Source organism: Pseudomonas sp. GL93 (assembly GCF_003408955.1).
In the GTDB taxonomy this organism is placed as follows: Bacteria; Pseudomonadota; Gammaproteobacteria; order Pseudomonadales; family Pseudomonadaceae; genus Aquipseudomonas; species Aquipseudomonas paracarnis.
On sequence record NZ_NKRF01000067.1, the window covers coordinates 1 to 112,746 of the forward strand.

A 112,746-nucleotide genomic window follows, 5' to 3' on the forward strand; every position below is an offset into this window, starting at 1 on the left:
GGAACGGCCACACCTGTCCCTGAAATACAAAACGCCCGATGCGGTGCATCGGGCGTTTTGAGACTGAAACAGGGTGTAAACCTATTTCAGGACTGGACATGGAGTTAAATCTCTCAGGTCAACATACATCAAATGTGGGAGCTGGCTTGCCTGCGATAGCGGTGTATCTGCGAGCCCTGTGTTGATTGGCCCACCGCTATCGCAGGCAAGCCAGCTCCCACATTTTGAGTCAGTATTAACTCCAGCGACTCAGCAAGCTCGGCAACTCCGTCAGGCTGCGAATCTGCGCATCCGGGCGCTTGTCACCCTCCCAGGCCTTGCCCGTGGGGTTGAACCACACCGCCCGCAGTCCCGCCTGTTGCGCGCCGGCGATGTCATCCCCAGGATGATCGCCCACATGCACCGCCGCGCTGGCGTCCACACCGCCACGTTGCAGTGCTTCATGAAACAGCCGTGCATCCGGCTTGGCGATGCCGATATCTTCAGCGCGCAGGGCAAAGTGAAAGTAGTCCGCCAGGCCCACACGCTGCACATCGGCATTGCCATTAGTGATCACGCCGAGCAGGAAGTGCTGGCGCAGCGCCTTGAGCATCGGCTCGGCTTCCGGGAACACCGTGAGTTGGTGGCGTGCCTGGATGAACGCTTCGAAGCAGACATCCGCCATCTCTGTGGCCTCAGGCTGGGGATAACCGGCCTCCTCGAATGCATGCATCAACACGCGATGACGCAGCAGGCTGATACGGTGTTTGAGTTCTGGATGACGCTGCAGCACCTGCTGGCGCAGGCTGGCGAAATGATCCAGGGGCAGATCGCCCACCTTGGCGGCGTTGGCTGCCAGCCATTCGCGCATTGAGGCTTCGGCGCTGATGATGACGGGTACGTTGTCCCAGAGGGTGTCGTCCAGGTCGAAGGTGATCAGCTTGATACTCATGAGTCGCCGCCCTTGATGCGTTTGGCCCGTGGATGGGCGCTGTCGTACACCGTTGCCAGGTGCTGGAAGTCGAGGTGGGTGTAGATTTGCGTGGTCTTGATATCCGAGTGCCCGAGCAGCTCCTGCACGGCGCGCAGGTCCTGGGAGGATTCGAGCAGGTGGCTGGCAAAGGAATGACGCAACATGTGCGGGTGCAGATTCTGCCCCAGCTCGCGCTCGCCGGCAGCCTTGACCCGCAGCTGAATCGCCCGTGGCCCCAGGCGCCGGCCTTGCTGGCTGACAAACACGGCGTCGTCTGCCGGGTTGGTCAAGAGGCGTAGCGGCAGCCATAGCTGCAAGGCTTCGCGGGCTTTCCTGCCCACGGGCAGTACGCGCGTCTTGCTGCCTTTGCCGAGCACTTGCACCAGGCCATCGGCGAGGTCCAACTGATCGAGGTTCAGGCCCGTCAGCTCCGACAGGCGCAGGCCCGAGGAATAGAACAGCTCGAGGATGGCCTGGTCGCGATGGGCCAGGAAGTCATCCTCGACGGCACCGTCGAGCAATTGCAGAGCGCGGTCGGTGTCCAGGGTCTTGGGCAGGCGCCGTTCGCCTTTGGGCGGTGACAGGCCATTGGCCGGGTCGTGGTCGCACAGGCCCTCGCGATTGAGGTAGTGATAGAGGCCGCGCACCGCCGACAGCAGGCGAGACAGGCTGCGGGAAGATTGGCCCTGCTGGTGCAATCGGGCGATCAGGCTGCGCAGGGCCTGGATATCCAGGGCTGTCCAACTGCTGACGTGCTGTTTTTCACAATAGGCCAGGACCTTGTTCAAGTCCCGCCGATAAGCTTCCAGCGTGTGAGACGACACCTGGCGCTCATTGCGCAGGTGAGCGCAGTAAGCGTCCAGTTGCCGCTCCATGATCAGCGCACCGCGCGCAAGGTGGTGGTGTGGCGTGGCAGCACGCGACCCAGCACTTCGGCGATATAGGTCAGGAACAGCGTGCCCACCGAGCTTTTGTAGTGCGCCGGGTCGCGGCTGGCGATGGCCAGTACCCCGTGCAAGCCTTGATGGCTGAGGGCGATAACGGCCGTAGAGCCGATCTGCTTGCGCTGTTCGGCGCCAAACAGGAAGTCCAGCTCATGCTCGCGCAAGGTGCCGCTGACAGTTTTGCCTTCGGACAGCAGGCCGCCGATGGCCGTCTGCGCTTCGCCACCTGTGACCCAGCGGCCCACCGGCATCGGGTTGTCGCTGAACAGGATCAGACTGACGAAGGGCACCTGGAAATCCTCACGCAGGCTGTCTTCCACGGCGATCACCGTTTCTTCCAGGCTGGTGGCATCCATCAGGGTCAGAATCAGGCGGCGGGTCTTGTCGAACAAGCGGTCGTTGTCGCGGGCCACGTCCATCAGATGAGAGAGCCGGTGGCGCATTTCAATATTGCGCTCGCGCAGGATCTTCATCTGCCGCTCCACCAGCGACACGGTATCGCCGCGCTGGTGGGGGATGCGCAGGGCTGGCAGCAGTTCTTCGTGCTCGACGAAGAAGTCCGGATTAGCCTCAAGGTACGCCGCGACGGCAGCGGCCTCCAGGCTTTCACTCGGGGTAGCGTGTGCGGGTACTTGAGGCTTATCGGTCATTAGCTTGGCTCACTCATAGACGGACCTGTCCTTCGTATACACGCGTGGCCGGCCCGGTCATCATCACCGGGTGGCCAGGGCCTGCCCATTCGATGGACAAACGTCCGCCGGGCAGGTCGATCAACAGTGGCGAATCCATCCACCCCTGGCTGATCGCGGCCACGGCAGCGGCGCAAGCACCGGTGCCGCAAGCCTGGGTTTCGCCGACGCCGCGTTCCCATACGCGCAATTGCGCACGGTTACGGTCGATCACCTGCAAAAAGCCCACATTGGCCCTTGCCGGAAAGCGCGGGTGATGTTCGATCTTCGGCCCCAGTTCGTGCACGGGGGCGTTATTGATATCGGTGACCCGCAGCACTGCATGGGGGTTGCCCATGGACACGGCGGCGATCTCCACGGATTTGCCATCCACGTCCAACGGGTAACTGAGGGCCTGCTCGGTAGCCTGGAACGGAATATCCGCCGGCACCAGGCGCGGCGCGCCCATGTTGACGCTGATCTGGCCATCGTTGCGGATGTCCAGTTCGATCACGCCGCCTTTGGTTTCGACGCGAATCTGGCGTTTGGCAGTCAGGCGTTTGTCGAGCACAAAGCGCGCAAAGCAGCGCGCGCCGTTGCCGCACTGTTCCACTTCGGAACCGTCGGAGTTGAAGATCCGGTAGCGGAAATCCACCTCCGGGTTGCTCGGCGCCTCGACCAGCAGCAACTGGTCGAAACCGATTCCGGTGTGGCGATCGCCCCACTGTTTGGCGTGCTTGGGCAGGATGTGCGCGTGCTGGCTGACCAGGTCGAGGACCATGAAATCATTACCCAGCCCGTGCATCTTGGTAAAACGCAGCAGCATGGCTTACTCCGGCAGCAGGCTTTCGCCAGCATACAACTCGGCTACCGTCTCGCGGCGACGCACTTCAAATGCTTGATCACCGTCCACCAGCACCTCGGCGGTACGCCCGCGGGTGTTGTAGTTGGAACTCATGACAAACCCGTAAGCACCGGCCGAATGCACGGCCAGCAGATCACCTTCCTCAAGCGCCAGCTCACGATCCTTGGCCAGGAAGTCGCCGGTCTCGCAGATGGGCCCGACGATGTCATAGGAGCGGGCTTCGCTTGTGCGCGGCGTCACGGCGGTGACATCCATCCAGGCCTGGTACAGCGCCGGGCGGATCAGGTCGTTCATCGCCGCATCGACGATGGCGAAATCCTTGTGCTCGGTATGCTTGAGGTACTCGACCTGGGTCAGCAGCACGCCAGCGTTGGCGACGATATAGCGGCCCGGCTCGAACATCAGCGTCAGGTCGCGGCCTTCGATGCGTTCGCGCACGGCCTGGATATAGTCGGCAATCAGCGGCGGCTCTTCATCGCGATAACGCACGCCCACGCCACCACCGAGGTCGATGTGGTGCAGGTAGATGCCGCACTCGCCCAGGCGCTCGATCAAGGCCAGCAGGCGGTCGAGGGCATCCAGGAACGGTGGCAGGGTGGTCAGTTGCGAGCCGATATGGCAGTCGACACCCAGCACTTCCAGGTTCGGCAGTTGGGCGGCGCGGATGTACACGTCCTCGGCGTCGGCGATGGCAATGCCGAACTTGTTCTCTTTGAGACCGGTGGAGATGTACGGGTGGGTGCCGGCGTCGACGTCCGGGTTGACTCGCAGGGAGATCGGCGCACGCACGCCCATTTCGGCCGCGACCACTTGCAGGCGCTCCAGCTCGTCGGTGGATTCGACGTTGAAGCAATGCACGCCGACTTCCAGGGCGCGGCGCATGTCTTCGCGGCTCTTGCCGACGCCGGAGAAGACGATTTTGTCCGCCTGGCCACCGGCGGCCAGTACGCGTTCCAGCTCGCCACGGGACACGATGTCAAAACCAGCGCCAAGACGCGCCAGGACGTTGAGTACACCCAGGTTGGAGTTGGCCTTGACTGCGTAGCACACCAAGTGCGGCACGCCGTCGAGCGCGTCGGTGAACGAGCGGTATTGGGCTTCGATATGCGCACGCGAATACACATAGGTTGGGGTGCCGAAGCGCTGGGCAATCGCGGACAAGGCCACGCCTTCCGCGAACAGCTCGCCGTCCCGGTAGTTAAAAGCGTCCATAAGTTTCCCTTAACTTAGTAGGTGTCGTGCTTATGGGCTTTTGACGGCTTTTGCGACGATTGCGCCTGTTCGTTTGGATCTTTGCTGTCATCCGGCAGGTACAACGGGCCTTTCTGGCCACAGGCACTAACGAGGCAAGCGACCGCGACGAGCGCAGCAAGGGAAGAGATCAGGCGCTTCATGGCGAAATCCTTGAATATGCATTAATTGCGCCCGAGTATACCGACCACCCGCCAGCTTGCCTATGCGCCGCAACACCCGTCCGGCGGGGGTTTGCCGAGACAGTAGGGAAGCAGGCTACGATGCCAGGGGATATTTCGTACCGTCATCCGTGATCAAATCAGTATCCTTTGCAATCGGCGAAGCTCGCCCGTATCGTGCGGCGCTTGAGCAAAACCAGACACTTTTGAGGTTGCCACAATGAGTTTGACCGAAGCCCGTTTTCACGACCTGGTGGATGCCACCCAGGAGAAGCTGGAAGATATTTTCGACGACAGCGACCTGGACGTGGACCTGGAAAACTCGGCCGGTGTGCTGACCGTCAAGTTCGAGAGCGGCCAGCAATTGATCTTCAGTCGCCAGGAGCCACTGCGTCAGCTGTGGCTGGCGGCGCGTTCCGGTGGCGTTCACTTCGACTACGACGAAGAAAGCGGCAAATGGCAGTGCGACAAGAGTGAAGAGTTGCTGGGTGAGATGCTCACGCGCCTGGTCCAGGAATATACCGGCGTCGAGCTGGATTTCGACGAGATCTGATGGTGAGTGAGCCTGCAACCGTACGCCCGCCCAAGCCGCTGTTCAGCAACGTCAGCCCGGCAGTGCCGTCACCTTGTATCAGTTTGTGTCGCCTGGACGAGCAGAAAGTCTGCCTGGGCTGCTTCCGCCACGTGGAAGACATCCGGGAATGGCGCTCTGCCGACGATGCGCGGCGCCGGGTGATCTGCGCCGAGGCCGAGCAGCGCAAGGCGAGCACCTGACGGCGTCTTGTTTATTTGTGTCGCTGTGGTAGTGTCCGGATACACCTCCATTCATCGAGGTCCGTGAGAACCCCGCCTTTTTCTGGCGGGGTTTTGCTTTTTTGTGCAGAAAAAAGGAGTCTGCCTGAATCATGACCACCGCACCGTCCATCATTCTTACCCGTCTTGACGTGCAGCGTCTGGAGCAACTGATCGACCGCTTGGGCGACGAGTTTCCCGGCGTCGAAGCGTTGCAAGCCGAACTCGACCGCGCCGAAGACGTGGTTGGTCACGATGAAGTGCCTGCGGGTGTCGTGACCATGAACTCCAGCGTGCATTGCCGTGAGCAAAGCAGCGGCAAGGACTATCACCTGACGCTGGTCTACCCCAAGGACGCGAACGCCGACGAAGGCAAGATCTCGATCATGGCACCCGTGGGCAGCGCATTGCTCGGCCTGCAAGTGGGCCAGCACATCGACTGGCCGGCGCCAGGCGGCAAGACCCTGAAGCTGGAATTGCTCAGCGTCGAAGGCCAGCCCAAAGATGGTGGCGCCTTCCCGCTCTAAACCTGATTCAAGGCCGCATTGAGTGACTGTTCCAGTTCGGCTTTATAGCGCAGGTACAGATTGCTTGGGCTTTGCACATCACCGAGCAGTCCCGACAGATCCAGATCAGTGATATAGCAGCGGTAACGCTCGGTTTCCCGACGTTGCCCGACGATCTCCCGGGCGACCACCGCAAACAGCTGGTCGCCAAATTCCAGTTCGGAAAACTCCCGCTGATTGCAATACAGGGTGATCCCTACGTGGCCTGGCGCGCCTTTGCCGATAATCGCCTGCACGTCATAAAACGCCTTGTTGGCAGGGTCTTGCGGGGCCGGCCTTGGCTCAACGCCCCGCGCACGGCCGCTGCCCGATGGCAACAGTTGGTAGTACAGGATCTGTACCTCGCCCGCGGGTTGCTGGGCGTCCAGGGACGATAGCGCTTCGCGGCGGTACAGGATCGATTGCAAAAAGCGCTGCAGCGGTGCCAACAGGCTTTGCTCATCATGAAACGGCAAGTGCTGCTGCCAAAGCGCGTTGAATTCGTCGAGCACGTAGACGTCGGCGAAGCCTTCATTGACGCGGTAGAACACCTGCACACACTCCGCTTGGCCCATGGGCAGCAGCAGCGCCAGGTCGTGGTCTTCCAGGGCCATGGCGTCCAGGTGCCACGGGCTGTAGCTGGCCAGCTCCTCGCTGAGGTAGGCGATCAGCGTGTCCTGGGTCGGCAGTGACACATGGGTGGCCTGGCCCGGTACCAGTTCCATAACGTGATAATGCTGCTGCACCTGGAGCAGGTAGCGATGATTGCCCTGGCCGAGCAGCAGATGCTGCGCGGTGTCGAATACCTCTTCTACACGTTGGGCAATGAACTGTGCCCGGTTGTGGCAAAAACAACGCACTCGAAGGCGTGGCAGATGGTTCGATGGCAGTTGATTGAGGTAGTCGCGCAGGCAGTCGAGCAGGGCGTGGGGGCCGTCATAGCGGCTGACCATCACTTCGTTCCAGCTGTTGAGCGTGACCTGGTCCAGGGTCAGCACCAGGTTGTCGCGCACGCCGGCATAGCTCAGGGAGTCGGTGCGCTCTGTGGTCATCAGGATATTCAGGTCGCGATGATGCTTGAGTGGGTCAACCCCAACGTTGATCAGCAGCAGCACCTCTTCCGGCACTGCCGGGCGCAGCAAGCGGCTCTCATCGACACTGGCCAGGGGCAGGGCGATGGTCTGTTGCAGGCTGCCCAACAGGTTGAACAGCTCGAACTCGGTCATGTCGCTGGTGCCGGGGTGCAGCGCCAGACGGGTGCTGCTGTCGATCACGCCGTTGCGATGGCACCAGGTGAGCATTTCCAGCAGGTCGCGGCTGCGTTTGATCGGCGCGAAGTGTTCCCACTCCAGAGCAGTAAGGTTGCCGTTATACAGGCCCCAATGGTGCTGGCCCGGCTCCTTGCGGTTGGGCGACTGCACCAGGGTCAAGGTGTCTTCGGCCAAGTCCGGGGCGATGCCGGGGTTGATGAACTCGACCTTGCCGGCCTTGCGCTCGAACGCCGCGTACAAGCGGCGGCCCAGTACATTGAGTTCGCGCTTATTGACCGCGCTGGCGGTGTGTTCGCTGCGAGTGAACTGGGTGAGGAAGCGGTAGCTGTAGTTCAACTCATTGACTAAAGCGCGGCGCTCGGAGGCGACCTGGCGCACTTTCCATTGGCTGCGGCTGTCCAGCAGGGCCAGTTGGCGCGTGTCCCAACCCCACTCATGCGCCAGGCGTTCCAGCAGCTGCCGTTGCCAACCGGCGGTGCGCTGGCCGGCGCTGAGCTTGCGGTTGACCTTCAGGTACAGGCTGCGCCGCACCAATTCCAGGCGCTCCAGCTCGTTGCGGGCCTTGAGGTATTCCTCGATACGGCGGTAGACCATGATGTACGGGTCCAGCTCATCCAGGTCTACCTGATGGCTGAACACCGCCTGTTTGAAGCGCAGGCTCAGGCAGTGCACGTTCGGGTGTTCGCTGGCGTAGACCTCGGTCAGCAGCAGCTTGAGCACCGACTTGTAGGGCGACTCGATGCCCTTGAACAGTTGCCACAGCCCGGCACCAATAAACTCCCCCGGAGGTATATGAGCCAGATGGCCGAGGTCGAGGGTTTCATCGGCGCGGATAAAGCGCTTGGAAACCAGGGCGTGAGTAAACTCGGCGTAGCGGTTTTCTTCGTAGACCGGCACCAGCCACCAAATGGGCGTGCGCCCGGCCAGCCAGATTGCGGTGCGATAGAACTCATCCAACAGCAGGTAGTGCTGGGTGGTGCCGCAGTCGTCGGAACTCAGTGGCGTATCGCGATCACCCAACACAAAGCGCGTCGGGTCGATCAGGAAGAAATGCGCCTCGGCGCCCATGCCCAAGGCCCAGGTTTCCAGCAGTTGGCACTTTTTGCGTAGCTCGGCCAGCTCGGTCTCGCTCAGGTCGGGAGCGTGGCACACCCACACGTCCATATCGCTTTGATCGGCCTGCGCCAGCGTGCCAAGGCTGCCCATCAGGAACAAGCCGTGGATCGGCGTAGGCGGGTTGCCGTGGCGCGGTTTATAGGAGAACGAACGGGTCAGGCGCTGGGCATCGGCCAGGGCCTGGGTGTCCGGTTCGAAATTCGACAGGCCGGCTGGTGTGTTACTGGAGACATAGCCCGGCAACAGCGGATGATTGACGTGGAAAAACAGCGGCAACAAAGCCAGCACGCTTTGCTGGCGTGGCGTCAGCCCCTCGACGGCCCGGGCCATGCGGCCTTGATTGAGGGTCATGAAACGCGCGCGCAGTTGGGTCAGCACCTTACGGTCGATGCCTTCGTCCAGATCGGGGCGGATTTCATGGGTGCGGGTCATGTCGAACTCGGTGGCTCGCAGCCCGACGCGGGCGGCCATGCAGGAGTTTACAGACAGTAGCGTAGGAGTTTTAGAGGGAAGTGGCTTTTTGGCGTCAGAATTTCGTATGCCGCGCAGCAACACCCGCGGAATCCGCAGGCGGCGGACTCCATGGGCGGTATCAAGTATCAGGCGGCTTCTTTGGTGTTGGCAGTAGTCAGGATGGTCAGCAGGGTTTGGGCTTGCTCGGCAGCGTCCCGGCCAAGGCTCGTCAGGTAGCCCCCGTCCGGTTGGTCGATCAGCCCTTTGGCATGGAGGCGCTTGGCAGCGGCGATGGCAGTAGGGGCGGCAGTCTGATGGACTTTCAAGCCTTCCTTGGTGCTGTCCAAGGGGAATAGTACAAGGATTTCCAGTTCGGCAACCAACTCAGGGGTATACGACATAAGGACTCCAGACTTTCTAAAATTTATTAGAGGCTAGCAGGCCATAAGGTGAACGCACTTTGCCGAACTGTCCAGCGTGTTGCTGTGTGCCGGGGTTATTCCTTTTCCGGTGGCAGCTCGGGCAGTGCCCGCAGTGCCGTTTCATACCACTCGGTATTGAAGGCGCGGTCATCTTCGAGCATGGCGTCGATCTCGAACGCCAGCACGTGAGCCATCAGATTCAGGATATCTTCGCGCTCGTAACCCACCAGGGTCAGTTTGTTGAACGTAGCCTTGGCCGCTGGCGGGTTATCGCTCTCGATCTGGTTCTCGATGGCTTCGATCAGCGTGGTCTCGGTGAATTCTTCTTCGTCGTTGTCGATATCGGTCGGCTCGCTCATGGCAGGCTCCTCAAGGAAAGGGCGTCAGTCTACCCCCATTCAGGTGGGTGATGCTGCTGGTCAGGGTGGCCTCGAGGATCTATAACTCTTGCAGCCAACCCCACACCCGGCCTGGAGGCTTTGCAATGCTCAAGCTTTACGGATTTTCGGTCAGCAACTACTACAACATGGTCAAGCTGGCGCTATTGGAGAAAGGACTGCCCTTCGAAGAGGTGCCTTTTTATGCTGGGCAAACTCCCGAAGCCTTGGCGGTAAGCCCCCGCGGCAAAGTGCCGGTGCTGGGTGTGAAGCAGGGGTTCATCAACGAAACCAGCGTCATCCTCGAATACCTGGAGCAGAGCCAGGAAGGCCCTGCGCTGCTGCCCGCCGACCCGTTTGCGCGGGCACAGGTGCTGGCGCTGTGCCGTGAGATCGAGCTGTACATCGAGCTGCCTGCGCGGGCGTGTTACGGCGAGGCTTTTTTCGGCATGACGGTGCCGGAGGCGATCAAGGAAAAGTCCAGGGCCGAGCTGTTGCTTGGGATCGGTACGTTAGGCCGGCACGCTAAGTTCGCGCCTTATGTGGCAGGGGAGAGCTTCACCCTCGCGGACCTGTATTTCATGTACAGCTTGAACCTGGCCTGCGGTGTGGGCGAGAAGCTGTTTGGGTTGGACCTGCTGGCGCAGTTGCCGAAGGCGAAGACCTTGTTAGCGCGCCTGAATGAGATGCCCAACGCGCAGAAGGTAGAGGCGGACAGGCAGGCGGCGATGCCAGCGTTCATGGCGATGATTGCGGCCAAGAAATAAATCTTTGGCATCTGATAAGAGCGCCATCGCGGGCAAGCCAGCTCCCACATTTTGATGTGTGAACCCAATCAAATGTGGGAGCTGGCTTGCCTGCGATGCTTTTAGCGGCTGGCGAGCAATTCTTTGCCGCGCACGACCGCTGCCTTGACCTGTGCCGGCGCAGTGCCGCCCACATGATTACGGGCATTCACCGAGCCTTCCAGGGTCAGCACGGCAAACACATCCTGCTCGATCTGGTCGCTGAACTGGCGCAGTTCTTCCAGGCTCATTTCCGCCAAGTCCTTGCCGGTGTCCACACCGTACTTCACGGCGTGGCCGACAATTTCGTGGCAGTCACGGAACGGCAGGCCACGGCGCACCAGGTAGTCCGCCAGGTCGGTCGCGGTGGAGAAACCACGCAGGGCCGCCTCACGCATGATCGCGTGCTTGGGCTTGATCGCCGGGATCATGTCGGCAAAGGCGCGCAGCGAGTCGCGCAGGGTGTCGGCGGCGTCGAACAGCGGCTCTTTGTCTTCCTGGTTGTCCTTGTTGTAGGCCAGTGGTTGGCCTTTCATCAGGGTCAGCAGGCCCATCAGTGCGCCGAATACACGGCCACTCTTGCCACGCACCAGCTCTGGCACGTCGGGGTTTTTCTTTTGCGGCATGATCGAGCTGCCGGTGCAGAAGCGGTCCGGCAGGTCGATGAACTGAAATTGCGCGCTGGTCCACAGCACCAGTTCTTCGGAGAAGCGCGACAGGTGCATCATCGCGATGCTGGCCGCGGCGCAGAATTCGATGGCGAAGTCCCGGTCCGACACGCCGTCAAGTGAGTTGCCGCCCACGGCGTCAAAGCCCAGCAGTTGTGCGGTGTACTCACGGTCGATCGGGTAGGTGGTGCCGGCCAGTGCAGCGCTGCCCAACGGCATACGGTTGGCGCGCTTGCGGCAATCGACCAGGCGCTCGTAGTCGCGGCTGAGCATTTCGAACCAGGCCAGCAGGTGGTGGCCGAAGGTCACAGGCTGTGCGGTCTGCAGGTGAGTGAAGCCCGGCATGATGGTGTCCGATTCGCGCTCGGCCTGCTCCAGCAAACCTTTTTGCAGGCGGGTGATTTCGCCCAGGATCAGGTCAATCTCATCGCGCAGCCACAGGCGGATATCGGTGGCGACCTGATCGTTACGGCTACGGCCAGTGTGCAATTTTTTGCCGGTCACGCCGATGCGATCGGTCAGGCGTGCCTCGATGTTCATGTGCACGTCTTCGAGGTCGACGCGCCAGTCGAACGTCCCTGCCTCGATCTCACCGCGGATGGTGGTCAGGCCGTCGATGATGCTGTCACGCTCGGCGTCGGTCAGCACGCCGACCTTGGCCAGCATCGTGGCGTGGGCGATGGAGCCCATGATGTCGTGGCGGTACAGGCGTTGATCGAAGGTGACGGAGGCGGTGAAGCGCGCGACGAAGGCGTCGACGGGTTCACTGAAGCGGCCGCCCCAGGACTGGTTGGTCTTGTCGGTGCTCATGGATTCGCTCGTGATCTGCTTAAAAGAGGCATGAAGGTGTGCCGGCGATCATAACAGGGTTGCCCGTGGAGGCGGTGCTGCGGGTGGCCGGCAATTTTATTTGTGTAAGAGATGGCTAAGTGCCTTGCCGCCGACCGCATCCGGGACGAGACTGGGGGCAGGTACTTATTGAAACGATATTTGACGATTGAGCAATGTCGCCTCAGTGAGCGTCTACAGTTGGACTGATAGTGTGTGAATGCACCAAAGTCGGGTGATGCGGTCATAACCAGACTATCCATTAAACAGGGGGGTATTCGGATTGTTTATCAGTGAACCCTACGACGATGCCCGAAGGCAGCGGGTCTTGGGCGCTATTGAACAGGTCCGGGTAAATTTGGGTGCCATTCTCAGGGCACTTTTTGCCGCTCGCGCTAGTCTTAGCGTGGATCGCTGTGACGTCAGTCACCGCACCTGTCTACGCTATCCTTGTGCGAGACTCACGCAGGAATCCAGCGCAATATGAATGTCCTGATCGTTGATGACGAACCCCAAGCCCGCGAGCGACTGAGCCGTTTGGTCAGTGAACTCGAGGGTTATACAGTCCTTGAACCGAGTGCCACCAGCGGCGAGGAGGCGTTGACGCTGATCGACAGCCACAAGCCGGACGTCGTGCTGCTCGATATCCGCATGCCGGGCTTTGATGGCCTGCAGGTCGCCGCCCGCTTGAGCGAACGCGAATCGCCGCCCGCCGTGGTGTTGTGTGCGGCGCAGGATGAGTTTTCTGCACAGGCGCTGGAAGACAGCGGTGTCAGTTTTCTCGTCAAGCCGGCCACTGCCGAAGCCTTGCTCAAAGCCTTGAAAAAAGCCGAGCGTCCCAGCCGCGCCCAACTGGCTGCCTTGACGCAACCGGCTGCGCAAAGTGGTAACGGGCCACGCAGCCATATCAGCGCGCGTACCCGCAAGGGCATCGAACTGATCCCACTCGGCCAGGTGGTCTACTTTATTGCCGATCACAAGTACGTGACCTTGCGCCACGAGACCGGTGAAGTGTTGCTCGATGAGCCGCTCAAGGCCCTTGAAGATGAGTTTGGCGATCGTTTCGTGCGCATTCATCGCAACGCGCTGGTCGCCCGTGAACGCATCGAGCGCTTGCAGCGCACGCCCCTGGGGCATTTTCAGCTATTCCTGAAGGGGCTTAATGGCGATGCGTTGATCGTCAGCCGACGCCATGTCGCTGGCGTGCGCAAGATGATGCAGCAGCTTTAGCCCAAGGGCTGCGGCGTGGTCTGCATTCCTTATCCCGGTGCGACGTGGCCAGGGAGGCCCCGCACTTGCTGATTCAAATCAAAGCGTATTTGCCTGAGCTGTTATTATCCGCCGTATCTATTCAGTACGGATTGATCCATGTCCTCTCGCGAAATCCGCATCGCCACCCGTAAAAGCGCCCTGGCCTTGTGGCAGGCCGAATACGTCAAAGCACGCCTTGAGCAGGCCCATCCCGGCCTCAAGGTATCCCTGGTGCCCATGGTCAGTCGCGGCGACAAGCTGCTGGACTCGCCACTGTCGAAAATCGGCGGCAAGGGCCTGTTCGTCAAGGAACTGGAAACCGCGCTGCTGGACAACGAAGCCGACATCGCCGTGCATTCGATGAAAGACGTGCCCATGGACTTCCCTGAAGGCCTGGGCCTTTTTTGTATCTGCGAGCGCGAAGACCCGCGCGACGCCTTTGTTTCCAACACCTTCGCGTCCCTGGACGAATTGCCGCTGGGCAGTATCGTCGGCACCTCCAGCCTGCGCCGCCAGGCCCAGTTGCTGACGCGACGTCCCGACCTGCAGATCCGCTTTTTGCGTGGCAACGTCAACACGCGCCTGGCCAAGCTCGACGCCGGCGAATACGACGCGATCATCCTCGCTGCTGCCGGCCTGATCCGCCTGGGCTTTGAAGACCGTATCACCTCGGCCATCAGCGTCGAAGACAGTCTGCCGGCTGGCGGGCAGGGCGCAGTCGGCATTGAATGCCGCACCGCCGACAGCGAAATTCACGCGCTGCTAAAACCTCTCGATCACGCAGACACCGAAGTGCGCGTCACCGCCGAGCGTGCCTTGAACAAACACCTTAACGGTGGCTGCCAAGTGCCCATCGCCTGCTATGCCGTACTCGAGGGTGAGAACCTGTGGCTGCGTGGCTTGGTCGGTGATCCGGACGGCGGTAACCTGCTGACCGCCGAGGTGCGTGGGCCGCAACGTGATGCCACGGCCCTGGGGATTCAGGTCGCCGAAGCGTTGCTGGAAAAAGGCGCGGGTGCCATTTTGCAAAAAGTCTATGGCGAGGCCGGCCCGCAGTGACCGAATGGCGAGTGCTGCTGACACGGCCTGCCGAGGAGTCGACGGCCCTGGCGGCGTTATTAGCCCAGAGCGGTGTTCACAGCAGCTGCCTGCCTTTGCTGGAGACTGAAGCGTTGCCGGTGACCGCTGAACAACACGCGGTGTTCGGCGCGCTGCCGCGCTATTGCGCTGTCATCGTGGTGAGCAAACCGGCTGCGCGCCTGGCGTTGCAGCGGTTGGGGGACAGTGTGCCGCCAATGCCCTGGTTCAGTGTCGGCGCGGCCACGGCCCAGATACTGGCCGATCATGGCCTCAACGTTCACTATCCCGCCACGGGCGATGACAGCGAGGCCTTGCTTGAACTGCCCGCCTTGCGCGAGGCTATTGCACTGCCGGGCGCACGGGTGTTGATCCTGCGCGGCGAGGGCGGGCGCGAGTTGCTGGCAGAGCGTTTACACGAGCAAGGTGCTAGTGTCGATTACCTGGAATTGTATCGGCGTTTTCTTCCGGTGTATGAGAAGGGCGCGTTGATGCAACGCATCCAGTTGGAACGCTTGAACGGCCTGGTGGTCAGCAGTGGGCAGGGTTTTTTACACCTGCACGCGTTAGCCGGCCCCGATTGGCCAGAGGTGGCACAGCTGCCGTTGTTCGTGCCCAGCCCGCGTGTATATGAAATGGCGCGGGCCGCGGGTGCAGAAAAAGTTGTGGATTGTCGCGGCGCGAGTGCCGCGGCTTTGTTAGTGGCGTTAGGGAGCTATCCCGTTCCCACTCTCTGATACGCAAAGGACGGATACGTGAGCGAAACAGCCTTGCCTAAAGATGAAGCTCAGCCCGCGCTTGATGCGCCGGTCGAGACACCGGTCAGCGCGCCACGCCGTGGCAATGGCCTGGCCATTGTCGCCTTGCTGCTGGGCGCTGCGGGCGTAGCCGCCGGCGGCTGGGGGATCTGGCAGGTCCGTGCCCTGCAAGCCAGCAGCCAGCACCAACTGGGCCAGGTGCAGACCCTGGATGACCAGTCCCAGAGCCTCAAGCAAGGCCAGCAACAGCTGGCCGCCCGCCTGGCGCAGTTGCCGGGTGCGGATGAGCTGGAAGAGCGTCGCCGTCTGGTCACTCAGTTGCAGGGTGATCAGCAGCGCCTCAACCAGCGTCTGGAAACCGTGTTGGGTGCCAGCCGCAAGGACTGGCGCCTGGCCGAGGCCGAGCATCTGATCCGTCTGGCCAGCTTGCGTTTGTCCGCCTTGCAAGACATCAACAGCGCCCAGTCGCTGGTCCAGGGTGCCGACGAGATTCTTCGCGAACAGAGCGACCCAGGGTCTTTCGCCGCACGCGAGCAACTGGCCAAGAGCCTGGCCGCGCTACGCAGCACCGAACAACCGGACCGTACCGGCCTGTACCTGCAATTGGCTGCCTTGCGTGACCAGGTGGTGCAACTGGCGGCGATTGCCCCGGAGTATCAGCTCACGGAGCCTGCTTCCCAGGGGCGTCCCACCAGCGATACGCAGAACCAGTTGAGCCAGTGGTGGGAGCAGATTTCCCGTTACTTCCGCATCGACTTCAACCCAGACGACAACATCCGCCCATTGTTGGCAGGCCAAGGCCTGAACCAAGTGCGGCTGGCCTTGAGCCTGGCGCTGGAGCAAGCCCAATGGGCTGCGCTTAACGGCGAGGCGGCGGTGTACAGCCGCTCGTTGGGAGAAGCGCGCAGCGTATTGCAGGACAACTTCAACCAGGACAACCCGCAGAGCAAGGCGATGCTGGCGCGTATTGCCGAGCTTGAGCCCAAGGCGGTGTCGGTGGTCACGCCTGACCTGGCTGCGAGCCTGGCCGCTGTGCAGGCGTACCTTGAACGTCGTCATCAGTCTGCCGACGAAGCCAAGGCCTCGGCTGGCAAGCCGGCGACCCAGGAGTAGAGCTGATGAAGCGTTTCTATGTGATCCTGGTGCTCGCAATTGCGGTCGCCCTGGCGCTGGGTGTGGGCATTTCGAAGCACACCGGCTACGTGTTGATTACCTATCCTCACCTGCTGCATTACGAATCAAGCCTGTGGGCGACATTAGTGGCGGTGGTCGCCATTGGCTTGGCGATTTACCTGATCCGCGTGTTGTGGAGCCTGGTCACCACATCCGGTGGCGTGGTCAACCCTTGGTCACGACGCAACCGCAGCCGTCGTGTGCAGATCGCTATCGAGCAAGGCCAGATGGACCTCGCCGAGGGCCGCTGGGCCAGCGCCGAGCGCCACCTGCACCGCGCCGCCGAAGCAGAGCGCCAACCCCTGCTGTATTACATCGGTGCCGCCCGTGCGGCCAATGAACAGGGCCGTTATGAGGAATCCGACGGTTTGCTGGAGCGCGCCCTGGAGCGCCAGCCCCAGGCAGAACTGGCCATTGCACTGAGCCATGCGCAGTTGCAGATGGACCGTGGCGATACGGAAGGTGCACTGGTCACTCTTCAGGCGATGCATGAGCGTCACCCGCATAACGCGCAAGTGCTGCGACAGTTACAACGTCTGCATCAGCAGCGTGGCGATTGGTCGTCAGTGATTCGCCTGCTGCCCGAGTTGCGCAAGGACAAAGTCTTGCCCGCCAGCGAGCTGGCCGAGCTGGAACGTCGCGCCTGGGGCGAGAACCTGAGCCTGGCGGCCCAGCGTGAAGAGCAAGGCGAAGCAGGGTTGCAGTCTCTGGAGCGCGCGTGGGAGCAACTGACCGCAGCCCAGCGCCAACAGCCACAACTGGTATTGGCGTATGCCGACCAACTGCGTCGATTGGGCGCGGATGCCAAGGCCGAAGAAGTGCTGCGTGGTGCCCTTAAACGCGGTTATGACAGTCACCTGATCCGGTTGTATGGCCTGCTGCGCGGCAGTGATCCTGCGCGGCAACTGAAGTTTGCCGAAGGCTGGCTCAAGGACCATCCAGGCGATGCCAGCCTGCTGCTGACGCTGGGTCGTCTGTGCCTGCAAAACAGTCTGTGGGGCAAGGCGCGGGATTATCTGGAAAGCAGCCTGCAAGTACAGCGCAATCCCGAAGCCTGCGCCGAATTGGCTCGCCTGCTGGCCCAATTGGGCGATACCGAGCGCAGCAACCAGCTGTTTCAGGAAGGCTTGGGGTTGCTCGACAATCGTCTGCTGTCCTCGCCGCTGCCAGTGCCTGCGCGAGTTTGAAGTAGGAAAGGGTGGATGGGTTGGCTAGGACCGATCTGACACCCAATCCTTCAAACCCTGCAACCCCTCGGCTTAACTGGCTTTGTTACTAATTCCTACTTGTTGTGGCTGATTTTCCTCGGGCCCGTGGCGGGATGTCCTTATGTTTTCGAGGAAATGTCCTCTCTAGGGCGTATTGAAAGGGGTCGGGCCTTTCCTCTACCGTAGCGACCTATCTCTTGCAGTGCGGATAAACAATGTCTCTGGCCCCTTTACGCTCTTTGTTTTTCCTGGCGTTCATGGCGGGTGCGCTGACGTTGGGCGCGTCTTACTACCTTCAATACGGTGCGCTGCTACGACCTTGTTTTCTATGCCAGGTACAACGCCTGTTCCTCGCCTCTTTTGCATTGATCAACCTGATTGCCGCGCTTCACAAACCTGGGCGTTCCGGCCTTTGCCTTTATGGGTTGGCGAGCATGGGCTGTGCGTTGCTGGGTGCCATCACCGCAGGCCGGCAAGTCCTGTTGCAGAACAGGCCGGCAAGCCAGGTGGGGGATTGCTGGCCCAGTCTGCAGCACATGCTTGAAAACCTGTCTGTCTGGCAGGCAATGCGCTCGGTGTTCAATGGTACGGTCGATTGCGTTGAAATCAACTGGACGCTGTTTGACTTGAGCCTGCCTGAGTGGAGCCTGCTGTTTTTTGTGGCGATGCTGATCCTGGGGTTCATGCAGGTATCACGGTTGTTGTTCGGCAGGCATTTGCGCCTCGCAACGCCTTGAAAACGAGACTCAGGTTGTAGGCGCGGATTAAACACTTGTATGAACATTCTCTCCTGCGTACCTTGAAGCCATAGTCATGCGGGCATAATCTGGCCCGCACGCGTTATCCAAACCGCTTGTCAGACGCGGCCTTGTCCGTCTGCCGCTTCATCCTTGAAGTGTCGCGCAGGTACAGAGCTGCGGCGCCCCAATAGGGAAGAGAGATCATCATGTTGGAAAGTTGTCAGAATGCTCAGGAACGCTGGGGTGGTGTGCACAAGCTGATCGATAGATGGCTGCTGGAGCGCCACGAACTGATTCAGGCCTATGACACTCTTGGTGCCCATCCCGATGCATTGGCTGAGAAGCAAAAGCCTCTGCAAGAATTCTGCGGGTCTTTGGTGGATTACGTGTCTGCGGGTCATTTTGAGGTTTATGAGCAGCTGACCGGCGAAGCGAAAGCCTTCAATGACAAACGCGGATTGGAATTGGCCGAAACCCTTTACCCGCGCATTGATGTGATCACCGAGAAGCTACTGGCCTTTAATGATCTGTGTGATGAAGGCAAGTGTGTTGCTGAAAAATTCAAGGAACTCGGCGGTCTGCTCCATGAGCGTTTCGAATTGGAAGATTGCCTGATCGAAGTGTTGCACACGGCCCACAAACAAAAGGCTGCTGTCCAGGCCTGATCCTTGGCGGCGAGATAAAAAACGGTGCGCATGTCGCACCGTTTTTTATGGGTCAGTGGCGAGTGCCGAGCAGTTCAATTTCGAACACCAGCGGCGTATAGGGTGGGATCAACTCACCTGCGCCGTCTGCGCCATAGGCCTGGGCTGAAGGAATCACCAGGCGCCATTTCGCACCCACCGGCATCTGTTGCAATGCACTGCTCCAACCGCTGATCACGCTGTTCAGGCGAAACCATTGCGGTTGCGTACTTTTGTCGAAGACAGTTCCGTCAGGCAGTCGGCCTACGTATTTCACCTGCACTTCATCGCTGGCCAACGGCTTGTTGCCAGTGCCCGGTGCCAGCTCGGTGAGCAGGATCCCATCGGCCAACTGACGAACGCCAGCGGCGGCTTTTTCCCTTGAGAGAAATTGCTGCTCGGCAGCGAGTGCCTTTTCGCTTTGAGGTCGTTGGGCGTCGGCGGCGCTCTGCGCTTCGTGCTGCGCGAGGATCTGTTCGATGCGCGCGTTATCCAGCGCCAGTGGCTTGCCTTGGTAGGCTTGCTTGAGTCCGTCGAGCAGGGCCTGTATCTGCAGGTCGGGGACTTCCTGGCGCAACCGTTCGCCAAGGCTTGCGCCCAGGCTATAGGCAAGATCGTGCGGGGCTACGGCGGTGGTGTTTGACGAGGGTTGCTCGCTTGCATCGGCCACGCAAATCGCCAAGCCGAACACTAGAAAAAGGTAACGCGACATGGGCATGCTCCCGGCGAAAGTGCGACGGATTATGCCAGTGCGAGTGCGTAAAAAGTGGCGTGGTTTTCCGTTATATCGATAAGAATTTTCGCACGGTGCAACGCAAGGCAAAGGATACTGTCAACATGCCCTAGCGGCGGTAAGAGCAGAGGGCTAGTATGAGCCGCACCCACGTCAGCCAGGAGGTAAACCATGTCGGCCAAACAGAAGCCTGTAAATACCCCGTTGCACTTGCTCCAACAACTTTCGGGCAGCCTGCTCGAACATCTGGAAAGCGCGTGCTCCCAAGCCTTGGCTGATGCAGAAAAACTGCTCGCCAAACTGGAAAAGCAACGCGGTAAAGCGCAAGAAAAGCTGCACAAGTCCCGCACCAAACTGCAAGATGCCGCCACTGCCGGCAAGTCCAAGGCGCAAGCCAAAGCCAAAGGCGCGGTCAAAGAACTTGAAGAGCTGCTGGATGCTCTCAAGGATCGCCAAGCCGAAACCCGCAGCTACATTTCCCAACTCAAAAAAGACGCTCAAGAAAGCCTGAAACTGGCCCAAGGCGTTGGCCGTGTGAAGGAAGCCGTAGCTAAAGCACTGGGTGCTCGTACGCCTGCAAAAGTTGCCGCTAAGCCAGTCGCTAAAACCGCTGCTTCCAAACCAGCCGCCAAGCCAGCCGCTAAGCCAACTGCTAAAACTGCTGCTGCCAAGCCAGCTGCTAAAACCGCTGCTGCCAAACCAGTTGCTAAAACCGCTGCTGCCAAACCAGCTGCCAAGCCGGTTGCTAAAACCGCAGCTGCCAAACCAGCCGCGAAGCCAGTTGCTAAAACTGCTGCTGCCAAACCAGCCGCTAAGCCAACTGCTAAAACTGCTGCTGCCAAACCAGCCGCGAAGCCAGTTGCTAAAACTGCTGCTGCCAAACCAGCCGCGAAGCCAGTTGCTAAAACTGCTGCTGCCAAACCAGCCGCTAAGCCAACTGCTAAAACTGCTGCTGCCAAACCAGCCGCGAAGCCAACTGCTAAAACTGCTGCTGCCAAGCCGGCAGCGAAGCCAGCTGCTAAAACCGCAGCTGCCAAACCAGCCGCTAAGCCAGCTGCTAAAACTGCTGCTGCCAAACCAGCTGCCAAGCCAGTTGTTAAAACTGCTGCCGCCAAACCAGCTGCCAAGCCAGTCGCTAAAACCGCAGCTGCCAAACCGGCCGCAAAGCCAGCCGTTAAAACTGCTGCTGCCAAACCAGCCGCTAAGCCAGCCGCTAAACCTGCTGCTGCCAAACCAGCCGCAAAGCCAGCGCCCGCAAAGCCAGCTACTCCAGCAGCACCCGCTGCCACTCCGGCAGCAGCCACCGCTCCAACTGCATCGGCCAGCAGCACCCCTGCCCCGGTAGCGCCAAGCACCACCCCAACCAGCGCTTCCTAAGTGTTGGTGGCCATGACGCGCAATTGCAGCAGCGCGTCGTGGTCAAGGTTGGCGGCTTCGGTCGCCAGGCCTTCAAGCCAGTCTTGCTGACCCACCACCTCATTGATCGGCCATGCCTGCGCCAGCGCTTCCAAGCGCGCCAGCAGCGTTCTTTCGGCCTCCAGCTCCAGTGTCTTGACCTGCTCTCGTAGTGATGCCAACTGCGCATCCTGCTGGACCAAGGCGCGCCATTGCACGCGCATTTGGCGTAGCGGTTCGACAACCTGCACCTGCCACGGATGAGCGATCTGTTGCAATGCCTGAGCGCGTTCGGGCTTGTACGCCACACCTCGTTTTTCCAGCCACGCACCACACAACAACAGGCACACGTCTGCCCCTTGCTCCTGCAAGCGCAGGCAGGCGGCCTCCACGCCCGGGCGGGCATAGGTCGAAAGGGCAAAGCTCCACAGGTCAGCGCACATATTCACACCCAAGCCAGCGGCCAACGAAGCTGGTAGACTCCGCCGCCATTATGATCCGACTTCAAAGCCTAACATTACAGCGTGGCCCGCAACGTCTTCTTGAAGACGCCGAGCTGACCCTGCACGCCGGTCACAAAGCCGGCCTGATCGGTGCCAACGGCGCCGGCAAATCCACGTTGTTCGCCCTGTTGCTGGGGGAGCTGACCCCGGATTCCGGGGACTGCCTGCTGCCGGCCGACTGGCGCATTGCCCATATGCGTCAGGAGATCGACACCCTGGACCGTATCGCCATCGACTACGTGCTCGATGGCGACCTGCGCCTGCGCCAGGTGCAACACGACCTGGCTGAGGCCGAAAAAGCCCAGGACGGTGCCGCCCAGGCGCGCCTGCATTCGGAGCTGGACAGCGCCGACGGCTATACCGCCGACGCCCGTGCTCGCAAGATGCTTGCCGGCCTTGGTTTTACCAACGAACAGATGGACCGTCCGGTCGCCGATTTCTCCGGTGGCTGGCGCATGCGCCTGAACCTGGCCCAAGCGCTGATGTGCCCCTCGGACCTGCTACTGCTCGACGAGCCGACCAACCACTTGGACCTCGATGCGATCCTGTGGCTGGAAGACTTCCTCAAGAGCTACCAAGGCACTTTGCTGCTGATTTCCCACGACCGGGATTTCCTTGACGCCGTGGTCGATAACATCGCCCATGTCGAACAGAAGAAAATAACCCTTTACCGTGGCGGCTATACCGCGTTCGAACGCGCGCGCGCCGAACGCCTGGCCCAGCAGCAACAGGCCTTTGAAAAGCAACAGGCGCAACGTGCGCACATGGAAAGCTACATCGCAAGGTTCAAGGCCCAGGCCACCAAGGCCCGCCAGGCCCAGAGCCGGATCAAGGCCCTGGAACGCATGGAGGAATTGTCGGCGGCCCATGTCGATTCGCCGTTCGACTTTGTCTTCCGTGAGTCGGTGAAGATCTCCAGCCCGCTGTTGGACCTCTCGGACGCTCGCCTTGGCTATGGCGACAAAACCATCCTGGAGAAGGTCAAGCTGCAGCTCACGCCGGGCGCACGCATCGGTTTGCTCGGCCCGAACGGCGCAGGCAAGTCCACACTGATCAAGAACCTTTCGGGTGAGCTTGAGCCGCTGGCCGGCCGTCTGACCCGTGGCGAGAACACGGTGGTGGGTTACTTCGCCCAGCACCAACTGGACTCGCTGGACGCCAAGGCCAGCCCGCTGTTGCACCTGCAACGCCTGGCGCCGACCGAGCGCGAGCAGACGCTGCGCGACTTCCTTGGCGGTTTCGACTTCCGTGGTGCGCGTATCGACGAACCCGTGCTGAACTTCTCCGGTGGCGAAAAAGCCCGACTGGCTCTGGCCCTGATCGCGTGGGATCGCCCCAACCTGTTGCTGCTCGACGAACCGACCAACCACCTGGACTTGGAAATGCGCCTGGCGCTGACCATGGCCCTGCAGGAGTTCAGCGGTGCGGTATTGGTGGTGTCTCACGACCGTCACCTGCTCAAGAGCACCACCGACAACTTCCTGCTGGTGGCCGACGGCAAGGTCGAAGAGTTCGACGGCGACCTGGACGACTACGCGCGCTGGCTGACGGAATACCGCCTGCGCAACGCGCCGGCCAGCAACACGCCGGTCAACCCGGACAAGACCGACAAGAAAGCCCAGCGCCAGGCCGCCGCCGCGCTGCGCCAGCAGTTGGCGCCGCACAAGCGTGAAGCCGACAAGCTGGAAGCCGAACTGGGCAAGGTGCATGAGCGCCTGGCCAAGATCGAAGCCAGCCTGGGCGACAGCGCCGTGTACGAAGCGGCGCGCAAGGATGAGCTGCGTGACCTGCTGGCCGAACAGGCCAAGCTCAAGGTGCGCGAGGGGCAATTGGAGGAAACCTGGATGGAGGCCCTCGAATTGCTCGAAACCCTGCAAGCGGAGCTGGAGGCGCTGTCCTGATGGAAGCGTTGCAATTGCCAGTCCCGGTGCAATGGATCGAGCCCATCTGGATTGGCGTGCAAATCCTGCTGATCCTGCTGGCTGGCTATCTGGCCCAGCGCTTTGTCGCCAAAGGCCTGACACGCCTGGGTGAGCGCTACCCGTTCCCGCCGCAATTGCTGATGCCTCTGCGTGGCGGCTTGCGCTGGCTGATCATGGGCAGTGCGCTGATCTTCGTGCTGGGTCGCCTGGGTGTGTCTGCCACGGTGCTGTGGACGGCCCTGTCGGGCTTTGTCGCGGTGGCGGCTGTGGCGTTCTTTGCCATGTGGTCGGTGCTGTCCAACCTGCTGTGCGCGATCCTGATCTTTACCGTCGGGCCGTTTCGCCTTGGGGATATTGTTGAGTTGGTGGACACCGTCGATAAACCTGGCGTGAAGGGCCGGGTCGTGGCGATCAACCTGCTTTACACCACCTTGATCGAAGTGGAAGAAGCCGGCACCAGCAGTGCGATGGTGCAGGTGCCTAACAGTATGTTCTTCCAGCGCTCCGTACGCCGTTGGCCCGGGCCCGGTACCAACATCCTGTAGGAGCGAGCTTGCTCGCGAAGAACTTGAGAGCGCCGCGTTTATCCAGTTTGACCGCGTTATCGTTGACGTTTTTCGCGAGCAAGCTCGCTCCTACAGAAATCTATAGCCATGCTTTGGTCGGTAGAGTTAGCTTAAGGCACAACCGCTAACTCCCTTACGAGGTGTGCAATGGCTCTCGATACATGGCTGGCCTTTTTCCTGGCCAGTTGGATCATCTCCCTTTCCCCTGGCGCCGGGGCCATCGCCTCGATGTCCAGCGGCCTGCAATACGGTTTTGTGCGTGGCTACTGGAACGCCATCGGCCTGCAACTGGGCCTGGCGATGCAGATTGCCGTGGTCGCCGGTGGTTTGGGTGCCATTCTGGCGGCCTCGTCTACTGCGTTCTATGCGATCAAATGGTTTGGCGTGGCCTACCTCGTGTATCTGGCCATCAAACAATGGCGTGCCCTGCCCATGGACATGACCGATGACGCCGCCGTGCGCCCGATCGGCAAACCGATGGCGATGATGTTCCGCGGCTTTCTGGTCAACGCAAGCAACCCCAAGGCGCTGGTATTCATGCTGGCGGTGCTGCCGCAGTTCGTGAACCCGCAGGCGCCGTTGTTGGTCCAGTACCTGATCCTCGGTGCGACTATGATCAGTGTCGATATGATCGTGATGGCGGGCTACACAGGGTTGGCGTCGAAAGTCTTGCGCCTGTTGCGTACGCCCAAACAACAGAAACGCGTAAACCGCACCTTTGCTGGCTTGTTTGTCGGCGCTGCCGGTTTCCTCGCGAGCCTGCATCGCGCCACGGCCTGACCAAGCGACTGGCTCAAAAATGTAGGAGCGGGCTTGCTCGCGAAAGCGGTGTATCAGTCAAAGAAGATAGTGACTGAACCACCGCCTTCGCGAGCAAGCCCGCTCCCACATTGGTTTTATGGATATGAAATAACATCTTGAGTCGAATCCATTAAAGCTCAACAATAGTGTTACTTCGTATTTCCACTTGAGATTCATTCATGCCCGCCCCTTTCCGCTTTTTCGCCTGGCTGCTGTTGCCGGCGTTGCTGTCGTGCAGCTTCAATCTGTCGGCCGCGACCGCCGAGGGCGCACCACAAGCCCTGCACCTGCTCGACTACATTGGTGCCGACTACCCACCGACGGTGGAGGCGGGCAAGGGGGGGGATGACTCGGAATACCGTGAACAAGTGGAATTTCTCGGGGTGTTGCAGGGGCTGGTGGCTGATTTGCCAGTCAAGCCCGAGCGCGCCGAGCTGATAAAGGGTGTTGATGAACTGCTGGCCGCGGTCACTGCCCACCAGGACGGTGCGAGCGTTGCCCGCCAGGCCCGTCAATTGGGTGCCAAGCTGGCCGTGGCGTATGAAGTCAGCCAGGCCCCGGCCATCACGCCGGACCCGACGCGCGGCGCGCCGCTCTACGCCCAGCATTGTTCGGTGTGCCACGGTACAGCAGGTGCCGGCGATGGCCCCGCAGGCATGGGCATGACCCCGCCACCCGCTAACCTGCGTGATGCCACGCGCCTGGATCGCCTGAGCCTCTACGCGATCTATAACACCCTCGGCCTGGGCGTCGAAGGCACCGACATGCCGTCGTTCGCTGACCAACTGGACGACCGCCAGCGCTGGGACCTGGCAACCTATATCGCCGGTTTCACGGCCGACCCGGCCGCCGCCAAAGGCGAGCAGACGTTTAACCTCGCCGACCTGGCCCGCCAGACCCCCAATGAAGTGCTCGCCGCTGACGGCCCTGGCGCAGCGGCGACATTCCGCGCCCAACGTGCCCAGCCGCCGCAGGTTCAGCGTGGCCCCGCGCAGTTGCTCGACTACACCGCCGCCACCCTGGACAAGAGCCTCGCGGCCTTCCGCAACGGCGACCACGAGCAGGCTTACGATCTGTCTGTCGCTGCCTACCTGGAAGGCTTCGAGCTGGTGGAAAGCTCCCTGGATAACGTCGATGCCAATGTGCGCAAAGACACCGAGAAAGCCCTGATGGCCTATCGGCAATCGTTGCAGGACGGCTTGCCTATCGAGCAGGTGCAGCAACGTTTGGACGCGGCCAAAGGCAAACTCACTGAGTCAGCTGGCTTGCTGGGCGGCGATGGCCTGAGCTGGTCGTTGAGCTATATCTCTGGCCTGCTGATCCTGCTGCGTGAAGGCCTGGAAGCGATTCTGGTGCTGGCAGCGATCCTCGCCTTCCTGCGTAACACCGGCCAGCAATCGGCGGTGCGCAGCGTCAACGTCGGCTGGGGCCTGGCGCTGTTGGCGGGCTTGGCTACGTGGGCCCTGGCGGCCTATGTCATTGATGTCAGCGGTGCCCAGCGCGAATTGCTCGAAGGCTGCACGGCGCTGTTCGCCAGTGTGATGGTGCTGTGGCTCGGCGTGTGGATGCACGACCGGCGTCACGCGGCGGCCTGGCAGGACTACATCAAGAGCAGCCTGGTGGGCGGCGGTGGGCGTTTCGGTTTTGCCGTGCTGGCGTTCTTCTCGGTGTATCGCGAACTGTTTGAAGTGATCCTGTTCTACGAAACCCTGTGGCTGCAGGCCGGCCCTGCCGGGCACAACGCGGTGCTGGCCGGTGGTGCCACCGCGCTGGTGCTGCTGGTGGGCCTGGCCTGGGTGATCCTGCGCGGTTCGGCGAAGTTGCCCCTGGCGCTGTTCTTCGGCATCAACGCCGCGTTGCTGTGTGCGCTGTCGGTGGTGTTCGCCGGGCACGGTGTGAAAGCCTTGCAGGAAGCAGGCATCTTCGGCACGCGGCCGGTGGCGTTCTTTGACTTCGACTGGCTGGGCATCCACGCCGATGCGTACTCGTTGGGGGCACAGGCCGTGGCGATCCTGGCGATTGTGCTGTTGTATGGCCGTAGCCGCCTGACCGAAAAGCGCCGGGTGGCGGCGTAGCATGCGCGTGTGGATCGACGCCGACGCCTGCCCTCGGGCGGCCAAGGACCAAGTGGTGAAGTTCGCCCTCAAGCGCCAGTTTGAGGTGGTGCTGGTGGCAGGGCAAAGCCAGATCAAACCCAGCTTTGCCTGTGTGAAGTTGATCGTGGTGCCCAGCGGGCCGGATGCCGCTGATGATTACCTGGTGGAGCACGCCGTGCCCGGCGAACTGGTGATTTGCAGCGACGTGCCCTTGGCCGACCGACTGGTGAAGAAGGGCGTGACGGCCCTTGACCCGCGTGGCAAGGAATTCAGCCCGGCGAACATGAGCGAGCGGTTGGCGGTGCGTAACCTGTTTACCGACCTGCGCGAGCAAGGCCAGATGGGCGGCGGCCCACCGCCCCACGGCGAAAAGGACAAGCAGGCGTTTGCCAATGCGCTGGACCGAATCCTTACCCGCTTGATGAAGCCAGCCTGACCTGTGGCGAGGGAGCTTGCTCCCGCTGGGCTGCGTAGCAGCCCTAAAGCCGTCGTCAGTGTTTTATCTGAATCACCGCGTCAGCTTAGACGGGGCGGCTTCGCCACCCAGCGGGAGCAAGCTCCCTCGCCACAGGCGCATTTCCGTCAGTCGTTCTCGTGGGTCAATTCCAATACCCGATCCACCAGCTTGTTGATGCCTGACGCCACCTCGCTGATGTTCTTGCCCAGCATGTAGGCCGGCGTACTCACCAGCTTGCGCGCCTGGTCCTCGACGATGTCCTCTACCGTGCATTCGACGTGGGTAGCGCCCATCTTGTCCAGGGCTGCGGCGGTGTCGGCATCGTTGCCGATGGTGCAGGTCACGCCAGGGCCGTAGATTTTGGCGGCCAGGGCCGGCGAAATGCAGATCAACCCCACCGGCTTGCCCGCTTCGGCAAAGGCTTCAGCCAGCGCCAGCACCTGCGGGTTGATGCTGCAGCCTGCGCCTTTCACGGCAAAGTTCGACAGGTTCTTGGCTGCGCCAAAACCGCCCGGCACGATCAGCGCGTCAAAGTCTGCGACGTTGGCTTCGCCAATATCCTTCACGGCGCCGCGGGCGATGCGCGCGGATTCGACCAGCACATTGCGCGACTCGGGCATTTCTTCGCCCGTGAGGTGGTTGATCACATGCAACTGCGCAACGTCGGGTGCAAAGCATTCCACTTGAGCGCCGCGCTGGTCCAGGCGCAGCAGGGTGATTACGCTTTCATGGATCTCTGCGCCGTCGTACACGCCACAGCCGGAAAGGATCACTGCAATCTTTTTGCTCATGGGCATTTCTCCTGATTCATGGCGTTAAATGTCTACTAATTTGTAACCTGTTGCCAATGGGATCTCACGTCGCTGCACCTAATCTTGATGTAACAAAAATAGACCGGACTAGCCCATGGACTTTGTGCCTTACGCAGTACCGTTTTTTATCGCCCTGATTGTGGTGGAGTTGCTGGCCGACCGTTGGCGCGGCGCGCGCAACTACCGAGTGGCGGATGCCATCAACAGCCTCAGCACCGGTGTGCTGTCCACCACCACCGGCTTGCTCACCAAGGGCGTGGGCCTGCTGACCTACGCGTTCGCCCTCAAGCACCTGGCCCTGTTCGAGTTGCCGGCCCAGAGTGCCTGGACCTGGGTGTTTGCCTTTGTGTTCTATGACTTCTGCTATTACTGGCTGCACCGCATGGGCCATGAGCGCAACATCCTGTGGGCCGCGCATTCGGTGCATCACCAGAGCGAGGACTACAACCTCAGCACCGCCTTGCGCCAGACCAGCACTGGCTTCCTGTTGAGTTGGATTTTCTACCTGCCGCTGGCGGTGGCCGGCGTACCACTGGTGGTGTTTATCAGCGTGGCGTCGCTCAACCTGCTGTATCAATTCTGGGTTCATACACGCCACGTCCCCAAGCTCGGCTGGATCGAGTGGTTTTTCGTCACACCGTCCAATCATCGGGCCCACCATGCACAGAACGCTCTCTACATGGATCGCAACTACGGCGGGGGGTTCATTATTTGGGACCGGCTGTTCGGCACCTTCCAGGAGGAAGACGATAACGAGCCGGTGATTTTCGGCGTGACCACACCCCTGGCCAGTTGGAACCCGCTGTGGGCCAACCTGCAGTTTTATGCGCAGCTCTGGAGCGACGCCCGGCGTACTGAGCGTTGGTGGGACAAGCTGCGCATCTGGTTCATGCGCACCGGTTGGCGGCCGGCGGACGTCAAAGCCAAGTACCCGATGACCAAGCCGGACCTGAGCCAGTTCCGCAAATTCGAGGTGCCGCTGGACGTGCGCCAACAGGTCTACATCGCCTTGCAGTTTGCGGCTTATGTGGGGTTTGGCAGCTATCTGATGAATTTCGGTGAGGGGTTGCCCACGTCGACGCTGGCCCTCGGTTGGGGCGTGATGGCGCTGGGACTGTTTACCCTGGGGGTGGCGCTGGAGAATCGCCCATGGGCACTGAAGGCCGAGCTGGCACGCCTGGCGCTGAATGTTCCCTTGGTATGGCTGGCGCCGCTGGCGGGGTTGTGGCCCGCCAGCAACCTGGGCTGGCTGGCCCTGGCGAGCTACAGCCTGCTCAGCATCATCGGCCTTTACTGTTGCAGAAGCCGGCTTACTCGGTTGGCGTCTTAGGCGTTTCGACCGGGGCTGGCTCGTTAGCCAGCCGAGCCTTGGCCTCGGCACAGGCTTGGCGGGCGATGCGGGCATTCTTGAAGCGACGGCGCAGCCACAGGCCAAAGCCCAGCACCAGCAAGGCGCCCAATACCCACAACTCGTATTTCTTGACGCTGCCGAGCATCCCTTCCAGTACCGCGCCGAAGTGATAGGCCGCCGCCCCCAGTGCCGCGGCCCAGATCGCCGCGCCAATACCGTTGAGGACCAGGTAGCGCAACGGTGGGTAGCCGGACAGGCCAATCGCTACGGGCATCACCGTGCGCAAGCCGTAGACGAAGCGGAAACTCAATACCCAGATATCCGGATGCTTGCGGATATGTTCCAGCGCCTTGTCGCCCATCAATTGCCAGCGCGGCTTGCGCGCCAGCAACTTGCGGCCGTGTTTGCGCCCCATGTAGTACCAGAGCTGGTCGCCGGCGTAGCTGCCAAAAAAGGCAACGACCACCACCAGGTTGATATCCATGTAGCCACGGAACGCCAGGAAGCCTGCGAGTACAAGGATGGTCTCGCCTTCGAAGAACGTGCCGAGAAAGAGGGCAAAGTAGCCGAAGTCATGCAGAAATTGTTGAAGCATGGTCTAGGGTGCTGGCGAAATGAACGCGCAGCCTACGCCTTCACGAAGATTCATGAAAGTATCGAGATGTGTCACGAAGTGAACAATTCCTACGCAAATGACGAATGGGACTACAGGTCGCGTCGATAAGCACAACTGTCATTCATTCGTCATAATGGCCGCTTATAACTGCAACGCTCGCCCGTAAACACGGGCTCAGGAGTCTGTCGTGAGCTTTACCCCTGCCAATCGCCTGTTCCCTGCCACCCGTCTGCGTCGCAATCGTCGTGATGATTTTTCTCGTCGCCTGGTACGTGAAAATGTACTGACCACGAATGATCTGATCTTGCCGGTGTTCGTGCTCGACGGTGAAAATCGCCGGGAAGCGGTGGCGTCGATGCCGGGTGTGGAGCGTCTGACCATTGACCTGTTGCTTGAAGAGGCGGCGAAGTGGGTCGAATTGGGCATCCCCGCGCTGGCACTGTTCCCGGTGACCCCGGCCGAACTCAAGACCCTGGACGCCGCCGAAGCCTGGAACCCCCAGGGGATTGCCCAGCGTGCCACTCGTGCCCTGCGCGAGCGTTTCCCGGAGCTGGGCGTGATCACCGACGTGGCCTTGGACCCTTTTACCACCCATGGCCAGGATGGCATTCTTGACGAAGACGGTTATGTTCAGAACGACATCACCGTCGATGCACTGGTCAAGCAGGCGTTGTCCCACGCGGCTGCGGGCGCCCAGGTGGTTGCACCGTCGGACATGATGGACGGACGCATCCAGGCGATTCGCGAAGCCCTTGAGCTGGCCGGTCACGTCAATGTGCGGATCATGGCCTACTCGGCCAAATACGCCAGCGTCTACTACGGCCCATTCCGCGATGCGGTAGGCTCGGCGCTGAACCTGGGCAAGGCCAACAAGGCCTCGTATCAGATGGACCCGGCCAACAGCCAGGAAGCCCTGCACGAAGTGGCCGCCGACCTGGCCGAAGGCGCCGATATGGTGATGGTCAAGCCGGGGATGCCCTACCTGGACATTCTTTACCGGGTCAAAGAGGAATTCAAAGTGCCGACCTTTGTCTATCAGGTCAGCGGTGAATACGCCATGCACATGGCGGCAATCCAGAATGGTTGGTTGAGTGAAGGGGTGATCCTCGAATCCCTGACTGCCTTTAAACGTGCCGGCGCTGATGGCATTCTGACCTACTTCGCCGCCCGCGCCGCCCAATTGCTTAGAGAGCAACAATAGCCCTCACAGGAACACTCGATGAATACCGAAGGACTCTCAGAAGTTGCAGTAAAAGACGCTCACCCGGTGGTTGAACAAGTCGCCCAGACCCCGCCGGAGCTGGAGCCCGCATCGCCTGCGGTGGTGGCCGAAGCACCTGCGCCGGCGCCAGTGGCCGTGGTCACCAACCTGGATGACAGCAGCCTGTACATCCACCGCGAGTTGTCACAACTGCAATTCAACATCCGCGTGCTCGAGCAGGCGCTGGATGAGTCCTACCCCTTGCTGGAACGGCTGAAATTCCTGCTGATTTTCTCCAGCAACCTGGACGAGTTCTTCGAGATCCGTGTTGCCGGCCTCAAGAAGCAGATCACCTTCGCCCGTGAACAAGCCGGTGCCGACGGCTTGCAACCGCACCAGGCCCTGGCGCGCATCAGTGAGCTGGTGCACGGCCATGTGGACCGCCAGTACGCGATCCTCAACGACATCCTGCTGCCGGAGCTGGAAAAGCACCAGGTGCGCTTCATTCGTCGCCGTCACTGGACCGCCAAGATCAAGACCTGGGTGCGCCGTTACTTCCGGGACGAAATTTCGCCGATCATCACGCCTATCGGCCTCGACCCGACGCACCCGTTCCCCTTGCTGGTGAACAAGAGCCTCAACTTCATCGTTGAGCTTGAAGGTATCGATGCCTTCGGCCGCGATTCGGGCCTGGCGATCATCCCGGCGCCGCGTCTGTTGCCACGGATCATCAAGGTACCGGAAGAGGTAGGGGGCGCTGGCGACAACTATGTATTCCTGTCGTCGATGATTCACGCGCACGCCGATGACCTGTTCCAGGGCATGAAGGTCAAGGGCTGCTACCAGTTCCGCCTGACCCGTAACGCCGACCTGGCGCTGGACTCCGAAGACGTCGAAGACCTGGCCCGTGCCCTGCGCGGCGAACTGTTCTCGCGGCGCTACGGCGACGCGGTGCGCCTGGAAGTGGCGGACACCTGCCCGAAACATTTGTCGGACTACCTGCTCAAGCAGTTCAACCTGGCCGAATCTGAGCTGTACCAGGTCAACGGCCCTGTGAACCTGACGCGCCTGTTCAGCATCACCGGCTTGGACAGCCACCCGGAGCTGCAATACAAGCCGTTCACCCCGCAGATCCCGAAACTTTTGCAAAACAGCGAGAACATCTTCAGCGTGGTGAGTAAGCAGGACATCCTGCTGCTGCACCCCTTCGAGTCGTTCACCCCGGTGGTCGACCTGTTGCGCCAGGCCGCCAAGGACCCGCATGTCCTGGCCGTGCGCCAGACCCTGTACCGCAGCGGTGCCAACTCGGAAATCGTCGATGCGCTGGTAGATGCGGCGCGTAACGGCAAGGAAGTCACCGCGGTGATCGAGCTGCGTGCGCGTTTCGACGAAGAGTCCAACCTGCAACTGGCCAGCCGTCTGCAAGCGGCCGGTGCGGTGGTGATCTACGGCGTGGTCGGCTTCAAGACCCACGCCAAGATGATGCTGATCCTGCGCCGTGAAGCCGGTGAGATCGTGCGCTACGCCCACTTGGGTACCGGCAACTATCACGCCGGCAACGCCAAGCTCTACACCGACTACAGCTTGCTGACGTCCGACGACGCGCTGTGCGAAGACGTCGGCAAGTTGTTCAGCCAGTTGATCGGCATGGGCAAGACCCTGCGCATGAAGAAACTGCTGCACGCGCCATTCACGCTCAAGAAGGGCATGCTCGACATGATTGCCCGCGAGACCCAGTTTGCCCTCGACGGCAAACCGGCGCATATCATCGCCAAGTTCAACTCGCTGACCGATCCGAAGATCATCCGCGCGCTGTACAAGGCCAGCCAGTCCGGTGTGCGCATCGACCTGGTGGTGCGTGGCATGTGCTGCCTGCGCCCCGGCATTGTGGGCGTGTCGCATAACATCCACGTGCGCTCGATCATCGGCCGCTTCCTGGAGCACACCCGTGTGTTCTACTTCCTTAACGGCGGCGAAGAGCAGATGTTCCTCTCCAGTGCCGACTGGATGGAGCGCAACCTCGACAAGCGCGTGGAGACCTGCTTCCCGGTGGAAGGCAAGAAGCTGATCATGCGGGTCAAGAAGGAACTGGAAAGCTACCTGACCGACAACACCCACAGCTGGAGCCTGCAGTCGGATGGCCGCTACGTGCGTAACACCCCGACCGGCAACCAGAACCCGCGCAGCGCGCAGGCGACGTTGCTGGAGAAGTTGGGTAGCCCGATTCTTGCGGTGAACTAGAGCCCGATAGAGTCTAGAAAATGTGGGGGCGGTGAATCAGCCACTGAATGTGTCGACTGATTCGCCGCAGTTGGGGCAGTTGTCGTCGGCGGCGCTTGGGTTAATCCCTCAGCAATAAATTTTTGTGATGGGATCGTCAGGTCGTGCACGCCCCCATCGGTATCCGTCAGCACAATCGGGGGTAGATGCATTGGCCTCTTTAACAGAGGTAGCATCCACAGGGTCTGGTTCTTTTTCTTCCCCTTCGAATAAAGTTTCTATCCAGCGCCAACCTGGGTTTTCGGAAAGTTCGCCTCCTGGGTAATATGTTCCGTTGTGCATTCCCGCAGCCTGAGCTGGTTCTGGCATAGCTGCCAGACTAGCAACCCAGATGTAGAGAAAACCGCTGATTACCATTGCGTATTTCATCACTGCGACTCCTTTTTAGTGCAAGCACTCCAAAGACTTTGTTTTCTTGTCAGACATGGTTGAATTCAGGGTAGCGTCGTAGTGACAGGGATATTGGTTTGCGTGGCATCCATGGCTGTACCTGCCATGTAGGTTCCGTTTTTGGAAATGGCTACAACCGTGTTGATTTTGCCTCCGCCAATGGGTGGCAAGCACACTGTCCCCACCGATTGTTTCCAAGTGCAACCCTGTTCGTGCTGGCCTGCGTTGAGGATATTCAGTGCAACAACATTGCCATTGGCAATCATGCCCGCGTCGGCCTGTTTGCTACCAACAGGTAAAGTAATGAATGCAATGGCGGGGATGGGGAAACGCGAAGGGAACCAAGTCATGAACTGGTTTAGCCCATCTGCGGTGGCTTGGGAGACCAGCACCAGGCCAGACTCATTGATCCTTATGGCCATGTTTTTGGAGTCTGACGAAAGCGTTAGCACTAGCGGCGTAGACGTTTTATCGCTCCAGAATGCGCTTTTTCTCACATTCACTGCCGAGTTGGGATAAATACATGTTCCGACGAACTTTGAGGCGTTAATCGCGCGGCTGACTGTGCAATAGCTGGCCCCTGTGGGCAATGCCAGGTTGGTCATGCTGTACGAAAGCCCACTTTTTTCTGCGACTCGGGCGGTGGTGTTGCCCGCGCTATTTGGACAATTGAGAGCGATCTGTGGGGTGCCGCTGGTGGGCAAGTTGATATCTGCGACGGCGCAATTGTCCCCCCAGCCGGACACCCGTTCCGGGGTGCCGCTGCCGTTCGCATAAAACACCGCAGTTCCCTGGTTATCGGCATCAAAACTTGAACCCGCCACGTCGCCCTGATCATTGATCGCAACCGCTTTGGTTGAGACATCTTTGGGGCGTAATAAGGGGATCAACGGCGCAGGTAGCGAATCCAGTTTTAAGGGGGTAGCCGCTGGTGATGTTGCAGCCCATACCGAACCGAAATGCGAGTTGCTCGCGTCCGCGCAATTACCCATCACTTTGCCGTTGTTGGAAATTGCCCGAAGGTTGCAAGGTTGCCCACTCGCCAGAGGGGGCAGTGCAGTCTGGGCGCCGTGTGCGGCACCGTCGGCTACCCATGGGATGTTGTTGGCGGTATCACTGGCCGGTCGGCACATGCCTACAGTGGTGCCGCTGTCATTGATGTCGATTGGTACGCATTGCGTCCCTAAGGTCGCGGAAAACGGTACCCACGCAGCAGCATGAGTAACGCTCAATCCAGCAGCATAGAATCCAAATCCCAAAATAGTGATAGCGGACGATTTCATGTTAAGCCCCTCCCTGGAGCGGTGCGGTCTGCTTTTCCTTCGCGTTACTGCCTGTTACGCATGGCGCTTAAGCAGGAGTAAAGACCTAACGGCGAACGTACACAACTGTCATATTTGACAGGTATGTACGAGCAAGTGAGTGACAAGGGGGGAGGTGGGGCGCTGGCTCATCTGGGAGAGTGCTTGCCCCCCTCCCACATTTGTTTTGCAGTGTGCTTTAGCGCAGGTTCAGGCTGAACCCCACCCGCGTCAGCCATTCCGCTTCCTGGGCGAAGTCAGCCTGGGTCAGCTGGTTTTCATCCAGCCAGCCTTTGGGGAACATCACTTCCAGGCTGTCGCCATCGGCATGCAGTTTGACCTGCGGCATTTCCTGGGTGCCACGGATGTGGTGGAACAGGATCGCAAAGCGCAGTAGCGCGCACAGGCGGATCAGCTTGATGCCGTCTTTACCGAATTCGGCAAACTTGTCCTTGGGAATATTACGGCGATGGCCGCGCACCAGCAGCGCGAGCATCTGTTGGTCTTCCCGGGAGAAACCGGCCAGGTCCGAGTGTTCGATCAGGTAGGCGCCGTGCTTGTGGTAATGGTAGTGGGCGATGTCCAGGCCCACTTCGTGCACCTTGGCTGCCCAGCCCAATAGCTCACGCCAGACTCCATCTTCCAGGTCCCAGTCCTCGGCCACCTGGTCGAACGCGTGCAAGGCTTTGCGCTCCACGCGTGCGGCTTGTTCCAGGTCAACGTGATAACGCTCCATCAGCGAGCTGAGGGTGCGCTCGCGCACGTCTTCGTGGTGGTGCCGGCCTAGCAGGTCGTAGAGCACGCCTTCGCGCAGGGCGCCGTCACAATGGTCCATGCGTTGCAGTTCGAGGGCGTCGAAGATGGCTTCGAGAATGGCCAGGCCCGCAGGGAAAATCGCGCGGCGGTCGGGCTTGATGCCGTCGAAGTCGATTTTCTCTGCATCCCCCAGCTTGAACAACTTGCGCTTGAGCCACGCCAAGCCCTCGGCGTTCACCTCGCCGGTGCCATGGCCACCGGCTTTCAAGGCCAGACCGATGGCACGGATGGTGCCGGACGAGCCGATGGCTTCATCCCAGGTCAGGCGGTGCAAGGCGTGTTCGATGCTCATGATTTCCAGACGCGCTGCGGTGTAGGCCTGGGCATAGCGCGCCGGGGTGATCTTGCCATCCTTGAAATAACGCTGGGTGAAACTCACGCACCCCATCTGCAGGCTTTCACGCAGCAGCGGTTCGAAACGCTGGCCGATGATGAACTCGGTGCTACCGCCGCCAATGTCCGCCACCAGGCGTTTGCCGGGCGTATCGGCCAGAGTGTGTGACACGCCGAGGTAGATCAGGCGAGCCTCTTCACGTCCCGAGATGACTTCCACCGGATGCCCGAGGATTTCCTCGGCGCGATGGATGAATTCGTTGCGGTTGCGGGCCTCGCGCAAGGCGTTGGTGCCAACGATACGCACCGCGCCAGGGGGCATGCCGTTGATCAGTTGCGCAAAACGCTTGAGGCAATCGAGGCCGCGCTGCATGGATTCTTCATTGAGCTTGCGCTCGTCGTCGATCCCGGCGGCCAGTTGCACTTTCTCGCCGAGCCGCTCAAGGATGCGGATCTCACCGTTCTGGGCCTTGGCCACGACCATATGAAAGCTGTTGGAGCCCAGGTCGATGGCAGCGATCAAGGACAGATTCTTGGCTTGGGATTGCGGCATGGTTTGGGGATCTCGGTCGATAACCTTGCCATCGTGCCACGATCGACCGCTGACGCCAACGCGTTGTGCTTCGGGAAGCTCTCCGAGGTTGTCTGTAAGCAATCCCTGACGGAAAGGTAGGTTGCCGTTCCGGGCTTCTGTTGGCGTATACGTGAGGGCTATAGGGATTTTTAACTTAGGGCTGTTTTATCGCCGATTATGATTTCGCCTACAAACTTAGCTTCGATATTCTACTTGTTTTTTTGTTTAAGACTACTGCTTGGAGAGGCTTGGCCCACAGTTTGTTTTTATCGATCCCACGATAATTGGAGTGTCGTCTTATTCTTCAGTGAAGTGCCAACGCGACAGACTGTCACTCGGCAATTTTGCCGTGGTGTTATTTATTTATGACCTTGTATCTTCAAGGCCGAAATAAACATGCCTGATAAATTTCAGTGACAGGTTGAATATGAAAAAAATTGTTGGTTTGACTCTTGGTATTGCTTATCTCGCTGCAGCTCTCAACGCCCATGCATCCACCAGTGCCGAATTGATCGTCAGGGGTACCATCAAGCCCGCCGCGTGCAACCTCAGTATGACCGGTGGCGGTATTATCAACTATGGCGACATTCCTTCTGGGCAGCTGTCTCCTACAGCGTTCACTCCGCTGGCGGAAAAGACCACGCCCCTGACCGTCAGTTGCGGAACCACGGCCGCCCGTTTCGGGCTAAAGTTTGTTGACCTGCAGTCCGGCAGTAAGGTGCCGGGCATTCTCAATGTGCTTGGAGCAGGCTACACCGAGGCACACAACTATGGCTTGGGCGCTGTATCCGGTCGTAAAACCGGTGGATTTGCGATCACTCTCAAAAACCTTCGGTCGCCGACCACAACCCTGTATCCCATCATGCGTGTCGGGTCAGGTGCCTGGCAGAGCGGCGACGGTAAAGTCGCCCAATCGCCTAGTCTGCATTCGTGGCGCAGCAGCACGCCCAACACGCCGGCCTCCATTACTCAACTGATCGGCACTATCGCGGTGAGGCCGGTTATTAACAAAAGCACGGAATTGGACTTGGGCCGTGAGATTACCCTTGATGGGCGCGCAACCCTTGAATTGAGCTACATCGAACTCTAAGAAATAAAATACAGCTGGTTAGAAAGTGTCCGTTTCTTATCGGCTGTTTTTTCTGGCTACAAAGTAGTCAGCTTCAAGTTTGGGGGAAACTGAGTGAATGGCCTTTCAGTAAAGAATTGTGTTTTCGTATTTTGTGCAAGTGTGGGGCTGTGTTTTATCCCCATTGCGGCGGCGGATGGAATGTTGCCGGAAACAACTGTGGTCTTGCTCTACGAAGAACAAGGGGAGGCCACGATGAATATCAAAAATACTGATGCGGCGCCCGCGCTGCTTCATTCCGTCGTGCACAACATGCCCGAGGATGTGGAGCCGCTATTGATTGTGACACCTCCTATTACGCGAGTAGAGGCGGGTGAAACCCAGTTGGTCCGTTTCATCAGCACCTTGAAGGAACCATTGAAGACCCAGCGGTTGAAACGCGTGACTTTCGAGGGTATCCCCCAGGCGCGTGCGGCTGGCGCTGCGACCATTGGTATCACCCTTCGGCAGAGTTTGCCGCTGATCCTGCACCCACGCGGCCTGCCTGAGCATCATTCTCCATGGGAACTGCTGGAGTGGAGGCGTGTGGGAGAGCGTCTCATGGTTCACAACGACAGTGCATACGTAGTGCGCCTGGCGCCGCAGGTGCAGATACTTCCGCAAGGAACCCCAGCTACTTTGCCGCGTGCATACGTTTTGCCAGGTGAAACGCTGGCATTGACGGTTGAAGGGCTATTGGAGGGTATGACTGCAGTTGAGATGCAGCCAGCCACGGTCTACGGCTTTTCGGCGGGCAGCTATCGGGCCTCGATCAATACCGATAGAGGTTGATCGACCCATGACAAACCTGTCGCGTAAACCATTAATGACCTCGTTTTGGTCCCGTCGACCCTCGCTGCTCATGGGCGTTGCGACATTGTGGAGCTTGCCTGGCGCTGTTCCTGCTATGGAGTTGGGCGAAGGCTTCGACGTTGCGGCATTGACCACGCACGGCATTGACCCGAAAGTCTCTGATTACTTCCGCACAGCCGCGCGTTTTCGCGAAGGTGTTCATGTGGTGGGGTTGCGGGTCAACGGAAACCCGCTCGGGCTTGTGGATGCGAGGTTCGACTCGCAAGGACAATTGTGTTTTACCCCTGGACTGCTGGAAAAAGCCGGGTTGGTGAAACCCGCTGGCATCGTTGGCGAAGCTGCCACCAAGGATCAGGCCTGCCACGACTTCCTCGGGGTTTTCCCGACGACGATGGTGCGGCTGCGGCCCGGCAGCGATGAGGTAGCGCTGGTGGTGCCGACCGGGGCCCTGCGTGAGCCGCAATGGGAGGCCGGGGAGTTCGCCCGGGGTGGCGCGGCGGCGCTGTTCAACTATGACGTGCAGGGTTTTGACAGCCATTCGAGCAGTGGGCCCAGCCGGTTCGTTTCGGCCAATACCGAGGCGGGTTTCAACCTGGGTGATTGGATTGTTCGCAGTCGCCAATTCTATGTCTCTGACAATGGGACGGCCCGTACCGAGCACCTTTATGCCTATGCCCAGCGGGATATCGCCGCGTTGCAATCGACTTTTCAAGTGGGTCAGCTCTCCAGCAATAACCCGCTGTTCAGCGGCATCCAGCTGTCTGGAGTGCAGTTTTCCCCCGATGGCCAATCGCGCGCAGCGGCGGGCAGCAACAATGCGGTGGTAGAGGGGTTGGCCCAGAGCCAGTCGCGGATTGAAGTGCGCCAGTCAGGCGTGTTGATCCACAGCACGCTGGTGCCCGAAGGCCCCTTCCGGCTGACGGGCTTGTCGTTGCTCAACGGCACCAGCGACCTGGAGGTCAGCGTCATCGATGTGCGGGGCGCCAGGCGCAGTTTCGTGGTGCCGGCGGCCTCTTTCGCAGGGGCTGCGCCAGCGGTACCGGGCTATTATTTCTCCCTTGGCAAGGTGCGTGAGAACGAGCATGAGGAAGCCCCGTCGCCGGTAGTCGCCATGGCCAGCGGCACGTGGGGCCTGGGCCGTGACTCCTCGGCCGGCTTTGGCTTGTTGAACGCCGATGAATACTGGTCGGCAGGCGGTACCCTGGGCAGCGTGTTTTTCCAGCGGGTTTCTGTAGGCGCACGCCATAACGTGTCTCGGGATAGTCGTAATGCCGTATCCGGGTCACGCAGCAGCGTGTCCGTCAGCAGTCCTGTGTACGCCGATATAGATCTTAACCTCAGCGCAACCACGCAGACCCGAGGGTATCGCGAGGTACTTGAAGCGGGCCGGCCGACCAAGGCCGACGTGCTGGACTCGCGCTTCAAGAATCAGTACACGGCGGGCGTTAGCTGGGTCGACACCACGCTGGGCGCATTTTCCCTGGGCTATACACGCAGTTCTCAAGTCGACGGGCAAACGGCTGAGCACGTGTTTGCGTCATGGAATAAATCGTTCAATCGTGTCGATGTCGCGTTGGTCGCCGACTCGCAGGTGGGCGGTACTCATTCGCGCCGCGACGCCAACGGTGTCGGCAGCCGGCGCGAAACGGCCCGGGACAATGAGTTGTCCGTGCGCCTGCAGGTCAGCGTGCCCCTGGGCGGTGATCGTCGCGTGAACAGCTATATCCGTCGTCGCGGGGATCAGTCTCGTGCCGGTACGGCGTTGAGTGAGCGGGTCAATGAGTATGTGAATTACGAGGTGGGTATCGAGCGCGACCTCAGTGCCCGCGAGCAATCGGTACGTGGCCAGGTGGATCTGATGCCTCGTTATACCCGGATCGGCCTGGGGATTAGTCGCGATCCGCTGAGCACCAACTACACGGGGCAGTTGCAAGGCGGCGTGGTGGCGCACGGAGGCGGAGTAACCTTTTCGCCGTATGCCGTGCAGGACACGTTTGGTATTGCCTCGGTAGGGGATATCGGCGCTGCAAGAATCGACACCCCGCAAGGCCCAGTGTGGACCGATTTCAGCGGGCAGGCCGTTATACCTGGCTTGCCCGCGTACACCAACAGTCGCATCGAAGTGCAGACTCAGTCTCTGCCAAAGCGTGTTGACCTGAAAAACGGTACCCATGTGCTCGCCGCCGGCCGGGGGTCTTTCAATACCGTGGCATTCGATGTGGTCAAAGTGCGCCGTGTGCTGCTCACCGTCCACGATCAGCAAGGGCGGCCGTTGCCTCAGGGCGCCTCGGTGTTCGGCAAGGACAATCGTTTCCTGACCAGTGTGGTGGGTGAGGGCATGATTTTCCTGAACGACCTCAACGACTCGCAAACCCTGCGTGTTTCATTGCCGGACTCTTCCTCCTGCCTGCTAAGCCTTACCGCCGAGACTCAACCCGACAATGACAAGTTCTATGAGACAACATCGGCGGTGTGCCATGATCGCTAAGCTGAAAAGCATGGGGTTCGTACTGCTCTGCGGCGTATTGCTGGCTGAGGGCGTGCGCGCTGAAAACTGCCGGCTGTCTATAAGCCAGCCGCGTATCGACTATGGCGTTATTCGCCAGGAGGCATTGGACGAAAGCCCCTCAGTCGTGCTGGGTACGCGCACGGTGCACCTGAGCGTACTTTGCGCAGAGCCTTCGGCAATGGCATTACGATTTACCGGAGCAGCGGATGGCCAGGGCTTTCGTTTTGGGCGTGAGGGGCGTTTTCGCCTGACTCTCAGGCATGCCCAAGTGGACGGGCGTGCCGTTGGGTGGGCGCTGTCACACGTGCCCGGTGAGAGTGCCAGCGGGCAGTTGTTACCGGGCCAGGTCCTGGTGGCGCAAACGGCTGGAAAGCAATTGACTGCCCAGGTCGACATCGACACCGACCTGTCCCCAGCCGCCCTGCAGGTACGCAATCAGACGGTACTGGACGGGCGGGGCAGCTTCGAGCTGGTCAGTCCGGCTGTTCCACTGAGCCGATGAAGTTGGCGAGCTCGGGGGTTTGCGGACTGGCGAACAGCACCTTCGGGTCGCCGACTTCATGCACCTTGCCCTGGTGCATGAACACCAGCTTGTCGCCGACTTCCCGGGCGAAGCGCATTTCGTGCGTCACCATGATCAAGGTCATACCGTCCTTGGCCAGTTGACGCACCACGCTGAGCACCTCGTTGACCAACTCCGGGTCCAGGGCCGAGGTAATCTCATCGCACAACAGCACCTTGGGTGACATGGCCAGCGCGCGGGCAATGGCGACTCGTTGCTGCTGACCACCGGACAGCCGATCGGGGAAGGCGTCGAACTTCTCGCCCAGCCCAACGCGTTCGAGCATTTGCCTGGCCAACTGTGCCGCTTTGGCCTTGGGCACTTTTTGCACCACTTGCGGTGCAAGCATCACGTTTTCGCCGACGCTCAGGTGCGGGAACAGGTTGAACTGCTGGAACACCATGCCGACTTTCTGCCTCAGGCTGCGCAGGTCGGCGCGGGCGGCATCAAGGTATTCGCCATCGACTTCGATCACACCGTCATTGATCGACTCCAGGCCATTGAGGGTGCGCAGCAAGGTGGACTTGCCCGAGCCGCTGCGGCCGATGATCGCCACAACCTGGCCTTCTTCCACCGTCAGGTCGATGCCCTTGAGTACGTGGTGATCGCCGTAATACTTATGCAGGGCAGAAATTCTAAGCAGAGGCATGCAGTCTCCTTTCCAGGTAGCGCGCACTGAGGGACAAGGGGTAGCAGAGCAGGAAATAGCCGAGGGCCACCAAGCCGTAGACCATAAACGGCTCAAAGGTAGCGTTGGCGAGCATGCCGCCGGTCTTGGTCAGTTCGGTGAAACCGATGATCGAGGTCACGGCGGTGCCTTTGACCACCTGCACCGAGAAACCCACCGTTGGCGCGACGGCAATGCGCAGGGCTTGGGGCAGGATCACAAAACGCAGTTGCTCAAAAGGGTTCAGGGCCAGACTGGCCGAGGCTTCCCATTGGCCATGGGCGATGGAGTCCACGCAACCGCGCCAGATCTCGGCCAGATAAGCGCTGGTGAACAGGGTCAATGCGATTGCCGCTGCCAGCCAGGGCGATATGTCCACGCCCAGCAGGGCAACGCCGAAAAACACCAGGAACAGCTGCATCAGCAGTGGCGTGCCCTGGAACAGTTCGATATAGGTGCGGGCAATATTGCGTGGGAACGCTTTGCGGCTGATACGCATCGTCATCACCAGCAGGCCGATCAGGCCGCCGCCCACAAACGCCACCAATGACAGCAATAGCGTCCATTGCAGGCCAGTAAGCAGGTTGCGCACGATGTCCCAGAACGAAAAATCACTCATCGGCTGTTCCTCATGACAAACCGTCGGCCGATCCAGTTGAGCAATTGGCGAATCATCAGCGCCATGCACAGGTACACCAGGGTGGTCAGGGCATAGGTTTCAAAGGCCCGGAAATTACGCGACTGGATAAAGTTGGCAGCAAAGCTCAATTCTTCAGTCGCGATCTGCGAACACACCGCCGAACCGAGCATCACGATGATGATCTGGCTGCTCAGGGCTGGCCACACCTTGCCCAGGGCCGGCAGCAGCACCACATGGCGAAACGCTTCAAAGCGCGTCATTGCCAGTGCAGCGGCCGCCTCCAGTTGCCCCCGTGGGATGGCCTGGATGCCGGCACGGATGATCTCGGTGGAGTAGGCCCCCAGGTTGATCACCATCGCCAGCACGGCGGCTTGCCACTCGGTAATTTTCAACCCGAGGGATGGCAGGCCGAAGAAGATGAAGAACAGTTGCACCAGGAACGGCGTGTTGCGGATCAACTCGACATACACACCAAAGACCCACGCAAACGGTTGGATCTTCCACGCCCGTACCACGGCGCCGACAGTGCCCAGGGCCACGCCGAGGATGGCGCCAATGGCCGTCAGCTCAAGGGTGAACAGCGCGCCACGCAGGAGCAGGTCGGTATTGGCCAGCACCGGCACAAAGTCGAATTGATAGGCCATCTTTGAGCTCCGCGTCAGAGGTCGGCAGGCAGCGGTTCTTTGAGCCACTGCATCGCGTTCTTTTCCAGCCGTCCGTCCGCCTTGGCCGCCACCAGGATCTGGTTGACCTTTTCCAGCAGCGCCGGCTCGTTCTTGTTCACGCCCACGTACACCGGCGAGTCCTTGAGCTTCACCTTCAGCGCCGGTACGCGTTTGGGGTTGCGTTCGCTGATGGCCACCATGACCACGTTGCCGCTGGCGATCAGGTCGACCTGGCCGGCCAGGTAGGCAGCGATGGTGGAGTTGTTGTCTTCAAAACGCTTGATCGTGGCTTCCTTGGGCGCTACCGCGGTCAGCTCGATGTCTTCGATGGCGCCACGGGTCACGCTGATGGTCTTGCCTTTGAGGTCGTCGAGGCTGGCGATGGCGGCATCAGGCGGCCCAAACACGGCAAGGTAGAACGGCGCGTAGGCGTTGGAGAAGTCGATGACCTTTGCCCGCTCGGGGTTCTTGCCCAGGCTGGAAATAACCAGGTCGACTTTGCCAGTGGTGAGGAACGGGATGCGATTGGTGCTGTTCACCGGCGTCAGTTCCAGCTTGACCTTGAGTTGGTCGGCCAGCAGCTTGGCGGTGTCGATGTCCAGGCCCCGGGGTTGCATGTCAGGGCCGACCGAACCAAACGGCGGGAAGTCCTGGGGCACGGCAACCTTCAGGGTGCCACGGGCGACGATGTCATCCAGACCATTCGCCTGGGCGGGTGCCTGGCTCAGCATCAGGCTGGCAAACAGGGCAGTGAGCAGGGCGCTGTAGCGCTTGGTCATGGCAACTCTCCGAAAAAGGCGAAGGAATTTTCTGAGTTTGCCCAGTGCACAGCCCATGCCAGCACCCTTCGGATCGTCTGTAAGGCTGATGTTTGTTGAGGTGCAGTGGTCTTACTGGTCTGAACAGTGGTCAGGTTTTTCGCACTCTTTTCGAGCGTCGGCAAAAAGCTGCGAGCCCCTTTGGGGCGTGGCTTGCAGCCGGCCGTGAATAGTTTTACAACGGGTCACACACGCTATTGGGAACCCTGAGCTTTTTATGAATTCCATTGCCCAAGCCGTACCGGAAGCGGCCTTTCAGGCCATCCGCAAACTGATCAAGGAGCAAGGCTTCGGGCCGGGCGATGCGTTACCGTCCCAGCGCGACCTGGCTCTGCAATTGGGGGTGAGCCGGGCGTCGTTGCGTGAGGCGCTGTCGTCCCTTAGCGCCTTGGGCGTGGTCAGCGTGCAGCCGGGCAAGGGCGTGTTCGTGCAGGACGTGCAAGAGGCACCGGGGTTCGCCTGGCCCTTCGCGGCGCAGGCCACGCCGCCGGATATCTTCCAGCTGCGCTACGCCTTGGAGGGGTTTGCGGCCGGGTTGGCAGCAGTGACACTGACCCTTGATGCACTGGACAGCCTGCAAGACAACGTCCAAGCCATGCGCAAAGTGCTCAAGGCGGGCGACTTCGAAGCGGCCGCCCGCCTGGACTTCGAATTTCACCAGCGTATTCTGCTGGCCAGCGGTAACCAGGCCATGGTGAGCATCCTCAGCGCCAGCGCCGAAGTGTTTCTGGAAAGTCAGAAGCTACCGTTCATCCGGCCGGAACGGGCCATGGAAACCTGGCAGGAACATCGTAGAATCCGGCGCGCCCTGCCCCGCCGCAACAGTACGGCGGCGCAGAAAAGCATGCAGGAACATATACGTAATGCAGCGTTGCGCACGGGCATTGCGTTCGTGACGCCCGCTACGCCGTGACGAGTCATATCCACACTCATTCAACTTCATAGCAAGACTCAATCAGACGCGGCTTCCTGAACAGGGGAAGGGCGGCTATGATGGGCAACGTTTTTTTTGCTTACAATCCGGAGACATCCATGAGCAGCGATCTTATCAAGCACGTCACCGACGCGACCTTTGAAGCCGAAGTCCTCAAGGCTGACGGCCCGGTGCTGGTTGACTACTGGGCTGAATGGTGCGGCCCTTGCAAAATGATCGCTCCGGTCCTGGACGACATTGCAACCACCTATGCAGGCAAGCTGACCATTGCCAAGCTGAACATCGACGAGAACCAGGAGACCCCGGCCAAGCATGGTGTGCGTGGTATCCCGACCCTGATGCTGTTCAAGAACGGCAACGTCGAAGCGACTAAAGTGGGCGCGCTGTCGAAGTCCCAGCTGCAAGCTTTCCTCGACGCGAGCATCTAAGCGTCGTCAAAAAAGCCCCGCAAATTGCGGGGCTTTTTCGTGAAACAGGGCTAGACGCTCCGAAATCCAGGTGGTACATTCGGCCCCGCAGTGGTTTCTCCACTGCCCCCTGCAAGCCGTCGCCGACGCATTCCTTTTCGATTAGTACGCGATCCTGTCGCCTTCTCTGCGGCGCGGCCTCATTAAGCCAAAAGCTTAATTTCCCCCCTCCATAAATGATTACGTCATTCCTATATGAATCTGACTGAACTCAAGCAAAAGCCGATTACCGACCTGCTCCAACTGGCCGAAGAAATGGGCATAGAAAATATGGCCCGTTCGCGCAAGCAGGACGTGATTTTCTCCCTGCTCAAGAAGCACGCGAAAAGCGGCGAGGAAATCTCCGGTGATGGCGTGCTGGAGATTCTCCAGGACGGCTTCGGCTTTCTCCGCTCTGCAGACGCGTCCTATCTCGCCGGCCCAGATGATATCTACGTCTCGCCGAGCCAGATCCGTCGCTTCAACTTGCGCACCGGTGACACCATCGTTGGCAAGATCCGTCCTCCGAAGGAAGGCGAGCGTTACTTCGCCCTGCTCAAGGTCGACACGATCAACTTCGATCGCCCCGAGAACGCGAAAAACAAGATTCTCTTCGAGAACCTGACCCCGCTGTTCCCGACCGTGCGCATGAAGATGGAAGCCGGTAACGGCTCCACCGAAGACTTGACCGGCCGTGTGATCGACCTCTGCGCTCCGATCGGCAAAGGCCAGCGTGGCCTGATCGTCGCACCGCCGAAAGCCGGTAAGACCATCATGCTGCAGAACATCGCCGCGAACATTGCGCGTAACAACCCTGAAGTTCATCTGATTGTGCTGTTGATCGATGAGCGTCCGGAAGAAGTGACCGAGATGCAGCGCACCGTGCGCGGCGAAGTGGTTGCCTCGACGTTCGATGAGCCGCCAACCCGCCACGTGCAGGTTGCCGAAATGGTGATCGAAAAGGCCAAGCGCCTGGTCGAACACAAGAAGGACGTGGTGATCCTGCTCGACTCCATCACCCGTCTGGCCCGTGCCTACAACACTGTGATCCCGAGCTCCGGCAAGGTATTGACCGGTGGTGTCGATGCCCACGCCCTGGAGAAACCGAAGCGTTTCTTCGGCGCCGCGCGCAACATCGAAGAAGGTGGCTCGCTGACCATTATCGCCACCGCGCTGGTTGAAACCGGCTCGAAGATGGACGAAGTGATCTACGAAGAGTTCAAGGGTACCGGCAACATGGAACTGCCTTTGGACCGTCGCATCGCTGAAAAGCGTGTGTTCCCTGCGATCAACATCAACCGCTCCGGCACCCGCCGCGAAGAGTTGCTGACGGCAGACGACGAACTGCAGCGTATGTGGATCCTGCGCAAGCTGCTGCACCCGATGGACGAAGTCGCTGCCATCGAGTTTCTGATCGACAAGCTGAAAACCACCAAGACCAACGACGAGTTCTTCCTGTCGATGAAACGCAAGTAATACAGCGTTTCAGGTCCAAAAAAATGGCGCCCTTAATGGGGCGCCATTTTTTTTGCGTCGAGATTCTGCGATTTTTGTGGCATAAGTATCCGTTAAGTAACAAAAATTGACGCGTGACTTCGCTCATCCCTTTCGTCGCAGACTGACCACATTCTTATGACCACCCTTGCTTACCGCAGAGACATCGATGGCCTGCGTGCCATCGCCGTCCTTGCAGTCGTGTTGTTCCACTTTGGTGTCCCTGGCATTACTGGCGGTTTTGTTGGCGTTGACGTCTTTTTCGTCATCTCGGGCTTCCTGATTACGTCAATTATCTGGCGTGAGCGTCAAGCCGGACGCTTCAGCTTCATCGACTTCTGGGCTCGCCGCGCCCGGCGTATCTTGCCCGCGCTGTTTGTGATGATCGCCGCGACACTGGCAGTGGGTTGGTTTCTGTTGGCGCCCAAGGACTATGAAGAGTTGGGGCGGTCTGCGCATTATCAGGTGACCTTTACCTCGAACCTGTTGTTCTCGCGCCAGCACGGCTATTTCGATGCCTCATCGGACATCAAGCCCTTGCTGCATACCTGGTCATTGGCGGTAGAAGAGCAGTTCTATATTTTCTTCCCATTGCTGCTGACCTTGCTTTCCAGCCGTTTGAAGCACTGGCGCCTGGCATTGTTCGCGGTGCTGCTGGCGTCGTTTGGCATGAGCGTCTGGGCGGTTCAGCATGAGCCACAAAAAGCTTTCTTCCTGTTGCATCTGCGGGCCTGGGAGCTACTGGCCGGTGCGATGCTGGCGGTGCAGCCCAAGCGTGAATGGCGCGCCTCGCCGGCCTTGGCGCAAGGGGTCAGCCTGGCTTCCCTGGCATTGATCCTCATCGCTGTATTGGGTTACGACGCGAAAACGCCGTTCCCAGGCGCGACTGCGTTGTTGCCTGTGCTGGGTGTGGTCGGGTTGATCTGGGCCAACGGCCAGCAACAGACGTGGGTCGCTCGCCTGTTGGGCACGCGGATCATGGTGGGTATCGGGCTGATCTCTTATTCCTGGTACCTCTGGCACTGGCCGGTATTCGTGTACGCCAACTACGCCGCGGTGGATGGCTTGAGCGCGCTGGAACTGGCGGGGCTGATGCTGCTTTCGCTGGTGCTGGGCTATCTGTCCTGGCGCTTCGTGGAAACGCCGTTCCGGGAAAAACGTTTGCTGGCTTCGCGTAAGGCGATTCTGGCGTCAGCCATGGTCGGCATTCTGGGGCTGGGCTTCACTGGCCTTGCGATACGCGAAGCTGACGGCGTGCCTTCGCGCTTGTCCGAACAGGCGTTGCGTTTTGCCCAGGCCAAGAAGTGGAGCCCTGACCTGCTGGCGTGCATGGCCGACAAAGATACGCCCGATGAACGCTTGTTCTGCCATTTCGGCCCCAAAGACCAATCGGTTTCAGCGTTGGTATGGGGTGACAGTCACGCTACCGCGCTGATACCGGCACTCAAAGAGGGCGCTGATCGTCACGATATCAGCCTGGTCGAAGCCAGTTTTGCCGGCTGTATTCCCCTCGATGGCCTGGAGAATATTGCCCGCTGCGCGCATTTCAACCGTCGCGTCGAGAAGGCCATGGCTGAGCAGACATTCAGCGATGTGGTGTTGGCCGCCCGCTGGAGCCTGTATGTGTATGGGCAAATGTCCGGTGACAAGGAGCATGCGCTCAAAGACCCCGGCACCGGCCAGTATGTGCGCGCCGTCGCCGAACAACGCTTTGCCCAGGGCCTGCGCGAGCGCATCCAGGGCTTGCGCGCTGCCGGCCACAAGGTCTGGCTGGTCAAGGAAGTGCCGCTGCAGGAAATCATCGTGCCTTACCGTCTCAGCCGCCTGGCCATGATGAACCGGCCCGTGGACGGTGAAGGGCTGGCCGTGGCCGAGCATGTGAAGCGCCAGGCCTTTATCACGCACTTGTTTGATGAATTGGCGGCTGCCGACAGCGGTGTCGCGGTGCTGGACCCCGCGCCATTACTGTGCGGCGCCGATGGGTTGTGCCGGGTCGAACTCAATGGCCGCGCGCTGTATACCGACGATAACCATCTTTCAGACGTCGGCGCGCGACACATCGAAGCCTTCTTGGAGCCGTTGTTCAGTTCGTTGCAATCACGCGGATTGACGGCCAATTAAGCTGCCAGCCGCCCTCAGAGCAGGTAGGATGTACGCCTATTTTACGGGTGGCATGGTTAATGAAATTCAAGGATCTTCGGGATTTCGTGCAGCAACTTGAGCAGCGCGGAGAGTTGAAACGTATCCAGATGCCGATTTCTCCGGTGCTGGAAATGACTGAGATTTGCGACCGCACCTTGCGCAACAAGGGCCCGGCGCTGTTGTTCGAAAACCCGACCGGCTTTGATATCCCGGTGCTGGGCAACCTGTTCGGCACTCCCGAGCGCGTGGCCTTTGGCATGGGCGCCGAGTCTGTCAGCGAACTGCGCGAGATCGGCAAGCTGCTGGCCTTTCTCAAGGAGCCCGAGCCGCCCAAGGGCTTGAAGGACGCCTGGTCCAAACTGCCGATCTTCCGCAAGATCATCGCCATGGCCCCCAAGGTGGTCAAGGACGCGGTGTGCCAGGAAGTGGTCATTGAAGGCGATGATGTCGACCTGGCCATGCTCCCGGTGCAAACCTGCTGGCCCGGCGACGTTGGCCCGTTGATCACCTGGGGCCTGACTGTCACCAAGGGCCCGAACAAGGATCGCCAGAACCTCGGTATCTACCGTCAGCAAGTCATTGGCCGTAACAAAGTGATCATGCGCTGGCTCAGCCACCGTGGCGGCGCCCTCGACTTCCGTGAGTGGTGCGAAAAGCATCCCGGCAAGCCGTTCCCGGTGTCCGTGGCCCTGGGTGCCGACCCGGCGACCATTCTCGGCGCAGTCACGCCCGTACCTGACAGCCTCTCCGAGTACGCCTTCGCCGGCTTGTTGCGCGGTAATCGCACGGAGCTGGTGAAGTGCCGCGGTAACGACCTGCAAGTGCCGGCCACCGCCGAAATCATTCTTGAAGGCGTGATTCACCCAGGTGAAATGGCCGATGAAGGCCCGTACGGCGACCACACCGGTTACTACAACGAAGTCGACAGCTTCCCGGTGTTCACCGTCGAGCGCATCACCCATCGGGTCAAGCCGATCTACCACAGCACCTACACGGGTCGTCCGCCCGATGAGCCCGCCATCCTCGGCGTGGCGCTCAACGAAGTGTTCGTACCGATCCTGCAGAAGCAATTTCCGGAAATCACCGACTTCTACCTGCCGCCCGAGGGCTGTTCGTACCGCATGGCCATCGTGACCATGAAGAAGTCGTATCCGGGGCATGCCAAGCGCGTCATGTTGGGTGTGTGGTCGTTTTTGCGACAGTTCATGTACACCAAGTTCGTTATCGTGACCGACGACGACATCAATGCGCGGGACTGGAACGACGTGATCTGGGCCATTACCACGCGCATGGACCCCAAGCGCGATACGGTGATGATCGATAACACGCCGATCGACTACCTGGACTTTGCCTCGCCGGTATCGGGCCTGGGTTCGAAAATGGGCCTGGATGCCACCCACAAGTGGCCGGGTGAGACCACTCGCGAGTGGGGCCGGGTGATCGTCAAGGATGAAGCCGTCACCGCGCGTGTCGATGCGATCTGGAAAGAATTGGGAATAGATTGATGCGTGTAACCCTGCAACCTTCCGGCGCTGTACTGGAGCTGGTCCCTGGCGAACGAATCCTCGAAGGTGCACGCCGCCTGGGATACGAATGCCCCCAGGCCTGCCGCAATGGCGTGTGCCATGTGTGTGCGGCGTTGCTGGTGGAGGGCCGGGTAAGCCAGGCCGGTGAAGTGCGCGACCATGGCGAGTTCTATACCTGCATCGCCGAGCCGCTGGAAGACTGCATTGTGTTGTGGGATGGCGTACTGGCGCCAGGAGAGTTGCCGTTGCGCAAATTGTCATGCCAATTGATCGAGTGCGTGGAAGTCGGCGGCGATGTCTGGCGTGTGCGCCTGCGTGCCCCGGCCGGTAATGCGGTGCGTTACCACGCCGGGCAATACTTGATGCTCGAACGGGAGAACGGCGAGAAGTCGGCGTTTTCCCTGGCTTCTGCACCCCATGCCGGGCGTGAGTTGGAGCTGCATGTGCTGGTGCGCGAGGACAGTGCGCGCAACCTTATCGAACAATTGCAGCGCAACCAGATGGCCCGTGTGGAACTGCCGTTCGGTGACACCCACCTGGCCGAGTTGCCGGACGGACCACTGGTGCTGATGGCCGCCGGTACCGGTATGGCGCAGATGCACAGTCTGATCGAGCACTGTCGCGCTTCGGGCTTCAAGCACCCGGTGCACCTGTACTGGGGCGTACGGCGCCCGGAAGATTTCTACCAGATCGAGCACTGGGATCAGTGGCTGCAATTGCCCAATCTGTTCCTGCACAAAGTGGTCAGCGACCTGTGTGGTTGGGAGGGGCGCTGCGGTTTGCTGCACGAGGTGGTGTGCGAGGACATTGCCGATCTCAACACGGTACATGTCTACGCCAGCGGCTCACCGGCGATGATTTATGGCACCCTGGATGCATTGGTCGACGCCGGTATGGATGCTCACCGGATGCGCGCTGACGTGTTTGCCTACGCCCCACGGCCCTGAAGTGTTGCGCTGAATAATGTGGGAGCTGGCTTGCCTGCGATAGAGGTGGGTCAGTGTCTCATTTGCCGACTGGCGCACCGCTGTCGCAGGCAAGCCAGCTCCCACAGGGGACAGTGTCGTGTCAGAAGCGTAAGCCAGTCGTCACCATCGCTGCATTGAACCCCAGCAACACCAACTCCGCCGCGACCGGCCCGTAGTGGGTCCCCACGGACGGAATGATCACTGGCGCTACGCCAAAACGATTCAACGGGATCTTGTCGCGATACTCGCCGCGATAGCCCTGGATCAGTCCACCAGTCAACTTCGCATAGACCGGGTAGTCGGCCATGTCATAGCGCTTGCCCGCATAGGCGTAGTACGAGCGTTGGCGGAACGAGTTGCGAAAGGTCCCCCCGCCATACACCAGGCCCGACGCCTCATTGCGCTCCAGACCGATCAGGTCCTGTTTGTTGTTGTGTTGCGGGTCGGGTGCAAAGTGCCGGGTGTAGACGCTTGTCTGGGCGTACCAGAAGCCTTTGTCGTCAGTCGCCGTTGGCGTTTCGCTAGCCAGTGCAGTGGTGGCCTGGGCAAGCAGTAACAGGCCAGGCAATCGGAATTTTTTCATGGCGACCTCGGTAGTCGATTTGATGAACGGCTAAGTGGGTCGTTACAGGCGCGCCAGTTTGACGGCTTGGCACGCGCCCAGGCTGAACCAGGGCTGAAAGTACCGGGATTAGCCGCGTGGATCCTGACGAATGGGCGAGCGTGCTTATGCTTTTGCTTATTCTTTTAAGGTATTTATTCTGGTTGATGAATATCTTTAAGCTATATCGCAACGGACTACCGACTTCACCGACCATAACCAGATACTGACCGCCACCGCCCGCCAGCCGGATCGATCGTACGAACTTCGCGCATTGCAGTTCTATTTTTGATTCAAAGGGGAGCGGTATGGGGAGCTACAGGAAACACGCGCTATACACGGCGATTTTGTCGGCAAATTTGCTGACCGTTGTGGGATTCAATCCAGTTCTGGCAGACGAAACTACTGCGGTTGATGCACCTAAACTCGACACCGTAATCGTCACCGGCACCCGCGCCCAAGAGCGCACTGCCAGTGCATCGCTGTCGCCAATCGACGTAATCTCCGGTGAAACCCTGCGCAGCACCGGCTCCGATGAGCTGGGTGCCGTATTAGCGCGGCTGATTCCGTCGATCAACTTCCCCCGACCAAGCCTGGTGGACGGCGCCGAGCTCGTGCGTCCGGCGCAGTTGCGCGGCTTGTCGCCGGACCAGGTGTTGGTACTGGTCAACGGCAAACGTCGCCATACCAGTGCCTTCGTCAACCTGGGCGGTGCGGTTGGGCGCGGTTCGGCCCCGGCAGACTTGAATGCCATTCCGCTGTCGGCGGTGGACCATATCGAGGTGCTGCGCGACGGCGCTTCTGCCCGTTACGGCTCCGACGCGATCGCCGGGGTGATCAACGTGATCCTCAAAAACGCCGACCATGGCGGCTCGGTTTCCAGCAAGTTTGGCGAGTACAAAAAGGGTGACGGCATCCAGCGTAATGTCAGCGGTAATACGGGCCTGGCATTGGGCGACAATGGCTTTATCAACCTGTCTGCGGAAGGCGCCGACAACGACTACACCAACCGCGCCGGCGACGATTACCGCCCAGGCAGTATTGGCTCCACCACCTACGGCCAGCGTGTGTTCCGCCAAGGTGAGCCGGCCACCAATGAAGGCAAGTTCCAGTTCAATTCAGAATATTCCTTCAGCGATGCAGCCGAGTTCTACACCTTCGGTGGCTACAGCAAGCGGCGCGGTGAAACGGCAGCCTTCTACCGGGCAAGCAACGCGTCCAACAACATCAAGGCGCTCAACCCTAACGGCTACCTGCCACTGATCAAAGGCAACCTGGAAGACACCTCGCTGGTGGTGGGCTTGCGCGGCCTGCTGGCCTACGACTGGCATTACGACCTGTCGGCCAACTACGGCAAGAACCAGTACGAACTGGGGACTGAAACCATCAACACCTCACTGGGCCTGGCAACGCCGCGTAAATTCAACAACGGCACCCTGAGCAACGATCAGAAGCAAGTCAGCCTGGACCTGTCCCGTGAGTTCGATGTGGGCTTTCTGCCGTATCCGGTCTCCGTGGCGTTCGGCGGTGAATACCTGCATCAGGGCTATGAAATCGAGGCGGGCGAGCCTGCGTCCTATTACCAGACCGGCAGCTCCGGCCTGGGCGGTTTCCGCGATGCTGATGCCGGCACCAGCACGCGGCATAACTGGGCACAGTACCTGGACCTGGAAACCAACTTCACCGAAAAACTCAGCGCCTCGGCCGCCGTGCGCCATGAGGATTACAGTGACTTTGGCTCCAACGTCAGCGGCTCGCTGTCGGCCCGCTACGACTTCACCCCCCAGGTGGCCTTGCGCGGCAGCATCTCCAACGGTTTCCGTGCGCCGTCCCTGGCCCAGCAGAATTTTGCCTACACCTCATCGCAGTTGATCGGCAGCACCATCCAGGAAGCCGGCACCTTCCCGGCCAACAGTCAGGTCGCGCGCCTGCTGGGTGCCGAAGACCTCAAGGCCGAAAAGTCGCGCAACTATAGCCTCGGCCTGGTGCTCGAGCCGGCCGATGATCTGACCGTCACGCTCGATGTGTACCGCATCGACATCCGCGACCGCATCAGCCTGTCGTCTAACCTCAATCTCAACCCGGCCACGGTGGCTTACCTGCAAGCCAATGGCGTCGGCAATATCAACTACACCACGGCCCGGTACTTCACCAACGCCACGGACACCAGCACCGATGGCGTCGATCTGGTAGCCAACTATCGCTACCAGCTCGATAACGGCATTCGCTGGAACAGTACCGTGGGCTACAACTACAACCACACCAAAGTCACCGACGTGAAAGCCAACCCCGCGATTCTCGATAGCCTGGGGGCCAACCTGGTGCGAGTGGACCGTCGCGAGCGTATCGGTTTGCTGGGCGATACCACGCCCCAGCACAAGCTGAGCCTGGGCAACGACTTCACCTTCGGTAATTGGGCGCTGCACACTAACCTGGTGCGCTATGGTGAGTTCACCAGTTATCAGACGGACAAGGTCAACGACCAGACCTTCAAGGCCGCCTGGGTGCTGGACCTGTCAGCAGACTACAAGCTCAAGAACTGGACCTTCACCCTGGGTGGCGACAACGTTACCGATAAGTACCCGGAGAAGGTTAACGCCTTCGCCAGCAGCGGCGGCAACCTCGCCTACAGCACTTTTTCGCCGTACGGTTACAGCGGCGCGTTCTATTACGGTAAAGTCGCTTACAACTGGTAACACACAGGAGGCGCACCGCTTTTCGCCATGACCGCCATTGAAACCGATCTTCTGCAATTGGCTTACCCTCCGCGGCTCGATCTGGGGCCGCAACTCACTCACGAACAATTGATGAGCTCGATGCAAGCCACCATGGCTCGGCACAAGGGTGGGCCGGTGTGGCTGTTTGCGTATGGTTCGCTGATCTGGCGCCCTGAATGCTCGTCGACCGAGCGGGTGCGTGCACGGGTTCACGGTTATCACCGTGGCCTGTATTTGTGGTCACACGAGCATCGCGGTACGCCGGAGCTGCCGGGGCTGGTGTTTGGGTTGGATCGCGGTGGTTCCTGCAGCGGGTTTGCCTACCGCTTGCCGGAGGACCAGTTGGAGGCCTCGCTTTACGCCCTATGGCAGCGTGAGATGCCTTACCCCTCGTACCGGCCGCACTGGCTCAGTTGCCGATTGGAAGATGGCAGCACCGTGCAGGCGTTGGGGTTTGTTCTGGAGCGGCACTTGCCCAGCTATGCCGGCAACTTGCCCGATATCGTGCTTAATCATGTACTGCAAAGCGCTTGCGGGCGTTACGGTACGACTCGCGATTATGTCGAGCAGACCGTGAACGCCCTGCGTAGCCACGCCATGCCAGATAAAAACCTGGAGGCGCGGCTCAAGCGTTGTGCCAAGGATTGCCTGGGCGGTTAACGCGCCGAGCTGACACTGTTGGTGTGCCACAGCGTAGGGATCAGGAACGCGATCGCCAGTACGCAGGCGCTGATCAGCAGTACAAAGCCGCCGTCCCAGCCGAAATGGTCAACCGTGTAGCCCATGGCGGCACTTGCCGCTACCGAACCGCCCAGGTAACCGAACAAACCGGTGAAGCCCGCTGCGGTGCCGGCGGCCTTCTTCGGAGCCAGTTCCAGTGCCTGCAGGCCGATCAGCATCACCGGGCCGTAGATCAGGAAGCCGATGGAGAACAGCGCAATCATGTCGATCATCGGGTTGCCTGGCGGGTTGAGCCAGTAAACCAGGGTGGCCACTGTCACCAGGGCCATGAACACGATGCCGGTCAGCCCGCGGTTGCCACGGAAGATCTTGTCCGACATCCAGCCGCATAGCAGCGTACCCGGAATACCTGCCCACTCGTAGAAGAAATACGCCCAGGACGACTTGTCGACCGTGAAGTGTTTGGCTTCTTTCAAGTAGGTCGGCGCCCAGTCCAGTACGCCGTAGCGCAGCAGATAGACAAACACGTTGGCGAAGGCGATGTACCACAGCATTTTGTTGCGCAACACGTACTTGACGAAGATTTCCTTGGCGCTGAATTCGTCTTCGTGGCTGGCGTCGTAGCCTTCCGGGTAATCGTTCTTGTACTTCTCGATAGGCGGCAAGCCCACCGATTGCGGGGTGTCACGCATGGTGATGAAGGCGAACGCCGCCACGGCCAGGGCCACGGTGGCCGGCACATAGAACGCGGCGTGCCAGTCGTTGAACCACGCCATGCCCAGCAGGAACAGCGGGCCGATCAGGCCGCCGCCGACGTTGTGCGCCACGTTCCACACGGACACCACGCCGCCGCGTTCTTTCTGCGACCACCAGTGCACCATGGTCCGCCCACTCGGCGGCCAGCCCATGCCCTGGGCCCAGCCGTTGATGAACAGCAAAATGAACATCATGGTCACGCTGGACGTTGCCCAAGGCGCGAAACCGAAAATGAACATCACCCCTGCCGAAACCAGCAGGCCGAAGGGCAGGAAGTAGCGCGGGTTGGAGCGGTCGGACACCAGGCCCATCAGGAATTTGGACAAGCCATAGGCGATCGCGATCGCCGACATCGCCAGGCCCAGTTCACCGCGGGTGTAGCCCTCGTCGATCAGGTAGGGCATGGCCAGGGAGAAGTTTTTACGCAGCAGGTAGTAGCCGGCGTAACCAAAGAAAATACCCGCGAAGATCTGCCAGCGCAGCCGTCGGTAGGTACTGTCTATTTTTTCTTCAGGCAGGGGCGCCTGGTGTGCGGCAGGACGAAAGAAAGCAAACATTCAAGAGCTCCAAATTTCTTGTTTTGACTGCGGATGCGAATGTTACAGTTTCGTTACCGAAAATAGCATCGCCTCTTATCCGCAAACACAGGAAACGAGAGTAAGTGCATGTTCTTTTACGAACATGTCGCTAATAGATAAGTGATGGTCGTGATTAGGTCCCAAGACCACTGAGTAACTACTGTGGGAGCTGGCTTGCCTGCGATGGCGCTTTTTCAGGTTCATCTGTAGCAGCTGACCCACCGCTATCGCAGGCAAGCCAGCTCCCACATGGATTGCATTTCAGGTGTGTTATCGGGTTTGGACAACTATTTTACCCACTGCCTTGCGCTGCCCCAGATCATTGATCGCCTGGGCGGCCTGTTCCAGCGGATACACCTGCGACACCAAAGGCTTGAGCTTGCCCTCGCCATACCAGGTGAACAACTGCTGGAAATTCGCTGCGTTATCCTGCGGCTGGCGCTGGGCAAACGAGCCCCAGAACACGCCGACCACGGCGGCGCCCTTGAGCAATGCCAGGTTCACCGGCAATTCGGGAATGCGCCCGCTGGCAAACCCCACCACCAACAGGCGGCCGTTCCAGGCGATGGCGCGGACGGCCTGGTCAAACAGGTCGCCACCCACCGGGTCGTAAATCACGTCAGCGCCATTGCCATCGGTCAGGCGCTTGACCTCATCCTTGAGGCTGGCTTCGCTGTAGTTGATCAGCTCATCGGCGCCGGCCGCCTTGGCCACTGCGAGCTTGTCGGCGCTGCTGGCGGCGGCAATCACCCGGGCGCCCATGGCCTTGCCGATCTCCACGGCGGCCAGGCCCACGCCGCCGGACGCACCAAGCACCAGCAAGGTCTCGCCAGGTTGCAGGTTGGCGCGTTGTTTCAGCGCGTGCATGGAGGTGCCGTAGGTCATGCTGAAGGCGGCGGCGGTGTTGAAGTCCATGCTCGGCGGAATCGGCAGCACGTTATAGCCGGGCACCGCGACCTGCTCGGCAAAGCTGCCCCAGCCGGTCAACGCCATCACACGGTCACCGACTTTCAGGTGGCTGACTTTCTCACCCACCTCGCTGACTACGCCCGCCGCTTCGCCACCGGGTGAGAACGGAAAGGGCGGCTTGAACTGGTATTTGCCTTCGATGATCAGCGTATCCGGGAAATTCACCCCGGCCGCGTGCACGTCCAGCAGGATTTCGTTCTTTTTGATCGCAGGGCTGGCGATCTCTTCCAGCACCAGGGTTTCGGCGGGGCCGAAGGCTTTGCACAGCACAGCTTTCATCGGACTATTCCTTTTGGCATCGTGGCCGATAAGTGTAGGAGGGTGCGCCCGTGGGTCAACGAGCATACCCGCGCCTGATAAGCCCCCATAAGCTTGTGCTCAGCCTTGCTAGCGTTATGCTACCGGGCAAACGAATTCGAGGAATGAACTGTGAAAGCGTGGATCCTGTTGATGCTGGCCCTGACGTTACCGATGGCCGTCCAGGCCGAAGAAGCCAAGGAAGGCGAGGCGCCGAAAGTCAGCTATATCAGCCTGACCCCGCCGTTTGTGGGCAACTACGGCCTGGATGGCACGGCCAAGCTCAAGGTCTACAAGGCCGATATCGCCCTGCGTGTGACCGGCACCGAAGCAGCCGCGGCGGTCAAAGCCAACGATCCGTTGATCCGCAACCAACTGGTGGCGCTGTTTACCCAGCAGACCAGCGAGGCCATGAGTACGGTCGAAGGCAAGGAAAAGCTGCGTCAGGAAGCCCTGAAACAAACTCAGCAAGTGATGAACGATGAGACGGGTAAACCGATGGTGGAAGATTTGCTCTTCAACAATCTGATCATCCAGTAAAGCCGGCGCTTAGCGCTATTCGCGAGGTCCTGCCAGGCGCCTCAGGAAGCCAGGCTCTTGCGAAACCGCGCCAACGCCACCGCAAAAAATACCAAGCCAATTCCCGTCAGGGCCAGCAAGTCTGGCCACACCACGCTCAACCCCGCATCCCTGAATAGAATTGCGGCACTCAAGCTCACAAAATGCGTCGATGGCGAGCCCTGCATCACCCACTGCAACCATTCGGGCATGCTATCCAGCGGTGTACTGCCGCCAGAGAGCAACAGCATGGGAATGATCACCGGGATCGCCAGCAGGCCGAACTGCGGCGTCGAGCGGGCGAGAGTGGCGAGGAAGATCCCCAACGCAGTACTCGCAAATAAATACAGGGCCGTCACCAACAGGAACAGGCTCAACGACCCGGCCAATGGCACGCCGAGCAAGCCTTTGACCACCAGTTCCAGGGACAGCCACGTACACAACACCACCACCAGCATGTTGCTCCAGATTTTTGCCAGCATGATCTCCAGCGCGGTCAGGGGCAGCACCAGCAGGTGGTCGAGGGTGCCGTGCTCGCGTTCGCGCAGCAGGGCGGTGCCGGTCAGCACGATGGCGAGGATGGTGATGTTGTTGACGATCTGGATCACCGCCAGGAACCAGCCACCTTCCAGGTTGGTATTGAACAACGCCCGAGTGGTCAGCAGGGCCGGAGCTTTGCCGGCAGCGTCGGCCTGGCCGCTGTAGGTCAGCAGTTCGCGTTGGAAAATCCGCCCGATGTAACCCGCGCCCATGAATGCCTGGCTCATTGCCGTGGCATCGATGTTCACCTGCACCCCCGGCTGGCGCCCCGCCAACAGGTCGGCCTGGAAATTCGCCGGTACATTGACGACGAAGGTGTATTGGCCGCTGTCCATGACCCTGTCCAGCTGGTCGTAGGCCAGTGGCGCCGGCGCCTGGAATTCCGGTGGTTGCAGGGCCTCGGCCATTTGCCGCGAGAGCGCGCTGTGATCTTCATCGACAAAGGCCACGCTGGCGTTGTGCACGCCAATCACCGAACCGGCAGCGGGCATGTAGATCGCCACGGTGAAGGCGTAGAACAGAAATAGTAGCAACACGCTGTCGTGGCGCAGGCTGGTGAGTTCCTTGAGCCCCAGGCGCAGGATATGGGCGAGCTTGTGCATCAGGCCTCCTGCTTCTTGAGCATCACCAGGCTCAGCCCGGTAAAACCGACGAAAAATCCGAACAAGGCCAGGCATTGTGGCCACAACTGGCGCAGATCCAGAGCCTTGGTGAAGGTGCCCACCGCAATATCCAGAAAGTGCCCGGCCGGAAACAGCATGCCCATTAGCGCCGCCGCACCTTCCAGGGACGAGCGCGGCACGATCAGCCCGGAAAACTGGATGGTCGGCAGGCTGGTGATGATCATGGTGCCGAGGATCGCCGCGATCTGGGTGCGGGTGAACGCCGAGATCAGCAGGCCCATGCTCGTGGTCGCCAGCACGTACAACAGGCCACCGAAAGCCAGGGTCAGGCCGCTGCCTTTGAACGGCACACCGAACAACCAGCGGTTCATCGCCACCAACAGTGCCAGGTTGACCAGGCTGACGACCAGATAGGGCGCCTGTTTACCCAACAGGAACTCCAGGCGCGTCAGTGGTGTGGCATAGAAGTTGGTGATCGACCCCAGCTCCTTCTCGCGCACAATGCCGAGGGCGGTGAGCATGGCCGGAATGAACGCCAGGATCAGCGCCATCACGCCAGGGCCAATGGCATTCACGCTGACCACGTCTTGGTTGTAGCGAAAGCGTGTTTCAAGCTTGACGGCGGCCCGGTTGTTCAAGGGTAAGCTACTGAGTTCAGCCAGTTGCGCAAGGTTGCCCTGGTGCACGGCCTCCACGTAATTGCGGCTGGTTTCAGCGCGAAACGGCATGCCGCCGTCGAGCCAGGCCGCGACGGTGGGCTGGCGGCCGGCGTAGAGGTCCCGGCCAAAGCCGGGTGGGATCTCCATGGCCAGCTTGATTTCCGAACGTTGCAGGCGCCGGTGCAATTCGTTGGCGTCGCGAATGGGTGCTTGCTCGGCGAAATAGCGCGAACTGCGAAATGCCTCTAGATAGGCGCGGCTTTGCGGGGTCTGGTCCTGGTCGTAGACGGCGAAGGCGAGGTTTTCCACGTCCAGGGAAATGCCGTAGCCGAAGATCACCATCATGAACATCGCCCCGAGCAAGGCGAAGGCCATGCGTACCTTGTCGCGCAGCAGCTCCTTGCCTTCGCGGCTGGCCACGGCTAACCACCGCGCCAAGCTGAAGCCGTGTTTGCTCGCGGGCGGCGCGTGGGCATCGTTGACGGTTGCACGGGGCGCGCTGGGTTCGGGTTCGCCCTGGGCCTGCTCCAGGCAGGTGACGAAAGCCGCCTCCAGGGTATCGCCGTGGAACTGCTGTTGCAGCGCCTCGGGCGTGTCGCAGGCCAACACCTTGCCGGCATGCATCAAGGAGATGCGGTCGCAGCGCTGGGCTTCGTTCATAAAGTGGGTGGACAGGAAGATGGTCACGCCTTGTTGCCGCGACAACTCGATCAGCAACCGCCAGAAATCATCCCGCGCCGCCGGGTCGACACCCGAGGTGGGCTCATCGAGGATCAGCACTTCCGGGCGATGCAGCACCGCCACTGCCAAGGACAAACGCTGGCGCAGGCCAAGGGGTAACTCGCCGGAGGGCTGTTCGGCCACTTCACCCAGGTCGAAACGTTGGATCAGTTCATCAATGCGCGGACCGCTGTCGGCCTTGGGCAAGTCGAACAGTTGCGCATGCAGCACCAGGTTCTGGCGCACGCTCAGTTCGCCATACAGCGAGAAGCTCTGCGACATGAAACCTACGCGCTTGCGGGTCGCCAGGTCCTTGGCGTCCACGGGCTTGCCCAGCAGGATTGCACTGCCCTCGGTGGCCGGCATCAGCCCGGTCAGGACTTTCATGGTGGTGGTCTTGCCGCAGCCGTTGGAACCGAGGAAGCCGAAGATCTCGCCGCGGCCAATGGCAAAGCTGACGTTGTTCACCGCGGTGAAATCGCCAAAGCGCAGGGTCAGGTCGTGGGCTTGGATAGCGATATCGGCGTTGCCGCCTGTGCGCGGTGGAATTACCAGCGGCTGGCTGTCGTGAGCACTGTCGCCCTGGAAGTGCGTGAAGGCCTCATCCAGTTTGCCGCTGGGCGTTATCGCCGCCAGTTCGCGGCTCAGTCCATCGGCGATCAACCTGCCACGGTCGAGCATCAAGCAATGCTCGAATTGCTCGGCCTCTTCCATGTAGGCGGTGGCCACCAGCAGTGTCAGTTGCGGGCGCTCACTGCGTACGCTATCTACCAGCTCCCAGAAACGCCGGCGGGACAGCGGGTCGACGCCGGTGGTGGGCTCGTCGAGGATCAACAGGTCCGGATCATGGATCAGCGCGCAGCACAGGCCGAGCTTCTGTTTCATCCCGCCAGAGAGCTTGCCTGCCGGGCGCTCGGCAAAGCGTGCGAGGTCGGTGGCGAGCAGCAGGTTGTGCATGCGCTGGTCGCAATCGGCTTTCGACAGGCCGAACAAGGTGGCGAAGAAACGGATGTTCTCGCTGATGGACAGCTCGGGGTACAGATTGCCGCCCAGGCCCTGGGGCATAAAGGCAATGCGCGCGTACAAGCTATTGCGGTGGCGACGGTCTTGGATGGAACCGCCGAGCACCTGCAACTGGCCCTCCTGCAGCTTTTTAACCCCGGCGATCAGACCCAGCAGGCTCGACTTGCCGGCGCCGTCCGGACCTATCAATCCGCAGCGGGTACCGGCTGGCAAGCTGAAGGCAATGTCGAGCAGTGCCTGTTGCTTGCCGTAGCGGTGGTTGATCCCCGTGGCGTGCAGCGCCAGGCCGCTCATTGCAGGTTGGCCGGCCAGTCGACATCGGCCGTGCGTACATAGCCCGCGCCGGGCATGCCCGGTTTGGCTTGTGGCACGGTGCTGGGCTGAGTCAGGCGCAATTTGACGCGGAACACCAGTTTCTGTCGCTCATCGCGGGTTTCGACTTCCTTGGGAGTGAACTGGGATTTGGCCGCGACAAAACTGATTTTGGCCGCAAGCGCTTGCTGGGGCAGGGCGTCGAGCAGGATGCGTGCTTCACTGCCGACGGTCAGGCGGCCGGTGACGGAGGCGGGCAGGTAGAGATTCATGTACTGGTCATTGGGGTCAATCAGCAGCAACACGCGCCCACCCGCGCCGAGCACTTCGCCCGGCTCGGCCAAGCGCAATTGGATGATGCCGTCGATGGGCGCACGCAGGCTGCTGTCGTCGATTTCGCTGGTGAGTTGGGCTACCTGGGCCTGGGCTGCGCCGATGGCGGCCTTCACCGCGTTGACCTGGGCTTGGGCGGCGATCACTGCCGCGTTGCCAGTATTCTGGCGAGCTTGCTGCTGGTCGATCAATTGGCTGCTGGCGAAGCCGCGCCGGTACAGCTCTTGGGTGCGCTTGAGTTCCTGGCTGGCCAGCAGTTGCTCGCTTTGGCGCAACTGCACTTTGGCTTCAGCAGAGGCGAAGTTTTCCTTGGCGCGTAACACCTCTGCTTCGGCCTGGGCGCGCTGGGCTTGCAGGGTGCGGGTGTCCATGCGTGCCAGCAACTGGCCCTTGAGCACTTTGTCGCCTTCATCCACGTGCACTTCGGCCAGGCGCCCGGGGATCTTGGCGGCGATTTGCACTTCGGTGGACTCCAGGCGCCCATTGCCCATGCTCAAGCCCTCGGGCAGGCGGTCCTGGGTCGAACGCCAGTAGCCAAAGGCCCCCGCCCCCAGCAAGAGGACGATCAGGGCGATGGCGAACAGACGGGACGTATGGTGGTTCGTAGACATGGCTGCATCCTGCGGCGTTAGCGTCCAGTGTGATGGGTTTGGCCCGTGAGGGTCTTGATATCGGTCAGTTAAAGCAGCTGAAGGATGGCCGCCCATTGTTCAGGCGTGACCGCCATGACCGAAAGCCGGCTGCCTTTCTGCACCAGCGGCATTTCGGCAAGAGCGGTTTGCTGCTTTAGATAGCCCAGGCCCAGCACCTTGGGGAAGGTGTTGACGTGGCCCACGGTGATGGCACTCCACGGATTTTTCTCCGCACTGGCCTTGGCGTCGAAGTAGTGGCTGTCCGGTTCCAGCGCTGTAGGATCCGGGTAGGCGGCCTCGACGATTTTGCCGATGCCGGCAATCCCTGGCTCCGGACAGCTGGAGTGATAGAAGAAAAACTCATCGCCCACCGCCATGGCACGCAGAAAGTTGCGCGCCTGATAGTTGCGAACCCCATCCCAGCGGGCTTCGCCGAGCTTTTCCAGGCCGTTGATGGAGAGTTCGTCGGGCTCGGATTTCATCAGCCAGTAGGCCATTGTTGGGCTCCTGAAAAAGGCATTGGGTAAGTTGTCGGGCAATTGCATGACAAACCGACAGTCGGTTGGCGTCAAGGTTTGCGTGTTGGTTCACGTTACCGCAGAATGCGCGCTTTTAAGCTTGAAGCAGCTGCAACGGACTACTTTGGAACGTTGTTGTCATCGTGTACGAGGTGCCTGAAAGGGGGGCAATCGATGCAACGTAAGCCGGATTTACTATGGATTTTGGTTATTTTGTTTGGTCTGGGCGTCGTGACCACCGGTTATGCCCAGAGCCTGTGGTCGAACAAGACCGATGCACCGGTTGAACTGGCTCAGCAGCAGTCACAACCGTTCAAGCGTTAACTCAAGCATTCACCAAGGCGCCGCTGTTTCCAGCGGCGTTTGTGCGACATACCACTGCTTATCAGTCACCGTCCCCGCCAACGGCACATCCCAGCTTGCCTGCGCCAGGCGTTCGACTTTCTGGCATTCATGGGCCAGCCCCAGCAGTGTTGGCTTGCGCCAGCTCTGGCGGCGGGCAAGATAGGCCAAGCTGCGGTCGTAGAACCCGCCGCCCATGCCCAGGCGCCCACCCACATCATCGAACCCCACCAACGGCAACAACACCAAGTCCAGCGCCCAGACTTGGCGTTGGTGATGGGCATTTACCCGTGGTTCAAGGATGCGAAAGCGGTTTGGCAGCAACTTATCCCCAGGGCGTACGCGCTGGAACACCATCTTGGTGCGCGGCCAGGCGCTGAGCACCGGCAGGTAAGTGGCTTTGCCGCGACGCTGGGCCGCACGCAGCAGCAGGCGCGGATCGATTTCACCGTCCGTGGGCAGATACAAAGAGATATGTTTGGCCCGGCGAAACAGCGGGTGCTGTGCCAGTTGCCGGTACAGACCCTGAGCGGCCTGGCGCTGCTCGCTTGGCGTGAGGGCGCGGCGGGCCTTGCGCAACATGCGTCGAAGTTGCGGACGAGATAGCGGCGCAGGTTCGGTCATGATTTTGGGCTCATAAAACAATGCCAGTCCGGGGACTGGCATTGAGTTTGGGAATTCAGGCTCCCCGACAGAGCCGCTGTCGACTTAGCCCTTGAACCCGAAAGTTCAAGGTGGAAGAAGCAGTAGGCTTTAAGGCTTTCCGTCTAGCGGACATGCACACCAGCCCAACGTGCAACTTCCAGGGTAGTGCGAATCGGCTCAGGGACATCGCCGACTGGCAAACACGCCAGGGAGTGGGGCGAGTATACCTTAAACCCGCTCGGCAATCAGCCCTTGGGTGTGTCTGAATCGGTGGAAAGCACCAGGTCCACGCGGTCGAGCAAGTCACGCACCTGCTCGCGCGTCGAGCCGCTGGCCTGTACGTCAGGGCGCTCCTGCTTATGCAGCAGGTCATGGGTGATATTCAGCGCGGCCATCACGGCGATGCGGTCGGCGCCGATCACTTTGCCGCTGCTGCGGATTTCGCGCATCTTGCCGTCCAGGTAGCGGGCAGCGCTCACCAGGTTGCTGCGTTCTTCCTGGGGGCAGATGATCGAATATTCTTTGTCGAGGATCTGCACGGTAACGCTATTGCTTGAACTCATGAGTCTTGCTCCAGGGCCTTCAGGCGCGAAATCATCGATTCGACCTTACGCCGGGCGATTTCGTTTTTTTCAATGAGGTGAGCGCGTTCCTCGCGCCAGGTCTTTTCCTGAGCTAATAGGAGTCCGTTTTGACTCTTAAGTTGCTCGACCCGATCAATTAGCAGTTCGAGTCTGGCCATCAGCGCTTGCAGGTCGGTGTCTTCCATTGGGTTCCACTGGATTTGTCTGATGAATGGCAACTGCAGGATAAACGATCTGACGCCCTCGATAGTCTTGGTGCGTCTGCCGGTGCTAGGATACAGCGCTCCATTCTAGACATTGCGCCGTCTGGCGCCTAGCTCACCATGCCCATTCAGAACTCCCCGTACGATGCTTTTTCCAAACTGCTGAGCACCAGCGGCCATCCATGCTCGCCTGCTGAACTGCACGGCGTGCTGTTGGGCCGCAGTTGCACCGGTGTCGGCTTTGATGCCGACAACTGGCTGGCCGATGTGGCCGAGCTGCTGGAAACCGAACCCACCGACAATGTGCGCAACGCATTGATCGGCCTGCAAGAAATGGTCAAGGGCGAGCTGACCGGTGATGACGTCACCGTGGTCCTGCTGCTGCCCACCGACGACGCCCCGCTGGCTGACCGCGCTGCCGCGCTGGGCCAATGGTGCCAGGGTTTCCTCCACGGTTTCGGCGTGAATGCCGGCGGCCTGGAGCTGAGCACCGACGCCAAGGAAGTGCTGCAGGACCTGGCGGCCATCTCCCAGGTGCAAGATGCCCTGGAAGAATCCGAAGACGGTGAAGGCGACTACATGGAAGTCATGGAATACCTGCGCGTCGCGCCGCTGCTGCTGTTCACCGAGACCCGCAAGTCCGCTGAGCCCGCCGCGCCCAAGCCGTCGTTGCACTGAGAAAGGACACCCATCTGCCCATGATCCATATCCCCAAAGCGGAATACACCCGGCGCCGCAAAGCGCTCATGGCGCAGATGGAACCCAACAGCATCGCGATCCTGCCGGCCGCCGCAGTGGCCATCCGCAACCGCGATGTCGAGCATGTCTACCGCCAGGACAGCGATTTCCAGTACCTGAGCGGTTTCCCCGAACCCGAAGCGGTGATCGTGCTGATGCCCGGTCGCCAGCACGGCGAGTACGTGCTGTTCTGCCGCGAGCGCAATGCCGAGCGCGAATTGTGGGACGGCCTGCGTGCCGGCACCGAAGGCGCGATTCGCGACTTTGGCGCGGATGACGCCTTCCCCATTACCGATATCGACGACATCCTGCCCGGCCTCATCGAAGGCCGCGACCGCGTGTACTCGGCCATGGGCAGCAATGCCGAGTTCGACCGGCATGTGATGGAGTGGATCAACGTGATCCGTTCCAAAGCACACCTGGGCGCCCAGCCGCCGAACGAATTCGTTGCCCTGGATCATTTGCTCCACGATATGCGTCTGTATAAATCGGCGGCAGAAGTGAGGGTGATGCGCGAGGCGGCGCGAATTTCCTGTGCGGCCCATGTGCGGGCGATGCAGGCCAGCCGTGCCGGCCTGCGTGAGTTCAGCCTGGAAGCCGAGCTGGATTACGAGTTTCGCAAAGGCGGCGCGAAAATGCCGGCCTATGGCTCCATCGTCGCCGCCGGGCGCAACAGCTGCATCCTGCATTACCAGCAGAATGACGCAGTGCTCAAGGACGGCGACCTGGTGCTGATCGACGCCGGGTGTGAGATTGATTGCTACGCCAGCGACATCACTCGTACCTGGCCCGTCAACGGCACGTTTTCGCCCGAGCAGAAGGCGATCTACGAGATTGTGCTGGCCTCCCAGGAAGCCGCCTTCAAGCAGATCGCGCCGAACAAACATTGGAACCAGGCCCACGAGGCGACCGTGCAGGTCATCACCGCCGGCCTGGTGAAGCTGGGGTTGTTGCAAGGTGACGTTGACGAACTGATCGCCAACGAAGCCTACCGCGCCTTCTACATGCACCGTGCCGGCCACTGGCTGGGCATGGATGTGCATGATGTGGGCGAGTACAAAGTGGGCGGTGAGTGGCGCGTGCTGGAAGTGGGCATGGCCTTGACCGTGGAGCCGGGTATCTATATTTCCCCGGACAACCAGACTGTGGCAAAGAAATGGCGTGGCATTGGCGTGCGCATCGAGGACGACGTGGTAGTGACCAAGCAAGGCTGTGAAATCCTGACCGGCGGCGTGCCCAAGACCGTTGCCGAGATCGAAGCGTTGATGGCGGCTGCCCGATGAGCCGGGTCAACCTGGCGATTATCGGCGGCGGCCTGGTGGGGGCCAGCCTGGCCCTGGCATTGCAAGCCGGGGCCAAGGCGCGGGGTTGGAAGATCGTGCTGATCGAACCCTTTGCACCGGGCGACAGCTACCAGCCGAGCTACGATGCGCGCTCTTCTGCGCTGTCGTTTGGCGCGCGCCAGATTTACCAGCGTCTGGGCCTGTGGCAAGCCATTTCCCGACGTGCAGAGCCAATCAAGCAGATCCATGTATCGGACCGTGGGCGTTTCTCCACCGCGCGTTTGTCCGCGATGGAGGAGGGCGTGCCAGCCCTGGGTTATGTGGTGGAAAACGCCTGGCTCGGCCAATGCCTTTGGCAAGGCTTGGACAAGGACGTGGTGAGCTGGCGTTGCCCGGCGGAAGTCACCCGCATGGAGCCGCTGCCCGATGGCTATCGCCTGACCCTCAACGATGAAACCGTGCTGGAATGCGACCTTGCGGTACTGGCCGATGGCGGCCGTTCCGGCTTGCGTGAGCAACTGGGCATTGGCGTGAAAACCCGGCCCTACAACCAGAGTGCGCTGATCGCCAACATCACGCCGAGCGAAGCGCACAATGGCGAGGCGTTCGAGCGCTTTACCGATGAAGGCCCCATGGCCTTGCTGCCGCTGCCGGACAACCGTTGCGCGCTGGTCTGGACCCGCATCGGCATGGACGCCCAGCGCCTGGCCAGCCTCGACGAGCGTAGCTTCCTGAGCGAACTGCAGGGTGTATTCGGGTATCGCCTGGGCACCCTCAAGCAAGTGGGGGCCCGTCACCTGTACCCGTTGACCCTGGTGGAAGCCGAAGAGCAAGTGCGCTCGCACCTGGCGGTCCTCGGCAATGCCGCCCACAGCCTGCACCCGATTGCCGGACAGGGGTTCAACCTGTCCCTGCGCGATGCCAATGCCTTGGCCGAAGCCCTGTTGGCCGGGCCTGCTGTGCCGGGTGACCTGGCGACCTTGCAAGGCTATCGCGAGCGCCAGCGCCTGGACCAGCAACTCACCGTAGGCTTCTCCGACCAGGTCACGCGCCTGTTTGGCAGTGCCCAACCGTTGGTGGCGCTGGGCCGCAATATGGGCTTGCTCGGCCTCGACCTGTTACCACCGGCCAAACGCTGGTTCGCCCGTCAGGCCATGGGCCTGGGCACGCGTTCCGATGCGTAAGTGGCTAACCCAGCGCGTGGGCAAGGCACGGCTGTTGCGCTGGTTCCTCACTCTGTACCCGCCGTACCTCGGCGCCGGGGTGCGGGTGCAGGCATTGAGTGCCGATTTTCGGCATGCCAAGGTGCGCATGGGCCTGGGTTGGTACAACCGCAATTACGTCGGTACGCAATTTGGCGGCAGCCTGTATTCGATGGTCGATCCGTTCTACATGTTGCTGTTGATGGAGAACCTGGGCCGCGACTACATCGTGTGGGACAAGGCTGCGAGTATTGACTTCATCTCGCCGGGCAAAGGCCCGGTGTATGCCGAATTCTCCATCGACGACGCTTTGCTCGATGAAATCCGGCGCCAGACTGAAGGTGGCGAGAAATATCTGCCCCACCTCAACGTCGAGATTCATGACGGCTCCGGCACTCTGGTGGCGCGGGTCGACAAAACCCTTTATGTGCGGCGCAAGCCGCCAGCGAGACAGGCTTGAATATGGACATGCGCGCAGATGTGCTGATTGTCGGGGCCGGAATGGTCGGAAGTGCCCTGGCGCTGGCGTTGCAGGGCAGTGGCTTGCAAGTACTGCTGCTCGACGGCAGCCCGTTGAGCGTCAAGCCATTTGAACCGGCTGCGGCGTTTGAACCGCGGGTAAGCGCGTTGTCGGCGGCCAGCCAGCGCATTCTTGAGCGCCTGGGCGTGTGGGACGGCGTCGTAGAGCGGCGTGCCAGCCCCTACGGCGAAATGCAGGTATGGGACGGCAGCGGCACCGGGCAGATCCACTTCTCGGCGGCCAGCGTGCATGCCGAGGTGCTTGGGCATATCGTCGAGAACCGCGTGGTGCAGGATGCCTTGCTCGATCGCCTGCATGACTGCGACCTCGGCCTGCTGGCCAGCGCGCGCCTGGAACAGATGCGCCGTTCCGGCGATGACTGGTTACTGACCCTGGCCGACGGCCGCAAGCTGCGCGCGCCGCTGGTGGTGGCCGCCGACGGTGCCAACTCCGCCGTACGCCGCCTGACCGGTACACCTACCCGCGAATGGGATTACCTGCATAACGCCATCGTCACCAGCGTGCGCAGCAGCCAGCCGCACCAGCGCACCGCGTGGCAACGCTTCACCGACACCGGCCCGCTGGCGTTCCTGCCGCTGGTACGCGATGGGCAGGAAGACTGGTGTTCGATTGTCTGGTCGACCACGCCCGCTGAATCCGAGCGCTTGATGGCGCTGGATGATGAAGGCTTCTGCCGTGAGCTGGAGCGTGCCTTCGAGGGGCGCTTGGGCACTGTGGTTAGTGCCGACCCGCGTGTGTGCGTACCGTTGCGCCAGCGCCATGCCAAACGCTATGTGGCCGAAGGCCTGGCATTGATCGGCGACGCTGCCCACGTCATTCACCCGTTGGCGGGGCAGGGCGTGAACCTGGGCTTCCTCGATGCAGCCGTGCTGGCCGAAGTGCTGCTGGCAGCGACCGAGCGCGGCGAGCGCCTGGCCGATGTGAAAGTGCTAAGCCGTTACGAGCGACGTCGCATGCCTCACAACCTGGCGCTGATGGCGGCGATGGAAGGTTTTGAGCGCTTGTTCCAGGCCGATCAACTGCCGCTGCGCTGGTTGCGTAATGCGGGTTTGAAAATCGTCGACCAGATGCCCGAAGCCAAGGCCGTGTTTGTGCGCCAGGCACTGGGATTGACTGGCGATCTCCCCGAACTCGCCAAACCCTGACGCTGAAATGCGTCCGTTCGGGCTTGTGTGGGAGCGGGCTTGCCCGCGAAAGCGGCGTGTCAGCGGTAGAACTACTGACTGACCCACTGCATTCGCGAGCAAGCCCGCTCCCACAAAGGCGAATAAAAGCACCTGCAACATCTGGTAACGCCTCCACCAAGCGTTACCAAATGTGAGTCCTTATCATTTGCCCTCCATTTGCAAATGAGAGACCGCACCCATGTTGGCACCCAAGCGCCTCCTGACTGCCCTGGCAGTCACCCTGATCGGCAGCACCACCGTGCAGGCGGCCGACGAAGTCGTGGTCTACTCCTCGCGTATCGACGAGCTGATCAAGCCCGTATTCGACGCCTACACCAAAAAGACCGGCGTACAGGTCAAGTTCATCACCGACAAGGAAGCCCCGTTGATGCAACGCATCAAGGCCGAGGGCGAGAACGCTACCGCCGACCTGTTGCTGACCGTTGACGCCGGCAACCTCTGGCAGGCCGAGCAGATGGGCATCCTGCAACCGTTCACCTCTCCTGTCATCGACAAGAACATTCCTCTGCAATATCGCTCATCGGCCCACGCCTGGACCGGTTTGAGCCTGCGTGCGCGAACGATCGCCTATTCCACCGACCGGGTAAAACCGGGCGACCTGACGACCTACGAAGCCCTGGCCGACAAGCAGTGGGAAGGCCGCCTGTGCCTGCGCACGGCGAAAAAAGTCTACAACCAGTCGTTGACCGCCACGTTGATCGAGACCCATGGCGCGGCCAAGACCGAAGAAATCATCAAGGGTTGGGTGAATAACCTGTCCACCGACGTGTTCTCTGATGACATCGCCGTGCTGGAGGCCATCAACGCCGGGCAATGCGACGTGGGTATCGTCAACACCTATTACTACGGTCGCCTGCACAAGCAGAAGCCAGACCTGGCGGTGAAGTTGTTCTGGCCGAACCAGGGCGATCGCGGCGTGCATGTGAACCTCTCCGGCATCGGCCTGACCCAGCACGCACCGCACCCGGAAGCGGCCAAGGCGCTGGTGGAGTGGATGACCACGCCTGAGGCGCAGAAGATCTTCGCCGACGTCAACCAGGAATTCCCGGCCAACCCAGCGGTACCGCCATCGGCGGAAGTGGCGACCTGGGGCAAGTTCGTGGCCGATACCTTGCCAGTGGAAGTGGCGGGCAAGCGCCAGGCCGAAGCGATCCGCCTGATGGATCGCGCTGGCTGGAACTGAAGCTGCGCCGCTCAACTGTGGGAGCTGGCTTGTCCGCGATTGCATCACTTCGGTATCACTGATACACCGAGGTGCTTGTATCGCAGGCAAGCCAGCTCCCACATTGGTTAGTGGCCGCTTCAACATTTTTATTTTTCTGAGAGCTTTTCCTTGGCCCACCCCGCCCAACGTCGCTGGTACCTGCCGGTTTTCAGCGTCGCCGCCCTGGTGCTGTTGCCGCTGAGCGTACTGCTGCTGTCCTGGCAAAGCATCGACCCACAGATCTGGTCGCACCTCTGGGACACTCAGATGCCCCGCTTGCTGGGCAACACCTTGACCCTGGTGCTCGGTGTCGGCCTGGGCGTGACGCTGCTGGGCGTCAGCCTGGCCTGGCTGACCAGCCTGTGCGAGTTCCCCGGGCGGCGCTGGCTCGATTGGGCACTGATGTTGCCCTTTGCAATCCCTGCCTATGTGCTGGCCTTCGTGTTCGTGGGCCTGCTGGATTTTGCCGGGCCGGTGCAAACCCTGCTGCGCGAGTGGTTCGGCACCGGGTTGCGCTTGCCGCGGGTACGCTCTACCAGCGGCGTGGTCATCGTGTTGGTGCTGGTGTTCTATCCCTATGTCTATCTGTTGGCACGCAGCGCGTTTCTGGCCCAGGGCAAAGGCTTGATGGAAGCGGCTCGGGTGCTGGGGCAATCGCCATGGCAAGCGTTCTGGCGCGTGGCATTGCCAATGGCGCGGCCAGCGATTGGTGCCGGTGTGGCCTTGGCGCTGATGGAGACGCTGGCGGATTTTGGCGCGGTCTCGGTGTTCAATTTCGACACCTTCACCACCGCTATCTATAAAACCTGGTACGGCTTTTTCAGTCTGTCCAGTGCCGCGCAACTGGCCAGCCTGTTGCTGCTGGTAGTGATGTTGGTGCTGTATGGCGAGCGACGCGCGCGCGGGGCCAGCCGACCGAGCAATGAGCGCCCGCGGGGCAAGGCGTTGTACCACTTGCGCGGGCTCAAAGCCGTGGCGGCCAGCGCCTGGTGCAGTCTGGTCTTCGCCTGTGCGTTCGTGATTCCGATGCTGCAGCTGGTGGCGTGGTTCTGGCAGCGTGGCCGCTTTGACCTGGATGAGCGTTACACCGGGCTGATCGTGCATACCCTTTACCTGGGCGGGATCGCAGCCCTGATCACGGTCAGCGTGGCGCTGATACTGGCCTTTGCCAATCGTCTGGCGCCGACCCGGGCGATTCGCTCCGGTATCAGCCTGGCCAATGTTGGTTATGCGTTGCCAGGCTCGGTGCTGGCGGTGTCGATCATGTTGGCGTTCAGTTACCTGGACCGCGAGCTGGTGGTGCCGCTCTCCGGCTGGCTGGGCGGGGCGGGCAAGCCTTTGCTGCTGGGCAGCCTGTCGGCATTGGTGCTGGCGTACCTGGTGCGGTTCCTGGCGGTGGCCTACGGGCCGCTGGAAAACAGCCTGGCGCGCATCCGTCCGTCATTGCCCGAAGCGGCACGCAGCCTTGGGGTGAGCGGCCCACGACTGTTTTGCAAAGTGTATCTGCCATTGTTGCTGCCGGGCACGTTGAGCGCAGCGCTGCTGGTGTTTGTGGATGTGCTCAAGGAAATGCCCGCCACCTTGCTGATGCGCCCGTTTGGCTGGGACACCCTGGCGGTCCGCATCTTTGAAATGACCAGTGAAGGCGAATGGGCGCGGGCGTCTTTGCCGGCGCTGACCCTCGTGCTGGTTGGCTTGTTGCCGGTGATCGGGCTGATTCGTCGCTCGGCTCGGCAAATCGGTTAGGTGCCAGTCCTACGGCTTGAGGCTACAATGCGCGGCATTCGGTGCGCTCCGTCTTTCGGATCGACCTGCTGTATGTGGCTGCGGGCCTTGTAATACAAGGTGTTCGGCGCAAGTGGCAGCTCTGCGCGCCTTCGCCAAGCCCGGAAGGAGAAACCCATGGGACAGCGTACGCCTCTGTATGACCTGCATCTCGCCCTCGGCGCGAAAATGGTCGATTTTGGCGGTTGGGATATGCCTTTGCATTACGGCTCGCAAGTTGAAGAGCACCACCAGGTGCGACGCGACTGCGGGGTCTTCGATGTATCTCATATGACCGTAGTCGATGTCACCGGCCCCCAGGCCAAGGAATGGCTCCAGTACCTGCTGGCCAATGACGTCGACCGTCTGCACGGCTGTGGCCGAGCGTTGTACAGCGCCATGCTCAACGAGCAGGGCGGGGTGGTGGACGACATGATCGTCTACCGCACCGAAACCGGTTACCGCTTGGTGGTCAACGCCGCCACCCGCGATCAGGACATGGCCTGGATGCAGGCACAACTGGGCAGCTACTCAGTGCAACTGCATGAGCGGTCAGAGTTGGCCATGCTCGCCATCCAAGGCCCCCACGCCCGGCATAAAATCGCCGAACTGGTGACCCAGTCCCGTGGCGCCCTGATCCATCAGCTCAAACCGTTCGAAGGCCAGGCTGACGGCGACTGGTTTATCGCCCGCACCGGCTATACCGGCGAAGACGGCCTCGAAATCGTGCTGCCGGCCGATCAGGCACCGGGTTTTTTCAATGATCTGGTGGGCGCCGGCATTTCCCCCATCGGTCTCGGTGCGCGCGACACCTTGCGCCTGGAGGCCGGCATGAACCTGTATGGCCAGGATATTCACCAGGCTGTCTCGCCCCTGGCGGCCAACATGGCCTGGAGCATCGCCTGGGAACCTGTCGAGCGTAACTTCATTGGCCGCGCTGCGCTGGAAGCAGAAAAAGCAGCCGGCGTGCAGTTCAAACTGGTCGGGCTCGTCCTTGAAGAGCGTGGTGTGCTGCGTGCTCACCAGGTGGTTCGTATCGCCAATGTTGGCGAAGGAGAGATCACCAGTGGTAGTTTCTCGCCTACGCTAAGCAAATCCATTGCGCTGGCGCGTGTGCCGACGGCGACTGCCGACCGGGCCGAAGTGGAAATCCGCGGCAAGTGGTATCCGGTTCGAGTGGTCAAGCCGACCTTCGTGCGTCATGGCAAAACCTTGATCTAACCAATTCCGGCAGGCCAAAGGCCGCTGACATTTCATCTTGAGGACACAGACTATGAGCAATATCCCTGCCGACCTGAGTTTTGCCGAAAGTCACGAATGGGCCCGTCTGGAAGCTGACGGCACCGTGACCGTCGGGATCTCCGACCATGCACAGGAAGCTTTGGGTGATGTGGTGTTTGTTGAGCTGACCGAAGTGGGCAAGGTGTTTGCCGCTCAAGACCAGGCGGGTGTGGTGGAGTCGGTCAAGGCCGCTTCGGACATCTACTCGCCGATTGCGGGCGAAGTGCTTGCCGTCAACGAGGACTTGAGTGGCAGTCCTGAGCTGTTGAACTCTGACCCGTACGGCGCCTGGATCTTCAAGCTCAAGCCAAGCGACAAGGCCGAGCTGGACAAGCTGCTGGATGCCGACGGCTACAAAGCCGCCATCGGCGAATAAACACCATAGTTGCAACGATACAAATCAATGTGGGAGCTGGCTTGCCTGCGATTGGATCACCCGGGTATCACCGATACACCGAGGTGCCAGCATCGCAGGCAAGCCAGCTCCCACAGTTGATTTGTTGTGATCAGTCTCTTTTCAATACAGCTTTAACCGCTGCTACAGCCCGCTCCACATCCGCCTCTGTCATCGCCGTGAACATCGGCAATGACACGATCAAACGCCCAACACGTTCGGCCACCGGGAACATGCCTTCCTTGAAACCCTGTGCCCGATACAGGCTCAGCAGGTGGATAGGCGGGTAGTGATAGCCGATACCCACGCCGTGGGCCTGCATCTGCTCCATGAACGTCGCACGGGCCGGCAGGCCATCCTGGCGCTCCGGCAACACCAGTTGGAACAGGTGCCAGTTGCTGTTTTCGAAGTCGGCCGGCGGCAGTTGTGCGCCGTACTGCGCTTCGAAATCGCTGCCCAAGCATTTGAAGTAGTGCCGTGCCAGGTTCTGACGATGGGCGGTGATCTTCTCGATGTGCGCAAATTGCCCCAGGCCGATGGCGGCGGCAATGTCGGTCATGTTGAACTTGCCACCCAGCACATCCACATCCAGGCCATCGAAGCCGCTGCGGGTGACGCCCTGCAGGCGGTACTTCTCTGCCAGACGGGCCTCCTCGGCATTATTCAACACCAGGCAGCCGCCTTCGGACGACGTGATGTTCTTGTTCGCCTGGAAGCTGAAGGACACGAAGTCGCCGGTTGCGCCGATGCGTTCTCCATCCCAGCTGGAACCCAGGGCCTGGGCAGCATCTTCGACAATGCGTAGGTTGTACTTGTTGGCCAGCGCGTAGAGCATCGGCATATCCAGGGGCAAGCCGGCCAGGTAGACCGGGATGATCGCCTTGGTGCGCGGAGTAATGGCGGCTTCCACCTGGGCCAGGTCGATATTGCGCGTCACCGGGTCGATGTCGGCGAAGACGGGAGTGGCGCCCACTTCGAGAATCACGTTGGCCGTGGCAACCCAGGAGATTGGAGTGGTGATGACTTCATCCCCAGGCCCGATTCCGGCGATGCGCAAGGCGATCTCCATGGTGCAGGTACCCGAGTTGAAGGTGCGCACCGGACGGCCGCCAAAATACTCCGACAGCTGTGCTTCGAACGCCTGCACCTTTGGCCCGCTGGTGATCCAGCCAGAACGCAGAACATCGCCGACCGCCGAAATGGTGGCTTCATCAATGGTCGGTTTGGAAAACGGCAGAAAGGGCTGTTGGCTCATGACGAAGAAGGCATCCGTTTCAGGTAGGCAATGAAAAATAGACGAGTCAGTAGGGCATGGTTGCACGCTGAGACTGAATATAGCCTGTCATCCATGAACGATTCGTCATGCCGCAGGCAAAAAAATGCCGCTTGAAAGCGGCATTTTTTATGAGGGCAGTTGTTACTCGGTTACCGCATTCTTCGCCAGGATGGCGTTAGCCAGTTCCATGTCGGTGGCTTGGAGGCCAGGGTTATCGGCGCGGACCTTCTGCATGGCCGCTTCCAGGTACGGGCCGCGAATGCCGCCGTCGCTGGCGACGAAGCTGCCTGCGTCGTCCTGGGCGGCGACCACCAGCTTGTGGTCCTTGAACGTCAGGTAAGTCGAGCCAGTGGTGGCGCCCGACGAGATGACATTACGCCAGAAGCTATCGGCCATGGCTGAGCCGACAGGTAGAGAAAGCACAGCGAGGGTTGCGACAGCATATTTGAGACGCATGATGGGTGACTCCGGTGGGTTATCTGTACGTTTTGATTGTAGTTAAGCCGATCCAGTTCCATCACTGACTAAACAGTTTCAACCTTTAAAATCACCCCATCCTGCCCAACCACGCGGACTTGAGCGCCCACGGGCGCGTCTGCACCGGTGACCATCCACACGCCATCGCCGACTTTGACCTTGCCGCGGCCTTCCACAATGGCTTGATGCACCACGAAAGTGCGCCCGACCAACTCTGAACCGCGCTCGTTCAACCCCGGTTGGTCGCTGGCCTTGGCACTGCTGCGTTGGCGTTTCCACCAGTACACGGCGGTCAGTATCGACAACACCGCAAACAGCAGCAGTTGCCATTCCAGCCCCAGCGGTGGGAACAGGAACTTGATCACGCCCACGGCTGCGGCGGCGATGCCCATCCAGAGCAGGTAGCCTCCGGCACCGAACACCTCGAGAATCAACAGCACGGTGCCCAGTGCTAACCAGTCCCAGAACGACAAATGCAGCAAAAAGTCCCACATGGTGTTGGCCTCAGCCTTTCTGGTTGCCGAAGGTTGCCTTGACGATTTCGCCGATACCGCCCACGGCGCCAATCACCTGGCTGGCTTCCAGCGGCATCAGGATGACCTTGCTGTTGTTGGCCGACGCCAGCTTGCCCAGGGCGTCGATGTATTTTTGCGCGACGAAGTAGTTCACCGCCTGCACGTTGCCGGACGCAATGGCTTCGGACACCACTTGTGTCGCCCGCGCTTCGGCTTCGGCCTGGCGCTCGCGGGCCTCGGATTCCAGGAACGCTGCCTGGCGGCTGCCTTCGGCTTCAAGGATTTGTGCCTGCTTTTTGCCTTCCGCTGTCAGGATCGCCGACGCCCGCAGGCCTTCGGCTTCGAGGATCTGTGCACGCTTGATCCGTTCGGCTTTCATTTGGCCGGACATGGCGGCCATCAAGTCGGCGGGCGGGCTGATGTCCTTGATCTCGATACGGGTGATCTTGATGCCCCATGGCGCAGTGGCTTCATCCACGGTGCGCAGGAGTTTTTCGTTGATGCCGTCACGCTGGCTCAGCATTGCGTCCAGTTCCATGGAGCCGAGTACGGTACGGATATTGGTCTGCAGCAGGTTGCGGATAGCATGTTCGAGGTTGTTGACCTCATAGGCGGCCTGGGCGGTGTTGACCACCTGGAAGAAGCACACGGCATCGATCTGCACGGTAGCATTGTCGGCGGTGATGACTTCTTGAGGCGGGGTATCCAGCACGCTTTCCATCACGTTGATCTTGCGACCGATGCGGTCCATGACCGGGGTGATGATATTCAGGCCGGGTTTTAAGGTGTTGGTGTAGCGGCCGAAACGCTCGACGGTCCATTGGTAGCCCTGGGGCACCACTTTGAACCCCATGAACAGGATGGCGATGGCCAAACCCACGAAAAGAAGCAGTACGGTTCCGATCTGCATAGCGATTCCCTATCTGAAGGTGTCAGTGAATGACATTAGGCCGATTGTAACGGTCTGGTCACGGATAAGGACGGTTTCATGGCCCAACAAACAAAGGATTTGTTTCTGAATCCCCTGGCGTGACCCGCAATACCTCCGTCATCGTGGTCAGGCCGGCTTTCACTTTCTCGATGCCGGCCATGCGCAGGCTGCTCATGCCCTGCGCCAGTGCCCCACGGCGCAAGGCTTGTAAGTCCGCGCCTGGAGTGACCAGCGCCTGGAGTGCCGGGTCCATGAGCATGATTTCATACAGCCCGGCCCGGCCTCGATAACCGCTGTCACGGCATTGCGCACAGCCGACGGCTTCGCAGCCGCCAGCGTCCTCCTGGCCCACCGGGCGCTTGCAGTGGCTGCACAGAACCCGCACCAGGCGCTGCGCCATCACGCCTATGAGCGTGGCCTTGATCAAATAGTGAGCAATGCCCAGCTCCTGCAGGCGGCTGATGGCACTGGGTGCATCGTTGGTGTGCAGGGTCGAGAGCACCAGGTGCCCGGTCAGTGCGGCCTGGATAGCCATCTCTGCGGTTTCCTGGTCGCGGATTTCTCCGATCATGATGATGTCCGGGTCCTGGCGCAGCAGGGCGCGGATGCCGCTGGCGAACGTGAGGTCGATGTTGTGCTGGACCTGCATCTGGTTGAAGGCCGGCTCGACCATTTCAATCGGGTCTTCCACCGTGCACAGGTTGACCTCGCGGGTCGCCAGTTGCCTGAGGGTGGTGTAGAGGGTGCTGGTCTTGCCTGAGCCGGTCGGGCCGGTGACGAGGATGATGCCGTGGGTGCGTTGCGTCATGGCGTGCCAGCGTTGCTGGTCGGCGTTGGACAAACCCAACTGGTCAAAATCCTTGAGCAGCACCTGTGGGTCGAAAATTCGCATCACCAGTTTTTCGCCGAATGCGGTGGGCAGGGTCGAAAGCCGCAATTCCACTTCGACACCCGCAGGGTTCCGGGTCTTGACGCGGCCATCCTGGGGTTTGCGTTTTTCGGCCACGTTCATTCGCCCCAGGCTTTTCAGGCGGCTGACTACGGCCATGGTGACCTGCGGGGGAAATTGATAGACGTCATGCAGCAGCCCATCAATGCGAAAGCGCACCCGACCCTGGTCGCGGCAGGGCTCGATATGGATATCGCTGGCTCGTTGGCCAAAGGCGTACCGCAGCAGCCAGTCGACGATGTTGACGATATGCGCGTCGTTGGCATCCGGCTCCTTGTCGCTGGCGCCGAGGCTGAGCAAGTCGACATTGCCAGGCGCCGTCATCTTTTGATCCGCACCGCTGACGGACTTGGCCAAGCGGTAAAACTCGTTGATACAGCGCTGAATATCCTGAGGGTTGGCAACCACGCGCTTGATCGTGCGTTTGAGTACCTGGGCCAGCCCGGCTTCCCAGGTGGTGACATGGGGTTGGGCACTGGCGACCGTCACGCTGTGGGCATCCACGGCGACTGCAAGAATGCCGTGGCGCTGGGCAAAGGCGTGGGACATCAAGGGCACCACGGCTGCCACATCGATCTTCAACGGGTCGATGTGCAGGTAAGGCTGGCCGACCTGCCGGGCCAGCCATTGAATCAATGTCTCCAGACAAGGGCCCTGGGCTGCGATGCATTCCAAGGGATGCTGGCTGCCGGACGCTGGCGCTACCTTTTGCGCCGCCTGCGCCGTGATCAACCCTTGCTCGACCAACGCTGGCAACAATTGCTGCAGTTCCAAGGGGTGATCGTGAGTGGCGACAGACATGCAGGTTTTCCTGGGCGGCTTGGGGGGTAATCCCAGGCTAGTCAGCCGCTGAAGATCCTGCTGGCAGGTGTATTGCGGGTTTTTACTGGGCCATCGCCGCCAACGTTTGAGGCCGCTCGGAATCAGCCGACCACAGCTCCAGGGTGCAGACGCTGATCAGGTTTCGAATCTTTTCACCGATCACCTGGGCGCGGTGCCAGCTCAGGCCGGCCATCACGATATCGATGCGCAGCAGGTCGGCTTCCCGGTTCACGCTGACCTGGCAGGGTGTGAGCAATTGCAGCGCGAAGTAGTTGAGCACACGGCACAGCACGTCCGGTTCAGCCTCGGCGACGATGCAGTAGTGCGCCTGGCAGTGGCTGCTATTGGCGGCCCACGCATCGACGCGGGTGGCAGGGTAGGCGGTTTCAACGGCATGCATGCTGGCTCTCCAATTTCGACTGGAGAAATTTTTACATTCGCCTCGGGAGATTTCTTATCTAAGATGAGCCTGTTTTGCGTTAAATAGACTCATACAATTCAAGATCAGCCTATTTGTGGGTACGTTTATGCACAGTGAGTTGGACGCCTACGATCGCCGCATCCTGGCCCTGCTGCAAGAGGATGCTTCGCTCTCCAGTGCACAGATTGCCGAGCAGGTCGGCCTGTCGCAGTCGCCGTGCTGGCGGCGTATTCAGCGGCTCAAGGAGGAGGGTGTGATCCGCGGCCAGGTCACCCTGCTGGACCGCAAGAAAATCGGGCTCAACACGCAGATTTTCGCCGAGGTCAAACTCAACGCCCACGGTCGCTCCAATTTCACTGAGTTCACCGAGGCCATTCGCGGGTTCCCGGAAGTGTTGGAGTGCTATGTGCTGATGGGGGCGGTGGATTTTCTGCTGCGTATCGTCACCTCGGATATCGAGGCGTACGAGCGGTTTTTCTTCGAGAAGTTGTCGATGGTGCCGGGCATCCAGGAGGTCAACTCGATTGTGGCGCTGTCGGAAATCAAGTCCACCACCAGCCTGCCAGTATTGCGCTGACAGGGAGGGCCTCATCGCGGGCAAGCCCGCTCCCACAGGAAATGTGGGAGCGGGCTTGCCCGCGATAGCGGTGTTACAGGCGCAGAAGGGTCTTCCAGGCACGATTCTGATACACCGCAATCGCCTGATGCATACGCGCATCCAGCGATTCATCGGTAATCGGCTGGTTGGCCAGGTGTGCCAGCTTGTTCAGCTCGCCGTACAAGCGGTCCAGTTCAGGAATGTCTACCACATGGCGCGCATGGTGCAGCCAGGCCTGGATGCGTTCGATGCGCGGCAGTTGCTCGGCCAGGTCTTCCGGCTGTTGCTGGTAGCGCTGCAGTTGCAGGGCGACGGCGTCGTCGGCCAACAGGCGTGGCAGCCAGTTGGTGATTTGCGCAGCGCCCTGGCGGTTGCCGCGCACGTTACGCTCGGCCGTCCAGGTGCGGGCCAGCAGCCAGCGCGAGAGGTTGAGTGAGAACAGGCCCCAGCGCACGTCTTGCAGCTCTTCGATGAACTGTTCCGGCGCGGCTTTGCGAATGTCTTCATCGTCGTCACCGGCCTGGACCAGCGGGCGCCAGTCTTCCAGCAACGCATCCAGGGCGCTGCGCAGTTCGCTGGTGGATTGGCGTGGCGCGGCCTGGCCGAGGCTGCCGATCAGGGCGCGCAATTCACCTAGGTTCTCGACCCAGTCCTGCAGCAGGCGCCAGTGGCCATTGAAGCGGTATTGCTCAGCCAGGCGCTGGCTGCTGCCCAGCAGGTGCCACAGGATCGCGGCGAAGGCGTCGTCCAATGGCATTTCGGCATGGATCTGTGGCGCCGGCAGGCTCAGGGAGTAGCTGCTGGCGTCATACAGGCGATAGCCGCGCTCGGCCTTGCTGATGTCGCACGGCATCAGGGCCAGGGTCGCGGCCAGTTCGGCAGCCAACTCCAGCAGGGCCGCCGGTTCGCCTTCGCGCAGTTCCAGTTCCAGCTCGCAGATTTCTTCTTTCTGCTTACCGACCACCACATGGCCCAGGTCCAGGGCGGCTTCGATCACCACCTTGGCCTTGCCACGGCCCCAGGCGATTTCGGCGCGTTCACGCACGAAGTCGGTGGTGAAGATCGGCTTGAGGGTCTTTTTGTCCAGCTCGGCCAGTTGCTCGGGCCAGCACTCGCCATCGAGTTTCTTCACGTCGAGCTTGGCTTTGGGCAGGTCCCAGTTGTATTCGTTGCGTTCCGACAAGCCGGCGACGCTGTGGCCGCGGGTCTTGAGGGTCTGGATGATGTCGTCACCGTCCTTGCGCAGGCGCAGGGCAACCTTGGCCTGGGCCAGGTCACGCTCGGGGGTGTCGAAGTACTGGTTCATCAACTCACGGCGTTCCCAGCCACTTTTGTTGCGTTTTTTCAGTAACGGGTGCTCACGCAGCGCAACGAGTGTTTCGCGGCTGACGCGTAGCTTGATTTCGGTTTCTTTCTGCATGGCCGGAAAATCCAGGATCGGGAGCGCAGCCGGGGAAAAGTGTGGCTGCCAAGGTCGTGCAGTGTACAGGACTGAGCCCGGCAACGTGCCGCAACGGTTTATTGTGTTGCGCAGATGCCTCTATAGTGAGGTTCATCCGGGAAGTTGGGAGACCGCGCATGCCGTTACCGTCCATGAAAGAGCAGTTCGCCGCCTTGATCGCCGCGCCGTCGGTGAGCTGTACCCAGGCGTCTCTCGACCAGAGCAACCGTCCGGTGATCGACCTGCTCGCGGCTTGGCTGGGCGACCTGGGCTTTGCTATCGATATCCAACAAGTCAGCCCCGGCAAGTTCAACCTTTTGGCCAGTTTTGGCAGCGGCCCCGGTGGCTTGGTGTTGGCGGGGCATAGCGATACCGTGCCGTATGACGCGGCGCTGTGGAACACCGACCCGCTCAAGCTGACGGAAGTCGATGGCCGCTGGGTAGGGCTGGGCAGCTGTGACATGAAGGGTTTTTTCGCCCTGGTCATCGAAGCGGTGTTGCCGCTGCTCGACCAACCCTTCAAGCAACCGCTGTTGATTCTTGCCACCTGTGACGAGGAAAGCTCCATGTCCGGTGCCCGTGCGCTGGCCGAGGCGGGGCGGCCGCTGGGTCGTGCGGCGGTGATCGGGGAGCCGACCGGGCTCAAGCCAATCCGCCTGCACAAGGGCGTGATGATGGAGCGCATCGACATCCTCGGGCGCAGCGGCCACTCGTCGGACCCAAGCCTGGGCCACAGCGCCCTGGAAGCCATGCATGACGCTATTGGCGAGTTGCGCGGCCTGCGCCTGGCCTGGCAGCGCGAGTACCGCAACGCGCAATTCAGCGTGCCGCAGCCGACGATGAACTTCGGCTGCATTCACGGCGGCGACAACCCCAACCGCATCTGCGGCCAGTGCTCGCTGGAGTTCGACCTGCGACCCCTGCCGGGCATGGACCCCGAGGTACTGCGCGCCGCGATCCGCCAGAAGCTCGAACCCCTGGCCGAGCGGCATAAGGTCAAGATCGACTACGCGCCGTTGTTCCCCGAAGTGCCCCCCTTTGAGCAGCCCGAAGACGCCGAGTTGGTGCGGGTGGCGGAACGTTTGACCGGTCATCGTGCCGAAGCAGTGGCGTTCGGCACTGAAGCGCCTTATCTTCAGCGCCTTGGTTGCGAAACCCTGGTGCTCGGCCCTGGCGACATTGCCTGCGCCCACCAGCCTGGCGAATACCTTGAAATGTCACGCTTGACGCCTACAGTGCGTCTATTGCGGGAACTGATCGAACACTACTGTCTGAAACCTGCATAAATTAACCCCTGCCCATTCGTACATAAGGAGAGTGAGCGTGTCGCCAAGCCTGTTCCGACGATAACCATCAGCCGCTGTGCGCTTTCACGATTGATCCTTTATTTGGCTGCTTTTTATTACAGGCCCAGGTGTTATGCCCGAATACGTCAACTGGCTTCGTCACGCTTCGCCCTACATCAACGCCCACCGCGACTGCACTTTTGTGGTCATGCTGCCGGGCGATGGTGTGGACCACCCCAACTTCGGCAATATCGTCCACGACCTGGTGCTGCTTCACAGCCTGGGTGTGCGCCTGGTGCTGGTGCATGGCTCGCGCCCGCAAATCGAAACCCGCCTTGAAGCACGCGGTCTTACCCCGGCTTACCACGAAGGCTTGCGCATCACCGATGCCGCGACGCTGGAGTGTGTGATCGACGCGGTGGGCCATCTGCGTATTGCCATCGAGGCGCGCTTGTCCATGGACATGGCGTCATCGCCGATGCAGGGCTCGCGCCTGCGCGTGGCCAGCGGCAACCTGGTCACCGCACGGCCAATCGGCGTGCTTGAAGGCGTGGACTACCACCACACCGGTGAAGTGCGCCGGGTCGACCGCAAGGGCATCAACCGCCTGCTGGATGAACGCTCTATCGTGCTGCTCTCGCCCCTGGGTTATTCGCCCACCGGCGAGATCTTCAACCTGGCCTGCGAAGACGTCGCCACCCGCGCCGCCATCGACCTGGGCGCCGACAAATTGCTGCTGTTCGGCGCCGATCCCGGTCTGATCGATGAGAACGGCCACCTGGTGCGTGAGTTGCGACCACAACAAGTGCCTGCGCACTTGCAACGCCTGGGCAGCAACTATCAAGCCGAACTGCTCGATGCCGCTGCCGAAGCCTGTCGGGGTGGAGTAGGGCGCAGCCATATCGTCAGCTACGCCGAAGATGGCGCCTTGCTCACCGAACTGTTCACCCGCGATGGTGGCGGTACGCTGGTGGCCCAGGAACAATTCGAACTGGTGCGCGAAGCGGCGATTGAAGACGTCGGCGGCTTGCTGGACCTGATCAGCCCGCTGGAAGAGCAGGGCATCCTGGTGCGCCGTTCGCGGGAAGTGCTGGAGCGTGAGATCGAACAGTTCAGCGTGGTCGAGCGCGAAGGCATGATCATCGCCTGCGCAGCGCTCTATCAGATCGCGGATTCGGATGCGGGCGAGCTGGCGTGCTTGGCGGTGAACCCTGAGTACCGCCACGGCGCGCGAGGCGATGTGTTGCTCGAACGCATCCAGACCCGGGCACGAGCGCAGGGGTTGAAGACCTTGTTCGTGCTCACCACGCGCACGGCCCATTGGTTCCGCGAACGCGGCTTTGTACCCAGCAGCGTGGACCGCCTGCCGTCGGCGCGGGCGTCGCTGTACAACTATCAGCGCAACTCCAAGATCTTCGAAAAGGCCCTGTAACCCCGGCCCTTAAGAATGCTGCAGATCAAAATGTGGGAGCGGGCTTTTATTCTGTGATGAATTTGTCGGTCACATAGGCCGAATAATCCGGCAGCACCGTCTCCACCTTCCCCTGTTCCTTCAAGAACTTCGCCGTCTCCCCAATCGCCTTCGCCGTGCCGCCCTTGAGCAGCGCAGCGGTTTGCTGTGCCTGCGCATCCGGAAACGTCGTACCGGCCAACAGTTCCGGAATGTCGTCGGCATTTGAACCTGTCAATTTGGCGATTTTCTGCACCGGCTCCGAATCCACCGTCCAGCTGTCCTTATGGGCGGCATAGTCGGCAAAGGCATCCAGGGTGACTTTGGCGAACTTGGCCACGACGTCAGGGTGTTTTTCCGCAAAATCCTTGCGCGCCACCCACACCTCAAACGTCGGCGCGCCCCATTGGCCCACCTGCGCCGCGTCTGTCAGGGTTTTTCCGGTCTTGCGGATTTCGCCCAAGGCCGGTGACCACACGAAAGCCCCATCAATATCGCCACGCTTCCAGGCGGCGGCGATTTCGGCCGGTTGCAGGTTCACCACTTTGACTTGCTGGGTGTTCAGCCCCCAGTGTTTCAGCGCGCCGAGCAGGCTGTAATGGGAGGTGGAGACGAACGGTGTGGCGATGGTTTTACCGATCAAGTCTTGGGGTGTGTCGATGCCACTGCCGTTGCGCACCACCAGGGCTTCAGAAGCGTTGATCTGTGCCGATACGATAAACGCCACAATCGGCAGGTTGCGCGACGCCGCCGCCGCGAGCGGGCTGGAACCGAGGTTGCCGATTTGTACATCACCCGAAGCGATGGCCGTGACCACCTCTGGCCCGCTGTTGAAGCGGCGCCATGCGATTTTTTCGCCGATGGCTTTTTCGTAGAGGCCGTCGGCCTGGGGAACCTTGCTGGGATCGATGCCGGTCTGGTAGCCCACCGTCAGGTCGGCGGCGTTGACACCAAAAGAAAGTAATAGCGATACAAAAACTGTAACAAATTGACGGGAGGATGTGCGTTTGGCCATGATGGCGTCGCCTTTTTGATCGTGAGTGACGTATGCAACCGTACGGCCACACTAATCGATCTAAAAAAGCACCAGTAAATACCCTTTAGGAATTAGCTTATGGAGCGGCGCGTCTATCCTGACCGGCCAGCTTTACGGAAAGTCTTATTCCTGGATCGTATGAAAAAGAATGAAATAATTCTTTTTGGGTGTATGAAAAACTCATTACCCTGCAGGGACCAAATCAACTGCGATTAGACGAAGGTAGTAGACACACAAGGTTACGATTGACTTGGTGGTCACTATCTGGCGCTAATCGCGCATCTGTGGATCGAGGGCGTCAGACCCGAGACCAAAGAAATACAAAAATTAGAAATGAGAGGAGCGGTACATGAAGAAGTCCACCTTGGCTGTGGCTGTAACGTTGGGCGCAATCGCCCAGCAAGCAGGCGCTGCCGGTTTCATCGAAGACAGCAAGGCCACACTGGGCCTGCGTAACTTCTACATCAACACCGATAACCGCGAAGGCACGGCCAACCCGAGCAAGAACGAAGAATGGGGCCAAGGCTTCGATCTGCGTTTCATCTCCGGTTACACCCAAGGCACTGTTGGCTTCGGTCTCGACGCTATCGGCCTGTTGGGTGTTCGCCTGGATTCCGGCGGCGGCACCAACGGTGCGACTGCCAGCTCGTACGGCGGCACTATCTTCCCGAGCAAGTCCAATGGCGAAGCCGTTGATAACTACTCGAGCCTGGGCCTGACCGCCAAGGCCAAGATCTCCCAGACCGAACTGAAGCTGGGTACCTTGCAGCCCAAGCTGCCGGTCATCGTTACCAACGATGGTCGTATGCTGCCGCAGACCTTCCAGGGTGGCCAGATCACCTCCAGCGACATCAAGGACCTGACCCTGGTTGCCGGCCAGATCGAAAAAGCCAAGGGCCGTAACTCCAGCAACAACGAAAGCCTGTCCATCTCCGGCGCCAACAGCCGTGGTGTGAACTGGCGTTCGAGCAACAAGTTCTACTACGCCGGTGGCGACTACAAGATCACCAAGGATCTGACTGCCCAGTACTACTACGGCAACCTGGAAGATTTCTACAAGCAACACTTCCTGGGTCTGACCCACAACTGGGCCATCGGTCCTGGCGTGCTGAAGTCTGACCTGCGTTACTTCAACAGCTCCGACGACGGTAACAACGGCAACCAGTCCGCTTACTTCTCGACGGGCAACTACAGCGGCGTGAACTCCGGCCGTGGCAAAGTCGACAACAACCTGTACAGCGGCCTGTTCCTGTACTCGGTAGCCGGTCACACCTTCGGTGGCGGTTACCAGGTCAGCAACGGCAGCAGCGACTTCCCTTGGCTGAACCAGGGTGACGGCTCGTCGGCTTACATCACCACCGACATGCAAATCCAGAAGTTCGCCCGTGCCGGCGAGCGTACCTGGCAAGCTCGCTACTCCTACGACTTCGCCAAAGTCGGCGTACCTGGCCTGACCGCGGGTGTGGTTTACCTCAAGGGTGATCATATCGACACCGTCGCCAGCAACCGCACCGAGTTCACCGGCCAGTCCGAGTGGGAACGTGACATCACTGTTGCCTACGTCGTACCGGAAGGTCCGCTGAAGAACGTCGGCGTGGCGTGGAAAAACGCTATGTGGCGCAGCGACATCGCCAACGCGCGTAACCAGGACGAAAACCGCTTGATCGTCAGCTACTCGATCCCGCTGTTGTAAGACTGTAAAACCTTGCCCGGCGCAATGCCGGGCAAGGTGTCTTGCTGTTCAAGTCGGGCTCAACCCCCGCAAGCCCTTCCCGAATCCCTCTTTTTTGCAGCGTCTCAAGGCCTTCTCGAACCTTGAAAGCGATGTTGGCCTCAGGCCGTTCCCAAGTCCAATGAACTGATTTTTAATATTCTTTTATCGTCTAGATAAATCGATATTTATTCTTTTTAAATCATCAAAAATCCATGCACAGTGGGCTCCATAAGCACTCACCAGGAGCCACACCCATGAGCCTAAGACTGGGCGACATCGCCCCCGACTTCGAACAGGATTCCAGCGCCGGCAAGATTCGTTTCCATGAATGGCTGGGCGACAGCTGGGGTGTGTTGTTTTCCCACCCGGCGGACTTTACGCCGGTGTGCACCACCGAACTGGGCTTCACCGCCAAGCTCAAGGACGAATTCGCCAAGCGTGGGGTCAAGGCCATCGCCTTGTCGGTAGACCCGGTGGACTCGCACCACAAGTGGATCGACGACATCAACGAAACCCAGAACACCGTGGTCAACTTCCCGATCCTGGCCGATGCAGACCGCAAGGTCTCGGACCTCTACGACCTGATCCACCCGAATGCCAGCGATACCCTCACGGTGCGCTCCTTGTTCGTGATCGACCCGAACAAGAAGGTCCGCCTGACCATCACTTACCCGGCCAGCACCGGGCGTAATTTCCATGAAATCCTGCGGGTGATCGACTCTCTGCAACTGACCGACAACCACAAGGTGGCGACGCCGGCCAACTGGCAGGATGGGGATGAGGTAGTGATCGTGCCATCGCTCAAGGACGAGGAAGAGATCAAGAAACGCTTTCCCAAGGGCTATCGCGCGGTGAAGCCGTACCTGCGCCTTACCCCACAACCCAATCGTTAAGGCGGATATCGCCATGGCGGGCAAGCCCGGCTCCCACAGTTGACCGCATTCCCCTGTGGGAGCCGGGCTTGCCCGCGATGGCGGCTTCATGAACAGCAAAGGCATCAAGTTGCAAACCGTCTCACACAGCAGGGGTTTTCAGGCCGTTTCGACGGCCTTTTTTTTCGCCTGGCGATTGGTTAAACGCTTATGTATTTATGGAATAAACAAATGAATAAATAAGATTTATAGATATATAAATCTGCTGATAAGGTCTATCCCATCTTGGCGCCATCGCCGTACAGCGAACCGCCGACACTTGCTCAAGGAATCTCCTGCATGCTGGTCGTAACACTTGGAGGCAGTCCCAGCCAGCGTTCCCGCTCCGGGGTCTTGCTGGATAAAACCCGTCAGTGGCTGCAACAGCAGGGCGTGGAAGTGGTGAGTTACCAGATACGGGACTTCCCGGCTGAAGACTTGCTGCACGCACGCTTCGACAGCCCCAAGGTCATTGACCTGCTGCAACAAGTCGCCAATGCCGACGGCCTGGTGATCGCCACGCCGGTGTACAAGGCGTCGTTTTCCGGGGCGTTGAAAACCGTATTGGACCTGCTGCCAGAACGCGCCCTGGCCCATAAGGTGGTGTTGCCAATGGCGACCGGCGGCAGCATCGCCCACATGCTGGCGGTGGACTACGCCCTGAAGCCTGTGCTGTCGGCCCTCAAGGCCCAGGAATTGCTCCACGGTATTTTTGCCGAAGACAGCCAGATCGCCTATGGCGAGGGCAGTGTCCAGGCGCAGTTGGTGCCGGTACTCGAACAGCGTCTGCACGAAGCCCTGGAGCAGCTCTACAGCGCCATGGCGCGCCGGCCAAAACCGCTGGACCCTGACGTATTGAATGAACGTTTGTTGAGTGCTCGCTGGAGCATTTGAGCCTCACCCCAGAAACCTGGAAACACTCACCTTACTCAGCCGACAACGGCCAAGCAGGTGCAGCCAAAACCCTAATCGCACAGTTGGAGAGAGCGCCATGCGCACTGTCATCTTGCGTCGTGGTCTGGTCGCACTCTTTGCTGCGGCTGTGTCCTTCGGCGCCATCGTTCAAGCCCAAGCCGCCGAGACCTTGCGGATCGGTTATCAGAAGTACGGCACCCTGGTGCTGCTCAAGGCCAAGGGCACCCTGGAAAAACGCCTGGCCGCCCAAGGCGTGCAGGTGCAGTGGACCGAGTTCCCCGGTGGCCCGCAATTGCTCGAGGGCTTGAACGTCGGCTCTATCGACTTCGGCGTTACCGGCGAAACCCCACCGGTGTTCGCCCAGGCGGCTGGCGCCGATCTGCTCTATGTCGCCTACGAGCCACCCGCGCCTACCAGCGAAGCGATCCTGGTGCCCAAGGACTCGCCGATCAAATCGGTGGCCGAACTCAAGGGTAAAAAGGTCGTGCTCAACAAAGGCTCCAACGTGCACTACCTGCTGGTGCGTGCCTTGGAAGACGCCGGCCTCAATTACACCGACGTGAAGACCGTGTTCCTGCCGCCCGCCGATGCCCGTGCCGCGTTCGAGCGCGGCAGCGTGGACGCCTGGGTGATCTGGGACCCGTACCAGGCCGCCGCCGAGAAGCAACTGCAAGCGCGCACCCTGCGAGACGGCACCGGGATTGCCGACAACCATCAGTTTTACCTGGCCACCAAACCCTACGCCGAACAACACCCGCAAGTGATCAAGGCGTTGGTGGAAGAGGTGCGTGCGGTAGGCGAATGGTCCAAGGCCAACCCGCAGGAAGTGACTGAGCAGGTCGCCCCACTGCTCGGCCTGCCAGCAGATATCACCCTCACATCGGTGAAACGCCAGGGCTACGGCGCGCTGTTCCTGACCCCGGAAGTGGTCGCCGCCCAGCAGAAAATCGCCGACAGCTTCTACCAACTCAAATTGATCCCCAAGCCCTTGAGCATCAAGGACGTGATCTGGACGCCACCCGCCGCGGTTGCCAAAGCGCCGTAATCCAACTTCATTCAGGAGACAACTCCATGAGCCTCAATATTTTCTGGTTCCTGCCCACCCACGGCGACGGTCATTACCTTGGCACCGCCGCAGGCGCCCGCGCTGTCGACCACGGTTACCTGCAACAGGTGGCCCAGGCTGCCGACCGCCTGGGTTTCGGCGGGGTGTTGATCCCTACGGGACGCTCCTGCGAAGACTCGTGGTTGGTGGCCGCCTCGCTGATCCCCGTGACCCAGCGCTTGAAATTCCTGGTTGCTCTGCGCCCTGGGATCATCTCCCCGACCGTGGCCGCGCGTCAGGCCGCGACCCTGGATCGCCTGTCTGGTGGTCGTGCGCTGTTCAACCTGGTCACCGGCGGCGATCCGGAAGAACTGGCCGGCGATGGATTGTTCTTAAGCCATGAAGAGCGCTACCAGGCGTCGGTGGAGTTCACCCGTATCTGGCGCCGTGTGCTGGAAGGCGAGACCGTGGACTACGACGGCGAGCACATCAGCGTCAAAGGCGCAAAATTGCTCTACCCGCCGATTCAGCAGCCACGCCCGCCACTGTACTTCGGTGGTTCCTCCGAAGCCGCCCAGGACCTGGCGGCCGAACAGGTGGAGATGGTGCTGACCTGGGGCGAGCCGCCGGCAGCCGTTGCGGAAAAGATCGCGCAGGTGCGCGCCAAGGCTGCAAAGCTGGGACGCACGGTGCGCTTTGGCATTCGCTTGCACGTGATCGTGCGCGAAACCAACGACGAAGCCTGGAAAGCCGCCGACAAACTGATCTCCCACCTGGACGACGAGACTATCGCCCGCGCCCAGGCGTCCTTGGCGCGCTTCGATTCGGTGGGCCAGCAACGCATGGCAGCCTTGCATGGCGGTAGCCGTGACAACCTGGAAGTCAGCCCCAACCTGTGGGCCGGCGTCGGCCTGGTACGTGGCGGCGCAGGGACGGCGCTGGTGGGCGATGGCCCAACGGTTGCTGCGCGGGTCAAGGAATACGCGGACCTGGGTATCGATACCTTTATCTTCTCCGGTTATCCACACCTGGAAGAGTCGTATCGGGTCGCCGAGCTGTTGTTCCCGCACCTGGATATCGAACGTCCCGAGCTGCCCAAAAGCGCCGGCTACGTCAGCCCGTTTGGCGAGATGGTTGCCAACGACATCCTTCCCAAAGCTGCGTCACAGAGCTGAGGCGCCGTTATGGACTTAGAAAAAATCAGCCATCGCGTGGCGCCCTGGGTGCTGCCGGTCTTATTGCTGGCGGTGTGGCAGTTGTCGGTGTCGGCGGGTTGGTTGTCGACGCGCATTCTGCCAGCGCCGAGTGCAGTGATCGAAGCCGGGGTTAACCTGGTGGTCAGCGGCGAAATCTGGACGCACCTGGCCATCAGCGGCTGGCGCGCTGGCCTGGGCTTTGTGATCGGTGGCAGCATCGGTCTGGCCCTGGGCTTTATCACCGGGCTGTCGAAGTGGGGCGAACGCTTGCTCGACAGCTCCGTGCAGATGATCCGCAACGTGCCGCACCTGGCGCTGATTCCGCTGGTGATCCTGTGGTTCGGTATCGATGAGACCGCGAAGATTTTCCTGGTGGCCCTGGGTACCTTGTTCCCGATCTACCTGAACACTTACCACGGCATCCGCAATGTCGACCCGGCGCTGGTGGAAATGTCGCGCAGCTATGGCTTGTCCGGTTTCAGCCTGTTCTGGCAAGGGATCCTGCCAGGCGCGCTGCCGTCGATCCTGGTGGGGGTGCGCTTTGCCCTGGGCTTCATGTGGCTGACGCTGATCGTGGCGGAAACCATCTCGGCCAGTTCCGGCATCGGTTACCTGGCGATGAATGCCCGTGAATTCCTGCAAACCGACGTGGTGGTGCTGGCCATCGTCATGTACGCCATCCTCGGCAAACTGGCCGACCTGGCAGCCCGTGGGCTGGAACGTGTGTGGCTGCGCTGGCACCCGGCGTATCAAGTCAAAGGAGGTGCAGCATGACGGCTCAACAACCTCCGCGTCTGTTGAAGGGCATCCCGCTGGCGGTGCGCAAATTGCGCAAGGCCTTTGGTACCCGCGAAGTGCTCAAAGAGATTGACCTGCATATTCCCGCGGGGCAGTTCGTGGCTGTGGTCGGCCGCAGTGGTTGCGGCAAAAGTACCTTGCTGCGCCTGTTGGCGGGGCTGGACAAAGCCAGTGGCGGCGAGCTGCTGGCCGGCTCCGCGCCACTGCACGAAGCGATTGAAGATACGCGGTTGATGTTCCAGGAAGCGCGCCTGCTGCCCTGGAAAAAGATCATCGATAACGTCGGCCTTGGCCTCAAGGGCGACTGGCGCCCCAAAGCGTTGGAAGCCCTGGAAGCGGTTGGCCTGGCCGAGCGCGCCAATGAATGGCCGGCGGCGTTGTCCGGTGGTCAGAAACAACGCGTGGCGCTCGCCCGGGCGTTGATCCACCAGCCGCGCCTGTTGCTGCTTGATGAGCCGCTGGGCGCACTGGATGCCCTGACCCGCATCGAGATGCAGCAACTGATCGAGAACCTGTGGCGCAAGCACGGTTTCACGGTGTTGCTGGTGACCCACGACGTCAGCGAAGCCGTGGCGATTGCCGACCGCGTGATTCTGATTGAAAACGGCGAAATCGGCCTCGACCTGAACATTGCCCTGCCACGCCCACGAGCCCGTGGCTCACACCGCCTGGCCGCGCTGGAAGCCGAAGTGCTCAACCGCGTGCTGTCGCTACCCGGTTCCCCACCGGAACCCGAACCTGTTTCACCGCTGCCGACGCAATTGCGTTGGGCTCAATAACTCACACAGGAAAAACACCATGACTATTAAAGCCATCAACGTGCGTAACCAGTTCAAAGGCACCATCAAGGAAATCGTGGTCGGCGACGTGCTGTCGGAAATTGACGTGCAGACCGCGTCCGGCATTGTCACCTCGGTGATCACCACCCGTTCGGTCAAGGAGTTGGAGCTGGTGATCGGCAGTGAAGTGATTGCCTTTGTGAAATCCACTGAGGTGTCGATTGCCAAGTTGTGATTGGCACCGTCCTTGAGACCGCTATCGCAAGCAAGCCAGCTCCCACATTTTGATGTGTGAACGCATTCAAATGTGGGAGCGGGCTTGCCTGCGATGAGGCCGGCCCAGACAACACAGCATTCAGCGCTTGGGCAGATAGGCCGGCAAATAAAGCCCCACATACGCATCAAACACCCGCATCCCTTCCTCCGCCATGCGCGGCGTAATCAGCCCATGCTGATGCACCGAACGCGCGTACACGCGGTCGCTCAACTCCAATGCCAGGGCAAACACATCCACATCGCTCGGCAGCGTTGGCACTTCAAAGTGGCGGTTGAACACCGCCAGCATCAAGTCGCCCAATTCCAGATCATGCTGGCGATCGGCCTGGGTCACTTCGGTCAACCCGTGCTGGGCCAGGATCAACTGGCGCGCCGCGGCATCGTTGCTGTAGATGCTGAGCATGCGTTGTTCAACGATGTAGGACAGGTCGCGCCAATGCTTGAGCGATTCATGCTCGATGGGCGCCTGGATGGCAGCGCGAAAGGCTGCGTGAACGTCAGCGGTCAACGCCTCCAGCAACGCCGGCACACTGGCGAAAAAGTGGTACACCGATGACGGTGGAATCTGTGCCCGTTCGGCCACGCTGTAGATCGACAAACTCGCCACACCTTCGGCGGCCAGCAAGGTGCGGGCGGCTTCAAGGATCGCGTCGATCCGGGCCTGGCTGCGGGCGCGGGGTTTGCGAGGGGCGGCGGGGCGGGTGGTCATGGATGTCTCCTACAAGGCAGCGGGCATTGTATGAGCAGGAGTCCTGGTTGTCTGCCAAGCCGCCTTCGCGAGCAAGCCCGCTCCCACATTTAACTGCATTCCAAAGTTGAAACCCGACCCCTGTGGGAGCGGGCTTGCTCGCGAAGAGGCCAACTCGGTCTACCGGTAGAAACCCATAAAAAAACGCCACTGACCAAAATCAGCGGCGTTCTTTTATTGCAGCAACCGCTTATACGGTATGCAGGTACCAGTTGTACTCAAGGTCGGAGATGGAGTGTTCAAACTCCTCCAGCTCACTTTCCTTACAGGCGACGAAGATATCGATGTATTTAGGATCGATGTACTTGGCCATCACCTCGCTGTCGTCCAACTCGCGCAAGGCATCGCGCAGGTTGTTCGGCAGGCTTTGTTCGTTCTGCTCGTAGCTGTTGCCTTCCACCGGAGCGTTCGGCTCGATCTTGTTGGTCAGGCCGTGGTGTACGCCCGCCAGTACCGAGGCCATCAGCAGGTAAGGGTTGGCATCGGCGCCAGCCACACGGTGTTCGATACGCACGGCATCGGACGAGCCGGTGGGTACGCGAATCGCCACGGTGCGGTTATCCAGGCCCCAGCACGGCGAGTTCGGCACGTAGAACTGTGCGCCGAAACGACGGTAGGAGTTGACGTTGGGGCACAGGAACGCCATCTGGGCGGGTAGGGTCTCCAGCACACCGCCGATCGCGTGACGCAATGCGGCGTTCTGCTCGGGATCCTCGCTGGCAAAGATGTTCTTGCCGTCCTTGTCCAGAATGGAGATGTGTACGTGCAGCCCGTTGCCTGCCTGGCCTGGGTAAGGCTTGGCCATGAAGGTGGTGTCCATCTCATGGTCGTAGGCGATGTTCTTGATCAGGCGCTTGAGCAATACCGCGTAATCGCACGCCTTGATCGGGTCGGCGACGTGGTGCAGGTTCACTTCAAACTGCGCCGGGGCGCTTTCCTTGACGATGGCGTCAGCCGGAATACCTTGCTCCTTGGCACCTTCCAGAATGTCCTGGAGGCAGTCGACGTATTCGTCGAGGTCGTCGATCAGGTAGACCTGTGTCGAGTGCGGGCGTTTGCCGGAGATCGGCGAGCGGGGCGGTTGCGGGCGGCCGTTCACGTTCTCCTGGTCGATCAGGTAGAACTCAAGCTCGAAGGCGGCGCAGATGGTCAGACCGAGGTCGTCAAACTTGGTAACAACTTGGCGGAGCACTTCGCGCGGATCGGCGAAGAAAGGTTCACCTTCAAGTTCGTGCATGGTCATCAGCAGTTGCGCGGTAGGGCGCTTTTGCCAGGGTTCATTGCACAGGGTGTCGGGGATTGGATAACAGATTCGGTCAGCATCACCGATGTCCAGGCCCAGGCCGGTGCTTTCCACCGTAGAGCCGTTGATATCCAGGGCAAATAAAGAGGCAGGCAGGTTAATGCCCTTCTCGTAAACCTTGTGGAGGCTGGTGCGTTCGATGCGCTTACCGCGCACCACACCATTCATATCCGCAATTAGAAGGTCTACGTACAGAACCTCAGGATGATCCTTAAGGAACGCGTTCGCTTCGTTAAGCTGAACGGCACGCGGGGGTACCGACATGATGCAACACCTTTGTTGTTAAAAATATCAATCATTGATCTTTTCTGGTTTCAGTCAACCCGAACGGCCTGCCGAAGTCAAGCGAGGCATTTTTTGCCCTAAAAAAGCGCCATGGAGCCTTTTTTGCGGGGTTTTGGGGCGGTTTTTTGGTTTTGAGGGGCTTGGGACCTGCAAGCTTGAGCGGGCCGTGTAGGATTTTTTACGGGGGTGTTGTGTAAAAAAATGAACAAGGCTAAGCTCGATTCAAACCCATAACAGCAATAATACCGGGGTGCTTCATGTTTCACCTGCCGCCAATCGGCGTCTCTGCCTGCTCCAACCAGGCTTTGTCCGCAGCTCGTTCGCCCCGCGTGAATGCCCAGGCACCGGCCAATATTCTTGACGGCCCGGCCGATCTCCTTTTTGCCATCTCCTACGCCACTGAGCGACCCTCATCCGCCGTGCCGATCATAATTGCGCACAACTTTGGCGTGAGGAATGCAACCCATGGGCAAATGGCAGGTAAGCTCCTACCCTGAATGAAAAAACGACGCGGATGCTGCGTCAACCAACGCCTGGCCTTTAATGGATGCCAGGAAACCCAGCCCAGAGGCATTTATGAGTAACAACCTCGACCAGCTCACCGATTGGTTGAAAGACCACAAGATCACAGAAGTCGAATGCATGATTGGCGACCTCACCGGCATTACCCGGGGCAAGATCTCGCCGACCAACAAGTTCATTGCCGAAAAAGGCATGCGCCTGCCCGAGAGCGTTCTGTTGCAGACCGTGACCGGCGACTATGTCGAAGACGACATCTATTACGAATTGCTCGACCCGGCCGACATCGACATGATCTGCCGCCCCGACCAGAACGCGGTATTCCTGGTGCCCTGGGCCATCGAGCCGACTGCCCAGGTGATCCACGACACCTACGACAAGCAAGGCAACCCGATCGAGCTGTCGCCGCGCAACGTGCTCAAGAAAGTCCTCAAACTCTACTCCGACCGCGGCTGGCAGCCCATCGTGGCACCGGAGATGGAGTTCTACCTGACCAAGCGCTGCGAAGACCCGGACTTCCCGCTGCAACCGCCGATTGGCCGCTCCGGCCGCCCGGAAACCGGTCGCCAGTCCTTCTCTATAGAAGCAGCCAACGAATTCGACCCGTTGTTCGAAGACGTCTACGACTGGTGCGAACTCCAGGAGCTGGACCTCGACACCCTGATCCACGAGGACGGCACCGCGCAGATGGAAATCAACTTCCGTCACGGCGATGCCCTGTCCTTGGCCGACCAGATCCTGGTGTTCAAGCGCACCATGCGTGAAGCCGCGCTCAAGCACGACGTGGCCGCCACCTTCATGGCCAAGCCCATGACCGGCGAGCCCGGCAGCGCGATGCACCTGCACCAGAGCATCATCGACATCGCCACTGGCAAGAACGTCTTCTCCAATGAAGATGGGACCATGAGCCAGCTGTTCCTCAACCACATTGGCGGCCTGCAGAAATTCATCCCTGAATTGCTGCCTTTATTCGCCCCCAACGTGAACTCGTTCCGCCGCTTCCTGCCCGACACCTCGGCGCCGGTGAACGTGGAATGGGGCGAAGAGAACCGCACCGTCGGCCTGCGCGTACCGGATGCCGGCCCGCAGAACCGCCGCGGGGAAAACCGCCGGCCGGGCGCCGACGCCAACCCGTACCTGGCGATTGCCGCCAGCCTGTTGTGCGGCTACATCGGCATGGTCGAAGGCCATAACCCGAGCGCGCCGGTGGTGGGCCGTGGTTACGAGCGGCGCAACCTGCGCCTGCCGTTGACCATCGAAGACGCCCTGGAACGCATGGAAAACAGCAAGACCATCGAGAAATACCTGGGGCAAAAATTCATCACAGGCTACGTCGCGGTCAAGCGGGCCGAGCATGAAAACTTCAAGCGCGTGATCAGTTCGTGGGAGCGGGAATTCCTGCTCTTCGCCGTCTGATGCGCCGGGCGCGCCCTTCAAACGGCGCGCCCTTCACTGAAAAGTCTAGGAGATCGGTATGTCCAGCAACAACCCGCAAACCCGTGAATGGCAAGCCTTGAGCAATGATCACCACCTGGCGCCGTTCAGCGACTTCAAGCAATTGAAAGAGAAAGGCCCAAGGATCATCACCAAAGCCCACGGCGTTTACCTGTGGGACAGCGAAGGCAACAAGATCCTCGACGGTATGGCCGGCCTGTGGTGCGTGGCGATCGGTTACGGTCGCGATGAACTGGCCGATGCCGCCGCCAAGCAGATGAAAGAACTGCCGTACTACAACCTGTTCTTCCAGACCGCACACCCGCCGGTATTGGAGTTGGCCAAGGTCATTTCCGATGTCGCGCCGGCTGGCATGAACCACGTGTTCTTCACCGGCTCTGGCTCCGAAGGCAACGACACCATGTTGCGCATGGTCCGCCACTACTGGGCGATCAAGGGCCAGCCCAACAAGAAAACCATCATTGCCCGCAAGAATGGCTACCACGGCTCTACCGTGGCCGGCGCCAGCCTGGGCGGCATGACCTATATGCACGAGCAGGGCGACTTGCCGATCCCGGGCATTACCCACATCGCGCAGCCGTACTGGTTTGGCGAAGGCGGCGAGATGAGCCCCGAGGAATTCGGTGTGTGGGCCGCCAATCAGTTGGAAGAGAAAATCCTGGAGCTGGGCGTGGACAACGTCGGCGCCTTTATTGCCGAGCCGATCCAGGGTGCCGGTGGCGTGATCGTGCCGCCTGCCACGTACTGGCCGCGCATCAAGGAAATCCTCGCCAAGTACGACATCCTGTTTGTCGCCGACGAAGTGATCTGCGGTTTCGGCCGTACCGGTGAGTGGTTCGGTAGCGATTTCTACGACCTCAAGCCACACATGATGACCATCGCCAAGGGCCTGACCTCGGGCTACGTGCCCATGGGCGGCCTGATCGTGCGCGACGAAGTGGTGGCGGTGCTCAACGAAGGGGGCGATTTCAACCACGGCTTTACCTACTCCGGTCACCCGGTGGCCGCGGCCGTGGCCCTGGAAAACATCCGCATCCTGCGCGATGAAAAAATCGTTAACCGTGTGCACGACGAAACGGCACCGTATTTGCAGAAACGTCTGAGGGAACTGGGCGATCATCCGCTGGTGGGTGAGGTCCGCGGCGTCGGTATGCTCGGTGCGATCGAGCTGGTGCAGGACAAGGCGACGCGCAAGCGTCACGAAGGCAAAGGCGCCGGCATGATCTGCCGAACCTTCTGCTTTGAAAATGGCCTGATCATGCGCGCCGTGGGCGACACCATGATCATTTCGCCGCCACTGGTCATCAGCAAGGCTGAAATCGACGAGCTGGTAACCAAGGCCCGCCATTGCCTGGACCTGACTTTGGCTGCCTTGCAGGGCTAAGTGCTAGGCTCAGTGCGCGGTGCACTGGGCGGTTAAAAATGCAGGGGCTTTGGTTGAAAGCCGGCCCCTGAACTTGCCAGACTGTCGCCCTGTTTTGTTGCCCTTCGGTTGGGCCGTAAAACATACAACGCTTGTGGCCCAAAAAAGAAAAAATTGGAGCATCACCAAATGAAGGCATTAGGTTTGAAGAACGCTGGCAAGACCCTCCTCGCCTTGTCCCTGATGGGCGCAATGGCGGGCGCGGCCCAGGCAGACAGTAAAGTGCTGCACGTCTACAACTGGTCTGACTACATTGCACCGGACACCATTGCCAACTTTGAAAAAGAGTCGGGCATCAAAGTGGTGTACGACGTTTTTGACAGCAACGAAACCCTGGAAGCCAAGTTGCTGGCAGGCAAGTCCGGCTACGACATCGTCGTGCCGTCGAACAGCTTCCTCGCCAAGCAGATCAAGGCCGGTGTCTACCAGGAGCTGGACAAGTCCAAGCTGTCCAACTACGGCAACCTGAACAAATCCCTGCTCAAGGCCGTATCGGTCAGCGACCCGGACAACAAGCACGCCTTCCCGTACATGTGGGGCTCGATGGGCATCGGCTACAACCCGGAGAAGGTCAAGGCCGCACTGGGCGTGGACAAGATCGACTCATGGGACGTACTGATGAAGCCGGAAAACATCGCCAAGCTGAAAAGCTGCGGCGTGAGCTTCCTCGATTCGCCAACCGAAATGCTGCCGGTAGCGCTGCATTACCTGGGCCTGCCGACCGACACCACGAAGAAGGCTGATCTGAAACAGGCCGAAGACCTGTTCATGAAAATCCGTCCTTCGATCGGCTACTTCCACTCGTCCAAGTACATCTCCGACCTGGCCAACGGCAACATCTGCGTGGCTGTGGGCTACTCGGGTGACATCGAACAGGCCAAAACCCGCGCGGCTGAAGCCGGTGGCAAGGTCAAGATCGCCTACGACATTCCCAAGGAAGGTGCTGGCAGCTTCTTCGACATGGTCGCCATTCCCAAGGATGCCGAAAACGTCGACGCTGCCTACGCATTCATGAACTACCTGCTCAAGCCAGACGTCATGGCCGCGATCACCAACAGTGTGCGTTTCCCGAACGGTAACGAGAAAGCCACCGCTCTGGTCGATAAAGACATCACCAGCGACCCGGGTATTTATCCGTCGGCCGAAGTGCAATCCAAGCTCTACGCCATTGCCGACATGCCGGCGGCAACTCAGCGTGAAATGACCCGTAGCTGGACCAAGATCAAGTCCGGTAAATAACGCCAGAAACCTGTAGGAGCGAGCTTGCTCGCGAAAATCGTCAACGATAACGCAGCGCCTCTGGTCGCCCGCGTTGCCTGTGAGTTCTTCGCGAGCAAGCTCGCTCCTACAAACAGCGGCAACCGTACAGAAAATAAATGACAGAAAGTTTTGCCGGATCGGTTTATCGAAGGTAAGTTGCGCGCCGGTTTTGTTGCCGGGCAACAACTTCAAGGCCCCAACTATTCAAGAGGACCTCCACTTGCCAATTTCTTTATTTCGCAAAGCCATGCTGGTGGGTGCAGGTATCACGCTGGCTGCCAGCGTACAGGCCGCACCGACGGTGCATATTTATAACTGGTCGGACTACATCGGCCCCGACACCCTGGCCAACTTCGAAAAGGCCAGCGGTATCAAGCCCGTGTATGACGTGTTTGACTCCAACGAAACCCTGGAAGGCAAGTTGCTCGCCGGGCGTACCGGCTACGACGTCGTGGTGCCGTCCAACCATTTCCTGGGCAAGCAGATCAAGGCTGGGGCGTTCCAGAAGCTCGACAAGTCGTTGCTGACTCACTACGCCAACCTCGACCCGGTGCTGCTCAAGCGCCTGGAAAAGAACGACCCGGGCAACCAGTACGCGGTGCCGTACCTGTGGGGCACCAACGGCATTGGCTACAACGTCGACAAGGTCAAAGAAGTGCTGGGTGTCGACAAGATCGACTCCTGGGCCGTGTTGTTCGAACCGGAAAACATGAAAAAGTTGGCCACTTGCGGCGTGTCGTTCATGGACTCGGCCGATGAAATGCTGCCCGCAGTACTCAACTACATGGGCCTGGACCCCAACAGCACCAACCCGGCCGACTACAAGAAAGCCGAGGAAAAACTGCTGAAGGTGCGGCCCTACGTGACCTACTTCCATTCCTCCAAATACATCTCGGACCTGGCCAACGGCAACATCTGCGTGGCGGCCGGTTTCTCCGGCGATGTGTTCCAGGCCAAGGCCCGTGCGGCGGAGGCGGGCAAAGGCGTGAACATCGCCTACACGATTCCCAAAGAAGGCGGCAACCTGTGGTTCGACGGGCTGGCGATTCCCAAGGATGCCAGCAACGTCAAGGAAGCCCACGCCTTCATCAACTATTTGCTGCAGCCTGAGGTGATCGCTCAGGTCAGCGATCAAGTCGGTTACGCCAACCCTAACCCAGGGGCGGACAAACTGATGGAGCAATCGATACGCACCGACGCAGCGGTTTACCCACCGCAGGCGGTTCTCGAGCGGACATTCGTCAACTTTGAGCTACCCCCGAAAGTGCAGCGTTTAATGACCCGTAGCTGGACCAAGGTCAAGACGGGCAAGTAAAGCTAAAACTATCCAAGGCTGGCCCGCATTGGGCCGGCTGCACAGTTTTTTTGGGAGTTTCGTAAATGGCAGTTGCCTCCGGCGCCTATAAGAAAGCCCTCGAGGGCGACCAGACACCGAAAAAGGTGCTGGTCAAAATCGACCGGGTCACGAAGAAGTTCGACGAGACGATTGCCGTGGACGATGTGTCCCTGGAAATCAAGAAAGGCGAGATCTTCGCCTTGCTCGGCGGTTCGGGTTCGGGCAAATCCACCTTGCTGCGCATGCTTGCAGGTTTCGAGCGCCCAACCGAAGGTCGCATCTACCTCGACGGTGTGGACATCACCGACATGCCGCCCTACGAGCGGCCGATCAACATGATGTTCCAGTCCTACGCCTTGTTCCCGCACATGACCGTGGCGCAGAACATCGCCTTCGGCCTGCAACAGGACAAGATCCCCAAGGCTGAAGTCGACGCACGCGTGGCCGAGATGCTCAAGCTGGTACAGATGAGCCAATATGCCAAGCGCAAGCCGCACCAATTGTCCGGCGGCCAGCGCCAGCGCGTGGCCTTGGCCCGCTCCTTGGCCAAGCGCCCGAAACTGCTGCTGCTCGATGAGCCGATGGGCGCACTGGACAAGAAGCTGCGCTCGCAGATGCAACTGGAGTTGGTGGAAATCATCGAGCGCGTTGGGGTGACCTGCGTGATGGTGACCCACGATCAGGAAGAGGCCATGACCATGGCCGAACGCATCGCGATCATGCACCTGGGCTGGATCGCCCAGATCGGCAGCCCTATCGATATCTACGAAACTCCCACCAGCCGCCTGGTGTGCGAGTTCATTGGCAACGTCAACATCTTCGACACCCAAGTGGTGGACGACGCCGAAGGCCACGCGGTGCTCAAATGCCCGGACCTGGACCGCGACATCTACGTGGGCTACGGCATCGCCACCTCGGTGGAAGACAAGTCGGTGACCTACGCCATCCGCCCGGAAAAGCTGCTGGTGACCACCGAAATGCCAACCTGCGAGCACAACTGGTCCAGCGGCAAGGTGCACGACATTGCTTACCTGGGCGGCCACTCGGTGTTCTACGTGGAGCTGCCGAGCGGCAAGCTGGTGCAGTCCTTCGTCGCCAACGCCGAACGCCGTGGCCAGCGCCCAACCTGGGGTGACCAGGTGTACGTGTGGTGGGAAGACGACAGCGGCGTGGTACTTCGCTCATGAACATGAAGAAATTCAAGCGGCGCTTGGATCGCATCGTGCCCAATGGCAAGCAGGTGGTCATCGGGATTCCCTTCCTCTGGCTGTTCCTGTTTTTCGCACTGCCGTTTTTCATCGTGCTGAAAATCAGCTTTGCCGAAGCCGATGTGGCGATCCCGCCCTATACCGAGATCTATACCTACGTTGAGCAAAAGCTGGAGGTGGTGCTGAACCTGGCCAACTACAGCTTGCTGGCGGGCGACGAGTTGTACATCGCCGCCTACCTGGGCTCGCTGAAGATGGCGTTTTTCAGCACGCTGCTGTGCCTGCTGATCGGCTACCCGATGGCCTACGCCATTGCCACCGCGCGCAAAGAGATGCAGACCGTGCTGGTGCTGCTGATCATGATGCCCACCTGGACCGCGATCCTGATCCGGGTGTATGCGTGGATGGGCATCCTCAGCAACAACGGCCTGCTCAATGGCTTCCTGATGTCCATGGGCTTGATCAACGAGCCGCTGCAGATCCTCAACACCAACATCGCGGTGTACATCGGCGTGGTCTATTCGTACCTGCCGTTCATGATCCTGCCGCTGTACGCCAACCTGGTGAAGCACGACCAGAGCCTGCTGGAAGCCGCCTCCGACCTGGGGTCGAGCACCTTCAACAGCTTCTGGAAAATCACCGTGCCGCTGTCCAAGAACGGCATCATCGCCGGTTGCATGCTGGTGTTTATCCCGGTGGTGGGCGAGTTCGTGATTCCTGAACTGCTCGGCGGCCCGGAAACCCTGATGATCGGTAAGGTGTTGTGGCAAGAGTTCTTCAACAACCGTGACTGGCCGGTGGCGTCTGCCCTGGCGGTGGTGATGCTGGCGATCCTGATTGTGCCGATCATCCTGTTCAACCGCAGCCAAGCCAAAGAGCTGGAGGGCAAGATATGAAGCGCTTTCGTTTCTCCAGCTTCATGCTGGTCGCAGGCTTGTTGTTCATCTACCTGCCAATGTTGATCCTGGTGATCTACTCGTTCAACGAATCCAAGCTGGTGACCGTGTGGGGCGGTTGGTCGATCAAGTGGTACGTGGGCCTGTTGGACAACACCCAGTTGATGGGCTCGGTAGCCCGCTCCCTGGAAATCGCCTGCTACACGGCGGTGGCGGCGGTAGCGTTGGGTACCCTGGCGGCCTTCGTGCTGACGCGCATCAGCCAGTTCAAGGGCCGCACGCTGTTCGGTGGCCTGGTGACGGCACCGTTGGTGATGCCCGAAGTGATCACCGGTCTGTCGTTGTTGCTGCTGTTCGTGGCCATGGCGCAGATGATCGGCTGGCCCCAGGAGCGTGGCATCGTCACCATCTGGATCGCCCACACCACCTTCTGTGCGGCGTATGTGGCGGTGGGGGTGTCGGCGCGCTTGCGCGAGCTGGACCTGTCGATCGAAGAAGCGGCGATGGACCTGGGCGCACGGCCGTGGAAGGTGTTCTTCCTGATCACCATCCCAATGATTGCGCCGTCGCTGGCGGCGGGCGGCATGATGTCGTTCGCGCTATCGCTGGACGACCTGGTACTGGCCAGCTTCGTGTCGGGCCCCGGTTCCACCACCTTGCCGATGGAAGTGTTCTCGGCGGTGCGTCTGGGGGTTAAACCCGAGATCAACGCCGTGGCGAGCCTGATTCTGTTGGCGGTTTCGCTGGTGACCTTCCTGGTGTGGTTCTTCAGCCGTCGGGCCGAAGAGCATCGCAAGAAGGCTATTCAGCAAGCGATTGAAGAAGCCGCGGCGGATGGCTGGCAGCAGCCGGACAAGCGCCGGGCGCCAGCGCCGGTCTAACTGCCGACGCGATCCACTGTAGGAGCGAGCTTGCTCGCGAAGAACGTTAACGATGACGCTGGGTACCTGACACCCAGCGGCGCTCTCAGGTTTTTCGCGAGCAAGCTCGCTCCTACAGTGGGGCTTAGCTAGGCAGCCCACGGCGACGTGCGGATCACCTGCACAAAATTCATCGGTTTGAACCCCGGCTCCTGGTCCACCAGCACATCGGTCTTCACGTTGCCAAACGTGGTCTGCGGGCGATGGCGCAAGCCGTCGGCGAACGCGCAGATAATGCACTCCTTGAACCCTTCACCCCGTGGATGCGCGTGCACCACCGCTTCGCGATGCGCGCTGCTGAACGCGGTGTAGTCCATGCCCAGCACGTCCATCTCCACACCGGCGGTCACCAGCGCTACGGTGGGGCGCAGGTGTTTCGGCACGCCCGGCGTGGTGTGCAGGGCGATGGACAACCACACTTGTTCGATATCGTCATCGCTTAACCCATAAGGTTTGAGGAACGCAGCGGCGGCGTTGGCGCCGTCCACTTCGAAACGCTCGTCGTCACTGCGGTGGCCTTCCACCAGGCCCAGGTCATGGAACATCGCGCCGACGTAGAGCAACTCCGGGTTGTAGGCCAATTGCTTGCGCTCACCGCTCAAGGCGCCGAACAGGAAGACCCGGCGCGAATGGTGGTAGAGCAGGTCCGATTCGACGTCGCGGATGTATTCGGTGGTGGCCCTGGCCAAGGCGCTGTCAGGGATCTGGATACCGGCTATGGTGGTGCTCATGGTGGATCTCCTCTGGAAAGATTCCAGTCTGGTCCCATGACCCTGAAGCGGCTATCGCCACAGGGGGGCGATCCCGGCCAATGTGCCGCCACATCGCGCCAAGCATGTAGGCGATCCCCTGTGGGAGCTGGCTTGCCTGCGATAGCATCACCTCGGTGTACCTGAGGTACCGAGTCGTCTGCATCGCCGGCAAGCCAGCTCCCACAAGGGGTTTGTGTTTATTCAGTTGGAAAAAGGTGTTTGTGACCATGGGCAAAACCGTCGCCATCCTGATATTCCCCGGTGTCCAGTCGCTGGACGTGACCGGGCCGATGGATGTGTTCTGCGAGGCCAATCGCTTCCTGGCGCCCGAGGATCACTATCGGCTGGAAGTGCTCGGCTTCGGCCACGGCGTCATGGCGGCCTCCAACGGTTTGTCATTGCAGGCCCACAAGCACTACAGCGAAGCCCGGCAACCCTACGACCTGTTGCTGGTCGCCGGTGGCCCGCAGTTACCCTTCGAAGACTTTGGCCCCGAGTTTGACGCCTGGCTGCGCGCGGCCGCCGCGAAGGCGCAGCGCTTTGGCTCGATCTGCAATGGCGCCTTCATGCTGGCCCGTGCAGGTCTGCTGGACGGCAAGACCGTCACTACCCATTGGAACGATGCCGCCAGCCTGGCGCGCCTGTGCCCCTCGGCCCAGGTCGAAGCCGACCGCCTCTATGTGCAGGACGGCAAGCTCTACACCTCCGCCGGGGTCACGGCAGGTATCGACCTGTCGTTGTACTTGCTGGCCCAGGATCACGGTCCGGAAGTGGCCCTGAGCGTGGCCAAGCGCCTGGTGGTGTTCACCCAGCGCTCGGGCGGGCAATCGCAGTTCAGCCCGTTCCTCACGCCCCATGCCGAAACCACCTCGGCGGTGGCGCTGGTGCAGCTGTACGTGCTGGCCAACCTGACGGGAGACTTGACCATTGCCGACCTGGCCAAGGCGGCCAATATGAGTGCGCGCAATTTCTCCCGGGTGTTTGCCCGTGAAGCGCGGATTACGCCGGCGGAATTTGTCGAGAGGGCGCGCGTGGATGCGGCGCGGGCGATGCTTGAAAGCAGCCACGCACCGCTTAAAACCGTGGCCTATCAATGTGGCTTTCGCGACGCCCAGCACATGCGCAGTGTGTTCAACCGCCGGCTGGGCGTCACGCCGCAACAGTTCAGGCTTAACTTTGCGGCGCCGGTTTGAGCGTGCGTGATCGTTCCCACGCTCTGCGTGGTAACGCCTCTTGGGACGCTCTGCGTCCCGCTTCTGAGGGCGGACGCGGAGCGTCCATGGCTGCATTCCCACGCGGAGCGTGGGAACGATCATCGGGCGGGCAGCAGTTTCAAGGTACCGCGGGTATTGGCCGTCACCTCCTCATCACTGAAGTGCGCCTGCTCGTACCCGCCCTCGATATAGCTCTGCGCCTGGTCGCCATAGTGCGTATCAAAGGGCACACCGCTTTGCCCCACCGGGTTGATGGTGAGGGCGTGGGTCGGGTCGGCGAAGTCGATCAGGCGCCGTGTCGACGGGCCGTAGGTCACCGGCCAAGGTGCCGGGCCAATCGGGGCGGTCTGGTTGTTCGGCACTTCGTGGCTGCCCGGTGCCGGGAACGGGCCGACGTTGAAGATTTTATCCAGCGGTTTTTGCAGGCCCAGCGGGTGGCCGTGGGTCAGGGTGTGCGCCTTGCCCCACTGCCACTGCGCCGGGTCATCGCCGAACGTAGCCTTGAGGTGGGCCAGGCTATTGTCCCAGACGAGCTTGACGGTGTCGGCCCGATTGCCGTTCCACCAGGGTGAGTCTGCCGATGCGGCCAGGCGTGGCAAGGCGGCGTCGATCAAGCGGGTGCCGAGCAGGGTCTTGAACAAGGCATCGCCGAGTTTGGGGTGAAAGGTCGCGTCGCTGAGGTTGAACAGCAACTGGTTGAACAGCGTGGCACTGGTGGAGTCCAGCGGGTAGTCACCTTTCCAGCTGGCAAGCTGTTCCACCAGTTTGAGTTGCGCCGGGTCCTTGACCACCTCGCGCAGCACCGGCAACAGCGGCGCCAGCAGGCGCGGGCCATAGGCGGTGGTGGTACCCAGTTGCAGGGCCTGGCTGTTGGTCACATCCCACTTCACGCTTGTGTCGCTCAACTGCGCGTTCAACTGCTGGCCACGGTCAGCCAGGTTGTAATAACCGGGAATTGGCATGCCGGTGGGCGATGCCGGCTGGGCATTGGCGGACACCACGTAGCCGCGCGGTGGGTTTTCTTCCTGGGGGTTGGCACTGAAAGGGTAGAAACCCAGCTTGTCGGCCTGGGCGGTACTGCCATCGAGGATGAACGCCGGGTTGACGCCAGCTGGGCGGATCGGCAATTGCGCCGCTGCCCACCAGCCTATATCGCCCTTGGCATTGGCCCACACGATGTTCAGGCCCGGCGCCGAAACCTTGGCGGCCGCGGCACGAGCCTTGGCCAGGGTGTCGGCACGGTTGAGCTGATAGAAACCCTCCAGGATCGGGTTTTCACTGTCCAGGAACGCCCACCACATGGCAATCGGTGTGCTGCCAGCGTTCTCACCGAGCACGTCGTTGATGATCGGGCCGTGGGGCGAGCGGCGCAGGGTGAGGGTCACCGGCGCCTGGCCCTTGACCTGGATCTGCTGCTCGCTGCTGCTCATGTCCACCCATTGGTCGTGGTACCAGACCTGGTTGGGGTTGTCCGGGTTGACCTTCTCGGCGACCAGGTCGAGGTCGTCGTTCTGGAACATGGTCAGGCTCCAACCGAAGTCCAGGTTGTGCCCCAGGAACGCCACCGGTACCAGCGCGTTGTGGTAGCCGTACAACTCAAAGCCTGGTGCCGACAGCTGCGCCTCGTACCACACCGAAGGCACCGAGAAGCGGATATGCGGGTCACCCGCCAGCAACGGCTTGCCACTTTGGGTGTGGCTGCCGCTGACGGCCCAGGCATTGCTGCCTTCGAACTGCGGCAGGCCGTTGTCGGCCAGGGCCTGTTCGCTCAGGGCGGCGATGGCGCCAAGGGTCTGCCAATCGCTGGCCGCCAGGTTGAGAGCGCCCTTGGGTTGCCAGTCCAGATCGAAGACGTTCAAGTAGTCGCTGCCCAGCCGGTCGCGCACATAGGTCAGCACCGGCTCGGTGCGAAAGGCTGCGGCAAAGCTGTAGGCCATGTACCCGGCGACGCTGATGCTGTCTTCGGCGGTAAACGGGCGCTTGGTGATGCCCAGTACATCGAACTCCATGGGGCTGGCGTGGCTGTCCTGATACTGGTTGATCCCGTCCAGGTAGGCTTGCAGGGCCTTGGTCGAGGCTGAGCCAGGGTCCATATGCTCTACATAGCTCAGGGCACGCTCGCGGATGCGCAGGCTGCGAAACAGCTTATCGGTCTCCAGCAGCTTGGGCCCGAGTACCTCGGCCAGTTCGCCACGGGCCAGGCGCCGCATGATCTCCATCTGGAACAGCCGGTCCTGGGCATGCACATAGCCCAGGGCGCGGTACAGGTCGGCTTCGTTTTCGGCACGGATATGCGGTACGCCACGGTCGTCGTAGCGCACCGTGACCGAACCTTGCAGGTGCGCCAGCGTCACCGTGCCCTGGCGCGTGGGTTGTTTGCTGTAGACGTACCAACCGGCGCCCAGGGCGACCAGCACAATCAGCACCGCAAAAACCTGCAGGACGCGCTTCATGAACATTCCTTACCAAAGTGGACGGACTACAGATCCTTAGGCCACGAACAATAGCAGCCTACCGCGAGGGTGTGAGTGGCATTCACTTCGCGTCCGGTTCCAAGGGCCTTGAGGATCGGCTCGATAAAACTGTTGCTGGCGTTGCACGTCAGGCCTTCGCTGTAGGGGCCGAAATACGCCAGCTTGCCGGTGCGATCCCAAATGCCCACGGCCGGGCTGGCGGGGATCTGGTCCGCGCCGGGCAGGGCATCGAGGACTTTCAGGTGGCGCAGGTTCTCGGGCAACTGGCCGTGGCTGCCGGGTTTTTGCAGGGCATAGAACTCCACCCCTTGGGGCGCGTACTGCTCGATCAACTCGCCCAGGTGTTGCTGGTTACCGACATTGCACGGGCAGGCCGGGTCCCAGAAGTGCACCAGGCGAATCGGGCCAGGGCCACTGAGGGCGGCGGGCAGTTGCAGCGCATCGCCGGAAAATACCGCGGTGTGTTCGCTGAAGGCGCGCAGGTAGCGGCCCTGGAACCAGTCATAGGCCGCCCACAGCACCCCGGCGCAGATAACCAGGATCAGGCTGGCGAACAGGGCGTTACGGTAGGGCGGTCGCATTGGATGTATCCTCGCAGGTCGCGTAGCTTGCCATGCTTGTCCTGACAGATGAATATCGCAGCTCGATATTCATCTTCACCGCAAGTCTGGAAGCCTTTATGCCCGTCACCTTTGACCCTGATCATCTGCGCGAAAGCTTGCGCCCCCTGATGGATGCGCAGCCGCTGTCAGCCGAGGCGAGGGTTTACCAGCGTTTCTACGGGCTCGACCTGGCCGCACGCCAGGTGCCGGCGGTGGCCGCCTGGGGCGCTTGCAGGAGGGGGGATTTGAGGGGGTGTCCCAGGTCTGGTGGCCGCCAGCGCCGGTGGCGACGATGTTCCTGTTCCACGGTTTCTACGATCACATGGGGCTGTACCGCCATGTGGTGGATTGGGCGTTGGACCAGGGCTTCGTGGTGATCGCCTGCGACCTGCCGGGCCATGGCTTGTCCAGCGGCGTGCGCGCCAGCATCGATGACTTTGCGGTGTACCAGAGCGTGGTGCAGGCCTTGTTCGTCGAGGCCAAGGCGCTGCAATTGCCGCAACCCTGGCACCTGTTCGGGCAAAGCACCGGCGGCGCCATCGTGGTGGACCACCTGCTCAACCACGGCGCCCAAAGCCCGGCCCAGGGCAAGACCTTCCTGCTGTCGCCGTTGGTGCGGCCGCGTGCCTGGGGTTGGTCGCAGGTCAGCTATTACCTGCTGCGCCCCTTCGTCAAAGGCATCGCCCGGCGTTTCAGCGATAACTCCAACGACCCTGCGTTCAAGCCGTTCCTGGAAGCCGACCCGCTACAGCCTCGCCAACTGCCTACCGCCTGGGTGGGGTCGCTGGCGCGCTGGATCAAACGCATCGAAGCCGCACCCCGCAGCCCCCGGCGCCCGGTGATCGTGCAGGGTGAGGAAGATATGACGGTGGATTGGCAGCACAATTTGCAGGTGTTGCGGGGTAAGTTCGACCGGCCTGAGGTGTTGATGCTCAAGCAGGGTCGGCATCACTTGGCCAATGAAATTCCGCAGATTCGCGAAGCATATTTTAGCTTCCTCACGGATCACCTGAAATAACGCAGTCAAAATGTGGGAGCTGGCTTGCCTGCGATAGCGGTGTAACTGACAGATCGCAATCGCAGGCCAGCTCCCACAGGGTTTACTGCGTCAGGCTTGAGGTGCTTTGGCCGACAGCCAGCCCTGCGCGAATGGCCGCCAGGGCAGCCTGGTAATACGCCTTACCCTCCGGCGACTCGGCAAAG

107 protein-coding genes, 1 other RNA gene and 1 pseudogene (1 of these 109 only partly in view) are annotated in these 112,746 nt (G+C 60.5%); 63 read left to right on the forward strand and 46 right to left on the reverse strand.

The annotated features are described in order from the left end of the window. Positions 1–235: 235 nt before the first annotated feature. From CER19_RS12045 to CER19_RS12070, 6 genes are read right to left on the reverse strand one after another with little or no spacing between them, the layout of a single operon-like run. Positions 236–931 (reverse strand): HAD family hydrolase, encoded by a 696-nt coding sequence (locus CER19_RS12045; protein ID WP_116666584.1) that lies wholly within the window; start codon positions 929–931, stop codon positions 236–238. Continuing rightward, complete coding sequence (gene xerC / locus CER19_RS12050) at positions 928–1,827, reverse strand: tyrosine recombinase XerC (protein ID WP_116666585.1); 900 nt, start codon at positions 1,825–1,827, stop codon at positions 928–930. Before xerC ends, CER19_RS12045 begins: the two co-directional genes overlap by 4 nt. Before the next feature lie 2 nt (positions 1,828–1,829). Next, entirely contained in the window at positions 1,830–2,546 is a 717-nt protein-coding gene (locus tag CER19_RS12055) for a DUF484 family protein (RefSeq protein WP_014720458.1), read from the reverse strand. A 13-nt stretch (positions 2,547–2,559) separates the two neighbouring features. Next, positions 2,560–3,390, reverse strand: a complete 831-nt coding sequence (dapF, locus tag CER19_RS12060; RefSeq protein ID WP_116666586.1) for a diaminopimelate epimerase — start codon at positions 3,388–3,390, stop codon at positions 2,560–2,562. Between the two features lie 3 nt (positions 3,391–3,393). Then, a complete protein-coding gene (lysA, locus tag CER19_RS12065; RefSeq protein ID WP_116666587.1) occupies positions 3,394–4,641 on the reverse strand; it encodes a diaminopimelate decarboxylase in 1,248 nt (415 codons plus the stop codon). Between the two features lie 14 nt (positions 4,642–4,655). Beyond that, positions 4,656–4,823: a lipoprotein gene (locus CER19_RS12070; RefSeq protein WP_003195417.1), complete on the reverse strand. Its 168-nt coding sequence runs from the start codon at positions 4,821–4,823 to the stop codon at positions 4,656–4,658. Positions 4,824–5,061: 238 nt separating this feature from the next. On the opposite strand from CER19_RS12070, the gene cyaY reads away from it, so the two are divergent. From cyaY to rnk, 3 genes are all read left to right on the forward strand, one after another. Next, positions 5,062–5,394 (forward strand): iron donor protein CyaY, encoded by a 333-nt coding sequence (gene cyaY, locus CER19_RS12075; protein WP_017526850.1) that lies wholly within the window; start codon positions 5,062–5,064, stop codon positions 5,392–5,394. Positions 5,395–5,396: 2 nt separating this feature from the next. Then, positions 5,397–5,615: a DUF1289 domain-containing protein gene (locus CER19_RS12080; protein WP_032897694.1), complete on the forward strand. Its 219-nt coding sequence runs from the start codon at positions 5,397–5,399 to the stop codon at positions 5,613–5,615. A 131-nt stretch (positions 5,616–5,746) separates the two neighbouring features. Further along, positions 5,747–6,160, forward strand: coding sequence for a nucleoside diphosphate kinase regulator (gene rnk / locus CER19_RS12085; protein ID WP_116666588.1), 414 nt, complete (start codon positions 5,747–5,749; stop codon positions 6,158–6,160). Here rnk and CER19_RS12090 read toward each other — a convergent pair. From CER19_RS12090 to CER19_RS12100, 3 genes are all read right to left on the reverse strand, one after another. Then, positions 6,157–8,997: a class I adenylate cyclase gene (locus CER19_RS12090; RefSeq protein WP_116666659.1), complete on the reverse strand. Its 2,841-nt coding sequence runs from the start codon at positions 8,995–8,997 to the stop codon at positions 6,157–6,159. The genes rnk and CER19_RS12090 overlap by 4 nt on opposite strands. A 167-nt stretch (positions 8,998–9,164) precedes the next feature. After that, complete coding sequence (locus CER19_RS12095) at positions 9,165–9,419, reverse strand: TIGR02647 family protein (RefSeq protein WP_014720451.1); 255 nt, start codon at positions 9,417–9,419, stop codon at positions 9,165–9,167. A 95-nt stretch (positions 9,420–9,514) separates the two neighbouring features. Continuing rightward, complete coding sequence (locus tag CER19_RS12100; protein ID WP_014720450.1) at positions 9,515–9,799, reverse strand: hypothetical protein; 285 nt, start codon at positions 9,797–9,799, stop codon at positions 9,515–9,517. A 125-nt stretch (positions 9,800–9,924) separates the two neighbouring features. Here CER19_RS12100 and CER19_RS12105 point away from each other — a divergent pair, with 125 nt between their 5' ends. Beyond that, a complete protein-coding gene (locus tag CER19_RS12105; protein WP_034134046.1) occupies positions 9,925–10,584 on the forward strand; it encodes a glutathione S-transferase family protein in 660 nt (219 codons plus the stop codon). A gap of 101 nt (positions 10,585–10,685) precedes the next feature. Here CER19_RS12105 and argH read toward each other — a convergent pair whose 3' ends face one another. Further along, positions 10,686–12,080 carry an argininosuccinate lyase gene (gene argH / locus CER19_RS12110; RefSeq protein WP_003195396.1) on the reverse strand — a complete coding sequence of 465 codons (1,395 nt, stop codon included), beginning with the start codon at positions 12,078–12,080 and terminating at the stop codon, positions 10,686–10,688. A 501-nt stretch (positions 12,081–12,581) separates the two neighbouring features. Between argH and CER19_RS12115 the strand changes: the two genes are divergently transcribed. The 7 genes from CER19_RS12115 to CER19_RS12145 all read left to right on the forward strand — a co-directional run bounded on the left by CER19_RS12115 (position 12,582) and on the right by CER19_RS12145 (position 18,970). Further along, positions 12,582–13,328 carry a LytTR family DNA-binding domain-containing protein gene (locus CER19_RS12115; protein ID WP_116666589.1) on the forward strand — a complete coding sequence of 249 codons (747 nt, stop codon included), beginning with the start codon at positions 12,582–12,584 and terminating at the stop codon, positions 13,326–13,328. Positions 13,329–13,466: 138 nt separating this feature from the next. Continuing rightward, entirely contained in the window at positions 13,467–14,408 is a 942-nt protein-coding gene (hemC, locus tag CER19_RS12120) for a hydroxymethylbilane synthase (protein ID WP_003195391.1), read from the forward strand. Then, the gene (locus CER19_RS12125) at positions 14,405–15,163 is read left to right on the forward strand and encodes a uroporphyrinogen-III synthase (RefSeq protein ID WP_116666590.1); all 759 of its coding nucleotides are present in this window, start codon (positions 14,405–14,407) and stop codon (positions 15,161–15,163) included. The genes hemC and CER19_RS12125 overlap by 4 nt, the downstream gene beginning before the upstream one ends. Positions 15,164–15,181: 18 nt before the next feature. Beyond that, a complete protein-coding gene (locus CER19_RS12130; RefSeq protein ID WP_032894572.1) occupies positions 15,182–16,297 on the forward strand; it encodes a uroporphyrinogen-III C-methyltransferase in 1,116 nt (371 codons plus the stop codon). Between the two features lie 5 nt (positions 16,298–16,302). Then, positions 16,303–17,544, forward strand: a complete 1,242-nt coding sequence (locus CER19_RS12135; protein WP_116666591.1) for a heme biosynthesis protein HemY — start codon at positions 16,303–16,305, stop codon at positions 17,542–17,544. 236 nt (positions 17,545–17,780) lie between these two features. Continuing rightward, complete coding sequence (locus CER19_RS12140; protein WP_116666592.1) at positions 17,781–18,302, forward strand: disulfide bond formation protein B; 522 nt, start codon at positions 17,781–17,783, stop codon at positions 18,300–18,302. Positions 18,303–18,511: 209 nt separating this feature from the next. Then, positions 18,512–18,970, forward strand: coding sequence for an Rsd/AlgQ family anti-sigma factor (locus CER19_RS12145; RefSeq protein ID WP_034129039.1), 459 nt, complete (start codon positions 18,512–18,514; stop codon positions 18,968–18,970). Between the two features lie 52 nt (positions 18,971–19,022). On the opposite strand, the gene CER19_RS12150 is transcribed toward CER19_RS12145, so the two are convergent. Beyond that, the gene (locus CER19_RS12150; RefSeq protein WP_116666593.1) at positions 19,023–19,700 is read right to left on the reverse strand and encodes an FKBP-type peptidyl-prolyl cis-trans isomerase; all 678 of its coding nucleotides are present in this window, start codon (positions 19,698–19,700) and stop codon (positions 19,023–19,025) included. Between the two features lie 192 nt (positions 19,701–19,892). Between CER19_RS12150 and CER19_RS12155 the strand changes: the two genes are divergently transcribed. Further along, the gene (locus CER19_RS12155; RefSeq protein ID WP_116666594.1) at positions 19,893–21,098 is read left to right on the forward strand and encodes an AlgP family protein; all 1,206 of its coding nucleotides are present in this window, start codon (positions 19,893–19,895) and stop codon (positions 21,096–21,098) included. Here CER19_RS12155 and CER19_RS12160 read toward each other — a convergent pair. After that, complete coding sequence (locus tag CER19_RS12160; protein WP_178088106.1) at positions 21,095–21,559, reverse strand: TIGR02444 family protein; 465 nt, start codon at positions 21,557–21,559, stop codon at positions 21,095–21,097. The genes CER19_RS12155 and CER19_RS12160 overlap by 4 nt on opposite strands. 50 nt (positions 21,560–21,609) lie before the next feature. Between CER19_RS12160 and abc-f the strand changes: the two genes are divergently transcribed. The 5 genes from abc-f to CER19_RS12190 all read left to right on the forward strand — a co-directional run bounded on the left by abc-f (position 21,610) and on the right by CER19_RS12190 (position 27,440). Further along, entirely contained in the window at positions 21,610–23,520 is a 1,911-nt protein-coding gene (gene abc-f / locus CER19_RS12165; protein ID WP_014720438.1) for a ribosomal protection-like ABC-F family protein, read from the forward strand. Then, a complete protein-coding gene (locus tag CER19_RS12170; RefSeq protein ID WP_116666596.1) occupies positions 23,520–24,086 on the forward strand; it encodes a mechanosensitive ion channel family protein in 567 nt (188 codons plus the stop codon). The genes abc-f and CER19_RS12170 overlap by 1 nt, the downstream gene beginning before the upstream one ends. A 168-nt stretch (positions 24,087–24,254) precedes the next feature. Further along, positions 24,255–24,887 (forward strand): LysE family transporter, encoded by a 633-nt coding sequence (locus CER19_RS12180; RefSeq protein WP_003195369.1) that lies wholly within the window; start codon positions 24,255–24,257, stop codon positions 24,885–24,887. A 200-nt stretch (positions 24,888–25,087) separates the two neighbouring features. After that, on the forward strand, positions 25,088–26,983 hold the full coding sequence (locus tag CER19_RS12185; RefSeq protein ID WP_116666598.1) for a cytochrome c/FTR1 family iron permease: 1,896 nt from the start codon (positions 25,088–25,090) through the stop codon (positions 26,981–26,983). 1 nt (position 26,984) lies between these two features. Next, a complete protein-coding gene (locus CER19_RS12190) occupies positions 26,985–27,440 on the forward strand; it encodes a YaiI/YqxD family protein (RefSeq protein WP_116666599.1) in 456 nt (151 codons plus the stop codon). 146 nt (positions 27,441–27,586) lie between these two features. Here CER19_RS12190 and elbB read toward each other — a convergent pair whose 3' ends face one another. Further along, positions 27,587–28,252: an isoprenoid biosynthesis glyoxalase ElbB gene (gene elbB, locus CER19_RS12200; RefSeq protein WP_116666601.1), complete on the reverse strand. Its 666-nt coding sequence runs from the start codon at positions 28,250–28,252 to the stop codon at positions 27,587–27,589. A 115-nt stretch (positions 28,253–28,367) separates the two neighbouring features. On the opposite strand from elbB, the gene CER19_RS12205 reads away from it, so the two are divergent. After that, positions 28,368–29,603 carry a sterol desaturase family protein gene (locus CER19_RS12205; protein WP_116666602.1) on the forward strand — a complete coding sequence of 412 codons (1,236 nt, stop codon included), beginning with the start codon at positions 28,368–28,370 and terminating at the stop codon, positions 29,601–29,603. Here CER19_RS12205 and CER19_RS12210 read toward each other — a convergent pair. Beyond that, on the reverse strand, positions 29,584–30,219 hold the full coding sequence (locus CER19_RS12210) for a DedA family protein (protein ID WP_032894585.1): 636 nt from the start codon (positions 30,217–30,219) through the stop codon (positions 29,584–29,586). The genes CER19_RS12205 and CER19_RS12210 overlap by 20 nt on opposite strands. A gap of 208 nt (positions 30,220–30,427) precedes the next feature. On the opposite strand from CER19_RS12210, the gene hemB reads away from it, so the two are divergent. After that, a complete protein-coding gene (gene hemB, locus CER19_RS12215) occupies positions 30,428–31,441 on the forward strand; it encodes a porphobilinogen synthase (RefSeq protein WP_116666603.1) in 1,014 nt (337 codons plus the stop codon). Between the two features lie 18 nt (positions 31,442–31,459). Further along, complete coding sequence (gene ppk1 / locus CER19_RS12220) at positions 31,460–33,682, forward strand: polyphosphate kinase 1 (protein WP_116666604.1); 2,223 nt, start codon at positions 31,460–31,462, stop codon at positions 33,680–33,682. Between the two features lie 108 nt (positions 33,683–33,790). Here ppk1 and CER19_RS28605 read toward each other — a convergent pair whose 3' ends face one another. From CER19_RS28605 to ppx, 3 genes are all read right to left on the reverse strand, one after another. After that, positions 33,791–34,090: a hypothetical protein gene (locus tag CER19_RS28605; RefSeq protein WP_133298333.1), complete on the reverse strand. Its 300-nt coding sequence runs from the start codon at positions 34,088–34,090 to the stop codon at positions 33,791–33,793. A 65-nt stretch (positions 34,091–34,155) separates the two neighbouring features. Further along, positions 34,156–35,394 (reverse strand): hypothetical protein, encoded by a 1,239-nt coding sequence (locus CER19_RS12225; RefSeq protein ID WP_116666605.1) that lies wholly within the window; start codon positions 35,392–35,394, stop codon positions 34,156–34,158. A 217-nt stretch (positions 35,395–35,611) separates the two neighbouring features. Then, positions 35,612–37,114 (reverse strand): exopolyphosphatase, encoded by a 1,503-nt coding sequence (ppx, locus tag CER19_RS12230; RefSeq protein WP_003195352.1) that lies wholly within the window; start codon positions 37,112–37,114, stop codon positions 35,612–35,614. Between the two features lie 448 nt (positions 37,115–37,562). On the opposite strand from ppx, the gene CER19_RS12235 reads away from it, so the two are divergent. The 4 genes from CER19_RS12235 to CER19_RS12250 all read left to right on the forward strand — a co-directional run bounded on the left by CER19_RS12235 (position 37,563) and on the right by CER19_RS12250 (position 42,067). Continuing rightward, positions 37,563–38,225 carry a DUF1120 domain-containing protein gene (locus CER19_RS12235; protein WP_116666606.1) on the forward strand — a complete coding sequence of 221 codons (663 nt, stop codon included), beginning with the start codon at positions 37,563–37,565 and terminating at the stop codon, positions 38,223–38,225. 93 nt (positions 38,226–38,318) lie between these two features. Beyond that, positions 38,319–39,035 (forward strand): fimbria/pilus chaperone family protein, encoded by a 717-nt coding sequence (locus CER19_RS12240; RefSeq protein WP_116666607.1) that lies wholly within the window; start codon positions 38,319–38,321, stop codon positions 39,033–39,035. Between the two features lie 34 nt (positions 39,036–39,069). Then, positions 39,070–41,544, forward strand: a complete 2,475-nt coding sequence (locus CER19_RS12245; RefSeq protein ID WP_371921547.1) for a fimbria/pilus outer membrane usher protein — start codon at positions 39,070–39,072, stop codon at positions 41,542–41,544. After that, positions 41,534–42,067, forward strand: a complete 534-nt coding sequence (locus tag CER19_RS12250) for a hypothetical protein (RefSeq protein ID WP_116666609.1) — start codon at positions 41,534–41,536, stop codon at positions 42,065–42,067. The genes CER19_RS12245 and CER19_RS12250 overlap by 11 nt, the downstream gene beginning before the upstream one ends. Here CER19_RS12250 and CER19_RS12255 read toward each other — a convergent pair. The 4 genes from CER19_RS12255 to CER19_RS12270 are packed head-to-tail and all read right to left on the reverse strand — an operon-like array spanning position 42,039 to position 44,878. Beyond that, positions 42,039–42,776, reverse strand: coding sequence for an amino acid ABC transporter ATP-binding protein (locus tag CER19_RS12255; RefSeq protein ID WP_116666610.1), 738 nt, complete (start codon positions 42,774–42,776; stop codon positions 42,039–42,041). The two genes, CER19_RS12250 and CER19_RS12255, sit on opposite strands and share 29 nt — an antisense overlap. After that, positions 42,763–43,413 carry an amino acid ABC transporter permease gene (locus CER19_RS12260; protein ID WP_116666611.1) on the reverse strand — a complete coding sequence of 217 codons (651 nt, stop codon included), beginning with the start codon at positions 43,411–43,413 and terminating at the stop codon, positions 42,763–42,765. Before CER19_RS12260 ends, CER19_RS12255 begins: the two co-directional genes overlap by 14 nt. After that, positions 43,410–44,078, reverse strand: a complete 669-nt coding sequence (locus tag CER19_RS12265) for an amino acid ABC transporter permease (protein WP_014720424.1) — start codon at positions 44,076–44,078, stop codon at positions 43,410–43,412. Before CER19_RS12265 ends, CER19_RS12260 begins: the two co-directional genes overlap by 4 nt. Before the next feature lie 14 nt (positions 44,079–44,092). Next, on the reverse strand, positions 44,093–44,878 hold the full coding sequence (locus tag CER19_RS12270) for a transporter substrate-binding domain-containing protein (protein ID WP_116666612.1): 786 nt from the start codon (positions 44,876–44,878) through the stop codon (positions 44,093–44,095). A 256-nt stretch (positions 44,879–45,134) separates the two neighbouring features. Between CER19_RS12270 and CER19_RS12275 the strand changes: the two genes are divergently transcribed. The 6 genes from CER19_RS12275 to CER19_RS12300 all read left to right on the forward strand — a co-directional run bounded on the left by CER19_RS12275 (position 45,135) and on the right by CER19_RS12300 (position 52,406). Then, complete coding sequence (locus CER19_RS12275; protein WP_116666613.1) at positions 45,135–45,830, forward strand: FadR/GntR family transcriptional regulator; 696 nt, start codon at positions 45,135–45,137, stop codon at positions 45,828–45,830. 119 nt (positions 45,831–45,949) lie between these two features. After that, positions 45,950–46,279, forward strand: coding sequence for a thioredoxin TrxA (gene trxA, locus CER19_RS12280; protein WP_003195333.1), 330 nt, complete (start codon positions 45,950–45,952; stop codon positions 46,277–46,279). 234 nt (positions 46,280–46,513) lie between these two features. Then, a complete protein-coding gene (gene rho, locus CER19_RS12285; protein ID WP_003176825.1) occupies positions 46,514–47,773 on the forward strand; it encodes a transcription termination factor Rho in 1,260 nt (419 codons plus the stop codon). A 156-nt stretch (positions 47,774–47,929) separates the two neighbouring features. Further along, complete coding sequence (locus CER19_RS12290; RefSeq protein WP_116666614.1) at positions 47,930–49,912, forward strand: acyltransferase family protein; 1,983 nt, start codon at positions 47,930–47,932, stop codon at positions 49,910–49,912. 59 nt (positions 49,913–49,971) lie between these two features. Beyond that, on the forward strand, positions 49,972–51,438 hold the full coding sequence (ubiD, locus tag CER19_RS12295) for a 4-hydroxy-3-polyprenylbenzoate decarboxylase (protein ID WP_003195329.1): 1,467 nt from the start codon (positions 49,972–49,974) through the stop codon (positions 51,436–51,438). Beyond that, the gene (locus CER19_RS12300) at positions 51,438–52,406 is read left to right on the forward strand and encodes a CDP-6-deoxy-delta-3,4-glucoseen reductase (RefSeq protein ID WP_116666615.1); all 969 of its coding nucleotides are present in this window, start codon (positions 51,438–51,440) and stop codon (positions 52,404–52,406) included. The genes ubiD and CER19_RS12300 overlap by 1 nt, the downstream gene beginning before the upstream one ends. Before the next feature lie 121 nt (positions 52,407–52,527). On the opposite strand, the gene CER19_RS12305 is transcribed toward CER19_RS12300, so the two are convergent. Next, positions 52,528–53,010 carry a sn-glycerol-3-phosphate transporter gene (locus tag CER19_RS12305; protein WP_116666616.1) on the reverse strand — a complete coding sequence of 161 codons (483 nt, stop codon included), beginning with the start codon at positions 53,008–53,010 and terminating at the stop codon, positions 52,528–52,530. Between the two features lie 326 nt (positions 53,011–53,336). Between CER19_RS12305 and CER19_RS12310 the strand changes: the two genes are divergently transcribed. Together CER19_RS12310 and CER19_RS12315 are read left to right on the forward strand one after the other, a co-directional pair. Continuing rightward, the gene (locus CER19_RS12310) at positions 53,337–55,724 is read left to right on the forward strand and encodes a TonB-dependent siderophore receptor (protein WP_116666617.1); all 2,388 of its coding nucleotides are present in this window, start codon (positions 53,337–53,339) and stop codon (positions 55,722–55,724) included. Between the two features lie 27 nt (positions 55,725–55,751). After that, positions 55,752–56,405: a gamma-glutamylcyclotransferase gene (locus CER19_RS12315; RefSeq protein ID WP_014720416.1), complete on the forward strand. Its 654-nt coding sequence runs from the start codon at positions 55,752–55,754 to the stop codon at positions 56,403–56,405. Here CER19_RS12315 and glpT read toward each other — a convergent pair. Both glpT and CER19_RS12325 read right to left on the reverse strand, forming a co-directional pair. Then, a complete protein-coding gene (gene glpT, locus CER19_RS12320; RefSeq protein WP_032894604.1) occupies positions 56,402–57,739 on the reverse strand; it encodes a glycerol-3-phosphate transporter in 1,338 nt (445 codons plus the stop codon). The two genes, CER19_RS12315 and glpT, sit on opposite strands and share 4 nt — an antisense overlap. A 291-nt stretch (positions 57,740–58,030) precedes the next feature. Further along, complete coding sequence (locus CER19_RS12325; protein ID WP_116666618.1) at positions 58,031–59,008, reverse strand: NADPH:quinone oxidoreductase family protein; 978 nt, start codon at positions 59,006–59,008, stop codon at positions 58,031–58,033. Positions 59,009–59,158: 150 nt separating this feature from the next. On the opposite strand from CER19_RS12325, the gene CER19_RS12330 reads away from it, so the two are divergent. Further along, positions 59,159–59,566 carry a flagellar basal body-associated protein FliL gene (locus tag CER19_RS12330; RefSeq protein WP_005792398.1) on the forward strand — a complete coding sequence of 136 codons (408 nt, stop codon included), beginning with the start codon at positions 59,159–59,161 and terminating at the stop codon, positions 59,564–59,566. A 41-nt stretch (positions 59,567–59,607) separates the two neighbouring features. Here the strand turns inward: CER19_RS12330 and CER19_RS12335 are convergent, their stop codons facing one another. The 4 genes from CER19_RS12335 to CER19_RS12350 form a co-directional block, all read right to left on the reverse strand. Continuing rightward, positions 59,608–60,726, reverse strand: coding sequence for an ABC transporter permease (locus CER19_RS12335; protein ID WP_116666619.1), 1,119 nt, complete (start codon positions 60,724–60,726; stop codon positions 59,608–59,610). After that, the gene (rbbA, locus tag CER19_RS12340) at positions 60,726–63,443 is read right to left on the reverse strand and encodes a ribosome-associated ATPase/putative transporter RbbA (protein ID WP_116666620.1); all 2,718 of its coding nucleotides are present in this window, start codon (positions 63,441–63,443) and stop codon (positions 60,726–60,728) included. The genes CER19_RS12335 and rbbA overlap by 1 nt, the downstream gene beginning before the upstream one ends. Then, complete coding sequence (locus tag CER19_RS12345; protein WP_116666621.1) at positions 63,440–64,405, reverse strand: HlyD family secretion protein; 966 nt, start codon at positions 64,403–64,405, stop codon at positions 63,440–63,442. Before CER19_RS12345 ends, rbbA begins: the two co-directional genes overlap by 4 nt. Before the next feature lie 68 nt (positions 64,406–64,473). Beyond that, complete coding sequence (locus CER19_RS12350; RefSeq protein ID WP_116666622.1) at positions 64,474–64,923, reverse strand: EVE domain-containing protein; 450 nt, start codon at positions 64,921–64,923, stop codon at positions 64,474–64,476. A gap of 195 nt (positions 64,924–65,118) precedes the next feature. Between CER19_RS12350 and CER19_RS28770 the strand changes: the two genes are divergently transcribed. Beyond that, positions 65,119–65,268: a hypothetical protein gene (locus CER19_RS28770; protein ID WP_165861623.1), complete on the forward strand. Its 150-nt coding sequence runs from the start codon at positions 65,119–65,121 to the stop codon at positions 65,266–65,268. 9 nt (positions 65,269–65,277) lie between these two features. Here CER19_RS28770 and CER19_RS12355 read toward each other — a convergent pair whose 3' ends face one another. The 4 genes from CER19_RS12355 to CER19_RS12370 form a co-directional block, all read right to left on the reverse strand. Beyond that, complete coding sequence (locus CER19_RS12355) at positions 65,278–65,910, reverse strand: 5-formyltetrahydrofolate cyclo-ligase (protein WP_116666623.1); 633 nt, start codon at positions 65,908–65,910, stop codon at positions 65,278–65,280. 57 nt (positions 65,911–65,967) lie between these two features. Next, positions 65,968–66,146, reverse strand: a non-coding RNA gene (gene ssrS / locus CER19_RS12360) — 6S RNA. A 30-nt stretch (positions 66,147–66,176) separates the two neighbouring features. After that, the gene (locus CER19_RS12365; RefSeq protein WP_014720410.1) at positions 66,177–66,494 is read right to left on the reverse strand and encodes a cell division protein ZapA; all 318 of its coding nucleotides are present in this window, start codon (positions 66,492–66,494) and stop codon (positions 66,177–66,179) included. Then, the gene (locus tag CER19_RS12370; protein ID WP_003177365.1) at positions 66,491–66,700 is read right to left on the reverse strand and encodes a TIGR02449 family protein; all 210 of its coding nucleotides are present in this window, start codon (positions 66,698–66,700) and stop codon (positions 66,491–66,493) included. The genes CER19_RS12365 and CER19_RS12370 overlap by 4 nt, the downstream gene beginning before the upstream one ends. Positions 66,701–66,838: 138 nt before the next feature. Between CER19_RS12370 and CER19_RS12375 the strand changes: the two genes are divergently transcribed. The 9 genes from CER19_RS12375 to gcvH all read left to right on the forward strand — a co-directional run bounded on the left by CER19_RS12375 (position 66,839) and on the right by gcvH (position 76,294). Continuing rightward, positions 66,839–67,396, forward strand: a complete 558-nt coding sequence (locus CER19_RS12375; RefSeq protein WP_056783168.1) for a YecA family protein — start codon at positions 66,839–66,841, stop codon at positions 67,394–67,396. Between the two features lie 20 nt (positions 67,397–67,416). Next, complete coding sequence (gene pepP / locus CER19_RS12380) at positions 67,417–68,739, forward strand: Xaa-Pro aminopeptidase (protein ID WP_116666624.1); 1,323 nt, start codon at positions 67,417–67,419, stop codon at positions 68,737–68,739. Continuing rightward, the gene (gene ubiH, locus CER19_RS12385; protein ID WP_089041506.1) at positions 68,736–69,923 is read left to right on the forward strand and encodes a 2-octaprenyl-6-methoxyphenyl hydroxylase; all 1,188 of its coding nucleotides are present in this window, start codon (positions 68,736–68,738) and stop codon (positions 69,921–69,923) included. Before pepP ends, ubiH begins: the two co-directional genes overlap by 4 nt. After that, on the forward strand, positions 69,916–70,401 hold the full coding sequence (locus tag CER19_RS12390) for a DUF4442 domain-containing protein (protein ID WP_116666625.1): 486 nt from the start codon (positions 69,916–69,918) through the stop codon (positions 70,399–70,401). The genes ubiH and CER19_RS12390 overlap by 8 nt, the downstream gene beginning before the upstream one ends. Positions 70,402–70,409: 8 nt before the next feature. Then, the gene (locus tag CER19_RS12395) at positions 70,410–71,627 is read left to right on the forward strand and encodes a 2-octaprenyl-3-methyl-6-methoxy-1,4-benzoquinol hydroxylase (RefSeq protein ID WP_165861624.1); all 1,218 of its coding nucleotides are present in this window, start codon (positions 70,410–70,412) and stop codon (positions 71,625–71,627) included. 220 nt (positions 71,628–71,847) lie between these two features. Next, positions 71,848–72,852 carry an extracellular solute-binding protein gene (locus tag CER19_RS12400; protein ID WP_116666627.1) on the forward strand — a complete coding sequence of 335 codons (1,005 nt, stop codon included), beginning with the start codon at positions 71,848–71,850 and terminating at the stop codon, positions 72,850–72,852. A gap of 150 nt (positions 72,853–73,002) precedes the next feature. Further along, positions 73,003–74,619 carry an iron ABC transporter permease gene (locus CER19_RS12405; RefSeq protein WP_116666628.1) on the forward strand — a complete coding sequence of 539 codons (1,617 nt, stop codon included), beginning with the start codon at positions 73,003–73,005 and terminating at the stop codon, positions 74,617–74,619. Positions 74,620–74,775: 156 nt separating this feature from the next. Further along, positions 74,776–75,858, forward strand: coding sequence for a glycine cleavage system aminomethyltransferase GcvT (gcvT, locus tag CER19_RS12410; protein ID WP_116666629.1), 1,083 nt, complete (start codon positions 74,776–74,778; stop codon positions 75,856–75,858). A 52-nt stretch (positions 75,859–75,910) separates the two neighbouring features. After that, entirely contained in the window at positions 75,911–76,294 is a 384-nt protein-coding gene (gene gcvH, locus CER19_RS12415) for a glycine cleavage system protein GcvH (RefSeq protein ID WP_116666630.1), read from the forward strand. Positions 76,295–76,424: 130 nt separating this feature from the next. On the opposite strand, the gene CER19_RS12420 is transcribed toward gcvH, so the two are convergent. The 6 genes from CER19_RS12420 to CER19_RS12445 all read right to left on the reverse strand — a co-directional run bounded on the left by CER19_RS12420 (position 76,425) and on the right by CER19_RS12445 (position 81,682). Then, positions 76,425–77,567, reverse strand: coding sequence for a DegT/DnrJ/EryC1/StrS aminotransferase family protein (locus tag CER19_RS12420; RefSeq protein ID WP_116666631.1), 1,143 nt, complete (start codon positions 77,565–77,567; stop codon positions 76,425–76,427). Positions 77,568–77,729: 162 nt separating this feature from the next. Continuing rightward, positions 77,730–78,044, reverse strand: a complete 315-nt coding sequence (locus CER19_RS12425; protein ID WP_003176799.1) for a DUF2388 domain-containing protein — start codon at positions 78,042–78,044, stop codon at positions 77,730–77,732. Between the two features lie 68 nt (positions 78,045–78,112). Then, positions 78,113–78,559, reverse strand: a complete 447-nt coding sequence (locus CER19_RS12430) for an NfeD family protein (RefSeq protein WP_116666632.1) — start codon at positions 78,557–78,559, stop codon at positions 78,113–78,115. A gap of 10 nt (positions 78,560–78,569) precedes the next feature. Then, entirely contained in the window at positions 78,570–79,490 is a 921-nt protein-coding gene (locus tag CER19_RS12435) for an SPFH domain-containing protein (RefSeq protein WP_116666633.1), read from the reverse strand. A 76-nt stretch (positions 79,491–79,566) separates the two neighbouring features. Then, positions 79,567–81,261, reverse strand: coding sequence for a GspE/PulE family protein (locus CER19_RS12440; protein WP_116666634.1), 1,695 nt, complete (start codon positions 81,259–81,261; stop codon positions 79,567–79,569). An 82-nt stretch (positions 81,262–81,343) separates the two neighbouring features. Then, positions 81,344–81,682, reverse strand: coding sequence for a hypothetical protein (locus CER19_RS12445; protein WP_116666635.1), 339 nt, complete (start codon positions 81,680–81,682; stop codon positions 81,344–81,346). A gap of 127 nt (positions 81,683–81,809) precedes the next feature. Between CER19_RS12445 and CER19_RS12450 the strand changes: the two genes are divergently transcribed. Continuing rightward, positions 81,810–82,280: an Lrp/AsnC family transcriptional regulator gene (locus tag CER19_RS12450; protein WP_003195279.1), complete on the forward strand. Its 471-nt coding sequence runs from the start codon at positions 81,810–81,812 to the stop codon at positions 82,278–82,280. 73 nt (positions 82,281–82,353) lie between these two features. On the opposite strand, the gene CER19_RS12455 is transcribed toward CER19_RS12450, so the two are convergent. Beyond that, positions 82,354–83,721, reverse strand: a complete 1,368-nt coding sequence (locus tag CER19_RS12455; RefSeq protein ID WP_116666636.1) for an inorganic triphosphatase — start codon at positions 83,719–83,721, stop codon at positions 82,354–82,356. 158 nt (positions 83,722–83,879) lie between these two features. Between CER19_RS12455 and argE the strand changes: the two genes are divergently transcribed. Then, the gene (gene argE / locus CER19_RS12460) at positions 83,880–85,028 is read left to right on the forward strand and encodes an acetylornithine deacetylase (protein WP_116666637.1); all 1,149 of its coding nucleotides are present in this window, start codon (positions 83,880–83,882) and stop codon (positions 85,026–85,028) included. Between the two features lie 133 nt (positions 85,029–85,161). Continuing rightward, a complete protein-coding gene (gene argA / locus CER19_RS12465) occupies positions 85,162–86,460 on the forward strand; it encodes an amino-acid N-acetyltransferase (protein WP_116666638.1) in 1,299 nt (432 codons plus the stop codon). A gap of 46 nt (positions 86,461–86,506) precedes the next feature. Here argA and tauA read toward each other — a convergent pair whose 3' ends face one another. Next, positions 86,507–87,493 carry a taurine ABC transporter substrate-binding protein gene (tauA, locus tag CER19_RS12470; RefSeq protein WP_116666639.1) on the reverse strand — a complete coding sequence of 329 codons (987 nt, stop codon included), beginning with the start codon at positions 87,491–87,493 and terminating at the stop codon, positions 86,507–86,509. A gap of 370 nt (positions 87,494–87,863) precedes the next feature. On the opposite strand from tauA, the gene CER19_RS12475 reads away from it, so the two are divergent. The 8 genes from CER19_RS12475 (at position 87,864) to CER19_RS12510 (ending at position 95,107) form a co-directional block, all read left to right on the forward strand. Further along, entirely contained in the window at positions 87,864–89,207 is a 1,344-nt protein-coding gene (locus CER19_RS12475; protein ID WP_014720393.1) for an OprD family porin, read from the forward strand. A 275-nt stretch (positions 89,208–89,482) separates the two neighbouring features. Continuing rightward, entirely contained in the window at positions 89,483–90,121 is a 639-nt protein-coding gene (locus CER19_RS12480) for a peroxiredoxin (protein WP_116666640.1), read from the forward strand. A gap of 318 nt (positions 90,122–90,439) precedes the next feature. Beyond that, entirely contained in the window at positions 90,440–91,033 is a 594-nt protein-coding gene (gene ssuE, locus CER19_RS12485) for an NADPH-dependent FMN reductase (RefSeq protein WP_020301824.1), read from the forward strand. 97 nt (positions 91,034–91,130) lie between these two features. Then, positions 91,131–92,099: a sulfonate ABC transporter substrate-binding protein gene (locus CER19_RS12490; RefSeq protein ID WP_116666641.1), complete on the forward strand. Its 969-nt coding sequence runs from the start codon at positions 91,131–91,133 to the stop codon at positions 92,097–92,099. 26 nt (positions 92,100–92,125) lie between these two features. Next, complete coding sequence (ssuD, locus tag CER19_RS12495) at positions 92,126–93,274, forward strand: FMNH2-dependent alkanesulfonate monooxygenase (protein WP_116666642.1); 1,149 nt, start codon at positions 92,126–92,128, stop codon at positions 93,272–93,274. A 9-nt stretch (positions 93,275–93,283) separates the two neighbouring features. Then, positions 93,284–94,069 (forward strand): aliphatic sulfonate ABC transporter permease SsuC, encoded by a 786-nt coding sequence (ssuC, locus tag CER19_RS12500; protein WP_116666643.1) that lies wholly within the window; start codon positions 93,284–93,286, stop codon positions 94,067–94,069. Continuing rightward, positions 94,066–94,872, forward strand: a complete 807-nt coding sequence (gene ssuB / locus CER19_RS12505; protein WP_116666644.1) for an aliphatic sulfonates ABC transporter ATP-binding protein — start codon at positions 94,066–94,068, stop codon at positions 94,870–94,872. Before ssuC ends, ssuB begins: the two co-directional genes overlap by 4 nt. A gap of 19 nt (positions 94,873–94,891) precedes the next feature. Next, on the forward strand, positions 94,892–95,107 hold the full coding sequence (locus CER19_RS12510) for a molybdopterin-binding protein (protein WP_003176783.1): 216 nt from the start codon (positions 94,892–94,894) through the stop codon (positions 95,105–95,107). A gap of 120 nt (positions 95,108–95,227) precedes the next feature. On the opposite strand, the gene CER19_RS12515 is transcribed toward CER19_RS12510, so the two are convergent. Together CER19_RS12515 and CER19_RS12520 are read right to left on the reverse strand one after the other, a co-directional pair. Next, a complete protein-coding gene (locus CER19_RS12515; RefSeq protein WP_073451845.1) occupies positions 95,228–95,857 on the reverse strand; it encodes a TetR/AcrR family transcriptional regulator in 630 nt (209 codons plus the stop codon). 229 nt (positions 95,858–96,086) lie between these two features. Next, the gene (locus CER19_RS12520) at positions 96,087–97,463 is read right to left on the reverse strand and encodes a glutamine synthetase family protein (protein WP_003195252.1); all 1,377 of its coding nucleotides are present in this window, start codon (positions 97,461–97,463) and stop codon (positions 96,087–96,089) included. 597 nt (positions 97,464–98,060) lie between these two features. On the opposite strand from CER19_RS12520, the gene CER19_RS12530 reads away from it, so the two are divergent. The 7 genes from CER19_RS12530 (at position 98,061) to CER19_RS12560 (ending at position 106,462) form a co-directional block, all read left to right on the forward strand. Beyond that, a complete protein-coding gene (locus CER19_RS12530; protein WP_116666646.1) occupies positions 98,061–99,419 on the forward strand; it encodes a glutamine synthetase family protein in 1,359 nt (452 codons plus the stop codon). 58 nt (positions 99,420–99,477) lie between these two features. Further along, a complete protein-coding gene (locus tag CER19_RS12535; RefSeq protein WP_116666647.1) occupies positions 99,478–100,842 on the forward strand; it encodes an aspartate aminotransferase family protein in 1,365 nt (454 codons plus the stop codon). A gap of 183 nt (positions 100,843–101,025) precedes the next feature. Next, the gene (locus tag CER19_RS12540; protein WP_116666660.1) at positions 101,026–102,120 is read left to right on the forward strand and encodes a polyamine ABC transporter substrate-binding protein; all 1,095 of its coding nucleotides are present in this window, start codon (positions 101,026–101,028) and stop codon (positions 102,118–102,120) included. Positions 102,121–102,361: 241 nt separating this feature from the next. Continuing rightward, positions 102,362–103,456 carry a polyamine ABC transporter substrate-binding protein gene (locus CER19_RS12545; RefSeq protein ID WP_116666661.1) on the forward strand — a complete coding sequence of 365 codons (1,095 nt, stop codon included), beginning with the start codon at positions 102,362–102,364 and terminating at the stop codon, positions 103,454–103,456. A 65-nt stretch (positions 103,457–103,521) separates the two neighbouring features. Then, positions 103,522–104,664, forward strand: coding sequence for an ABC transporter ATP-binding protein (locus CER19_RS12550; protein WP_003195240.1), 1,143 nt, complete (start codon positions 103,522–103,524; stop codon positions 104,662–104,664). After that, positions 104,661–105,581 (forward strand): ABC transporter permease subunit, encoded by a 921-nt coding sequence (locus CER19_RS12555; protein WP_003195238.1) that lies wholly within the window; start codon positions 104,661–104,663, stop codon positions 105,579–105,581. The genes CER19_RS12550 and CER19_RS12555 overlap by 4 nt, the downstream gene beginning before the upstream one ends. Beyond that, positions 105,578–106,462, forward strand: a complete 885-nt coding sequence (locus tag CER19_RS12560) for an ABC transporter permease subunit (RefSeq protein ID WP_116666648.1) — start codon at positions 105,578–105,580, stop codon at positions 106,460–106,462. Before CER19_RS12555 ends, CER19_RS12560 begins: the two co-directional genes overlap by 4 nt. Positions 106,463–106,590: 128 nt before the next feature. On the opposite strand, the gene CER19_RS12565 is transcribed toward CER19_RS12560, so the two are convergent. After that, complete coding sequence (locus CER19_RS12565; RefSeq protein ID WP_116666649.1) at positions 106,591–107,232, reverse strand: HD domain-containing protein; 642 nt, start codon at positions 107,230–107,232, stop codon at positions 106,591–106,593. A gap of 248 nt (positions 107,233–107,480) precedes the next feature. Here CER19_RS12565 and CER19_RS12575 point away from each other — a divergent pair, with 248 nt between their 5' ends. Then, positions 107,481–108,446: a GlxA family transcriptional regulator gene (locus tag CER19_RS12575; protein WP_116666651.1), complete on the forward strand. Its 966-nt coding sequence runs from the start codon at positions 107,481–107,483 to the stop codon at positions 108,444–108,446. A 119-nt stretch (positions 108,447–108,565) separates the two neighbouring features. On the opposite strand, the gene CER19_RS12580 is transcribed toward CER19_RS12575, so the two are convergent. Both CER19_RS12580 and CER19_RS12585 read right to left on the reverse strand, forming a co-directional pair. Continuing rightward, complete coding sequence (locus CER19_RS12580) at positions 108,566–110,920, reverse strand: penicillin acylase family protein (RefSeq protein ID WP_116666652.1); 2,355 nt, start codon at positions 110,918–110,920, stop codon at positions 108,566–108,568. A 26-nt stretch (positions 110,921–110,946) separates the two neighbouring features. Continuing rightward, positions 110,947–111,522: a DUF6436 domain-containing protein gene (locus CER19_RS12585; protein ID WP_116666653.1), complete on the reverse strand. Its 576-nt coding sequence runs from the start codon at positions 111,520–111,522 to the stop codon at positions 110,947–110,949. A gap of 98 nt (positions 111,523–111,620) precedes the next feature. Between CER19_RS12585 and CER19_RS12590 the strand changes: the two are divergent. Further along, positions 111,621–112,561 (forward strand): annotated as a pseudogene (locus CER19_RS12590) (alpha/beta hydrolase). Between the two features lie 82 nt (positions 112,562–112,643). Here CER19_RS12590 and CER19_RS12595 read toward each other — a convergent pair. After that, on the reverse strand, positions 112,644–112,746 hold the end of the coding sequence (locus CER19_RS12595) for a DUF2059 domain-containing protein (RefSeq protein WP_116666654.1). 650 nt of this gene lie beyond the right edge of the window; the window shows 103 of its 753 coding nt (coding positions 651–753); the start codon falls outside the window, past its right edge; the stop codon is at positions 112,644–112,646.

Coding starts and splice junctions, on each gene's coding strand:
- CER19_RS12045 (WP_116666584.1), bottom strand. CDS start 931: ATGAGTATCAAGCTGATCACCTTCGACCTGGACGACACCCTCTGGGAC.
- xerC (WP_116666585.1), bottom strand. CDS start 1,827: ATGGAGCGGCAACTGGACGCTTACTGCGCTCACCTGCGCAATGAGCGC.
- CER19_RS12055 (WP_014720458.1), bottom strand. CDS start 2,546: ATGACCGATAAGCCTCAAGTACCCGCACACGCTACCCCGAGTGAAAGC.
- dapF (WP_116666586.1), bottom strand. CDS start 3,390: ATGCTGCTGCGTTTTACCAAGATGCACGGGCTGGGTAATGATTTCATG.
- lysA (WP_116666587.1), bottom strand. CDS start 4,641: ATGGACGCTTTTAACTACCGGGACGGCGAGCTGTTCGCGGAAGGCGTG.
- CER19_RS12070 (WP_003195417.1), bottom strand. CDS start 4,823: ATGAAGCGCCTGATCTCTTCCCTTGCTGCGCTCGTCGCGGTCGCTTGC.
- cyaY (WP_017526850.1), top strand. CDS start 5,062: ATGAGTTTGACCGAAGCCCGTTTTCACGACCTGGTGGATGCCACCCAG.
- rnk (WP_116666588.1), top strand. CDS start 5,747: ATGACCACCGCACCGTCCATCATTCTTACCCGTCTTGACGTGCAGCGT.
- CER19_RS12090 (WP_116666659.1), bottom strand. CDS start 8,997: ATGACCCGCACCCATGAAATCCGCCCCGATCTGGACGAAGGCATCGAC.
- CER19_RS12095 (WP_014720451.1), bottom strand. CDS start 9,419: ATGTCGTATACCCCTGAGTTGGTTGCCGAACTGGAAATCCTTGTACTA.
- CER19_RS12100 (WP_014720450.1), bottom strand. CDS start 9,799: ATGAGCGAGCCGACCGATATCGACAACGACGAAGAAGAATTCACCGAG.
- CER19_RS12105 (WP_034134046.1), top strand. CDS start 9,925: ATGCTCAAGCTTTACGGATTTTCGGTCAGCAACTACTACAACATGGTC.
- argH (WP_003195396.1), bottom strand. CDS start 12,080: ATGAGCACCGACAAGACCAACCAGTCCTGGGGCGGCCGCTTCAGTGAA.
- CER19_RS12115 (WP_116666589.1), top strand. CDS start 12,582: ATGAATGTCCTGATCGTTGATGACGAACCCCAAGCCCGCGAGCGACTG.
- hemC (WP_003195391.1), top strand. CDS start 13,467: ATGTCCTCTCGCGAAATCCGCATCGCCACCCGTAAAAGCGCCCTGGCC.
- CER19_RS12135 (WP_116666591.1), top strand. CDS start 16,303: ATGAAGCGTTTCTATGTGATCCTGGTGCTCGCAATTGCGGTCGCCCTG.
- CER19_RS12140 (WP_116666592.1), top strand. CDS start 17,781: ATGTCTCTGGCCCCTTTACGCTCTTTGTTTTTCCTGGCGTTCATGGCG.
- CER19_RS12145 (WP_034129039.1), top strand. CDS start 18,512: ATGTTGGAAAGTTGTCAGAATGCTCAGGAACGCTGGGGTGGTGTGCAC.
- CER19_RS12150 (WP_116666593.1), bottom strand. CDS start 19,700: ATGTCGCGTTACCTTTTTCTAGTGTTCGGCTTGGCGATTTGCGTGGCC.
- CER19_RS12155 (WP_116666594.1), top strand. CDS start 19,893: ATGTCGGCCAAACAGAAGCCTGTAAATACCCCGTTGCACTTGCTCCAA.
- CER19_RS12160 (WP_178088106.1), bottom strand. CDS start 21,559: ATGTGCGCTGACCTGTGGAGCTTTGCCCTTTCGACCTATGCCCGCCCG.
- abc-f (WP_014720438.1), top strand. CDS start 21,610: ATGATCCGACTTCAAAGCCTAACATTACAGCGTGGCCCGCAACGTCTT.
- CER19_RS12170 (WP_116666596.1), top strand. CDS start 23,520: ATGGAAGCGTTGCAATTGCCAGTCCCGGTGCAATGGATCGAGCCCATC.
- CER19_RS12180 (WP_003195369.1), top strand. CDS start 24,255: ATGGCTCTCGATACATGGCTGGCCTTTTTCCTGGCCAGTTGGATCATC.
- CER19_RS12185 (WP_116666598.1), top strand. CDS start 25,088: ATGCCCGCCCCTTTCCGCTTTTTCGCCTGGCTGCTGTTGCCGGCGTTG.
- CER19_RS12190 (WP_116666599.1), top strand. CDS start 26,985: ATGCGCGTGTGGATCGACGCCGACGCCTGCCCTCGGGCGGCCAAGGAC.
- elbB (WP_116666601.1), bottom strand. CDS start 28,252: ATGAGCAAAAAGATTGCAGTGATCCTTTCCGGCTGTGGCGTGTACGAC.
- CER19_RS12205 (WP_116666602.1), top strand. CDS start 28,368: ATGGACTTTGTGCCTTACGCAGTACCGTTTTTTATCGCCCTGATTGTG.
- CER19_RS12210 (WP_032894585.1), bottom strand. CDS start 30,219: ATGCTTCAACAATTTCTGCATGACTTCGGCTACTTTGCCCTCTTTCTC.
- ppk1 (WP_116666604.1), top strand. CDS start 31,460: ATGAATACCGAAGGACTCTCAGAAGTTGCAGTAAAAGACGCTCACCCG.
- CER19_RS28605 (WP_133298333.1), bottom strand. CDS start 34,090: ATGAAATACGCAATGGTAATCAGCGGTTTTCTCTACATCTGGGTTGCT.
- CER19_RS12225 (WP_116666605.1), bottom strand. CDS start 35,394: ATGAAATCGTCCGCTATCACTATTTTGGGATTTGGATTCTATGCTGCT.
- ppx (WP_003195352.1), bottom strand. CDS start 37,114: ATGCCGCAATCCCAAGCCAAGAATCTGTCCTTGATCGCTGCCATCGAC.
- CER19_RS12235 (WP_116666606.1), top strand. CDS start 37,563: ATGAAAAAAATTGTTGGTTTGACTCTTGGTATTGCTTATCTCGCTGCA.
- CER19_RS12245 (WP_371921547.1), top strand. CDS start 39,070: ATGACCTCGTTTTGGTCCCGTCGACCCTCGCTGCTCATGGGCGTTGCG.
- CER19_RS12250 (WP_116666609.1), top strand. CDS start 41,534: ATGATCGCTAAGCTGAAAAGCATGGGGTTCGTACTGCTCTGCGGCGTA.
- CER19_RS12255 (WP_116666610.1), bottom strand. CDS start 42,776: ATGCCTCTGCTTAGAATTTCTGCCCTGCATAAGTATTACGGCGATCAC.
- CER19_RS12260 (WP_116666611.1), bottom strand. CDS start 43,413: ATGAGTGATTTTTCGTTCTGGGACATCGTGCGCAACCTGCTTACTGGC.
- CER19_RS12265 (WP_014720424.1), bottom strand. CDS start 44,078: ATGGCCTATCAATTCGACTTTGTGCCGGTGCTGGCCAATACCGACCTG.
- CER19_RS12270 (WP_116666612.1), bottom strand. CDS start 44,878: ATGACCAAGCGCTACAGCGCCCTGCTCACTGCCCTGTTTGCCAGCCTG.
- CER19_RS12275 (WP_116666613.1), top strand. CDS start 45,135: ATGAATTCCATTGCCCAAGCCGTACCGGAAGCGGCCTTTCAGGCCATC.
- trxA (WP_003195333.1), top strand. CDS start 45,950: ATGAGCAGCGATCTTATCAAGCACGTCACCGACGCGACCTTTGAAGCC.
- rho (WP_003176825.1), top strand. CDS start 46,514: ATGAATCTGACTGAACTCAAGCAAAAGCCGATTACCGACCTGCTCCAA.
- CER19_RS12290 (WP_116666614.1), top strand. CDS start 47,930: ATGACCACCCTTGCTTACCGCAGAGACATCGATGGCCTGCGTGCCATC.
- ubiD (WP_003195329.1), top strand. CDS start 49,972: ATGAAATTCAAGGATCTTCGGGATTTCGTGCAGCAACTTGAGCAGCGC.
- CER19_RS12300 (WP_116666615.1), top strand. CDS start 51,438: ATGCGTGTAACCCTGCAACCTTCCGGCGCTGTACTGGAGCTGGTCCCT.
- CER19_RS12305 (WP_116666616.1), bottom strand. CDS start 53,010: ATGAAAAAATTCCGATTGCCTGGCCTGTTACTGCTTGCCCAGGCCACC.
- CER19_RS12310 (WP_116666617.1), top strand. CDS start 53,337: ATGGGGAGCTACAGGAAACACGCGCTATACACGGCGATTTTGTCGGCA.
- CER19_RS12315 (WP_014720416.1), top strand. CDS start 55,752: ATGACCGCCATTGAAACCGATCTTCTGCAATTGGCTTACCCTCCGCGG.
- glpT (WP_032894604.1), bottom strand. CDS start 57,739: ATGTTTGCTTTCTTTCGTCCTGCCGCACACCAGGCGCCCCTGCCTGAA.
- CER19_RS12325 (WP_116666618.1), bottom strand. CDS start 59,008: ATGAAAGCTGTGCTGTGCAAAGCCTTCGGCCCCGCCGAAACCCTGGTG.
- CER19_RS12335 (WP_116666619.1), bottom strand. CDS start 60,726: ATGCACAAGCTCGCCCATATCCTGCGCCTGGGGCTCAAGGAACTCACC.
- rbbA (WP_116666620.1), bottom strand. CDS start 63,443: ATGAGCGGCCTGGCGCTGCACGCCACGGGGATCAACCACCGCTACGGC.
- CER19_RS12345 (WP_116666621.1), bottom strand. CDS start 64,405: ATGTCTACGAACCACCATACGTCCCGTCTGTTCGCCATCGCCCTGATC.
- CER19_RS12350 (WP_116666622.1), bottom strand. CDS start 64,923: ATGGCCTACTGGCTGATGAAATCCGAGCCCGACGAACTCTCCATCAAC.
- CER19_RS28770 (WP_165861623.1), top strand. CDS start 65,119: ATGCAACGTAAGCCGGATTTACTATGGATTTTGGTTATTTTGTTTGGT.
- CER19_RS12355 (WP_116666623.1), bottom strand. CDS start 65,910: ATGACCGAACCTGCGCCGCTATCTCGTCCGCAACTTCGACGCATGTTG.
- CER19_RS12365 (WP_014720410.1), bottom strand. CDS start 66,494: ATGAGTTCAAGCAATAGCGTTACCGTGCAGATCCTCGACAAAGAATAT.
- CER19_RS12370 (WP_003177365.1), bottom strand. CDS start 66,700: ATGGAAGACACCGACCTGCAAGCGCTGATGGCCAGACTCGAACTGCTA.
- CER19_RS12375 (WP_056783168.1), top strand. CDS start 66,839: ATGCCCATTCAGAACTCCCCGTACGATGCTTTTTCCAAACTGCTGAGC.
- pepP (WP_116666624.1), top strand. CDS start 67,417: ATGATCCATATCCCCAAAGCGGAATACACCCGGCGCCGCAAAGCGCTC.
- ubiH (WP_089041506.1), top strand. CDS start 68,736: ATGAGCCGGGTCAACCTGGCGATTATCGGCGGCGGCCTGGTGGGGGCC.
- CER19_RS12390 (WP_116666625.1), top strand. CDS start 69,916: ATGCGTAAGTGGCTAACCCAGCGCGTGGGCAAGGCACGGCTGTTGCGC.
- CER19_RS12395 (WP_165861624.1), top strand. CDS start 70,410: ATGCGCGCAGATGTGCTGATTGTCGGGGCCGGAATGGTCGGAAGTGCC.
- CER19_RS12400 (WP_116666627.1), top strand. CDS start 71,848: ATGTTGGCACCCAAGCGCCTCCTGACTGCCCTGGCAGTCACCCTGATC.
- gcvT (WP_116666629.1), top strand. CDS start 74,776: ATGGGACAGCGTACGCCTCTGTATGACCTGCATCTCGCCCTCGGCGCG.
- gcvH (WP_116666630.1), top strand. CDS start 75,911: ATGAGCAATATCCCTGCCGACCTGAGTTTTGCCGAAAGTCACGAATGG.
- CER19_RS12420 (WP_116666631.1), bottom strand. CDS start 77,567: ATGAGCCAACAGCCCTTTCTGCCGTTTTCCAAACCGACCATTGATGAA.
- CER19_RS12425 (WP_003176799.1), bottom strand. CDS start 78,044: ATGCGTCTCAAATATGCTGTCGCAACCCTCGCTGTGCTTTCTCTACCT.
- CER19_RS12430 (WP_116666632.1), bottom strand. CDS start 78,559: ATGTGGGACTTTTTGCTGCATTTGTCGTTCTGGGACTGGTTAGCACTG.
- CER19_RS12435 (WP_116666633.1), bottom strand. CDS start 79,490: ATGCAGATCGGAACCGTACTGCTTCTTTTCGTGGGTTTGGCCATCGCC.
- CER19_RS12440 (WP_116666634.1), bottom strand. CDS start 81,261: ATGTCTGTCGCCACTCACGATCACCCCTTGGAACTGCAGCAATTGTTG.
- CER19_RS12445 (WP_116666635.1), bottom strand. CDS start 81,682: ATGCATGCCGTTGAAACCGCCTACCCTGCCACCCGCGTCGATGCGTGG.
- CER19_RS12450 (WP_003195279.1), top strand. CDS start 81,810: ATGCACAGTGAGTTGGACGCCTACGATCGCCGCATCCTGGCCCTGCTG.
- CER19_RS12455 (WP_116666636.1), bottom strand. CDS start 83,721: ATGCAGAAAGAAACCGAAATCAAGCTACGCGTCAGCCGCGAAACACTC.
- argE (WP_116666637.1), top strand. CDS start 83,880: ATGCCGTTACCGTCCATGAAAGAGCAGTTCGCCGCCTTGATCGCCGCG.
- argA (WP_116666638.1), top strand. CDS start 85,162: ATGCCCGAATACGTCAACTGGCTTCGTCACGCTTCGCCCTACATCAAC.
- tauA (WP_116666639.1), bottom strand. CDS start 87,493: ATGGCCAAACGCACATCCTCCCGTCAATTTGTTACAGTTTTTGTATCG.
- CER19_RS12475 (WP_014720393.1), top strand. CDS start 87,864: ATGAAGAAGTCCACCTTGGCTGTGGCTGTAACGTTGGGCGCAATCGCC.
- CER19_RS12480 (WP_116666640.1), top strand. CDS start 89,483: ATGAGCCTAAGACTGGGCGACATCGCCCCCGACTTCGAACAGGATTCC.
- ssuE (WP_020301824.1), top strand. CDS start 90,440: ATGCTGGTCGTAACACTTGGAGGCAGTCCCAGCCAGCGTTCCCGCTCC.
- CER19_RS12490 (WP_116666641.1), top strand. CDS start 91,131: ATGCGCACTGTCATCTTGCGTCGTGGTCTGGTCGCACTCTTTGCTGCG.
- ssuD (WP_116666642.1), top strand. CDS start 92,126: ATGAGCCTCAATATTTTCTGGTTCCTGCCCACCCACGGCGACGGTCAT.
- ssuC (WP_116666643.1), top strand. CDS start 93,284: ATGGACTTAGAAAAAATCAGCCATCGCGTGGCGCCCTGGGTGCTGCCG.
- ssuB (WP_116666644.1), top strand. CDS start 94,066: ATGACGGCTCAACAACCTCCGCGTCTGTTGAAGGGCATCCCGCTGGCG.
- CER19_RS12510 (WP_003176783.1), top strand. CDS start 94,892: ATGACTATTAAAGCCATCAACGTGCGTAACCAGTTCAAAGGCACCATC.
- CER19_RS12515 (WP_073451845.1), bottom strand. CDS start 95,857: ATGACCACCCGCCCCGCCGCCCCTCGCAAACCCCGCGCCCGCAGCCAG.
- CER19_RS12520 (WP_003195252.1), bottom strand. CDS start 97,463: ATGTCGGTACCCCCGCGTGCCGTTCAGCTTAACGAAGCGAACGCGTTC.
- CER19_RS12530 (WP_116666646.1), top strand. CDS start 98,061: ATGAGTAACAACCTCGACCAGCTCACCGATTGGTTGAAAGACCACAAG.
- CER19_RS12535 (WP_116666647.1), top strand. CDS start 99,478: ATGTCCAGCAACAACCCGCAAACCCGTGAATGGCAAGCCTTGAGCAAT.
- CER19_RS12550 (WP_003195240.1), top strand. CDS start 103,522: ATGGCAGTTGCCTCCGGCGCCTATAAGAAAGCCCTCGAGGGCGACCAG.
- CER19_RS12555 (WP_003195238.1), top strand. CDS start 104,661: ATGAACATGAAGAAATTCAAGCGGCGCTTGGATCGCATCGTGCCCAAT.
- CER19_RS12560 (WP_116666648.1), top strand. CDS start 105,578: ATGAAGCGCTTTCGTTTCTCCAGCTTCATGCTGGTCGCAGGCTTGTTG.
- CER19_RS12565 (WP_116666649.1), bottom strand. CDS start 107,232: ATGAGCACCACCATAGCCGGTATCCAGATCCCTGACAGCGCCTTGGCC.
- CER19_RS12575 (WP_116666651.1), top strand. CDS start 107,481: ATGGGCAAAACCGTCGCCATCCTGATATTCCCCGGTGTCCAGTCGCTG.
- CER19_RS12580 (WP_116666652.1), bottom strand. CDS start 110,920: ATGAAGCGCGTCCTGCAGGTTTTTGCGGTGCTGATTGTGCTGGTCGCC.
- CER19_RS12585 (WP_116666653.1), bottom strand. CDS start 111,522: ATGCGACCGCCCTACCGTAACGCCCTGTTCGCCAGCCTGATCCTGGTT.